The organism is Faecalibacterium sp. I4-3-84, from assembly GCF_023347255.1.
Classification (GTDB): Bacteria; Bacillota; Clostridia; order Oscillospirales; family Ruminococcaceae; genus Faecalibacterium; species Faecalibacterium taiwanense.
This window is the reverse complement of the sequence record NZ_CP094466.1, coordinates 460,762-575,319: the sequence shown is the minus strand read 5'-3', so window position 1 is coordinate 575,319 and position 114,558 is coordinate 460,762. Positions and strand designations below refer to the sequence as shown.

At 50.0% G+C, this 114,558-nt stretch carries 120 protein-coding genes, 2 tRNA genes and 3 pseudogenes (2 of these 125 cut by a window edge); 91 read left to right on the top strand and 34 right to left on the bottom strand.

Features of this window, described 5'->3' with window-relative positions; translation table 11 throughout:
• The 14 genes and pseudogenes from MTP41_RS02830 to MTP41_RS02765 all read left to right on the top strand — a co-directional run.
• Positions 1-298, top strand: partial view of a CHC2 zinc finger domain-containing protein gene (locus MTP41_RS02830; RefSeq protein ID WP_025544160.1) — the 3' end only. Its footprint begins 347 nt before the window's first position; the window shows 298 of its 645 coding nt (coding positions 348-645); the start codon falls outside the window, past its left edge; its stop codon occupies positions 296-298.
• A complete protein-coding gene (locus MTP41_RS02825; RefSeq protein ID WP_008394605.1) occupies positions 267-1,604 on the top strand; it encodes a virulence-associated E family protein in 1,338 nt (445 codons plus the stop codon). Before MTP41_RS02830 ends, MTP41_RS02825 begins: the two co-directional genes overlap by 32 nt.
• A 242-nt stretch (positions 1,605-1,846) precedes the next feature.
• The gene (locus MTP41_RS02820; protein WP_002595176.1) at positions 1,847-2,044 is read left to right on the top strand and encodes a hypothetical protein; all 198 of its coding nucleotides are present in this window, start codon (positions 1,847-1,849) and stop codon (positions 2,042-2,044) included.
• Positions 2,045-3,715: a recombinase family protein gene (locus MTP41_RS02815; protein WP_249236150.1), complete on the top strand. Its 1,671-nt coding sequence runs from the start codon at positions 2,045-2,047 to the stop codon at positions 3,713-3,715. It abuts the gene before it with no gap.
• A 90-nt stretch (positions 3,716-3,805) separates the two neighbouring features.
• Positions 3,806-3,889, top strand: a pseudogene (locus tag MTP41_RS02810) (Maff2 family mobile element protein); the annotation flags it as partial.
• A gap of 39 nt (positions 3,890-3,928) precedes the next feature.
• The gene (locus MTP41_RS02805) at positions 3,929-4,798 is read left to right on the top strand and encodes a VirB6/TrbL-like conjugal transfer protein, CD1112 family (protein ID WP_005934793.1); all 870 of its coding nucleotides are present in this window, start codon (positions 3,929-3,931) and stop codon (positions 4,796-4,798) included.
• Positions 4,788-5,381: an MT-A70 family methyltransferase gene (locus tag MTP41_RS02800; protein ID WP_094762434.1), complete on the top strand. Its 594-nt coding sequence runs from the start codon at positions 4,788-4,790 to the stop codon at positions 5,379-5,381. Before MTP41_RS02805 ends, MTP41_RS02800 begins: the two co-directional genes overlap by 11 nt.
• A complete protein-coding gene (locus tag MTP41_RS02795) occupies positions 5,369-5,857 on the top strand; it encodes an XF1762 family protein (RefSeq protein ID WP_007046103.1) in 489 nt (162 codons plus the stop codon). The genes MTP41_RS02800 and MTP41_RS02795 overlap by 13 nt, the downstream gene beginning before the upstream one ends.
• The gene (locus tag MTP41_RS02790; protein ID WP_005934790.1) at positions 5,826-6,206 is read left to right on the top strand and encodes a PrgI family protein; all 381 of its coding nucleotides are present in this window, start codon (positions 5,826-5,828) and stop codon (positions 6,204-6,206) included. The genes MTP41_RS02795 and MTP41_RS02790 overlap by 32 nt, the downstream gene beginning before the upstream one ends.
• A 1-nt stretch (position 6,207) precedes the next feature.
• Entirely contained in the window at positions 6,208-8,607 is a 2,400-nt protein-coding gene (locus MTP41_RS02785) for a VirB4-like conjugal transfer ATPase, CD1110 family (protein ID WP_249236555.1), read from the top strand.
• A 15-nt stretch (positions 8,608-8,622) separates the two neighbouring features.
• A complete protein-coding gene (locus MTP41_RS02780; protein WP_249236149.1) occupies positions 8,623-9,216 on the top strand; it encodes a nitrogen fixation protein in 594 nt (197 codons plus the stop codon).
• A 152-nt stretch (positions 9,217-9,368) separates the two neighbouring features.
• Positions 9,369-10,199 carry a DNA-methyltransferase gene (locus MTP41_RS02775; protein WP_249236551.1) on the top strand — a complete coding sequence of 277 codons (831 nt, stop codon included), beginning with the start codon at positions 9,369-9,371 and terminating at the stop codon, positions 10,197-10,199.
• Positions 10,199-12,403, top strand: coding sequence for a C40 family peptidase (locus tag MTP41_RS02770; protein ID WP_249236148.1), 2,205 nt, complete (start codon positions 10,199-10,201; stop codon positions 12,401-12,403). Before MTP41_RS02775 ends, MTP41_RS02770 begins: the two co-directional genes overlap by 1 nt.
• A 16-nt stretch (positions 12,404-12,419) precedes the next feature.
• A complete protein-coding gene (locus MTP41_RS02765) occupies positions 12,420-12,656 on the top strand; it encodes a DUF4315 family protein (RefSeq protein ID WP_006573549.1) in 237 nt (78 codons plus the stop codon).
• 59 nt (positions 12,657-12,715) lie between these two features.
• Here the strand turns inward: MTP41_RS02765 and MTP41_RS02760 are convergent, their stop codons facing one another.
• Together MTP41_RS02760 and MTP41_RS02755 are read right to left on the bottom strand one after the other, a co-directional pair.
• Positions 12,716-13,021 (bottom strand): ImmA/IrrE family metallo-endopeptidase, encoded by a 306-nt coding sequence (locus MTP41_RS02760; RefSeq protein ID WP_442900363.1) that lies wholly within the window; start codon positions 13,019-13,021, stop codon positions 12,716-12,718.
• A 206-nt stretch (positions 13,022-13,227) separates the two neighbouring features.
• Positions 13,228-13,656 carry a helix-turn-helix domain-containing protein gene (locus MTP41_RS02755; RefSeq protein ID WP_005934745.1) on the bottom strand — a complete coding sequence of 143 codons (429 nt, stop codon included), beginning with the start codon at positions 13,654-13,656 and terminating at the stop codon, positions 13,228-13,230.
• Positions 13,657-13,923: 267 nt separating this feature from the next.
• Between MTP41_RS02755 and MTP41_RS02750 the strand changes: the two genes are divergently transcribed.
• From MTP41_RS02750 to MTP41_RS02695, 12 genes are all read left to right on the top strand, one after another.
• On the top strand, positions 13,924-14,184 hold the full coding sequence (locus MTP41_RS02750; protein ID WP_015564532.1) for a hypothetical protein: 261 nt from the start codon (positions 13,924-13,926) through the stop codon (positions 14,182-14,184).
• On the top strand, positions 14,181-14,909 hold the full coding sequence (locus tag MTP41_RS02745; RefSeq protein WP_071430909.1) for an ImmA/IrrE family metallo-endopeptidase: 729 nt from the start codon (positions 14,181-14,183) through the stop codon (positions 14,907-14,909). Before MTP41_RS02750 ends, MTP41_RS02745 begins: the two co-directional genes overlap by 4 nt.
• A 450-nt stretch (positions 14,910-15,359) precedes the next feature.
• A complete protein-coding gene (locus tag MTP41_RS02740) occupies positions 15,360-15,842 on the top strand; it encodes a hypothetical protein (protein WP_005934739.1) in 483 nt (160 codons plus the stop codon).
• 528 nt (positions 15,843-16,370) lie between these two features.
• Positions 16,371-16,613 (top strand): DUF6870 family protein, encoded by a 243-nt coding sequence (locus MTP41_RS02735; protein WP_008982978.1) that lies wholly within the window; start codon positions 16,371-16,373, stop codon positions 16,611-16,613.
• Positions 16,614-16,827: 214 nt separating this feature from the next.
• Positions 16,828-18,462, top strand: coding sequence for a recombinase family protein (locus tag MTP41_RS02730; protein WP_249235738.1), 1,635 nt, complete (start codon positions 16,828-16,830; stop codon positions 18,460-18,462).
• 15 nt (positions 18,463-18,477) lie between these two features.
• On the top strand, positions 18,478-20,184 hold the full coding sequence (locus MTP41_RS02725) for a recombinase family protein (protein WP_249236146.1): 1,707 nt from the start codon (positions 18,478-18,480) through the stop codon (positions 20,182-20,184).
• Positions 20,185-21,792: a recombinase family protein gene (locus MTP41_RS02720; RefSeq protein WP_249236145.1), complete on the top strand. Its 1,608-nt coding sequence runs from the start codon at positions 20,185-20,187 to the stop codon at positions 21,790-21,792. It abuts the gene before it with no gap.
• Positions 21,789-22,184, top strand: a complete 396-nt coding sequence (locus MTP41_RS02715; protein WP_156072729.1) for a recombinase family protein — start codon at positions 21,789-21,791, stop codon at positions 22,182-22,184. Before MTP41_RS02720 ends, MTP41_RS02715 begins: the two co-directional genes overlap by 4 nt.
• A 134-nt stretch (positions 22,185-22,318) precedes the next feature.
• Entirely contained in the window at positions 22,319-23,626 is a 1,308-nt protein-coding gene (locus MTP41_RS02710) for a recombinase family protein (RefSeq protein WP_249236144.1), read from the top strand.
• 88 nt (positions 23,627-23,714) lie between these two features.
• Positions 23,715-24,026 (top strand): hypothetical protein, encoded by a 312-nt coding sequence (locus MTP41_RS02705; protein ID WP_249236143.1) that lies wholly within the window; start codon positions 23,715-23,717, stop codon positions 24,024-24,026.
• A gap of 20 nt (positions 24,027-24,046) precedes the next feature.
• On the top strand, positions 24,047-24,439 hold the full coding sequence (gene gloA2, locus MTP41_RS02700) for an SMU1112c/YaeR family gloxylase I-like metalloprotein (RefSeq protein ID WP_249236142.1): 393 nt from the start codon (positions 24,047-24,049) through the stop codon (positions 24,437-24,439).
• A gap of 35 nt (positions 24,440-24,474) precedes the next feature.
• Positions 24,475-25,017, top strand: coding sequence for a hypothetical protein (locus MTP41_RS02695; RefSeq protein WP_249236141.1), 543 nt, complete (start codon positions 24,475-24,477; stop codon positions 25,015-25,017).
• A 310-nt stretch (positions 25,018-25,327) separates the two neighbouring features.
• Here MTP41_RS02695 and MTP41_RS02690 read toward each other — a convergent pair whose 3' ends face one another.
• Complete coding sequence (locus MTP41_RS02690) at positions 25,328-25,669, bottom strand: helix-turn-helix domain-containing protein (protein WP_249236140.1); 342 nt, start codon at positions 25,667-25,669, stop codon at positions 25,328-25,330.
• Positions 25,670-25,925: 256 nt separating this feature from the next.
• Here MTP41_RS02690 and MTP41_RS02685 point away from each other — a divergent pair, with 256 nt between their 5' ends.
• From MTP41_RS02685 to MTP41_RS02635, 11 genes and pseudogenes are all read left to right on the top strand, one after another.
• Positions 25,926-26,915 (top strand): AAA family ATPase, encoded by a 990-nt coding sequence (locus MTP41_RS02685; RefSeq protein ID WP_249236139.1) that lies wholly within the window; start codon positions 25,926-25,928, stop codon positions 26,913-26,915.
• Positions 26,899-27,408: a hypothetical protein gene (locus MTP41_RS02680; protein ID WP_249236138.1), complete on the top strand. Its 510-nt coding sequence runs from the start codon at positions 26,899-26,901 to the stop codon at positions 27,406-27,408. The genes MTP41_RS02685 and MTP41_RS02680 overlap by 17 nt, the downstream gene beginning before the upstream one ends.
• A complete protein-coding gene (locus tag MTP41_RS02675; RefSeq protein ID WP_249236137.1) occupies positions 27,386-29,236 on the top strand; it encodes a recombinase family protein in 1,851 nt (616 codons plus the stop codon). Before MTP41_RS02680 ends, MTP41_RS02675 begins: the two co-directional genes overlap by 23 nt.
• Before the next feature lie 14 nt (positions 29,237-29,250).
• The gene (locus tag MTP41_RS02670; RefSeq protein WP_249236136.1) at positions 29,251-30,075 is read left to right on the top strand and encodes a hypothetical protein; all 825 of its coding nucleotides are present in this window, start codon (positions 29,251-29,253) and stop codon (positions 30,073-30,075) included.
• Positions 30,072-30,437: a hypothetical protein gene (locus MTP41_RS02665; protein ID WP_249236135.1), complete on the top strand. Its 366-nt coding sequence runs from the start codon at positions 30,072-30,074 to the stop codon at positions 30,435-30,437. The genes MTP41_RS02670 and MTP41_RS02665 overlap by 4 nt, the downstream gene beginning before the upstream one ends.
• Positions 30,438-30,645: 208 nt before the next feature.
• Entirely contained in the window at positions 30,646-31,635 is a 990-nt protein-coding gene (locus MTP41_RS02660; RefSeq protein WP_249236134.1) for an Rpn family recombination-promoting nuclease/putative transposase, read from the top strand.
• 110 nt (positions 31,636-31,745) lie between these two features.
• On the top strand, positions 31,746-32,171 hold the full coding sequence (locus tag MTP41_RS02655; RefSeq protein WP_442900331.1) for a glycosyltransferase: 426 nt from the start codon (positions 31,746-31,748) through the stop codon (positions 32,169-32,171).
• A 77-nt stretch (positions 32,172-32,248) separates the two neighbouring features.
• Positions 32,249-32,614, top strand: coding sequence for a hypothetical protein (locus MTP41_RS02650; RefSeq protein ID WP_024739823.1), 366 nt, complete (start codon positions 32,249-32,251; stop codon positions 32,612-32,614).
• Between the two features lie 86 nt (positions 32,615-32,700).
• Positions 32,701-33,099: pseudogene (locus MTP41_RS02645) on the top strand (type IV secretory system conjugative DNA transfer family protein); the annotation flags it as partial.
• Positions 33,100-33,584: 485 nt separating this feature from the next.
• Positions 33,585-34,130 carry a hypothetical protein gene (locus MTP41_RS02640; RefSeq protein WP_006857810.1) on the top strand — a complete coding sequence of 182 codons (546 nt, stop codon included), beginning with the start codon at positions 33,585-33,587 and terminating at the stop codon, positions 34,128-34,130.
• A gap of 639 nt (positions 34,131-34,769) precedes the next feature.
• A pseudogene (locus MTP41_RS02635) lies at positions 34,770-34,901 on the top strand (plasmid mobilization protein); the annotation flags it as partial.
• A gap of 23 nt (positions 34,902-34,924) precedes the next feature.
• On the opposite strand, the gene MTP41_RS02630 reads toward MTP41_RS02635, so the two are convergent.
• From MTP41_RS02630 to MTP41_RS02620, 3 genes are all read right to left on the bottom strand, one after another.
• On the bottom strand, positions 34,925-35,317 hold the full coding sequence (locus tag MTP41_RS02630) for a hypothetical protein (RefSeq protein ID WP_223474532.1): 393 nt from the start codon (positions 35,315-35,317) through the stop codon (positions 34,925-34,927).
• Positions 35,318-35,473: 156 nt separating this feature from the next.
• On the bottom strand, positions 35,474-35,860 hold the full coding sequence (locus tag MTP41_RS02625; protein ID WP_223474531.1) for a hypothetical protein: 387 nt from the start codon (positions 35,858-35,860) through the stop codon (positions 35,474-35,476).
• A 171-nt stretch (positions 35,861-36,031) separates the two neighbouring features.
• Positions 36,032-36,085, bottom strand: coding sequence for a hypothetical protein (locus MTP41_RS02620; protein ID WP_249236549.1), 54 nt, complete (start codon positions 36,083-36,085; stop codon positions 36,032-36,034).
• Between the two features lie 54 nt (positions 36,086-36,139).
• Between MTP41_RS02620 and MTP41_RS02615 the strand changes: the two genes are divergently transcribed.
• The 8 genes from MTP41_RS02615 to mobQ all read left to right on the top strand — a co-directional run bounded on the left by MTP41_RS02615 (position 36,140) and on the right by mobQ (position 43,065).
• Entirely contained in the window at positions 36,140-36,784 is a 645-nt protein-coding gene (locus tag MTP41_RS02615) for a DNA topoisomerase (protein ID WP_249236132.1), read from the top strand.
• Between the two features lie 16 nt (positions 36,785-36,800).
• The gene (locus tag MTP41_RS02610; RefSeq protein ID WP_249236131.1) at positions 36,801-38,675 is read left to right on the top strand and encodes a recombinase family protein; all 1,875 of its coding nucleotides are present in this window, start codon (positions 36,801-36,803) and stop codon (positions 38,673-38,675) included.
• Complete coding sequence (locus MTP41_RS02605; protein WP_119189542.1) at positions 38,672-38,998, top strand: TnpV protein; 327 nt, start codon at positions 38,672-38,674, stop codon at positions 38,996-38,998. The genes MTP41_RS02610 and MTP41_RS02605 overlap by 4 nt, the downstream gene beginning before the upstream one ends.
• 170 nt (positions 38,999-39,168) lie before the next feature.
• Positions 39,169-39,483: a hypothetical protein gene (locus MTP41_RS02600; RefSeq protein ID WP_097769766.1), complete on the top strand. Its 315-nt coding sequence runs from the start codon at positions 39,169-39,171 to the stop codon at positions 39,481-39,483.
• Between the two features lie 84 nt (positions 39,484-39,567).
• Complete coding sequence (locus MTP41_RS02595; protein WP_097769767.1) at positions 39,568-40,128, top strand: RNA polymerase sigma factor; 561 nt, start codon at positions 39,568-39,570, stop codon at positions 40,126-40,128.
• Positions 40,125-40,943 (top strand): hypothetical protein, encoded by an 819-nt coding sequence (locus tag MTP41_RS02590; RefSeq protein ID WP_097769768.1) that lies wholly within the window; start codon positions 40,125-40,127, stop codon positions 40,941-40,943. The genes MTP41_RS02595 and MTP41_RS02590 overlap by 4 nt, the downstream gene beginning before the upstream one ends.
• 83 nt (positions 40,944-41,026) lie before the next feature.
• The gene (locus tag MTP41_RS02585) at positions 41,027-41,320 is read left to right on the top strand and encodes a DUF3847 domain-containing protein (RefSeq protein WP_249236130.1); all 294 of its coding nucleotides are present in this window, start codon (positions 41,027-41,029) and stop codon (positions 41,318-41,320) included.
• Positions 41,321-41,595: 275 nt separating this feature from the next.
• Positions 41,596-43,065: a MobQ family relaxase gene (gene mobQ, locus MTP41_RS02580; protein WP_442900330.1), complete on the top strand. Its 1,470-nt coding sequence runs from the start codon at positions 41,596-41,598 to the stop codon at positions 43,063-43,065.
• 60 nt (positions 43,066-43,125) lie between these two features.
• Here the strand turns inward: mobQ and MTP41_RS02575 are convergent, their stop codons facing one another.
• Positions 43,126-43,848, bottom strand: a complete 723-nt coding sequence (locus tag MTP41_RS02575; RefSeq protein ID WP_249236129.1) for a VanZ family protein — start codon at positions 43,846-43,848, stop codon at positions 43,126-43,128.
• Between MTP41_RS02575 and MTP41_RS02570 the strand changes: the two genes are divergently transcribed.
• From MTP41_RS02570 to MTP41_RS02450, 23 genes are all read left to right on the top strand, one after another.
• Entirely contained in the window at positions 43,847-45,745 is a 1,899-nt protein-coding gene (locus MTP41_RS02570) for an AAA family ATPase (RefSeq protein WP_249236128.1), read from the top strand. The genes MTP41_RS02575 and MTP41_RS02570 overlap by 2 nt on opposite strands.
• A gap of 107 nt (positions 45,746-45,852) precedes the next feature.
• Positions 45,853-46,074: a transposon-encoded TnpW family protein gene (locus tag MTP41_RS02565; RefSeq protein ID WP_097777333.1), complete on the top strand. Its 222-nt coding sequence runs from the start codon at positions 45,853-45,855 to the stop codon at positions 46,072-46,074.
• Positions 46,075-46,117: 43 nt separating this feature from the next.
• Complete coding sequence (locus MTP41_RS02560; RefSeq protein WP_249236127.1) at positions 46,118-46,771, top strand: DNA topoisomerase; 654 nt, start codon at positions 46,118-46,120, stop codon at positions 46,769-46,771.
• A 14-nt stretch (positions 46,772-46,785) separates the two neighbouring features.
• Positions 46,786-48,780: a hypothetical protein gene (locus MTP41_RS15690; protein WP_442900329.1), complete on the top strand. Its 1,995-nt coding sequence runs from the start codon at positions 46,786-46,788 to the stop codon at positions 48,778-48,780.
• Positions 48,719-50,077 (top strand): recombinase family protein, encoded by a 1,359-nt coding sequence (locus MTP41_RS02545; RefSeq protein ID WP_249236125.1) that lies wholly within the window; start codon positions 48,719-48,721, stop codon positions 50,075-50,077. The genes MTP41_RS15690 and MTP41_RS02545 overlap by 62 nt, the downstream gene beginning before the upstream one ends.
• A gap of 13 nt (positions 50,078-50,090) precedes the next feature.
• The gene (locus MTP41_RS02540; RefSeq protein ID WP_249236124.1) at positions 50,091-50,909 is read left to right on the top strand and encodes a hypothetical protein; all 819 of its coding nucleotides are present in this window, start codon (positions 50,091-50,093) and stop codon (positions 50,907-50,909) included.
• The gene (locus MTP41_RS02535) at positions 50,906-51,271 is read left to right on the top strand and encodes a hypothetical protein (RefSeq protein ID WP_044953340.1); all 366 of its coding nucleotides are present in this window, start codon (positions 50,906-50,908) and stop codon (positions 51,269-51,271) included. The genes MTP41_RS02540 and MTP41_RS02535 overlap by 4 nt, the downstream gene beginning before the upstream one ends.
• 208 nt (positions 51,272-51,479) lie before the next feature.
• The gene (locus MTP41_RS02530; protein ID WP_249236123.1) at positions 51,480-52,457 is read left to right on the top strand and encodes an Rpn family recombination-promoting nuclease/putative transposase; all 978 of its coding nucleotides are present in this window, start codon (positions 51,480-51,482) and stop codon (positions 52,455-52,457) included.
• Between the two features lie 319 nt (positions 52,458-52,776).
• On the top strand, positions 52,777-53,322 hold the full coding sequence (locus MTP41_RS02520) for a zinc ribbon domain-containing protein (protein WP_249236122.1): 546 nt from the start codon (positions 52,777-52,779) through the stop codon (positions 53,320-53,322).
• A 63-nt stretch (positions 53,323-53,385) separates the two neighbouring features.
• Complete coding sequence (locus MTP41_RS02515; protein ID WP_249236121.1) at positions 53,386-53,547, top strand: hypothetical protein; 162 nt, start codon at positions 53,386-53,388, stop codon at positions 53,545-53,547.
• A gap of 55 nt (positions 53,548-53,602) precedes the next feature.
• On the top strand, positions 53,603-54,124 hold the full coding sequence (locus tag MTP41_RS02510; RefSeq protein ID WP_249236120.1) for a hypothetical protein: 522 nt from the start codon (positions 53,603-53,605) through the stop codon (positions 54,122-54,124).
• A gap of 17 nt (positions 54,125-54,141) precedes the next feature.
• Complete coding sequence (locus tag MTP41_RS02505) at positions 54,142-54,402, top strand: hypothetical protein (RefSeq protein ID WP_097777541.1); 261 nt, start codon at positions 54,142-54,144, stop codon at positions 54,400-54,402.
• Between the two features lie 212 nt (positions 54,403-54,614).
• Positions 54,615-55,316, top strand: a complete 702-nt coding sequence (locus MTP41_RS02500; protein WP_249236119.1) for a recombinase family protein — start codon at positions 54,615-54,617, stop codon at positions 55,314-55,316.
• Between the two features lie 2 nt (positions 55,317-55,318).
• The gene (locus MTP41_RS02495; protein WP_249236118.1) at positions 55,319-55,858 is read left to right on the top strand and encodes a hypothetical protein; all 540 of its coding nucleotides are present in this window, start codon (positions 55,319-55,321) and stop codon (positions 55,856-55,858) included.
• A gap of 53 nt (positions 55,859-55,911) precedes the next feature.
• On the top strand, positions 55,912-56,244 hold the full coding sequence (locus MTP41_RS02490) for a hypothetical protein (RefSeq protein WP_249236117.1): 333 nt from the start codon (positions 55,912-55,914) through the stop codon (positions 56,242-56,244).
• 60 nt (positions 56,245-56,304) lie between these two features.
• Positions 56,305-56,619 carry a helix-turn-helix domain-containing protein gene (locus tag MTP41_RS02485; RefSeq protein ID WP_097777543.1) on the top strand — a complete coding sequence of 105 codons (315 nt, stop codon included), beginning with the start codon at positions 56,305-56,307 and terminating at the stop codon, positions 56,617-56,619.
• Between the two features lie 145 nt (positions 56,620-56,764).
• Positions 56,765-57,175, top strand: coding sequence for a BrnT family toxin (locus tag MTP41_RS02480; RefSeq protein ID WP_242959256.1), 411 nt, complete (start codon positions 56,765-56,767; stop codon positions 57,173-57,175).
• The gene (locus MTP41_RS02475; protein ID WP_097777544.1) at positions 57,159-57,356 is read left to right on the top strand and encodes a hypothetical protein; all 198 of its coding nucleotides are present in this window, start codon (positions 57,159-57,161) and stop codon (positions 57,354-57,356) included. The genes MTP41_RS02480 and MTP41_RS02475 overlap by 17 nt, the downstream gene beginning before the upstream one ends.
• Positions 57,357-58,338: 982 nt before the next feature.
• Positions 58,339-59,547: a phosphoglycerate kinase gene (locus tag MTP41_RS02470; RefSeq protein ID WP_005945608.1), complete on the top strand. Its 1,209-nt coding sequence runs from the start codon at positions 58,339-58,341 to the stop codon at positions 59,545-59,547.
• A 107-nt stretch (positions 59,548-59,654) separates the two neighbouring features.
• Complete coding sequence (tpiA, locus tag MTP41_RS02465; RefSeq protein ID WP_005945612.1) at positions 59,655-60,425, top strand: triose-phosphate isomerase; 771 nt, start codon at positions 59,655-59,657, stop codon at positions 60,423-60,425.
• A gap of 97 nt (positions 60,426-60,522) precedes the next feature.
• Entirely contained in the window at positions 60,523-62,049 is a 1,527-nt protein-coding gene (gpmI, locus tag MTP41_RS02460; RefSeq protein ID WP_097777545.1) for a 2,3-bisphosphoglycerate-independent phosphoglycerate mutase, read from the top strand.
• Positions 62,050-62,279: 230 nt separating this feature from the next.
• On the top strand, positions 62,280-64,880 hold the full coding sequence (locus MTP41_RS02455; RefSeq protein ID WP_249236116.1) for a translation factor GTPase family protein: 2,601 nt from the start codon (positions 62,280-62,282) through the stop codon (positions 64,878-64,880).
• Between the two features lies 1 nt (position 64,881).
• A complete protein-coding gene (locus MTP41_RS02450; RefSeq protein WP_249236115.1) occupies positions 64,882-65,781 on the top strand; it encodes an NAD(P)H-hydrate dehydratase in 900 nt (299 codons plus the stop codon).
• A gap of 54 nt (positions 65,782-65,835) precedes the next feature.
• Here the strand turns inward: MTP41_RS02450 and yiaK are convergent, their stop codons facing one another.
• Positions 65,836-66,837 carry a 3-dehydro-L-gulonate 2-dehydrogenase gene (gene yiaK / locus MTP41_RS02445; RefSeq protein WP_097777548.1) on the bottom strand — a complete coding sequence of 334 codons (1,002 nt, stop codon included), beginning with the start codon at positions 66,835-66,837 and terminating at the stop codon, positions 65,836-65,838.
• 443 nt (positions 66,838-67,280) lie between these two features.
• Between yiaK and MTP41_RS02440 the strand changes: the two genes are divergently transcribed.
• The 6 genes from MTP41_RS02440 (at position 67,281) to MTP41_RS02415 (ending at position 73,481) form a co-directional block, all read left to right on the top strand.
• Positions 67,281-69,155, top strand: coding sequence for a beta-glucoside-specific PTS transporter subunit IIABC (locus MTP41_RS02440; RefSeq protein ID WP_249236114.1), 1,875 nt, complete (start codon positions 67,281-67,283; stop codon positions 69,153-69,155).
• Positions 69,152-70,606: a glycoside hydrolase family 1 protein gene (locus MTP41_RS02435; protein ID WP_120080156.1), complete on the top strand. Its 1,455-nt coding sequence runs from the start codon at positions 69,152-69,154 to the stop codon at positions 70,604-70,606. The genes MTP41_RS02440 and MTP41_RS02435 overlap by 4 nt, the downstream gene beginning before the upstream one ends.
• A gap of 39 nt (positions 70,607-70,645) precedes the next feature.
• Positions 70,646-71,482, top strand: a complete 837-nt coding sequence (locus MTP41_RS02430; RefSeq protein WP_005945634.1) for a PRD domain-containing protein — start codon at positions 70,646-70,648, stop codon at positions 71,480-71,482.
• A gap of 84 nt (positions 71,483-71,566) precedes the next feature.
• Entirely contained in the window at positions 71,567-72,499 is a 933-nt protein-coding gene (locus MTP41_RS02425) for an AEC family transporter (protein ID WP_118526151.1), read from the top strand.
• Between the two features lie 52 nt (positions 72,500-72,551).
• Positions 72,552-72,965, top strand: coding sequence for an SseB family protein (locus tag MTP41_RS02420; protein ID WP_249236113.1), 414 nt, complete (start codon positions 72,552-72,554; stop codon positions 72,963-72,965).
• Between the two features lie 39 nt (positions 72,966-73,004).
• On the top strand, positions 73,005-73,481 hold the full coding sequence (locus MTP41_RS02415) for a pyridoxamine 5'-phosphate oxidase family protein (RefSeq protein WP_097777552.1): 477 nt from the start codon (positions 73,005-73,007) through the stop codon (positions 73,479-73,481).
• A 169-nt stretch (positions 73,482-73,650) separates the two neighbouring features.
• Here the strand turns inward: MTP41_RS02415 and MTP41_RS02410 are convergent, their stop codons facing one another.
• A complete protein-coding gene (locus tag MTP41_RS02410) occupies positions 73,651-74,589 on the bottom strand; it encodes a LysR family transcriptional regulator (protein WP_249236112.1) in 939 nt (312 codons plus the stop codon).
• A 152-nt stretch (positions 74,590-74,741) separates the two neighbouring features.
• On the opposite strand from MTP41_RS02410, the gene MTP41_RS02405 reads away from it, so the two are divergent.
• Genes MTP41_RS02405 through pyrB form a run of 3 tightly spaced genes read left to right on the top strand, consistent with a single transcriptional unit; the run spans position 74,742 to position 78,217 of the window.
• A complete protein-coding gene (locus tag MTP41_RS02405; protein WP_097775311.1) occupies positions 74,742-75,965 on the top strand; it encodes an argininosuccinate synthase in 1,224 nt (407 codons plus the stop codon).
• A gap of 6 nt (positions 75,966-75,971) precedes the next feature.
• Complete coding sequence (locus MTP41_RS02400) at positions 75,972-77,273, top strand: adenylosuccinate synthase (RefSeq protein ID WP_249236111.1); 1,302 nt, start codon at positions 75,972-75,974, stop codon at positions 77,271-77,273.
• Positions 77,270-78,217, top strand: a complete 948-nt coding sequence (gene pyrB / locus MTP41_RS02395) for an aspartate carbamoyltransferase (protein WP_044954226.1) — start codon at positions 77,270-77,272, stop codon at positions 78,215-78,217. The genes MTP41_RS02400 and pyrB overlap by 4 nt, the downstream gene beginning before the upstream one ends.
• A 72-nt stretch (positions 78,218-78,289) precedes the next feature.
• Here the strand turns inward: pyrB and MTP41_RS02390 are convergent, their stop codons facing one another.
• From MTP41_RS02390 to MTP41_RS02370, 5 genes are all read right to left on the bottom strand, one after another.
• Entirely contained in the window at positions 78,290-79,222 is a 933-nt protein-coding gene (locus MTP41_RS02390; RefSeq protein WP_097775313.1) for a carbohydrate kinase family protein, read from the bottom strand.
• A gap of 94 nt (positions 79,223-79,316) precedes the next feature.
• Complete coding sequence (locus tag MTP41_RS02385; RefSeq protein WP_249236110.1) at positions 79,317-80,273, bottom strand: pyruvate kinase; 957 nt, start codon at positions 80,271-80,273, stop codon at positions 79,317-79,319.
• Between the two features lie 217 nt (positions 80,274-80,490).
• Positions 80,491-80,658, bottom strand: a complete 168-nt coding sequence (locus MTP41_RS02380; RefSeq protein ID WP_249236109.1) for a hypothetical protein — start codon at positions 80,656-80,658, stop codon at positions 80,491-80,493.
• Positions 80,659-80,800: 142 nt separating this feature from the next.
• A complete protein-coding gene (locus MTP41_RS02375; protein ID WP_097777557.1) occupies positions 80,801-82,192 on the bottom strand; it encodes an alanine/glycine:cation symporter family protein in 1,392 nt (463 codons plus the stop codon).
• Positions 82,193-82,390: 198 nt separating this feature from the next.
• Positions 82,391-83,746 carry an MATE family efflux transporter gene (locus tag MTP41_RS02370; RefSeq protein WP_249236108.1) on the bottom strand — a complete coding sequence of 452 codons (1,356 nt, stop codon included), beginning with the start codon at positions 83,744-83,746 and terminating at the stop codon, positions 82,391-82,393.
• A 309-nt stretch (positions 83,747-84,055) separates the two neighbouring features.
• Here MTP41_RS02370 and yfcE point away from each other — a divergent pair, with 309 nt between their 5' ends.
• Together yfcE and MTP41_RS02360 are read left to right on the top strand one after the other, a co-directional pair.
• Positions 84,056-84,601 carry a phosphodiesterase gene (gene yfcE / locus MTP41_RS02365; protein ID WP_118526133.1) on the top strand — a complete coding sequence of 182 codons (546 nt, stop codon included), beginning with the start codon at positions 84,056-84,058 and terminating at the stop codon, positions 84,599-84,601.
• Complete coding sequence (locus MTP41_RS02360) at positions 84,601-85,437, top strand: DNA-3-methyladenine glycosylase family protein (RefSeq protein WP_120020316.1); 837 nt, start codon at positions 84,601-84,603, stop codon at positions 85,435-85,437. Before yfcE ends, MTP41_RS02360 begins: the two co-directional genes overlap by 1 nt.
• 92 nt (positions 85,438-85,529) lie before the next feature.
• Here the strand turns inward: MTP41_RS02360 and bilS (MTP41_RS02355) are convergent, their stop codons facing one another.
• Entirely contained in the window at positions 85,530-86,021 is a 492-nt protein-coding gene (bilS, locus tag MTP41_RS02355; protein ID WP_249236107.1) for a flavodoxin family protein BilS, read from the bottom strand.
• A 641-nt stretch (positions 86,022-86,662) separates the two neighbouring features.
• On the opposite strand from bilS (MTP41_RS02355), the gene MTP41_RS02350 reads away from it, so the two are divergent.
• A complete protein-coding gene (locus tag MTP41_RS02350; RefSeq protein WP_249236106.1) occupies positions 86,663-87,454 on the top strand; it encodes a DUF4300 family protein in 792 nt (263 codons plus the stop codon).
• A gap of 274 nt (positions 87,455-87,728) precedes the next feature.
• Here the strand turns inward: MTP41_RS02350 and bilS (MTP41_RS02345) are convergent, their stop codons facing one another.
• The gene (gene bilS / locus MTP41_RS02345; RefSeq protein WP_249236105.1) at positions 87,729-88,220 is read right to left on the bottom strand and encodes a flavodoxin family protein BilS; all 492 of its coding nucleotides are present in this window, start codon (positions 88,218-88,220) and stop codon (positions 87,729-87,731) included.
• 164 nt (positions 88,221-88,384) lie between these two features.
• On the opposite strand from bilS (MTP41_RS02345), the gene MTP41_RS02340 reads away from it, so the two are divergent.
• On the top strand, positions 88,385-88,672 hold the full coding sequence (locus tag MTP41_RS02340) for a hypothetical protein (RefSeq protein ID WP_249236579.1): 288 nt from the start codon (positions 88,385-88,387) through the stop codon (positions 88,670-88,672).
• Between the two features lie 213 nt (positions 88,673-88,885).
• Here the strand turns inward: MTP41_RS02340 and MTP41_RS02335 are convergent.
• Positions 88,886-88,961 (bottom strand) — tRNA-Ala (locus MTP41_RS02335).
• 263 nt (positions 88,962-89,224) lie between these two features.
• Positions 89,225-89,854 carry an energy-coupled thiamine transporter ThiT gene (locus MTP41_RS02330; RefSeq protein WP_097775318.1) on the bottom strand — a complete coding sequence of 210 codons (630 nt, stop codon included), beginning with the start codon at positions 89,852-89,854 and terminating at the stop codon, positions 89,225-89,227.
• Positions 89,855-90,146: 292 nt separating this feature from the next.
• On the opposite strand from MTP41_RS02330, the gene MTP41_RS02325 reads away from it, so the two are divergent.
• Positions 90,147-90,395 carry a sporulation transcriptional regulator SpoIIID gene (locus tag MTP41_RS02325; protein ID WP_005945675.1) on the top strand — a complete coding sequence of 83 codons (249 nt, stop codon included), beginning with the start codon at positions 90,147-90,149 and terminating at the stop codon, positions 90,393-90,395.
• A 50-nt stretch (positions 90,396-90,445) separates the two neighbouring features.
• Here MTP41_RS02325 and sigG read toward each other — a convergent pair whose 3' ends face one another.
• From sigG to MTP41_RS02310, 3 genes are all read right to left on the bottom strand, one after another.
• The gene (gene sigG / locus MTP41_RS02320; protein WP_118526125.1) at positions 90,446-91,213 is read right to left on the bottom strand and encodes an RNA polymerase sporulation sigma factor SigG; all 768 of its coding nucleotides are present in this window, start codon (positions 91,211-91,213) and stop codon (positions 90,446-90,448) included.
• 84 nt (positions 91,214-91,297) lie between these two features.
• Positions 91,298-92,002: a sigma-70 family RNA polymerase sigma factor gene (locus MTP41_RS02315; RefSeq protein WP_118526123.1), complete on the bottom strand. Its 705-nt coding sequence runs from the start codon at positions 92,000-92,002 to the stop codon at positions 91,298-91,300.
• Positions 92,003-92,050: 48 nt separating this feature from the next.
• Positions 92,051-92,890, bottom strand: a complete 840-nt coding sequence (locus MTP41_RS02310; protein ID WP_097777563.1) for a sigma-E processing peptidase SpoIIGA — start codon at positions 92,888-92,890, stop codon at positions 92,051-92,053.
• 248 nt (positions 92,891-93,138) lie between these two features.
• Here MTP41_RS02310 and MTP41_RS02305 point away from each other — a divergent pair, with 248 nt between their 5' ends.
• Both MTP41_RS02305 and MTP41_RS02300 read left to right on the top strand, forming a co-directional pair.
• Complete coding sequence (locus MTP41_RS02305; protein ID WP_249236104.1) at positions 93,139-93,579, top strand: hypothetical protein; 441 nt, start codon at positions 93,139-93,141, stop codon at positions 93,577-93,579.
• 406 nt (positions 93,580-93,985) lie between these two features.
• Positions 93,986-94,061 (top strand) — tRNA-Ala (locus MTP41_RS02300).
• A 178-nt stretch (positions 94,062-94,239) separates the two neighbouring features.
• On the opposite strand, the gene MTP41_RS02295 is transcribed toward MTP41_RS02300, so the two are convergent.
• From MTP41_RS02295 to MTP41_RS02260, 8 genes are all read right to left on the bottom strand, one after another.
• Complete coding sequence (locus MTP41_RS02295) at positions 94,240-95,838, bottom strand: recombinase family protein (protein ID WP_249236103.1); 1,599 nt, start codon at positions 95,836-95,838, stop codon at positions 94,240-94,242.
• Positions 95,839-95,976: 138 nt separating this feature from the next.
• The gene (locus MTP41_RS02290; RefSeq protein ID WP_249236102.1) at positions 95,977-96,162 is read right to left on the bottom strand and encodes a hypothetical protein; all 186 of its coding nucleotides are present in this window, start codon (positions 96,160-96,162) and stop codon (positions 95,977-95,979) included.
• Between the two features lie 107 nt (positions 96,163-96,269).
• Positions 96,270-97,088 (bottom strand): DUF6551 family protein, encoded by an 819-nt coding sequence (locus tag MTP41_RS02285; protein ID WP_249236101.1) that lies wholly within the window; start codon positions 97,086-97,088, stop codon positions 96,270-96,272.
• Positions 97,079-97,756 (bottom strand): type II toxin-antitoxin system PemK/MazF family toxin, encoded by a 678-nt coding sequence (locus tag MTP41_RS02280; protein ID WP_249236100.1) that lies wholly within the window; start codon positions 97,754-97,756, stop codon positions 97,079-97,081. Before MTP41_RS02280 ends, MTP41_RS02285 begins: the two co-directional genes overlap by 10 nt.
• Positions 97,757-97,890: 134 nt before the next feature.
• On the bottom strand, positions 97,891-98,118 hold the full coding sequence (locus MTP41_RS02275; RefSeq protein WP_249236099.1) for a hypothetical protein: 228 nt from the start codon (positions 98,116-98,118) through the stop codon (positions 97,891-97,893).
• 446 nt (positions 98,119-98,564) lie between these two features.
• Positions 98,565-99,047, bottom strand: coding sequence for a sigma-70 family RNA polymerase sigma factor (locus tag MTP41_RS02270; RefSeq protein WP_249236098.1), 483 nt, complete (start codon positions 99,045-99,047; stop codon positions 98,565-98,567).
• Positions 99,048-99,553: 506 nt separating this feature from the next.
• Positions 99,554-100,873 carry a BTAD domain-containing putative transcriptional regulator gene (locus MTP41_RS02265; protein ID WP_242957143.1) on the bottom strand — a complete coding sequence of 440 codons (1,320 nt, stop codon included), beginning with the start codon at positions 100,871-100,873 and terminating at the stop codon, positions 99,554-99,556.
• Positions 100,874-101,746: 873 nt separating this feature from the next.
• A complete protein-coding gene (locus MTP41_RS02260) occupies positions 101,747-102,373 on the bottom strand; it encodes a hypothetical protein (protein WP_143405737.1) in 627 nt (208 codons plus the stop codon).
• 324 nt (positions 102,374-102,697) lie between these two features.
• Here MTP41_RS02260 and MTP41_RS02255 point away from each other — a divergent pair, with 324 nt between their 5' ends.
• Both MTP41_RS02255 and MTP41_RS02250 read left to right on the top strand, forming a co-directional pair.
• Entirely contained in the window at positions 102,698-103,159 is a 462-nt protein-coding gene (locus tag MTP41_RS02255; RefSeq protein ID WP_249236097.1) for a transcriptional regulator, read from the top strand.
• Positions 103,156-103,626, top strand: a complete 471-nt coding sequence (locus MTP41_RS02250; protein WP_249236096.1) for a transposase — start codon at positions 103,156-103,158, stop codon at positions 103,624-103,626. The genes MTP41_RS02255 and MTP41_RS02250 overlap by 4 nt, the downstream gene beginning before the upstream one ends.
• A gap of 64 nt (positions 103,627-103,690) precedes the next feature.
• Here MTP41_RS02250 and MTP41_RS02245 read toward each other — a convergent pair whose 3' ends face one another.
• Positions 103,691-103,933, bottom strand: coding sequence for a helix-turn-helix domain-containing protein (locus MTP41_RS02245; protein ID WP_097772709.1), 243 nt, complete (start codon positions 103,931-103,933; stop codon positions 103,691-103,693).
• Between the two features lie 168 nt (positions 103,934-104,101).
• On the opposite strand from MTP41_RS02245, the gene MTP41_RS02240 reads away from it, so the two are divergent.
• The 5 genes from MTP41_RS02240 (at position 104,102) to MTP41_RS02220 (ending at position 110,960) form a co-directional block, all read left to right on the top strand.
• Complete coding sequence (locus MTP41_RS02240; RefSeq protein WP_179859118.1) at positions 104,102-104,812, top strand: LytR/AlgR family response regulator transcription factor; 711 nt, start codon at positions 104,102-104,104, stop codon at positions 104,810-104,812.
• Positions 104,809-106,131, top strand: coding sequence for a sensor histidine kinase (locus MTP41_RS02235; RefSeq protein WP_249236095.1), 1,323 nt, complete (start codon positions 104,809-104,811; stop codon positions 106,129-106,131). Before MTP41_RS02240 ends, MTP41_RS02235 begins: the two co-directional genes overlap by 4 nt.
• Before the next feature lie 640 nt (positions 106,132-106,771).
• The gene (locus tag MTP41_RS02230; RefSeq protein WP_097772423.1) at positions 106,772-107,356 is read left to right on the top strand and encodes an accessory gene regulator B family protein; all 585 of its coding nucleotides are present in this window, start codon (positions 106,772-106,774) and stop codon (positions 107,354-107,356) included.
• 702 nt (positions 107,357-108,058) lie between these two features.
• Complete coding sequence (locus MTP41_RS02225; protein WP_097772424.1) at positions 108,059-109,354, top strand: radical SAM/SPASM domain-containing protein; 1,296 nt, start codon at positions 108,059-108,061, stop codon at positions 109,352-109,354.
• Entirely contained in the window at positions 109,338-110,960 is a 1,623-nt protein-coding gene (locus MTP41_RS02220) for an ATP-binding cassette domain-containing protein (RefSeq protein WP_249236094.1), read from the top strand. The genes MTP41_RS02225 and MTP41_RS02220 overlap by 17 nt, the downstream gene beginning before the upstream one ends.
• Positions 110,961-111,533: 573 nt before the next feature.
• Here MTP41_RS02220 and MTP41_RS02215 read toward each other — a convergent pair.
• The 4 genes from MTP41_RS02215 to MTP41_RS02200 all read right to left on the bottom strand — a co-directional run.
• Positions 111,534-111,746, bottom strand: a complete 213-nt coding sequence (locus MTP41_RS02215) for a helix-turn-helix domain-containing protein (protein WP_097772710.1) — start codon at positions 111,744-111,746, stop codon at positions 111,534-111,536.
• Positions 111,747-111,766: 20 nt separating this feature from the next.
• Complete coding sequence (locus MTP41_RS02210; protein WP_143405739.1) at positions 111,767-112,390, bottom strand: hypothetical protein; 624 nt, start codon at positions 112,388-112,390, stop codon at positions 111,767-111,769.
• Between the two features lie 561 nt (positions 112,391-112,951).
• Positions 112,952-114,337 carry a relaxase/mobilization nuclease domain-containing protein gene (locus tag MTP41_RS02205; protein WP_249236546.1) on the bottom strand — a complete coding sequence of 462 codons (1,386 nt, stop codon included), beginning with the start codon at positions 114,335-114,337 and terminating at the stop codon, positions 112,952-112,954.
• Between the two features lie 53 nt (positions 114,338-114,390).
• Positions 114,391-114,558 carry the 3' portion of a hypothetical protein gene (locus MTP41_RS02200; RefSeq protein ID WP_249236093.1) on the bottom strand. 108 nt of this gene lie beyond the right edge of the window, so the window shows 168 of its 276 coding nt (coding positions 109-276); the start codon falls outside the window, past its right edge; it ends in the stop codon at positions 114,391-114,393.

The window sequence follows — 114,558 nt, the reverse complement described above, 5'->3', positions numbered from 1 at the left end:
CTTCCGTGTCCTTGCCGATTATCTACACCTCTTACGGGTATGGAAAACCGACTATGCCCCGCACTCCCCGGAGGAAGCGTTTCATCCCCGGTTCGTGGAAGCCTTGCAGAAGCAAGCCCATGTGGAATATCTGCTGGATGTGCTGCTGTTCGGGGAGACAGAGGAAAAAGCGGTTTTGATTATGGACTACGGAAAGGATGTGATACAGCTTGAACAGCGAATGGCAGAGCTTGCAGCCGCAGACGCAGCAAGAACTAAAAAACACCATGAACGCCATGCAGCCGCCCCAGAGCGTTGAGGAAGTAAAGGCAACTCTGGAAACCACCGAGAAAGGCGGCGTCCGCCAGAGCATACGGAACTGCCTGACCGTATTCCAGCGTGACCCTGTGCTTGCCGGGGCAATCGCCTACAACATCCTGACCGACCGCAAGGACATCATAAAGCCCATCGGTTTTCACAGAGAAAGCACAGCCCTGACCGATACGGACATGAAGTATCTGCTTCTCTATCTGGAGGAAACCTACGGGCTTACCAGTGAGAAAAAGATTGAAACCGCCATCGGGATTGTGGCGAATGAGAATAAGTACCACCCCATCCGGGATTTTCTGAACAGCCTTGCATGGGACGGGACTGAGCGCATCCGCTTCTGTCTGCGGCACTTTCTGGGAGCTGATGTGGACGATTACACCTATGAAGCCTTGAAGCTGTTCATGCTGGGGGCGATTACAAGGGCATTTAAGCCCGGAAGCAAGTTTGAAATCATGCTGTGTCTGGTAGGCGGTCAGGGGGCTGGCAAATCCACCTTCTTCCGGCTGCTGGCAGTCCGGGACGAGTGGTTTTCCGATGATTTGCGGAAGCTGGACGATGATAACGTGTACCGCAAGCTGCAAGGTCACTGGATAATTGAAATGTCGGAAATGATGGCAACCGCCAATGCCAAGAGCATTGAGGAAATCAAGTCCTTTCTAAGCCGCCAGAAAGAGGTTTACAAAATTCCCTATGAAACTCACCCGGCAGACCGCCCCCGTCAATGCGTGTTCGGCGGCACTTCCAACGCCCTTGACTTTCTCCCCCTTGACCGTTCCGGCAACCGCCGATTTATCCCGGTCATGGTGTACCCGGAGCAAGCCGAGGTTCACATTTTGGAGGACGAAGCCGCTTCCAGAGCCTATATCAGCCAGATGTGGGCGGAAGCAATGGAGATTTACCGAAGCGGCATGTTCAAGCTGTCATTCAGCCCAGCCATGCAGCGGTATCTCAAAGAACACCAGCGGGATTTTATGCCGGAGGACACCAAAGCCGGGATGATACAGGCTTACCTTGATAAGTACACCGGGGAAACGGTCTGCTCCAAGCAGCTCTACAAGGAAGCCTTAAACCACACCTTTGATGAGCCGAAGCAATGGGAAATCCGGGAAATCAACGAGATAATGAACCAGTGCATTACCGGGTGGAACTACTTTTCCAATCCGAGGATGTTTGCGGAATACGGCAGACAAAAGGGCTGGGAGCGTGAAATCCCGGCAACGGACACCGACAACCCGCCCGAAAAATCTATGGACGGTTTTGTGGAGGTCACAGAGCAGATGGAGCTTCCATTCTGAAAATGACAGCCCGTTGCCGACTTCGTTGCTATCCCGTTGCCGAGCCGGTTGCCGGGGAAAATCCCTTATTTCCGGGCTTTTTCCCTCTCTGACAACCAAAACAACAGAAAAATAAAAGAAAAGTATAAATAGTAATCAACGCCAGATTGAGATTGTTTGCAAGGTCTTTTGAAGCCCGTTGCCGGACTTCGTTGCCGACCGTTCTCTGTCTGGCTATTTTCATGTATGGAGGATAACTGCCTATGGCGAAAAATAAGACCAAGATTGAAGTGACAACCGTATTTGACGGGGAACTGGACGCCACCGATGTGTTCGTCAGCCTGATTTCCCAGAAATACGGCAAAACAAATACAAAAGAATATCTTGCTAAAAAGAAAGATTTGAAGTATAATGAAGATGAGGTTCAACAGAGCCAGATACCGTCTGGATTGTGTGGGTAAATGGCTATGATGAACGAAATGGAATACAGAACAATCGGTTCAGCACTTGCCGGGGGCTATCGTGCGGCGGTCTATTGCAGGCTGTCAAAGGACGATGACCTGCAAGGCGAAAGTGCCAGTATCGCAAACCAGCGTGATATGCTGGAAAAATACTGCGAAAAGCAGGGATGGGAGGTTGTGGCAGTCTATCAGGACGATGGCTTCACAGGTCTTAATATGGAGCGTCCTGATTTACAGAGAATGTTGAGAGCCATTGAGCGCAGGCAAATCAACCTTGTCATCACGAAAGACCTCAGCCGACTGGGGCGTAACTATTTGCAAACAGGGCATTTGATTGAGGACTTTTTCCCAAGAAACGGTGTCCGCTATATCGCCATGAATGACGGTATCGACACCCTGCGGGATAACAACGACATCGCCCCGTTCAAGAATATCCTGAACGAGATGTACAGCAAGGATATTTCCAAGAAAGTCCATTCCTCTTATCTTCTGAAAGCGCAGAAAGGACAGTTTACCGGGTGTCTTGCCCCGTTTGGGTATCGGAAAGACCCGGAGGACAAAAACCATCTGCTCATTGACGAGGAAACCGCCCCGATTGTGCGGCTGATTTTCGGATATGCCCTAAACGGTCATGGTCCGAACTATATCCGCAGACGGCTGGAGGAAGAAAAAATCCCCTGCCCCACATGGTGGAACCGGGAACGGGGGCTTCGCAATACCCGCACCAAATGGGAAAAGAAAGACCCGGAAAACGGGCGGTATATGTGGGACTTTTCCGTTATCAAAGACCTTTTGATGAATCCCGTTTACACTGGGGCGATTGCTTCCCAGAAAAAGGACTACCGTTTCAAAATCGGCACGATTGGGGAAAAGAAGCCGGAGAACTGGATTGTAGTGGAAGGACAGCATGAACCGCTGATTGACCGCATGAGCTTTGACATTGTGCAGAACAAGCTGAAATCCCGCCAGCGTCCGGGGCAGACCAATGAAATCAGCCTGTTTGCCGGACTGATAAAATGCGGCGAGTGTGGGAAGTCTCTGACGGTACGCTACACAAACGCAAAACATCCCCAGCAGATTTACTCCTGCAAGACCTACAATGCCTTTGGAAAGAACCACTGCACCCAGCACCGGATTGATTATGACACCCTTTACAGTCATGTGCTGCGGAAAATCCGGGAATGTGCCAGAGCTGCCCTGATGGACGGGAAAGCGATTGCTGACCGCCTGACCAATACCTGTGAAGCCGAGCAGCGGGAACAGCGGGAAGCAATGGAACGCTCCCTTACAAGGGACGAGGAACGGATTGAGGTTCTGGACAAAATGGTAATGCGGCTTTATGAAGATATGATTGCAGGGCGTATCAGTGAGCAGAACTTCAACACCATGCTGGAAAAGACACAGACCGAGCAGACGGAACTTAAAACAAAAGTGTCCGAGGGCAGAAAGCGGCTGTCCGATGAAGTCCAGCTTGCCAATGACGCAAAACAATGGGTGGAAGCCATTCAGGAATACGCCAACATTACAGAACTGGACGCAGCCACCCTCAACCGCTTAATCAAAGAAATCGTCGTGCATGAGCGCATTGACGAAGATAAAACAAGACACATTTCTATCGAAATTCATTTTAATCTCAAACCCATCCCGGAGGTGGAACAGGTCACTGCCTGACCTGTCCCGCCGGGACGGTTCTCTTAAAAACACCATATAGATTTTTTGTACGCCGCCGCCCGCCATCGAGCAGAGTTTTACACCTAATTGGGGATAAAACAGCTCATGGCTGGCGGTGGTGTGGTGCTGATCGGCACGACACTCATCCCCCTGCTCTCCGGTTTGTTCGGCTAATCCACGGCAAGCCCAGCTTAACCGAAGGGTGGTGAAATATTGGGCAGCATTTTAGAAAAGATCGAACAGGCTCTCAAGGATATGCTGATCGGATGGATCGAGAGCAACCTGACCAATATGTTCACCGATGTCAACGAGAAGGTAGGAACGATTGCCGCCGAAGTTGGGCAAACACCGTCCGGCTGGAACGGCGGCGTGTACCAGATGATCCGGGGACTATCCGAAAACGTGATAGTCCCCATCGCTGGTATCATCATCACCTTTGTTTTGTGCTACGAGCTGATTTCCATGATCACCGAGAAAAACAACCTTCACGACATGGACACTTGGATGTTCTTCAAGTGGTTTTTCAAGGCGGCTGTGGCGATCTATCTCGTGACACACACGTTTGACATCGTGATGGCAGTATTCGACATCGGGCAGAACGTAGTTTCCGGTGCAGCCGGAGTAATCCACGGCAACACCAGCATTGACATTGACGCGACGATTGCGCAGATGCGTACCGGCATGGAGAACATGGGCGTCGGAGAACTGCTCGGACTGTCGATAGAAACGCTTCTGATCAGTCTATGCCTCAAAATCATGGCGATCCTCATTACGGTTATCCTCTACGGGCGCATGATTGAGATTTACTGCACCGTGAGCATCGCGCCTATTCCCATCGCAACCATGAGCAACCGCGAATGGGGCAGCATCGGCACGAACTATCTGAAAGGCTTGTTCGCTTTGGCATTTCAGGGCTTTCTCATCATGGTCTGCGTCGGCATCTATGCGGTGCTGATCAACGGCATGATTATTGCAGACAACATTCACTCGGCTCTGTTCTCTGTGGCGGCGTACACGGTCATTCTGTGTTTCTCGCTGTTCAAGACCGGAAGCCTCGCAAAATCCATTTTCCATGCGCACTAAGGAGGTCGGCAGCATGAAGAAGTACAGCATCATCTACGCCGATCCCCCTTGGGCGTATCGGACTTACTCCAAAAAGGGACAGGGACGGTCGGCAGAAAGCCACTACCCGACAATGTGCATTGAAGACATCAAGGCACTTCCGGTTGGCGAACTGGCTGCGAAGGACTGCGCTCTGTTCCTCTGGATCACGTTCCCATGCCTCTGTGAAGCACTCGAAGTGCTGACGGCATGGGGCTTTTCTTATAAGACCGTGGCTTTTGTATGGGTGAAGCAAAACCGCAAGAACGATGACCTCTTCACCGGCATGGGGTATTGGACAAGGGCAAACGCGGAAATCTGCATCCTTGCCACGAAGGGACATCCGAAGCGAGTTGACGCCGGTGTGCGTCAGGTCATCCTCAGCCACATCGAAGAGCATTCCAAAAAGCCGGATGAGGCGCGGGAACGCATTGTTCGGCTCATGGGAGACCTTCCCCGCGTAGAGCTTTTTGCCCGTCAGTCTCCCGAAGGCTGGGACGTTTGGGGCAACGAGGTCGAATGCACGGCACATCTTCCAATGGAGGAAACACCATGCTGCGGCTAAGACCTATCTCTCTTCGAGACGCCAACGAGTATGTCCGGAAGTATCACCGGCATCATAAGCCGGTTGCCGGTCACAAGTTTTCCATCGGCTGTGAAGCAGACGGTGAGCTGGTCGGTGTAATCATCGTCGGGCGTCCCGTCAGCCGGTATCTGGATGACGGCTTCACATTGGAGGTTACAAGGCTATGCACCAACGGGGCGAAGAACGCTTGCAGCTTTCTCTACGGCGCGGCGGCAAGAGCTGCTGCGGCTATGGGCTATAAGCGCATCATCACCTACACGCTGGAAAGCGAAAACGGTGCAAGCCTTCGTGCTTCCGGCTGGATCTGTCAAGGCAAAGCGGGTGGGCTTCGCTGGACAGGCAAGCGTCAGCCGAAGGAGGATCAATATCCCGCACAAATGAAGCTGCGCTATGAAAAGCAGCTTAGAAAGGAGGAAACAGTCAATGGCATTTGTTCCGGTCCCGAAGGATCTTAACCGCGTCAAAACGAAGGTCATGTTCAACCTGACCAAGCGGCAGCTCATTTGTTTTTCCATCGCTGCGGCAGTCGGTGTCCCGATTTTCTTTCTGGCGAAGGCACATCTCGACTTGTCTACGGCGGCAATGCTGATGGTGGTTATCATGCTCCCGTTTATCTTCTTCGCGCTTTACGAGAAGGACGGTCAGCCCGCCGAAAAGTATCTGTACCACATCGTACAGTCCATGTTCATCCGGGACAAGGTGCGTCCCTATCGCACAAACAATCTCTACGCTGAAATTCAGCAGAAAATCAAAGAACAGGAGGAATTGCAGCTTGAACAACAGCACAGCAAAGGCAAAGCCTAAGATGACGGTCAAAAACGGCGTCGTTTACGGCGATGCCCTTTCCGCTCAGGAAAAGAAGCGGATCGTCATGCAGAAGAAAAAGGACAGGAAGGCAAAGAAAGTCCGCAAGTCCGCCCAGCAGACCATCCCCTATGTGGAGATGTGCCGTGACGGTATCTGCAAGGTGAACAGCCGCCTCTACACGAAGTCCATCGCCTTTGAGGACATCAACTACCAGCTTGCGCAGAACGAGGACAAAACTGCCATCTTTGAGAACTGGTGCGACTTTCTGAACTACTTCGACAGTTCGATTTTCGTCCAGCTCTCCTTCATCAATCAGAAGGCAAGTCTCAATGAGTTCCGCAAGCGCATCAACATTCCGGCACAGGAGGACGCCTTCAACGACATCCGCTCCGAGTATTCCGGTATGCTGCAAAGCCAGCTCACCAAGGGCAACAACGGACTGGTCAAGAAAAAGTACATCACCTTCGGCATTGAGGCGGACTCCCTCCGCACGGCAAAGCCGAAGCTCGAACGCATTGAAACCGACATTCTCAACAACTTCAAAACCCTCGGTGTGAGAACCGAGCCGCTGTCCGGCTATGAGCGGCTGAAAGTGCTTCATGATGTATTCAACATGGACACCAATGAGCCGTTCCGCTTTTCCTTTGACATGGTAGCCCGAACAGGACTCAGCACGAAGGACTTCATCGCGCCCACTTCCTTTGACTTCCGTGAAGGCAAGTGCTTCAAGATGGGCAAAACCATCGGCGCGGCGAGTTTCCTGCAAATCCTCGCGCCGGAACTCAATGACCGTATGCTTGCCGACTTCCTTGAGATGGACAGCAACATCACGGTCAATTTTCATATCCGGACGATTGACCAGGCGAAGGCAATCAAGAGCATCAAGTCGAAGATCACCGACCTCGACAAGATGAAGATTGAAGAGCAGAAAAAGGCAGTCCGCTCCGGCTACGACATGGACATCATCCCGTCCGATCTCGCTACCTTCGGCGGTGAGGCGAAGCGTCTGTTGCAGGATCTCCAGACCCGCAATGAGAGACTGTTCCTCGTGACCATCCTCATCATGAACACAGCAACTAACCGCCAGAAGCTCGAAAACGCGGTGTTCCAGACCGCAGCCATTGCCCAAAAGTATAACTGTGCGCTCAAGCGTCTCGACTTCCAGCAGGAAGAAGGGCTGATGTCCTCTCTGCCTATCGGCGTCAATCAAGTGGAAATCGAACGCGGACTGACCACTTCCAGCACAGCGGTTTTCGTGCCGTTCACCACGCAGGAGCTTTTTCAGGGCGGCGAAGCTCTCTACTACGGGCTGAACGCGCTGTCCAACAACATGATCATGGTTGACCGCAAGCAGCTCAAGAACCCCAACGGGCTGATCTTGGGTACACCCGGTTCCGGTAAGTCCTTCTCCGCCAAGCGCGAAATGACGAACGCCTTCCTCATCACGGAGGATGACATCATCGTCTGCGACCCCGAAGCCGAGTATTTCCCCCTCGTGCAGAAGCTCGGCGGTCAGGTCATTCGCATCTCACCGGTCAGCACGGATTACATCAATCCGTTGGACATCAACACGAACTACTCCGAAGAGGAAAACCCGCTGACGCTGAAATCCGACTTCATCCTCTCCATGTGTGAGCTGATTGTCGGCGGCAAGGACGGCTTGCAGCCGGTTGAGAAGACCATCATTGACCGCAGTGTCCGCATGGTTTATCAGGAGTTCCTTGCAGACCCCAAGCCGGAGAAAATGCCGATCCTCGAAGACCTCTACAACATTCTGAGAAATCAGAAGGAGCCGGAGGCACAGCGCATCGCAACCGCCCTCGAAATCTATGTTCACGGCTCTCTGAACGTCTTCAATCACAGAACGAATGTGGATGTCAACAACCGCTTCGTCTGCTATGACATCCGCGAACTCGGCAAACAGCTCAAGAAGCTCGGAATGCTGATTGTGCAGGATCAGGTGTGGAACAGAGTTACCATCAACCGCGCCCAGCACAAGGCAACGCGCTACTACATGGACGAGTTCCACCTTTTGCTGAAAGAGGAACAGACCGCCGCGTACAGCGTGGAAATCTGGAAGCGTTTCAGAAAATGGGGCGGCATCCCGACCGGAATCACGCAGAACGTCAAGGATCTGCTTGCGTCCCGCGAGGTAGAGAACATTTTTGAAAACTCGGATTTCGTCTACCTTCTGAATCAGGCGTCCGGCGACCGGCAGATTCTCTCGAAGGCGCTGAACATCTCGCCCAGCCAGCAGAACTACATCACCAACTCCAACGCCGGTGAGGGGCTGATCTTCTATGGCTCGACCATCGTTCCCTTCAAGGACGATTTCCCGAAGGACACCCAGCTTTACCGCATCATGACCACCCGTTTAGAAGAAACCGTACAGAACTAAGGAGGATTTTTGAATATGAACAACAAGATGATTACCATTCCCTATGCGGACGCTATCGAATACGGAGAGAACACCTCCGCGCTGTTTAAGGCTCTGTGGGAGCTGACCGATCTGATCCGACTGGAAAGCGACCTCAAGAAGCATCACCGCGCCTACCTCCAAGTGAGGGAGGACATCGACGAAAAGGTCAAGGAGGCACGTCAGATTATGACCAAGGTATCTGTGGATATGATCGGTTTCTACTTCAAGGTTGATGTTCCCGAAAGCAGCAACAGCGACGAGAATACCCCTTTCGCTGACGCAGGTGATGATGAAACCGTTTCTATCCCCAAGGACAAGTATGAACTGATGATCGACGATCTGCTCACGATGTCCGAAATCATCCAGTGCGTCGCAGATATGCGCACGCAGGATGTGAAGGCAATCCGCGAGTTCGGCAAGTTCATCCCCGCCTTTGCCGCCTTTGAGAAGAACCGGCTGAGCCTCTATCGTGAGGCGGCGAAGGAAGCCGAGGAAATCTTCGACCGTTGGGCGGACGAGATTGACGATCTCGACAAGGACTTCATGGAAGATGAGGACTACGAGCCGGACGAGTATTACTCCGACTGATATGCGCTCAAATCCGAAGAAAGGAGCTGGTTTTTATAGAGCTTGACATCATTCATACCGGCGATTGTCTTGAAATCCTGAAAACTCTGCCCGATGACAGCGTTCATTGCTGTGTGACGTCCCCTCCGTATTACGCACTCCGCGATTACGGCATGGAGGCTCAGATCGGCAGAGAGACAACGCCGAAGGAATATATCTCGCGCCTGACGGAAGTGTTTACCGAAGTCAGGCGCGTTTTGCGTCCGGATGGAACGCTCTGGCTGAACATCTCGGACACCTACGCCGGGAAGGGCAATCAGGGCGAATTTATTGACCCGAAGAACCCCAACGGCAGAACCGGTCAGGCTGTGGCTCTCAACAACAAGGTTGAGGGCTGCAAGCCGAAGGATATGATCGGCATTCCGTGGATGCTGGCGTTTGCCCTCCGTGATACCGGCTGGTATCTGCGCAACGACATCATCTGGATGAAGGATAACCCCATGCCGGAGAGCGTGAAAGACCGCTGCGCCCGCTGCTATGAGCATATTTTCCTGTTCTCCAAGTCCAAGAAGTATTTCTTTGACTACAAGGCAATCTCCGAACCGATTGCCCCTGCAACGGCAGAACGCCTCAAGCGCGGCATGAAGGGCGGTAACAAATACGGAAAGCCCGTTCCCGGTCAGCCTCAGCCGCAGTCCATCAACCGCCCCCGTGAGCATGGCGAGATCAAGGACGCAGACATCAATCCGCTCCGCAACAAGCGCGATGTCTGGAAGATCAACACTGTTCCCTTCAAGGGCGGTCACTACGCCGCCTACCCTCCGAAGCTGGTTGAGACCTGTCTTCTTGCCGGTTGTCCCGAAGGCGGCATTGTGCTTGACCCCTTTATGGGAAGCGGCACAACCGGCATGGTTGCCTCACAGATGGGGCGTCATTTCGTCGGCATCGAGCTGAACCCTGAATACACCGAGCTTGCCTACAAGCGGATTGGAGGTGAAATCTGATGCCCAAGGAACCGGAACTTAAAGCCCGTGACAAGGTAGTCGTGCGGATGACGCGGGAGGGCGCGGTCGAGGAAAACCTGACGGCTGGCACCGAGCAGCGTGTGTCAAAGCGGCTGGAAGATGCGGAGCTGGTCAAGCCGGTTGAGACAGTCGAGCCTTCCGAAGCTCTTTCTGCGGAGGAACAGAAAAAGGTGCAGATGCGCCGTCAGCAGCGTCAGTTTCAGGCGGAACACGCCGAGGATAACGACACACAGCCGCCCTCGGAAACGTCTGTCACAGAAGAGAAAAGGACAGAAACTCTACCCCAGAATGTACCCGAACCGCTGCCTTCGGAAACGCCGTTCAAGCCTCCTGTTTTGGAGCAGCACGGTGTTTCTTCTCATACCGGCACGGTGATTGCCGAAACGGTTGTCACGCACAAGCTACGCAAGACCTCTGCGGTTGAAGCCGTTGACGCGGATGCCGTTCTCTCCCAAGCGGCAGAGACTTCCTCCGCAAAGCCGGTCTCGGACGATGCCGTCCCGCCCACGAAGCGGATTCAGAAGCTCGAAAGGAAGTCCGAAAAGGCGCATGAGCGTCTGGACGCTGCCCGCCAGAAGCTGCCCACGCACAAGGTTCTCAAGAAAGAGCGTGTCTTTGATGAGGAAACCGGCAAGGGCAAAACCCGCCTTCATTTTGAGGATGAGCTGAAAAAGCCGAAGGGCAAGGGCAAGCTGCAATTCGAGGCAGACAAAACCGTCCGCAAGGTCGGTGACACTCTCGCCTCCGGCATTCACGGCAAAATCCATGAGGTCGAGCAGGAAAACTCGGCGGTCGAGGGGGCGCACAAAACAGAGATTGTCGCAGAGACCGCCGCAAGGCATTTCAGTCATCACAGAGAAAAAAGCGTCAACAAGCCCTATGAGAAGGTTTCTAAGCTGGAACACAAGGCGGATGCTGCTGATGCGAAGCTCCAATATGAGAGAAATCAGCAGGAGCATCCTGAGATGAAGAAGCAGAACATGAACAAGCACTATCAGAAGCAGAACATCAAGAAGGAATATGCCGCCGCTCGAAATGCCGGTTCTCAGACTGCCGGGACTGCCACAAAGAATACCGGCAAGAAGCTCGGTGAAAAGGTGTCCGACAAGATCAAGGAGTTCTTTGAGAAGAACAAGAAGGTCTTCATCTGGATCGGCGTCGGAGTTGCCCTTCTCGTTTTGCTCGGTGCCGGAATCAGCTCGTGTTCGATGCTCACCTCTACCGGCTCGTCGGTTATCGCTTCCTCTTATCTCAGCGAGGATGACGCGATGCTCGGCGCGGAGGCGCAGTATTGCCGGATGGAGCAAGAGCTGCAAAGCTATTTGGATAACTATGAAAGCACCCATGACTATGACGAATACCACTTCGATCTGGACGATATTGAGCATGACCCCTATGTGCTGATCTCCATTCTCTCGGCTCTCCATGAGGGTGAGTTCACGCTGGATGAGGTGCAGGGTACGCTCCAAATGCTGTTTGAAAAGCAGTACATCCTCACCGAAGAGGTCATCGTCGAAACCAGATACCGCACGGAGACCGACACATGGACGGACGCAGACGGCAACACGCATACGGAAACCTATCGCATCCCGTATGACTACTACATCTGCAACGTGAAGCTCGAAAACTTCAATCTCTCCCATGTCCCGGTCTACATCATGTCTCAGGAACAGCTTTCCATGTACGCAACGTATATGTCGGTGCTGGGCAACCGTGAGGATCTGTTCGGTGACTCTCCCTATGTGGACAAGTACATTACAAATCCTCCCGCCGACTACGATGTCAACCCGGAATACTTGAACGACGAGAAGTTTGCGACACTGATCACTGAGGCGGAAAAGTATCTCGGCTATCCGTATGTGTGGGGCGGCTCCAATCCCGACACGTCCTTCGACTGCTCCGGCTTCGTCAGCTACGTTCTCACAAACAGCGGACTTGTGAATACCGGGCGGCTGGGCGCACAAGGACTTTACAACGTCTGTGCGCCGGTTTCAAAGGCGAATGCACAGCCCGGTGATCTCATCTTTTTCGTCGGGACGTATGACACCCCCGGTGTGTCCCACGTCGGCATTTACGTCGGTGATGGGGTCATGATCCACTGCGGCGACCCCATTCAGTACACATCCATCAATTCTTCCTACTGGCAGCAGCATTTCTACGCCTTCGGAAGACCCGCCTATTAAAAGAAAGGAGTTTTGCATGAATCCCAAGTATCAGAAAGTCCTCTCCGACATTGAGAAGGCTGAAAAGAAGAAGTCCGAAATCGAAGGTCAGCTCAAGGAACTGTACGACAAGAAGACAGAGCTGGAAAACCTTGAAATCATCAACACCGTGCGCTCTATGGTGATGGACAAGGATCAGATCATGGCGTTCCTGTCTTCCATGAAGGGCGGCACCAAGCCCGCTGAAAATACGGAGGTAATCGACAATGCGTAAGAAATTTCGTTTTCTGACCGTCCTTGCGGTCTGCGTCATGGTTCTGTCTTGCTTCTCGGTCACGGCATTAGGTTGATGTTTGTTCCCATTGCAGCAGAAAGCTGCACCACATCGTAGTCCTGCTTCATCAGGTCAATCAGCTCATCATCGTCAATGATCAGGTGAGAGGCAAACGCATTCGCCTCATATTCGTGTTTTGTGCGCATATCGAACAGCACGAACTCCGGGAGCGGTTCGTTCCCTTTGGCAAGATCGCGATGAAAGGTATCATGCCCGATCTCGTGACCGCAAACCATTTGCATGATCAGATACTCCATGTTGGAGTTCAGAAGAATATGCCGCTCTTTATGGCGGTAGGTGTACATTCCGAGCAGATCGTTCAGATTGTCAAGGAAATGGAGATGAATGCCCAGCTCACGGGCAATCTTCAAGGTATCTCTTGTTCCACAGCTTTTGACAATGCTGTTCGCCTTTTTGTATATTTCCTCGGAGCGAATTATCACGGGACCTTCACCCCTTTCATGTTGAAAACAGTCAAAGTAAATCCGTCAAGAAACCGAGACGCAGACAGTTATTCCTCTGCGTCCGTACCGGTCTTCTTGTATTTCTTCGGCGTGTATTTCTCAACATTCCGGGCTTTGGATTCCCAATATATATCCTGCAACGCCTTCATCACCGCATCCTTGTCCTGCTCAGACAGCGTACCGCCCGCAAACAAGCCGGACATCCCTTCAATCAGGTCCTTTGCCTGTTTCATGCCACGGGAGCCGTACTGCTCGGATGCCTGAACCACAAACTCTTCGTCCTCGGTCAGCAGATAGTTCACATCCACCTTGAAGTATTCCGCGATTTTTCTGTAAGCGTCCTTGGTACGGGGAAAGGAAATGCCGTTCTCGTACCGGGTAATCATACGCCTGTTGATCCCCAGTGCATCGGCTACTTCCTGCTGGGTCAGCTTCCGCTTCTCCCGTTCAGCCTTGAATTTCTCTCCAAACGTCATTTTGGTAATCACTCCTGTTCACAAAAAGTTTGCGACATCAAATTGCGCAAGTCTATTGACAAAGGCACTTGAAGTGCGTATAATAATGACTGAGCAATCCAACTACTCATAGTATATCCTGAATTGCTCATCCTGTCAAGGGGCATGAGTAGTTGTACACGAAAAAGTTACATCTTTTGAGCAGTTCAAATGGACAGGCATTTACGCTGCCGAAGATCATCCGTACCGGCATACACCGGTATGAGGGAACAGGAGTGAGAAACGCAAATGGCTACACAGTACAGAAAGGCATACGTTCCGGTTACGCTGGATGTGGACAAGGAAGGGGCAATCCTCCCTCGCCTTATCTGGTGGGACAACGGTGTAATCTTTCAAATCGACCAGATTCTTTACAAATGCCGCGCCACATCCAAAAAGGTTGGGGGCGGAGGCATCCGTTACACAGTTCAGATTCGCGGAAAGGAATCGTTTCTTTTCCACGAAGGAGACAAGTGGTTTGTCGAAGCAAAGGAGGACAACTGCTCATGATTTTATCCCAGCGACAACTTGAAGAAATTGCAGCCTCAACAACAAAGGACTTCAACCGGTTCTTTTTCGGGGATGAGGCGGACAAGCCCGACCGATCAGCTTTGCCAACACCCATTGATCAGTTTGCAAAGAACTATCTCGGTCTTCGCGTATCATTCGCCCGTCTCTCGCCGGACGGAAGCATCTGCGGTGTCACTGCCTATGCCGACACTGAGTACAAGATCACGGAACTTGGTATTACGCGCACACTGGCTTTGAAGCGTAATCAGGTCATCTTGGACGAGAGCTTCATTCGATCCGGCAACGTGCAGCGGCTCTGCGCCAAGCGCAGATTTACCCTTGCCCACGAGTGCGCCCATCAGATTCTCTTCCAACTGGAATCGGAAGAGGTAAAGGCGTCCTGCGAAATGAAATATTCCGCACGGACAGCCTATACGCCGCGAGAGCTGAAAACCCGCGAGGACTGGAACGAGTGGCAAGCAAATGTCTTGGGCGCGGCGATCCTGCTTCCTCAAAAAGAGGTTGACCTGGCAATGCGTCGGTTTGTAGAAACGCCGCTGATCAATTACGAGGGGAGGTATTCGTATGGTGATCACTTAACGCTGCGCCTTTTCTGCCGGTTGTTCGGTGTCTCCAAGACAACGGCGTCTATCCGCCTTCGTCAGCTCGGCTACATGGTAGATCGTCCATTCAGTGAGTATGTTGACCCACTGGAGGTGTGGTAATGAAGAGAGCATCCATTCGGGTTCAGGAACCGACGCCGGAGCTGATCGAAAAAATCCGCAGGGCAAGAGTTGCCATTTCCCAGCAGAAGCCCCGATACCTGAAATGTCCCTATTGTCAGCATAATGCCATTGCTGTCTACGAGGACACGAGGGGTCATGTAGAATCCAAGTGCAAGAAATGCGGGCGGATCACAGTCTTTGATGTGCTGAATATGAGAAGACTGCGACCGCGTACCAAGTAAGAACCGGAGGACAAGCCTCTGTTCTAAAATAAAATATATGTCATAGCTGAGCTGTGGAGCCGCCTGATAGGTGAAGTCATCCTAATGCCGCATGAGACAGAGTTTAATTGCTCTGTTTTATCGGCATGGGATTCAAACCTCACCGTCATGCGGCTCTTTTTCTGTCTTCACCCTTCCCGCTGCTCCCGCGCAGCGGAAAGGATGAACAATGAAAATCCCTAAGACCCCTATCGCGTTCGATTACGACCTATGGACTACGGAGGACGGCAAGTGCATGGTGCGCGTGAAACGAACCGGCGAAGTTTCCGAGGTTGACCGCAAGGTTATGAGAATCCTTCGCGCAGAGGAAAAGCGGATCAGACGCTCGTATGGCTCTGACAACACCTCTGAGGATGAAGACGGCGCAGAGAAAATTTCTGATACCGTGCTGTCCCTTGACGCTATGCCGGAGGACGATGTGAAGTCCGCTGCATGGCTGGCAGACTCCCGCGACTGCATGGAGGAACTGATCACCGCCCTCAAAGAGAAGGAGCTTCTTTCCATTCTGACAGAGAAGCAGCGCGAATTGTATCTTGCGATGACCCGTGAAGGACTGACTCTTCGAGAGTTTGCCCGAAGGAAAGGCATCGGCATCAGAGCTGCATTTGACCTCAAAGCAGCGGTGCAGAAAAAATTTCAAAGAATTTTTTGAGCGGTACTCAACAAACGGCAAAAAGATGTCCGTTGTAAAGTGAAAGGGTCAATCAGACCACTTCACTGCTCCTTGAAAACTGAATAGTTCAGTGCTGCGGATCTTTCCGCTTCTGCGAAGCAACACAGCTTCCGACGCCAAGACCTCCCGAAAGGGAGTGAGCGACCTCCGGAGAGCTATAACAGCCGTGTGGTGCGGCTGCTTGCGACGATGCAGATGCCGGGTATAATGATACTTCCGTCTTTTCTTTGAATGGGCGGCTCGGAGGAATGGGCGGCTCGGAGCGATCCTCGGAGGGGTGAGAGTCCCATGATACCGATTAACCGTTGGTAGTCCGCAGCATTCCCGGAACTGCAAAGTTCTTCTGGCAGGGGCGCGAGCTGCAAATATGCCGGACAACGAAACAAACCCAAAAGAAACTTACTATATAGTTTCAGGATGAAAACTATGTGGCAGAGTGTCTTCACAAGATGCTCTGCCATATCCTTTTGTCCTGAATAGTTCTACGAAACAGGAGGTGCTTAGAATATGATGGGCATTGAAACAATGAAAAACGTCAGCCCGAAAACGGTTGACCGAAGCACACTCGTTCAGAGAAGCAGCGTCCGGCTTGATCCTGCGGCACCGCGAGAGGACAGGCTGAGGGAGTTCATCAAGCAGATCAGAAATCCTTATTGTTATCTGGACGGGAAGACAGTGGTGAAGATCAGCTTCGCCGAGACGGACACGACGATGGAAGAGTGTCTGGAACACTATCTGAGAGGGCTTTGATTTATGAACAGTCTGAATCTTTTCACCCGGTTCTATGGACAAGCGATTGAGCCTGTGGTATAATGAAATCGGTCAAAAAAAGAAGAATACGGATTAAGCCGCTTGCCCTGATGGTCATGTGGCGTTTTCGTGTTCCTCTTCATAAGAGTTGAAGCAAGCCTTCGTCTTTCTGATTTGATGTACCACACCAAACAGAAAAACGGAGGTTATTTTTATGCCAGACAAGGTTTACCGCACGGCGATCTACTGCCGCCTGTCCCGTGAGGATGGAGACAAAGTTGAAAGCAACTCCATCGCCAGCCAGAGAGCCATCTGCGAGGACTATATCGCAAGACATGAGGATTTGGAGCTTGTCTGTGAGCCGTTTGTGGATGACGGTTACAGCGGCGTTTCCTTCAATCGTCCTCAGTTCAAAAAGCTGGAAGAGGCAATCCGCAAGGGTGCGCTTGACTGCATTGTGGTCAAGGATCTCAGCCGATTCTCAAGAAACTACATCGACGGCGGACGTTACATTGAGAAGATATTCCCGCAGCTCGGCATACGCTTCATCGCAATCAATGATGCGTATGACAGTCTGACCGGTGATCCGCAGTCCGACTCCTTTGTTATCCCGTTCAAAAACCTGATTAACGATTCTTACTGCAAGGACATCTCCATGAAAATCCGAAGCAGTTTGGAAGTCAAGCAGAAGAGCGGTGAGTTCGTCGGCTCGTTCGCGCCTTACGGCTACATGAAATCACCGGAGAATAAAAACCAGCTCATCGTGGATGAAGCGGTCAGCGAATATGTGCAGATGATCTTTTCCATGTACAAGGACGGCTTCTCCATCGGACGTATTGCAAAGCGTCTGAACCAGATGGGCGTCCTGTCCCCAATGGAATACAAGCATTCTGCCGGTGTGAAGTTTGATACCGTCTTCAAAACCGGCGATACCGCAAAATGGACATACAAAGCCGTCCAGCGTATTCTCACCAACGAGGTTTATATCGGCGTTCTGGCTCAGGGCAAGCGCGGCACTCCCAACTACAAAGTCCGCGTCGTGAAAAGCAAGGATGAATCCGAATGGGTCAAGGTTGAAAATGCGCATGAAGCTCTTGTGTCCTACGAGGACTTCATGGCAGTCAAGGTCATGATGCAGAGAGATATGCGCTGTTCACCCGATCAGGACGAGGCGCATCTGTTTTCCGGCTTCCTGTTCTGCGGAGACTGTCAGCAGCCAATGATCCGCAAGAACGTCCCGTCGAAGACAAAAAAGTATATCTACTACGTCTGCTCCACCAATAAGCACAGCCGGACGTGCAGCCCGCACAGCATCGCCGCAAAAGAGGTTGAAGAGAAGGTCTTCCGTGCCATTCATGACCAGATCGAGCTTGTCATCAATCTGGAACACGCGCTTGCGATGATAGAACGGCTTCCGTCTCAGAGCCGTAAGGCTTTCAATTACGAAGCTCAGATCGCCAAAATCGAGGAAGAGATTGAACGGTACCAAAAGCTCAAGCTGGGGCTTTACGAGAACTTCATCGGCGGCGTCATTGATAAATCGGAATACTTCGAGTTCCGCAGCAGCTACACCAAAATCATTGAGGGCAAGCAGGACGCGCTTCTGCGGGTCAAAAAAGAAATGAAGCAGACGGTGACAACCGGCACGACTGAACGGAACTGGGTAACGCTTTTCAAGCAGTATGAAAACGTCGAAGAACTGAACCGCCGTGTGCTGATGTCCCTTGTTGACCGCATTCTGATTCACGAAAACCATGCAATCGAAATCGTCTTCAAATATAGGGATGAATACCAGCAGACGATTGAATACGTTCTCGGCTATGCCGATGAACTGGATATTGCCGTATAAAGGGGGGATGAGCAAATGGCAAGAAAAAGCAGAAAGCAAATTGCAGTTGAAGAGCCGGTTATCGAGTCTGTTTCTTCCGAGGTCTTCTCAACAGCCATCTATGCCCGTCTTTCCGTTGAAAACAGCGGCAAGTCCGAAAAGGTGGATGTCATCGCAAATCAGATTGAGATTTGCAAGTCCTACATTGCAGAGCGTCCCTACCTGAATCTGATAGATACCTATGTGGACAACGGACGAACAGGAACGGTTTTTGATAGACCGGAGTTCAACCGGCTGATGAACGACATCCGCACCGGCAAGATCAAGTGCCTTGTAGTTCGTGATCTCAGCCGGTTCGGGCGTGACTACATCGAGGCTGGAATCTATCTGGAACGGGTCTTTCCGCAGATCGGGCTTCGGTTTATCGCCATCAAAGAGAACTACGACAACTTTGATACGGACGGCTCCGGCGAAAGCCTCATCATCCCTCTGCAAAACATGATCAACACCCTTTACTCGAAGGACATCTCCCGCAAGGTTTCTACTGCGCTCAAAGCACAGATGGAAAGTGGAGAGTTCAAGAAGCGCAATCTCCCGTATGGTTATCGCTGGGATGAAGAACACAGCAATATGGTTTTCGATGAAGAAACCGCACCGATTGTCCGGAAGATTTTCCAATGGAAAATTGAAGGACTGTCCCTTCCTGCGATTGCAGACCGGCTTGATGCAATGAACGCGCCCAATCCGGAGTTTCAGAAGTATCAGGTCGGCGTCCGCACAGGCAATGCTACGGCAAAGAAGATTTGGAACAAGTCTTCACTGACTACCATTCTGGATAATCCCCATTACGTCGGAGATACCGTTCTCGGACGGACGCTGAACGCCATCTACAAGGGCGTCAAGAATCAACATATCGACCGCGAGGAATGGATTGTTTTTCCCAATACTCACGAGGCGATTATCTCTCGTGAGGACTTTCAGAAGGTTCGTGAGATGCGGGACGCCGCTGCAAGGACGAGAGTTGAAAAGATGGAACGCACGGAAGAAATCCGTGCTACACTGATCAATCTCTTTGAAGACAAAATCGTCTGCGCAGACTGCGGCAGGAAGCTCTATTTCCATCGCAAGCGTGTTGACAAGCGTAAGGACGGCGCATGGTACGCCTTCTATGAGTGCAGCTCATCCGTCAAGCGCGGCAATCTCTGTACGCCGCACTATACGCGGCAGGACAAACTCGAAGCAGATGTGCTTGCGGCGATCCAGCTTCAAGTCAAGGCGGCTCTCAATTACGACAAGCTGCTTGCCAAACTGAGAAACAGCGAAGGCGAACGCAGCATCCGCGATCAACAGAATGCGCTCATCACAAGCCTGAATCTGAAACTCAGCGGCATCTCCAAGAAACGCACCCGGCTCTACGAGGACTTCACGGAAGGCGTTCTCGATGAAGAGGAATACGCCTTTGCCAAGAAAGCCTACGATGAGCAGTATGTCGATCTTTCACGGCGGTTGGATGAAGCGGTTCAGCGGAAGGTAAAGTTTGCCGAGGCAATGTCCGAGGACAACAAGTGGCTCACGCTGATGAAATCCGTCAGCGGTGCAACGATGCTCTCTCAGGAGTTGGTTGACGAGTCCGTAGAGCTTGTGAAAGTCCATGAGGACGGCTCAATCGAGCTGGTCATGAAATACGGCGATATTTACGCTCTGACCGTTCAGAGTATCAAGGAAGTACAGGAGGCGATGTAAATGAGCAAGGAATTCAACATCGGCATCTACATCCGCCTCTCAATGGCTGATGAAGATACTGGCTATGGCAGCAAGGCGGAAAGTGACAGCATCGGCAACCAACGTATGCTCATCAATCGCTTTCTTGACAATCATCCGGAGCTGTCTCGCTGTCAGCGGTCTGAGTTTGCGGATGACGGTTATACCGGCACGAACTTTCACCGTCCTCAATTCACGCAGATGATGGAGAAGGTCAAGCGCGGCGAAATCGATCTGATCTGCGTCAAAGACTTTTCCCGCTTTTCTCGTGACTACATTGAAACGGGAAACTATCTGGAATGCACTTTTCCATTCATGGGCGTCCGCTTTATTTCCATCAACGACGGCTATGACAGCGACGATTACAAAGGCACAACGGGCGGTCTGGAAGTGGTTATGCGCAGCATCATCTACGCCGCATACAGCAAAGACCTTTCCGTAAAGACCACATCGGCAAAAATCCAGATGATGAAGCAGGGCAAGTATGTCGGTGGCTACGCTCCATACGGCTACGTCCTGCATCCCACCATTCGGAACAAACTTACCGTAGACCCGGAGCCGGCTGATGTGATCCGTCGTATTTTCCATGAGGCTCTGGAAGGCAGCAACACCTCTCAAATCGCCCGCAGCCTGAATGATGACGGCATCCCGACGCCGGGGCAATACTTCAAGAGCAAGCATCCCGACAAGAAGAAGTTCAGTAACATGAGCGAGAAAATCAGTTGGGAAACCGTGATGGTCTATAACATCCTCAAAAACCTTGTTTACACCGGAACGCTGGTCAGTCGCAAAATGAAGTCCTGCGGTGTCGGCTCAAAAAAGCGTGTTGTCAATGAGCCGATCATCGTGGAAGGAACCCATGAAGCCATTGTCAGCAAGGAAGACTTTGAGCTTGCTCAGAAGGTCATTCGAGGTGGAGGACGGAATCCCACGCGCAAGCAGCATGAATATCCGCTCAAGGGACTTGTCCGCTGCGGAAACTGTAAACGTGCTATGACGCGCCGAAAGAACAAGGCTGGTATTCGGTACTTCCAGTGCATTCACTCGGTCAACAACGGAAACACAGACTGTCCGGTTGGCAGGAGCTTTCCGGAGATGGATATTGAGAAGGTTGTCTTCCATACCCTTACTCAGTTTCTCGCTTTGGCACAGAAGAAAGCAGTCCAAAACCGCGAAGTCGGTGATCTTCGGAAATCTGCCATCAAGGAATGCGCTGATAAAATCCGCACTCTGCAAAAGCAGAATGAGCAGCACAAGGCGTCGAAGCTGAGGCTCTACGAGAAGTATGCAGCCGGAAGCATCACGAAGGAAGCATATATTCAGCAGAAGGCGGCAACGGATGCGAAGATCGCTGAAAACGATGAAACAATTCAGCGCAGTCATGAGCGGATGGAGGAGCTTGACTCCGAGACCGCCTGTTCAGATGAAAAGCTGGATGCGGTCTGCGAACAGTACGCCGACTGCAAAGCTCTGACCTATGAGCTGACCCACGCATTCATTTCTGCGGTCTACATTTACGATCTTGACAACATAGAAATCATCTGGAAGTTCAAGGACTTCCTCACTACATCAGAAGGAGAAGCCAAATGAAAGTATTTCTTTATATCCGCGTTGCCTGTGCGGATCAGCTTGCGGCAGCAAACCAGCGGGAAGAGCTGGAACACTATGCGAAGGACAAAGGCTATGAGGTGGCTGCTGCTGTGGCGGCAGACGGCATCTCCGGCGTCCATACGGAAGGTATCATGAACTTCCTGCTGAACGAAGCCAAGCGTCAGGACATCGGTACGATCCTCACCCGCGACACCTCGCGAATCAGCCGGGACACTTCCTCTTTCATGAGGTTTGAGCGAAAGTTCCGGGAGAACGGCATCCGGTTCGAGTATCTGTCCAAGCCTGACAACGAGCTTCCAGTCACTCCGATGATGGAGGCATTTGCGGCGGCGTATAAGAAGCGTCGCACAAAGAACGGCACAAGAGCATAGAGAAAACGCAAGCCGTTCACGGGTGGTTGTCCACCTATGAACGGCTTGTAAATTCTCAAAATTTTTTTAGTCCCTACTTGACACAAGAAGACCTGTCTCGTTTTGGACGCGATTACATTGGTGTGGGCGAGTACATGGAGCAGATTTTTCCACTACTGGGTGTCAGGCTCATCTCCATCAATGACAACTATGACAGTAGCAATTATAATGGTACAACCTTGGGGATGGATTTGGTTGTCAGCAACCTGGTAAACACCATGTACTGCCGAGATGCAGGAAAGAAACTTCGGACAGCCAATCGAGTGAAGTGGCGCAAGGGCATTTCTACAGCGTCTGCTGCACCGTTTGGTTATCAGTTTGACCCGAATAGAAAAGGATCATATATCATTGACCCTCCAGCGGCAAAAATTGTCCGTCGTATTTTTGACCTTGCGATTCTGGGATTGGGAACGCGAGAAATAGCGATGGCATTGAATGATGAAAATGCTCCTGTGCCGAGTGTTTATAACCGGGAGCATAAGGCGTATGGAAAAGAAACGACTTACACGATTGCACCTGTGATTCTTTGGGATAGTTCTCGCGTTTGGAAAATCCTCACGGCGTATGTGTACACCGGAGCGATGGTTCTGGGAAAAAGTCAAAGGTTAATTTCCGGCAAGAAAATCATTCGCATTGTTCCCAAAGGGCAACAATACATTACGGAAGGAACCCATGAAGCTATCGTCAGCCGGGAAGAATTTGAAAAAGCGCAGCTTGTCATAAGAAACAACGGGCATAGAGTAGTGATGGGAAGCGTGGATTTTCCCCTTAAGGGAAAAATTCGATGCGGTAATTGCAGACGAGTCCTGGGATATGACTACAAACAGGCTTCTCCCATATTTTGGTGCAGAGAGGGAATGGAACTTATTGGTCAGACCCAATGTTCATCAGAGATATATCAGGCCAGTGATATTGAAAATGCAGTGTTTCAGGCATTAAAAAAAGAACTTTCTCTATTGGACTCTCTCTATGGTGATATTAAAAAGGAAGAACAGAGTTTAAAAGAAGCCAGTAGAAAGGCGAGCCGTCGAAAAACTTTGATGGAGCAGGAACTGAAAAATCTGAAAGGTGAGAAGATGCGGATGTATGAGGAATACGCGGCAAGAACGCTCTCTCTGGACAATTATAAGAACAAAAAACAGGAATGCGATAGGAAGATTGCAGAAGTGCAGGACAAAATCGAACAATTCAAAGCGGAAGAATCTGTCAAGAGCGTTGTTCCAGGGACGGTGCGGGCAGCAGCAGAACAGGCAGGAAATTTTCTGCACGGCACGAGACTTACGGCAAGCATGGTGTCAGCCTTCATTGAAAATGTTTATGTGCATGAGGGTGGGCGTATCGTAGTACGGTTTAAATATGAGCAGAGTATACAGGATGCCGTGAGAGCATTACACACAGAATGAATTTCAAAAAGGCGAAGTTGCCCATGATACAACATCAAAGAGTATGTTATAATATGGGCAACAGACCAACCGGAAGGAGAAGGACGAAATGAGTATAACCCGAAAGCTGGCAAAACTGATATTGACCTTATTGACCCTGCCGCTACTCGTCGTAGTATGGCTACTGAAATGGTTCGTGACGTTCCTTCATTGCTGTTCGGCATGGATATTCTATCTGCTGGGCAGTGTGCTGCTGGCAACAGCAGTGCTTTCGTTCCTGATGAAACAATCGCAGGGGATAGAAGCACTTCAAATGCTGATCGGTGGATTTGTGATTTTTATGATTCCGCAGGTGGTCGGCAGTGTGGTGGTATTTTTGGAACTGGCAACAGCAACGATTCGGCAAGTATGGTACATATAAGGAGAGGTGAAACCTAGAAAATGAAATTAGCAGCGATTCATCATGTGGCAATCATCGTTTCAGATTATGAGAAATCGAAAGACTTCTATGTGAATAAGCTGGGATTTGAGATTGTACGAGAAAACTTCCGTGAAGAACGGAATGACTGGAAACTGGATTTGCGTGTTGGTGAGGGTGCTGATGCGATTGAGCTGGAGATCTTCGCAGAGCCGAACCCACCTAAGCGCGTGAATCGACCGGAAGCCTGCGGACTGCGGCATTTGGCGTTCCGGGTGGATGATGTGGAAGCCACTGTAGCAGAACTGGAACAGATGGGGATAGGATGTGAACCGATTCGATTTGACAGCTACACCCAAAAGAAGATGACATTTTTCTTTGATCCAGATGGTCTGCCATTGGAACTGCATGAATAAATGCTTGGAGAATAACAATAGGATGGTGAGCAAAATTGGCAAGATGGGAACGAGAAGGGATTCCGCATAAAGGATGGAAAGAAATAGGAATAGAAGATTTGGGTGAGGATTTAGAATTTGGCGATGACGTAGAATACGAACAGTGCGAAATGTGTGGACAAGAGAAAATACGCTACGTTCACATTTTACAGCATTCTGATTTTAATGGCGAACTGCGTGTGGGATGCGTATGCGCAGAACACATGACGGACGATTATATCAACCCTCAAAAGTCTGAGAGAGAACTAAAAAATCGCTTGAATCGCAAGAAAAATTTTATGCGCAGAGAATGGCAGGAACGCGCGCAAGGAAAATATGTGCTACGGTATAAGGGCGAAAATATAACGATTATGAAAAGTAAGTTTGGAGCAGGTTGGGGTGTTCTCTATGGAGGACAAAGTGTGTTTCGATATAATAATCGTAGAATTGATGATTTTCATACGGCTAGGCTAATTGCATTTGACCTTTTTGATGAGCAACATGAATCCAGAGGAGAAGTTCAGCCATATTGGGATGGTATGCGCTGGCTTTATTATTAAAGCTGTACGCTGATGGAAAAGTAAACAAAAGGTAACACCCGTCTAGGTGAGAGAATGTAAATCTTCTCGACTAGGCGGGTGTTTCATTCCGTAGGAATGGGAAGGTTACAGATTGAAAAGGTCTAACTAGCTACCGAGCAGCTATGCAGAAAAGTGGTTGCAGCGACTTCTTGATCTAAGGTGGATATCGAGTTTCAGCTACCACAAACGAAGGCTCACATAAACCACAGACAGCACCCAGGAGGATTCGAGGGTGCGTCTGCAGCTTATGCGGGCTTTTTTTATTTTGTGATTTTAATACGGATGGATGTTAAATTCCAAAGCTGACAAGAGTGGCCTTTAACTCCCTCGCCGTGCGGATAATGATTTCCTGCTCAGTTTCGTTGCAGTCTAATAAGAGGCGATGTAAATCGGAATCAGAGGAAGAAAGAGAATAATCGAGGCTGTCAACCAGTAACGCATCGACAGAAATATGTAGAGCATTGGCGAGATCAACCAAGATTGGCAAACTGGGGGTCTTGACTCCGTTTTCAAGATAGGCAATATATTCACGACTACAGTTGGTCAAATCGGCAAGCTTTTCCTGAGTCATGCTGAACTTTAAACGATAAAAACTGATTCGTTTACCTAAAGCAATGCGATTAACGGACATAGAAAACATTCCTTTCTTACGCCCGCATAAGACATTACCATTATTTACGCTTTTAGTCGTAATAACAAGAAGAGAATAATGAGTTCAGAGTACATAAGTGTTCACCCTCATCAATCGTGTATTCTGAAAGCAAAATGTAAACCACCTGTTTACATTCTGGAGCACGTGTAAACAGGTGGTTTACAGAAAAAATCATCTGAAAAGAGTATAATAAAAGCATGAAATCAAGCTGCGAAAATAAAGTGGGGAAAACGAAATGGAACGGCTGCTGACACTGTATAGCGAAGTTCAGTCAACGGATGTACGGTGGCTGTGGTATCCCTTTATTGCAATCGGAAAAATCACACTTCTGCAGGGTGATCCCGGCGATGGAAAATCTACCATGATGATGAATCTGATTGCGGAACTTTCAACAGGAGGTAAGACTCCGGACGGATGCAAAATTGGTGCGCCGCAAAAAGTGATTTATCAGTGCTCAGAGGATGGCGTTTCAGACACGATAAAGCCCCGGCTGGAACGCTGCGGAGCAGACTGCGGGAAGATCGCTTTCATCAATGAAGAAGTCTATAACGGCCTTACATTGGACGATGAGCGCATCCGTCAGGCAATCATTGAATTCCGGCCTCGATTGGTCGTGATCGATCCGATTCAGGCTTATCTTGGCAGCGATTCGGATTTGCAAATCGCAGGCAGAGCGCGGAAACTCATGCGCCGCCTTGGAATGTGGGCTGCTGGTTACGACTGCGCTATCGTTCTGATTGGACACCTCAACAAAAAAGAAGGCTCCAAAGGGCTGTACCGCAGCCTGGGAAGCATTGATGTTGTGGCAGCAGCACGAAGTGTCCTGCAGGTGGAACGGGATGCCGAGAACCGTGATATAAGAATCGTACATCAAATCAAAAACAGTCTTGCGCCTACGGCAGAAGACATCCGCTTTTCCATTTCTGCCGACAAGGGCTTTCGATGGCTGGAATGCAGGCCACAGCTTTTTGAAAAACAACAGCCGGACGCCGAACCTAAATTTGATACAGAGCAACAGAAAGCTGCCTACTGGATCAAGCATTTCCTTGAAAAAGGCGATATGAGCGCAAATGAAATTTATTGTCGTCTGGACAATGAGGGTATCAGCAAGCGAGTAGCACGGATGGTAAAAACGGAAATGGGAATCCACTGCTACCAGAAGAAGCGGAGATGGTATTGGAGTGTTCAGCCGGAAGAAGGTGCTGTAAATGGACCACAGGCATAAAGTTGGCGGCTATGTGAAACTTGCAAAGCTGTGGGAGCGTTCCAAAGACGCAGCAGTAGCCTATCATAGCTCCTACTATGCTGAAAAGTTCAGGGATGATGCTGATAAAAAGCTGGTGGGCGTTTACATCGACATTACGGGGAATAAGGAAATCTACAAACGCCCGGAAATGGTGCATCTGCTCAAAGATTGCAAAAATGGTTCCATAAATCTGATTTTCTCGCAGACAAGGGCCTATTTTGCAGCAAATACCTGTGATTTCTGTTTTTTGCTGAAATATCTGTTTGACTTGCCGATGCGAGTGGATATTGTTACAGACGATGATGACCAGAGAATCGACACCATTCTTGACGTTGATAACCAGCGGCAGAGCCTGAAAGATTTGGCTGAAAAATATACATCGATCCGAAGGAAAGATTATCTTGAGTGGAGAATCCGACTGGAACATGAAATGACAAAGGCTGAAAAAAATGAACGTGGAAGGACAGTATAATCCAAAAGATGTAGAGTGTATTCCGGTAGAAAACCTTGAAGTGCTGCCGAGTGGGGCAGACTGGCAGAGCCGACATCTGGAATCTGAAAGGCGAAAAGCAGAGATTCGTGACAGAATCCATAAGCAGACAGAACAGGGGCAGAAAACGGCAAAAGATTACTTTCGTCCGGCGAAACCGACACCGTCGATTTACGACAGCGACCTGAAGCGTGTGGCGGTTTATGCCCGTGTCAGCACTTCCAGCGAAGAACAGATTTCTTCCATTGAAAACCAGACTCTATATTACACCAAAAAGATTGCAGAAACGGAAAACTGGAATTTGCAGGATATTTACAGCGATGAAGGAAAATCGGGTACTTCACTGCGGAAACGGGATGCGTTTAAGCGCATGATGCGAGATGCCAAAGACCAGAAGATGGACTTGATTATCTGTGCCAGCATTTCGCGGTTTGCGCGAAATTTTTCGGATTGTATGACGCAGATTGCAGCATTGAAAACCATGCACCCGGCACATCCCATTGGCGTGTACTTTGAAACTGAAAACATCTACACGCTGAATCCAAGCAGCCAATATAGTTTGGACATTCAAGCACTTCTGGCAGATTGGGAATCGGGCAACAAGAGTCGCCGGATGATCCTTTCGTATGACCAGCGTATTATGACAGGCCAGTACCCGGTGGCCGACCTGATGGGATATCGGCATACGAAGGATGGACGGTTGGTAATTGAGCCGGAAGAAGCAAAGACGGTGCGGTTTATTTTTCTGGCGTTTATCCAGGGCTATAACTACGATCAGATCGCGGCAGTGCTGACACAGAAAAAGCGCAGCACCCTGCGCGGTAGGCAGGAGTGGAACGGCATGATGGTGGCAAACATCATGAAAAATGAACGCCGCTGGGGTGATCTGGAAGCTAGGAAGAGCATTGTGGTAGATTACAAACTGGGCAAGGTCACGAAGAATAACGGCAATCGCTGCTCTGCCTATGTCCCGGAACATCACGAAGCGATTGTTTCCCCAGAAATCGCACGAGCTGCACATCTTGTGGCATCCAGCAGCAAAAAGTGCGGGGTGCAGGATATTGTGGTAATCCGGCAGGGAGCATTGAAAGGCTTTGTGGGCATCCATCCGAACTGGAGTGGCATCAATGCTGAAAGTATCCGCAGCCTTTGCCTGAGCACCTATCTGCCGGAAGAGGTGATGAAACTGAACGATATAGCAGAGATGAGGGCTGGGGCAACACTGGGAAAGGCACTTCAATCTGAATATATGACGGTTTCAGGTACTTGCTTTATCAACCAGAGTAGCCCGGTTATGACGATTTCTAAAAATGGAATCCGTTTCAGCAAGGCCTGCCATAGCCGGTTGGACGACTGCGAGTATGTGGAACTGCTCTATCATCCGATTCTGCAGGTCGTGATTTTGCGAAAGAGCAATCACGGCTTTTCAACAGCGATGCACTGGAGAGATGACAATGACGTTCATAGTGTTTTTTCAGCCAGAGCATTTTCTGGGCTTGTCTTTCAAACGTTGAACTGGAAAATGAATTACCGCTACCAGTGCCGTGGTATCTGCCGGGGTCAGGAAAATGCAAAATTTCTGATTTTTGAATTAGATGAGTCCCGGATTTTGACTGGGAAAAATCAGTATGAACAAGAAAATTGTTCGATGAATCTGAAATGCCGGTTATATCGGAGTAAATGGGTTCAGAGCATTACAGTTAATGATGTGATGGAATCTGGCCAAGTCGTAGAAAATCCCATGATTGGTGCAATTCCAAGCAAAAATGAAGTTCAACGTGAACTGGATGATCTTTTGATGTCGATGTAGGAGGAACTTATAGAATGGAAGAAAAAAGCAGGGCACAGGAACTGAGCGTTCGGGAAATCTCCTTGATTCGTGAACTTGCACAGATACGGAAAGAACATAAAAGAGAACTGGAGTACGAAAAGTTCGATGGCTATGAACTTCCGCCGCGCACCCAGTTTTCCATGCTGAATAAACCTGCAGTGAGCATAAAATATGGTGTTATGAAATTTAATATGGCATGCATTCGGCTTTTTGAAGGAATCAAGTATGTCCTTCCGATTTTGCACCCTAATAAGAAGCGGCTTGCGTTGATTATGTGCCCGGAAGAGGACAGCGCGTCTGTTGAATGGGCACGACAGAAAGGCGAAAACTGGGTGAATAAGGATATTACATCATTGGAATTTGTAGAAAATATCTTCAGGCTCATGAACTGGAATCGGGAATGCCGTTATAAAGTGCTTGGACGAGTGGCTAATTCAGATCAGGGCCTTTGTATGTTGTTCGATCTGGAAGAAGCAATCATGTTCACACCGAAGCCACAGGAATATGCGGACCCGCTTACTGGCGAAATGAAGAAAAAACAGATGAAATTCTTCCCGGATACTTATAGGAATCGCATCGGAAAATCTTATAATGACTACATTGCAGATCATCAGATGAACATGTTTGAGGATTTTATTGGATATCAGGGGTCAGCAGTATTGGATGAGCCAGTACGGGAGGAAGATTCATTTTCAAAAGAGTCGATGTCCCAAGAAAGCGAAATCTCTGAAAATATATTACTGCCGGATTTAGCAAAACAGTCTGAAAGTATAGAACAGCAGAGCGGTGAGATTGCTGAGAGAGGAATGCCAACATGAGTTCTGAGCGAATTATGAATTTGCTGGTGACGATTCCGGCGGAAAGTCGGAGAATGAATGTGGGGAAAGATGTTATCCGTATTCTTGGAAGTCCGGCCTATATTTGCATTTTGCAGAGGAAAGATCGGAAGTCTATTGCGATTACTCCGTGCACCGCTGAACATCCCATGTCCTTTAAGGTTCCAGACAGGCTGTTGACCGATGGGCAGTGCCGAATGATGATTAACGGAATACAGTTCATTCAGGCGTTGCTGGAGGCAAATGAACTAGCCGTAGGAAAGGATCATCAGTTTAAGGGGAGATATGAAGCTGAGAAAAACGCAGTTATCATTTCACTTGAAAAAGATGAACGGGAATGGTAGTCAAGGCGGGAAGAATCTTGAATATAGGTGTTGCTCTATTGAAATATTATGCTGACTTGAATTTAAACCAGAGTGGGCAATATGGACAAATCTATGCTGAAAAGTTTACATATGCCAGCTTGATATGCAAAGTGTTTTATGGTAAGATGAAAGCACAATAGGGGTAGTATACGCTCCCGTTGAACCTGCTGTAAGGAAGTGAATGCCGATGGAAAATCAGCTTGCTCATGCGATAACGCAGACGGAATACGATTCGAGTTATGATAAGGCTGCCAAGAAGCTGCTTGCCAACAAACAGATTCTGGCACAGATTATGAAGAACTGCGTGAATGAGTACAGTGCCTGTTCCGTAGACGAAATTGCAGAGAAGTATATCGAAGGAACGCCGGAAGTGGGCACGGTTGGCGTTCATGTTGATGATACAAACAGACCAAAGAAAACGGCTGGCGTAATTACCGGAAGCAATAATGAGGATTCTACGCTGACGGAGGGAACCATCAATTATGATGTTCGGTTCGATGCAATCGCACCAGCGTCAGAAGGTTCTACTGCACAGAAAGATGTGATACGTCTTATTATTAATGTGGAAGCGCAGACTGCTTTTAATCCGGGATACCCTTTGACAAAGCGGGCAATCTATTATTGCAGCAGGATGATCTCCGCACAGCATGGTCCGATATTCACGAACTCGGAGTATGGGAAAATCCGAAAAGTGTACTCTATCTGGGTTTGTACACACCCAACCAAGGAGTTCCAAAACACTCTGATTCGTTATTCTATCCGACCAGAGCAGTTGATTGGAAACGCTGTTGAAAAATCGGAAAACTACGATTTGATGAGTGTTGTAACGATTTGTCTGGGAGAACCGGGCACAGAAAACTATATAGGTATTGTGAAATTTATGGACGTGTTGCTCTCTTCATCCAGAGCAGCTACAGAGAAAAAGAAAATTCTTGAAGAAGAATTTGGTGTTGCAATGAACGAAGAACTGGAAAGAGAGGTGCTTGTTATGTGCAACCTTAGTCAGGGCGTAAAGGCCGAAGGCAGAGAAGAAGGTATCAACATTGGTGAGATGCGGATGCTGGTTAAACAGGTAAGAAAAGGCCGTGTGACGATTGAAGAAGCAGCGGAAGATGCTGGAATGACAGTAGAGGAATTTAAGAAAGTGATGGAAAAGACCCCGCTGCAGGCGGTCTAAGATAAAAAGCATATAGAGTAAACTGTAAAGCCCTACAAGGCTCAGATCGGTTCGATACTGACTGAAAACCTTGTAGGGCTTATTTTTTTTTGCTTTTTTCAAATTTATTTGTGAAAAATGTTGTCCAAGACTTGACATCGGCCGGCATCGACTGGCAGCGCGAGAAATGGCAATCGGGACTTGGTTCTAAGTTTATTCACCAAGGCGAAAAAAATGCTGTGAAATATGCGGACGAGGTCATTGTTCTGAGCAAAGGCTTGCAGGATTATTTCAAGGAAATCTATGGCAGAAAGACACACTTTATCCCCAATGGAGTGAATAGACCGCAGACTCGGGAAGCAAATCTGATTACAGATAAGTTCGGGCTGAAAAAAGATTCCTACATATTATTCCTTGGTCGTCTGGTGCCGGAAAAGGGCATTCGATATCTGGTTGAGGCCTTCAAGAATGTCAAGACAGATAAAAAACTGGTTATTGCAGGCGGCTCCAGTGATACGGATTCCTTTATGCTCAAAAATGAAATTCAGCAGATGTGACAGACTGATAAACGAAGCCGCCTTGTGCTAAACTGATGATGGTACACACCAAAATTTTTGTCAAGGAGGACACAAAAATGCTTTACACAGAAAAAGAGAAACATGAAATTGAGCGAGTAAAGGAAGTCTTTGCGGAACATCTGCGGCAAAGCCCTGATTTTGAACTGCTCTGGTCGGACAAGGTGGGCTATGTCTGGCTGACGATTGGTGTAAATCCGCTTTATGTGGATACTGGCATCAGGATAGAATCAGCCGCCGATCTCTGCGGCAGGTGTTTGGACGATGTTGCTACGGATGTTTTGTATATGACGGGCAACGATCATGCACTGGAAGCAGCCGACCCGCTGGAATTGGCCGAAATCAAGCGGCGCTGGGAGCCATATATCAACCAGCTACCAGACTACGCGTATCTCTGCAAAGACCTGCTGAACGGAAAAATGTAATCTATCAAACGAGGTGTCAGGAGCCATACAATGCTTCTGGCACCTTTTTTGTAGATTTTTTGTGAATTTGATGAAAAAGTCCTTGACAATTTGTCTCTGGCAAGACGGCTAAGTCGATTCTTATTTCCTGTGGTGCCAGATTAGCCCCATTTGACATTGCGGAGCTGCGTGACCTTATGGCCTACGATGAAATGGAACTGGATTTGCTGGGGGATCGCCGCACGGCCTTGTTCGTTATCATTTCCGACACGGACGATACGTTCAATTTCGTGGTGTCCATTATGTACACCCAGCTTTTCAATCTGCTTTGTGACCGTGCAGACGATCAATGCGGAGGTCAGCTAAAGTATCATGTACGGCTGCTGCTCGATGAGTTTGCAAACATCGGTCTGATCCCGAAGTTCGATAAGCTGATCGCCACCATCCGCAGCCGTGAGATCTCGGCATCCATCATCCTGCAGTCGCAGAGCCAGCTGAAAACCATTGATTATACTCATAAATTATTAGGTTCTGTTTCAGGCGATAATACTCAAGGCTCAAGTCCTATGCAAATTACATATCAATATGAACAAAGCGGAACAACCACCGCATCTATTGCGGGTTATGCCAATGGCACAACAGAAGCAAATGTTGTTTTTGCAAAAATGCAGGCGGAAGTAGGAGTTGAAGTTACCGGTTCACGTAGTTGGACAAAAGGAACATCAGCGGGTGTCTCATATAGTATTGCACCGGGGAAATTTGAAGTGTTAAATGTTTATATTCCTGCTGTTAGAACAGCTGGTCGTTTAAAATACAAGGTTTATATGGACGGCTATCCTGAAAATGTTTTTTATGAATATAAAACATTAACAGAATCTTATGCACCACAAAAAAATTCTGTCCATTATAAAGTAACAACTTCTAGCTACTCAGCCATAAAAGTTCCAAAGGGAATGACGGTATACACGCCAACAGGAGTATATAAAGCACAATGAAAAACAAATTGTTTATATTACTATTAGCTTTTGTACTTTTGTTGAGTGCTTGTTCTAATAATTCTCCACCTGATGACAACACAAAAGAAGTACTGCCAGAGCTTGAAAGTGCCGGTTCTATTGAAAGCCGGGGCGAGAAATTTATTGAAAATTTTCCACAAGACTATCCTTCATTTGAATTATTAGAATATGTTTTTGGTTCCGCTGAAAATGCCCCAATACAACTGGTTGCGATAGCCCGAAATAAAGAAACTGGTTCATCAGCTACATTATTTGTGCTTGATGAAAATGGGGTAGGTCAGGTAGTTCTTGCAAGTGGTTATTCAGCGACATATTGCAAAGAAGATGGATTACAACTTGATAAAAACGTAATTTCTATTTCTTTGAATTTGGAAATCTCTAGTACAAATTCTGAAATTCACGACTTTAATATTACAGTAACACAGGAGGAAAATCAAGGTAAAGTCAATACAGTGTATTCTTCACAAGAAAACATCAGATCGAAAGTAGCAAATCCAGCCGAGCCAGTCAACGGCAAGTAAATGGGCTTCGCCCACCGTTGACAGCCCCGCCTGTCTTTGCAAATGTGTAGCCAAGAGGACGATAGCCCAAAGTGCTACCGCCCTCTTTTATTTTACAACTGAATAACCGCTGCCCCATAGCGGCACATGAAGCAGTAAGTCTGAAAAAGATTTGCTGCTTTTTTTGCGCCCATTTTTGGCAAATCGAGAAAGTATCGGTACTGATAAGTGAGCAGGGGGAAATTCCCGTTTTCTATCAAGCAGCGGGCAAAACACAGCTTCTGAAACGCCTTATTGTTGGGAAAGACCAAGCCGCCGGAAAAGTCTTTGCCAGAAAGAGAGGGAGAACGCCAGCCCGCAGCCTTTTATGAAAAAACTGGTTGCGATTTCCCGAAAAAGTGGCAGTAGGAAGTGAGCGGCAGACCGGCAGTTTCTTAGAGCAAGATTCTACCGCAGTACCAAATTTCGCTTATCGCTCATTTTGTCCTTGCGGGAATCTTGTTGGGGAGTGCCTTCCCCAAACCCTGCTATGGCGGCTAAAGCCGCTTGAAAAATTCCCGCAAATTCTTTTCGGATTATTTCAAAAACAGTTCCGCTACACACCCCGTTTTTCTCCTATTAGTGAGAGGACACCACGCACAGAAAGGAGGTCAACCACCTATGAAACGATATAACACGCCCCACCGCAGCAGGGTAGTCAAGACCCGGCTGACCGATGAAGAATACGCCGATTTTACCGCCCGGCTTGCCCCTTATGGTATGAGCCAGTCCGAATTTATCCGGCAAGCCATTACACCTCTTCATAACGAACCTCCTTAAATTCTGTACTCTACTATATAAATTGTGTGCTTCTCATCGTCCCAGACAACGAGACTAAAATTCACATCTTCAGAATGTAAAAGCAATGTATTCATTTCGGCTTCCGAGCATAGTTCCTTATGTTGACTATTATCATAAAGAAAAAAATTTCCACTTGCAATTTCAGGAATCTTAAAATCCAATCCAAAATATGACGACACATTTTTTAATATAGAAGATATAGTTGGGGAATCATTAATTTTCTCCCATGAATCGAGTTGATGAACAATCTTGGTTGCATCCACATCGTAGTATACCGCTAACATTATCCCATCATTTTGCAATCCGCCATAAGCCTCATATATCAACGATTCAGAGTATGTTGCTTTTCCAATTTTGAATTGTTTCAAATAATCTCGTTTTTCATATTTGCTTTTTCTTCCAAGCATAAAGCCCAAAAGCAAGCACAGTGCGACTATAGCTAGGTATCGGATAACGTGCGTTGATCTCGCCTTTATAATTACCTCACACCTTTCTAACTTGCTGAAATATATAACAAGCTTCACTTATCTACTGGTACTTCCAGTAATGGTTTCACTCCGCCCATCGGAATAGCTAAAGGTTGCAGAATACTCCAGCCTGTAAGATTTTCCAGGCTTAGTGTTAAAGTTACCGCTCCCCACGCAGGTTGAGGTCGTGCTGCTGTTTGAGCAGCTGCTTACTTTTTGCCATGTTCCAATTGTTCCCTTTTCATAGAGAACGCCTGAAACGCTGATTTTCTTTACTCCAGTTCGTGTCTGGGCATCAACTTGATAGTATGTTTGGTAAATAGATCCGTTGACCGTACTATCGCCTACATACCGCTCAGACTTTTCAACGGCCATTGCGGTGCAAGCAAAACTCAAGAGAATCACCGCTGAAATAACAATGGACAACAAACGCTTTTTCGACATAGACATACACCTCCGTTTTTTCGCTCCTATCAAGAGCCTTTGTATAATCAACGTAATTCGCATCCGCTTCGTTTCAATTTTCAGGAGAAATTTTTTCAAATTTTCCATCTTTGTAAGTTCAGACAAAAAGAAAACCGGACATTTGTGAACTCTCACAAGTGCCCGGCTTTCTTATCGGATGCCTTTTGCAATTTTCATAATCTCATCGTATGGAATGTTTCCCATAACGGTATGTGTAATCCCCCGATGTTCCCAACTTAGAGTATCGAGCGCAAGCGAGTGGAGAAGAAGCCCCCGAAGCTGTATGACCTGACGACCTTACAGCGAGAAGCAAATCGCTATTACGGCCTGACCGCCAGCCAGACCTTACAGGCTGCGCAGGAATTGTACGAGGAAAAACTGGTGACATATCCCAGAACGGACAGCCAGTTTGTGACTGAGGATATGCGCAAGACGGTGGAATTGCTGGTGCTGGCCTTGGATGGCACAGCGGCAGATGTGAGCTGTGTTATCAATAACAGCAAAGTAACAGACCACCACGCGATTTTGCCGACTATGCAGAGCGTAAAATGCAGCAAGGAGAAACTGTCCGAAACCAAGCAAAAGATCCTTTCGCTCGTTATCTGGAAGCTGGTGCAGGCTGTACAGCCGCCGTTCATCTATGAGGATGTTTTGGTGACGGTATGCTGCCAGGGCAGGAACTTCACGGCAAAATATAAGGATATTTTGCAGCCCGGATATACGGCAAAGCCTGTTCCGTTTGTGGAGCCGGAAAAGGACAAGGATGTGCCGCTTCCGAAAAAGATGGAGCAGGGAGTCGTTCTTCCTGTGGTACGGGCGGAGAAAAAGCAGGGCTTTACTTCGCCGCCGAAAGTCTACACCGATGTTATATGCTATGAAAGGGGGATAAGAAATCGCCCATAGAAAGGAGAATTGACCCATGAAAACAAAGCAAACAGGAAGCGGAAAAATCACAGCCCTTTATGAGAGGTTGAGCCGCGACGACGAACTGACAGGCGACAGCAATTCGATTATCAATCAAAAGAAGCTGCTTGAAGATTATGCAAAATCGCATGGCTTTACTAACTGCGCCCACTTTACCGACGATGGGTGGTCTGGGGCTAATTTTGACCGTCCGAATTGGAAGCGCATGATTGAAAGCATTGAAAGCGGCGAGGTTTCCCATGTCCTTGTAAAAGATTTAAGTCGCGTCGGTAGGGATTACTTGCAAGTGGGATTTTATACCGAAGTGATGTTCAGAGAAAACGGCGTGCGCTTTATCGCCATTGCCAACGGTGTAGACAGCGACAAACGGGAGAGCAGCGAGTTTGCGCCGTTTTTGAACATTATGAACGAGTGGTATGTTCGTGACTCCAGCCGCAAAATCACAACTGTTTTACGGGCAAAGGGAATGTCCGGCGCACATTTGACAAACCATTGCATATACGGCTACAAGAAAGACCCGAATGATAAAAACCATTGGATTATTGACGAGGAAGCCGCCGAGGTAGTACGCCGGATTTACCGAATGGCGATAGAGGGCAAAGGCCCGTATGAAACCGCCCGTATTCTTGCGTTGGAAAAGATAGAAAGACCGTCATACTATCTTGCACAGCGCGGCATGGGAAATCACAAGTCAAACTACAATTCAACCGAGCCTTACGCATGGCGCGGCAATACAATTTCCGATATTCTGTCAAAGCCGGAATACATGGGGCATACAGTAAACTTTCGGACTTACAAGGAAAGCTACAAGGACAAACGCTCCAAAGCAACACCCAAAGAGGATTTAGTTATCTTCGAGGACACACAGGAAGCCATCATTGACAAAGAAACATGGGAGCGCGTACAGTCATTGAGAAAAACAATCCGCAGAACTGACACCATCGGAGAAGCCAACCCCTTAACCGGCTTAATGTTTTGTGCCGATTGTGGGGCGAAGATGTATAACCATCGAGGGAAAGCGGGAAAGGCGCGGGATTGGGCGGGGCGACCAAACGGGAAAAGGCGTCCAGACCGCGACGAATACAACTGCTCCCGATACGATTTAGGAAATCAGCGATATGACACCTACTGCACCACCCACCTTATCCGCACCGTTGTTGTAAATGAACTGCTACTTGAAGCGATAAAGGAAGTATGCAACTATGCGCAGAACAATGAAGCCGCCTTTATTGAACAAGTCTGCTCCGCTTCCGGGGAACGGCAGAAAAAGGCTATCAAGACCATACGGCAGAGGAAACAGCGCGGCGAGAAACGCGCCGATGAATTGAGCCGCTTGATACGAAAGCTCTATGAGGATAATGTCAATGGGAAACTTTCTGATAAGCTCTTTGAGCAAATGCTACACGATTTTGAACTTGAATTGGACGGGCTGAACACAAGCATTACCCAAGACCAACAGGAGCTTGACCGTATCAGCAGCGAGAGCGTCAATGCGGAAAAGTTTATCGCTCTTGTGAAGCGGTACACAGATTTTTCCGAGCTTACCCCCGCCATGATAAATGAGTTTATTGAAAAAATCCTTGTCCACCAAGCGGAGGGCAAAGGGGCAAGCCGCACACAGGAAATTGAGATTTTCTTTAACTTCGTGGGCAAGGTGGAAATCCCACACGAGGAAGTGGAACTGACGGAGGAAGAAATCGCCGCGATAGCCGAACAGGAACGCCGACGGGCAAAGAAAGCCGAGTACAACCGCCGCTATATGCAGAAAAAACGCAAACAATGGAAAGAGCAGCAAGAACAGGCACAGGAGCCGCAAGAGCCTATCGAGCTTCCTCTTGTGCAGGACGAGAAAGGAGCATTGAGCGCATGAGAAGATTGATTGACAACGGCGACGCACCCGCCAAGAAAAAGCCCCCTATCGGGCATTACGGACACTTGCGGAAAGCCTACCTTGAGGGCTACCGCCCCGACCTCTACACCGCCCTTGTCGCAAGCGAAACCCTCTATGAGCATTGCGCCGAGATTGAAGCCGCCGTCCGTCGCCGCCTTGACCTCATTATCCCGCAGCTTGCCGAGGGTGCGGGCGCAACCGAGGAACTGAAAGCCGCAGACCCCATGCAATGGGTGGGGCTGATGAACACCTGCAAGGCGCAAGCGGAAGAAATCGTCAAGTTTGAGCTTATCTATGTATGAGCGTCAAGGGCCGGAAAAATCCCATATTTCACGATAGAAACGCCCTGGACGAGGAATGTATCGCCGGAGCGTTTTCTATTGGAAAATCGCCGTTTTTCCCAAGCCAAGAGCCGGGAAAAACACCCGAAAAATGCCCCTATTGCGTAACAGGGGCGCAGAAAGGAGAGTTTATGAGAACAGGGCTTACGAAGCAGGAAAAGACCACCGATATTTGGTTTGACGAGAAAGACCCCCTTATCCATATCCGCACCCACAACACCGACTTAAAGAAGCGGCTTGCCGCCTACGCCGGACAGTACCCCGACCAGTGCTGCCAGACCGACGCAGACCCCGAAACGGGCTGCATGGAGTTTGATATTGCAAAGGGGCGTTTCTCTTTCCGTCTGACCGCCCCATACAGTGAGGAACGGAGGAACGCCGCCAGCAAAGCGGCAAAGAAACATTCCGGCAACTTGACACACCCTATTCAAAAAGATGTGCTATAATTTTTTTGAAAAAGTTTCGGATTAGATGTAGTATTCGCCGCTGAAACCGTAGTATATAGGTGAAGCCGGAAAGGAGGCGGTGTGATGATAGAAGATGAGAAAATCATTGAAATGTTTTTTGAGCGTTCAGAGCAAGGCATACGGGAGCTAGATATAAAATACGGTAAAGTCTGCCACAAGTTATCGTATAACATTGTTAACAGCAGGCAGGACGCGGAGGAATGTGTCAACGACGCTTACTTAGGAGCATGGAACGCAATCCCCCCGGCGAACCCCCACCCGCTTCTGACCTATATCTGTAAAATCGTTCGGAACATTTCACTGAAAATCTATTACAGAAAGGAAGCAGCCAAGCGAAACAGCACTTACACGATTGCTATGGAGGAAATCGAAGCCTGTATAGCAGACCCGAACACAGTGGAAGCCGAGATTGAAGCCAGAGAGTTAGCCCGTATCATTGAAAGTTTTCTGGACACGCTGACCGTCGAGAACCGCGTTATCTTCATGCGCCGCTATTGGTTTTCCGATAGCTGTAAAGACATAGCCGAGTTTGTAGGGCTTTCGGAGAAAAATATCTCCGTCCGGCTGACCCGTATCCGACAAAAAATGAAAAGCTATTTAGCAGAAAGAGAGGTATTCGTATGAACTCAAAGAAGTTTTCCGAAGCCATGAGCGAGCTTGACAGCAAGTATGTTGATGAAGCTATCAGCTACAAGAAGAAAGCAAAAAAGCCAGTTTGGGCTAAATGGGGAGCTATTGCAGCCTGTTTTGTAGCTGTAACCGTCTTAGGTGTGGGATTGTTTCAAAGTGGATTATTTGGCAGTCATACCGATATAGCCACATTGAATAACGGGGAAAAAATTGTTTTTGTGAAGTCTGATAATGTTGGCGGTTCTTTGGCTTTAGATGTAGATGTAACTACAAAGCCACTTACAGAAGATGAAACCTTAGCTTTATTTTCGGATTTACCTGTTACAGCCAATGCAATTTTTCTAAATAGCGATATAGACGCAGGCGGTTCACAAGAACTGATTGGATTTGAGGGACAAGTCGGAAATGTGAAAGTAATCATTTCAACATCAGATGTGCAGTTGCTTGATACTGTAATTGTTGGAACGGAGAAAGTCTCCGAAATCAACGGTATAACCATAGTCGCAGGATATTTTGTAACAGACCCGAACAGCCGAGGCGAGCAAAATGCTATTTACTATGCGACCTTTGAGATTGGCGATTGCAAGGTATATCTGGAAAATGGCGGCATGAAAGATGATAGCGAAACAATAAAAAATCAGTTGGCAGAAGTTATCCAGAAGCTGACAGAAAACGGGAATTTGGACTTAACTTCTTTTAGTGACGAAACAGGTATGAAGCTTGACGGAAACCCAGACGGATATGACCCGCTTCCTGACAGCCAGACTTCTGATGAAGAAGTATCAGAACAAGACCCCGCCGCAAACTGAATAATCTATCTCATATCGAAAGGACAGCCGAGCAAATCGACTGTCCTTTTTCTATGTCTACGGACAGAAAGGAGCGACCACCCATGACAAAACCGAGAGAGAAAACCTATGACGAGCTGACCGCCGAGCTTGAGGACGGAAAGAAGAAAATCCGGCAGTATGAAAACAGGGAAAAGATGTTGCGGCAAAAGCTATCCCGCGAGGAACGCCGGACGCGCAGCCACCGCCTTATCGTCCGGGGCGCGGTCTTTGAAAGCATTGTGCCGGAAGCAAAGGACATGACCGACGAAGAAGCCGCCGCGCTTCTCCGGCTTGCCTTGACGAGCGAGCCAGCGCGGGAGTTTTTGAGAAAACGAGCCGAGGGAGCGACAAGCTAAAAATCCCTTAGGAACTAAGGGCGCACTTATACACCCTAACGGGCGTGTGCGCTCTGCCGAGGGCTTTATCTCCGCACAGGGAAGTTTCCCCGCGCTCCGATATTGGCGGCTTTGCCGCAACAAGGGGGCTGCACCCCTTGCGCCGCTTTGCGGCTATCCCTGCACACCCACAAAAACAGTACACCCGCCGTTGGCGTCTGTACCATTTTTGCGGGTTTTATTATCCTATCCGGGAGGTGATACCCATAGCCATTTACCATTGGAACATCGGCATTGTGAGCCGAGGAAAAGGCAAATCAGCCGTTGCCGCAGCCGCCTACCGAAGCGGCGAAAAGCTGACAAACGAGTGGGACGGAATGACCCACGACTACACCCGCAAAGGCGGCGTTGTCCATACCGAAATCATGCTGCCGCCCCACGCGCCACCCTCATTCTCTGACCGTTCAACCTTGTGGAACAGCGTGGAACTTTACGAGAAAGCCGGGAACGCCCAGCTTGCCAGAGAGATTGACGCGGCACTCCCCATAGAATTATCCAGAGAGGAACAGATCCGGCTTGTCCGGGAATACTGTTCCTCTCAATTTGTTTCCAGAGGAATGTGCGTGGATTTTGCCATTCACGACACCGACAGCGGCAATCCCCATTGTCATATCATGCTGACTATGCGCCCCCTTGACGAGCGCGGCACATGGGCGGCGAAATCCAAAAAGGAATATGACCTTGATAAAAACGGCGAGCGTATTCGCTTGCCAAGCGGCAGATACAAGACGCACAAAATTGACCTTACAGGCTGGAACGACAAGGACAACACCCTCTTGTGGCGCAAGGCGTGGGCTGACTATACCAACGACTTTTTGGAGAGGAACGGAAGCCCGGAGCGTATCGACCACCGCAGCAACGCCGAGCGCGGCATAGACGAGATACCCACCGTCCACATGGGCGTGGCGGCTTGCCAGATGGAGAAGAAAGGCATCGCCACCGAGAAAGGCGAACTGAACCGAAATATCCAAAAGGCAAACCGCCTTATCCGGGAAATCCGGGCGCAGATTGGGAAACTCAAGGAATGGATTGCCGACCTGTTCAAAGCGCGGGAAACCGCCCCAAAACAGCCGCCGCAATCTCCCAACCTTGCAAATCTGTTGATGAAGTATTTGAGCGTTCAGAGAGAAAAGAGCCGGAAGTATTCGCAGCGTTGGCAACAACAGCACACAGCCGATGAACTGAAAACCATAGCGGCAGCGGTCAACTATCTTTCCGAGCATGGTATCTCTAATCTTGACGAGCTGGACGCTTCTCTTTCCTCTGTCAGCGATAAAGCCTATTCAATCCGGGAGGGAATGAAAACCGCCGAGGAACGCATGAAGAAGCTGCAAAAACTCATGGAGTACGGCAGAAATTATCAAACCTACAAGCCCATACAGGACGAGTATCGGCAAATCCGCTGGAAAGGAAAACAGGAAAAGTTTGCGGAAGCCCGCCGCGCCGAGCTTACCCTATGGGACGCGGCAAACCGCTATCTCCATGCCCATTTGCCGGAGGGCATGAAAACCCTGCCGATCTCCGCGTGGGAGAAAGAATATACCGCCCTTAAAGCACAGCGGGAAGCGGAATATGACACGCTGAAAAAGACCCGCGCCGAGGTTGCCGAGCTTCAAAAAATCCGCAGGTGCGTGGATATTGCACTCCACGCCGACCAACCGGAGCAGACGCAGAGCCGCACCAAGCGGCATGAACAGGAGCGATAAGGAAAAGGACGGACAAGCGGTTTTGCCTGTCCGTCCTATGTCTTGTTTGAGAAATGTATTTTATCTGCCTTTTGGCACATCGGTAGATTTTGTTTTCAATATAAGATACGCAACCATCGCACCGATAATTATGCCGATAAAGTTACAAATCAAATCATCCACATCAAAGCTTCTGCCAAAAAACAGTTGTGCTACTTCAAAACAAATCGGTACTATAATAGCAGCCAAGACAATCCTTTTTCTGCTCTTTAATTCTGTAATGAGCGGAAGAAAAAAACCAAATGGAACAAACATCGCAATATTGCCAATCAGCATTGTTTTGACCCAACTTCCCAATGAGAGTTCTCCGGTCAAACATATTATAACGGAAGGAACAAGATTCACACCGCCAAGTTGGAATACTTGCCCCATTTCACTCCACCAACCAAAAAATATTCCGTCGTAGAATTCTAACCAGAAGTTTGCAGGTAGGACAACAAGGCTTATAAGTCCGGTCAAATAGCAAGCAAAAATAACTTGTAATATCTCCAGCTTCCACTTAATTTGAAGCTTCCTTTTCTTCAAAAAGGCAAAACGAATTGCGAAAAATGCAATGCCTACAATACAAGCTATCGGGAGGGCTTGCAGAAAGTAGCCAAGAATGGTTCCGCTATTCATTTCCATCCGAAAGTAATTATATATATTTAATAGCATTGCTTGACCTCCTACAAATTCAACATTGTTGTTTTCATTATACTTAAAAACCATGAACAATTCAACCACAGAAAGCGAGGTATCAGTCATGTACTACACCCAAGAACAGATAGACCGCGCCAACCAAGCCGACCTTGTTTCTTTCCTGCAATCACAGGGAGAGCAGCTTACCCGCGCCGGAAATGAATACCGCTGGAAGCGGCACGACAGCCTGACCGTCCGGGGAAACAAATGGTACAGGCACAGCCAGAGCAAGGGCGGCGCACCCATTGATTTTGTCATGGAGTTTTACGGAAAGAGCTTTACCGAAGCCGTTGAACTTCTCACAGGCGAGAAAGGAGCCGCACCGCCGCCGGACAGACCTTGCCCCGCGTCCTTTTCTGACTTCCGACTGCCGCCCCGCAGCCCCGACAACCGCACAGCGAGGAACTATCTCACAGCAGCCCGCCGCATTGATGAAGATGTGACGGGCTTTTTCTTTTCCACCGGGGATATTTACGAGGAAGCCGCCCACCATAACGCCGTATTCGTCGGCAGAGATGAAAGCGGCGTACCGCGATACGCCCACCAGCGCGGCACAACCGGGAGCTTCCGGCTTGATGTGAAAGGCAGCGACAAAGCCTTTAACTTCTGTTACCGGGGCGAGGGCGAAAGATTGTTTGTCTTTGAAGCCCCGATAGACCTCTTATCTTTCCTCTGTCTGTTCAAAAAGGATTGGCAAAAGCAAAGCTATCTGGCGTTGGGCGGCGTGGGCGAGAAAGCCCTGCTCCGCTTTCTCTCTGACCGTCCGAACATCAAGACCGTTTACCTCTGCCTTGACAGCGACAACGCCGGAAACGATGCTTGCAGCCGCCTTGCAGAGCTTATGCCGGAGGGCTTGACCGTCCACCGCCTTGTGCCGCTTTACAAGGACTGGAACGAGGTATTGCAGCACCGGGCGGAAATCACAGACGGGAAGTATTTGCGGGAAGCAGTCTACGGCTTGAAAGAGCCAACCCAGGAAGAAACCGTTGAGATTATCCGCATGAGCGAGGTTGACACCCAGACCGTTGAATGGCTATGGGAGCCGTATATCCCCTTTGGGAAAGTAACCATTGTGCAAGGCAATCCCGGCGAGGGCAAGACCACTTTTGCCCTACGCCTTGCCGCCGCCTGCACCACCGGGGGAACGCTGCCGGGAATGAAGCCCTTGCCGCCATTCCAAGTGATTTACCAGACCGCCGAGGACGGTTTGGGCGATACCGTCAAGCCCCGCTTGATAGAAGCCGCCGCAGACCTTGACCGGGTGCTTGTGATTGATGAAGCCAAGCGGGAACTTACCCTATCTGACGAGCGCATAGAGAAAGCAATCGTACAGAACGGGGCGCGGCTGATTATCCTTGACCCCATACAGGCGTACATGGGCGAAAAAACCGACATGAACCGGGCAAACGAAGTGCGCCCCATGTTCCGCCGCCTTGCCGATGTTGCCGAGCGTACCGGGTGCGCCGTTATCCTTATCGGACATCTCAACAAAGCTGCCGGAGGGCAGAGCGCATACCGGGGATTAGGTTCTATCGACTTCCGCGCCGCAGCAAGGAGCGTCCTGCTGATCGGGCGCGTGAAGCGAGAACCGAATGTGCGCGTTATCGTCCATGACAAATCTTCCCTTGCGCCGGAGGGCAAGCCCATAGCCTTTTGCCTTGACCCGGAAACGGGCTTTTCGTGGATAGGCGAATACGACATCACCGCCGACGAGCTGCTGTCCGGCGCGGGTGGGAACACCGCCACCAAGACCGAACAGGCTGAACGGCTGATACTTGACCTGTTGGCAGACGGGAAAGAGCTTGCCAGCGAGGACATTGTAAAAGCCGCAGCCGAAGCCGGAATATCCGAAAGGACGGTACAGAACGCCAAGCGCAACATGGGCGGCATTTTAGGCGCAAGGCGTGTCGGCGGTCAATGGTACAACTTCATCAAGAAGAAGCCACCCGAACCCGCAAGCTGAAAGTGCAAAACGCAGACCCTTTGCACTTTGCACTTTCGCACTTTCACTATACCGACCACCGCCCCATGTGCTGACCGCATGGGGCTTTATCTTTGAAAGGAGAGCCTATGAGCAACGAAACCAACACCCGCACCGCCACCCCTACCGCTTCCCCTCTGACCGCACAAGGTACACAGCAGCCCGTTATGGTAAAGAGGATTGGAAAGACAACCTATCGTGTCAAGCTGCATTTCAGCGAAACGAGCAAGGAAACGATGACCGATAAGATTAAGCGGCTTATTTTGAATGATTGTGCAAAAGAGTTTGAACAAAGCGAAAAAATTTCTTAAACACCCTTGACAAAGCGTATCAGAGGATACCCTGCTGTCCGCAATGGAAACGGCAGGCAACAAAGAATTTGAAAAAGACACCGAGAAAAAGGGGCTGGGAACCCCTGCAACGCGCGCTGCGATTCTGGAAAAGCTGGTATCTTCCGGCTATGTACAGCGCAAGGGCAAGCAGATGATTCCCACGGAGGACGGTGTGGCCGCGATCTACAATATCCCGGACTACCTGAAATCTGCCAGCATGACAGCCGAGTGGGAAAATGACCTGCTGCGGATGGAACGCGGCGAGATCAAGCCCCATGATTTTATGCGGGGCATCCACGGACTGCTCGATAAGATGCTGGCTGACCTGCGGCAGATTCCTACTGTGGCGGCGGTTCCCTATTATAATAAGGTAAGCGTGGGAAGCTGCCCGGTCTGCGGAAACCCTGTGCATGAAAGCAAACTCAGCTTTTGTTGTGCAGACCGCAGCTGCAAATTTGCTCTCTGGAAAGAAAGCAGATACTTGTCCAACATGAGAAAAACGCTGGACAAGAAGATGGCGGTAGACCTTTTGAAGAAAGGCCGCACCCATGTAAAAGACTTTTATTCCGCGAAAAAAGATAAGACATTCGCCGCTGACCTTGTGATGCGCGTCGAAGAGGGTCGCGCACAGTACAGTCTGGAATTTCCCAAAACACCGATGAAAACGAAAACGTAAAGGAGGTTTGACCCTTGCCACAGATTAACGATATTCGAGAATTGGCGCAGCAGAACGCCCGGTATGTCAGTAACTCGCCACAGGACTGGATGAGTTATCTGGATGTGGCGGCGCGGCTGTACCGCTATTCGTTTACCGATGCGCTCCTGATCCACGCGCAGCGGCCCGATGCAACCGCCTGCGCAGAACTGGAACTCTGGAATCAGAAAATGAGCCGATGGGTCAACCGTGGCGCAAAGGGCATCGCGCTTCTGGATGATACCGGACCGCGTACCAAGCTACGGTATGTGTTCGATATTGCTGACACCCATCTGGTGCGCGGCGGCAGAACACCGCTCTTATGGAATCTGGACAGCCACGAGCATGAGCAGGCTATTTTAGACCATCTGGCAGATACCTATGGTTTATCCCAGACAGACAGCATGAACGCTGCTCTGCTGGAACTGGCACAGCAGTTGACCGCCGACAATCTGGATGAAGCGATGGATGGTTTGGCCTATGAGGTGGCAGATACTTTTCTGGAAGAACTGGACGAAGATAACATCCGCGTCCGTTTCCGGGAACTGATGACCAACAGTATCTTCTATACGCTTTCCCGCCGCTGCGGGCAGGAGCCTATGGATATACTGGACGATGATGACTTTATCCGCATCGTGGATTTCAACAAGCTGCCGGTGCTGTCGTTCCTTGGCAACGCGGTTTCCGAACAGTGCGAAGCGGTTCTTTTTGACATTGGCCGTGAGATGCGGAAAATTTACAAAAAAGAAATCACGCAGCAGCTTGAAAAATCTGTTGACAGCTTGTATAATACAAATGCAAACTTTAACACATTAAAGCGTGAAACCGCAGATACCACGACCAAAGGAGGACAAGAAAATGGAGTTGACGTATCATCGCAAGGGAGATTACCTGTTCCCGAATCTGGCCGTGAAGGACGAGCCGCAGATCATCGGGAAGTACGGGATGCTGCGCAGGACGTACCTGAAAGAGAACCGCAAGAACTGGTATCAGAGTATGCTGATGAGCGGCAGACTGAACCAGCATCTGGCGCAGATCGAGGAAGCAGCGGAGAGTCGGGTGGAAACCCTGCTGGACAGCCTGAACGAGAAGTTTCCGGCACCGAGCAAGGAGAAGGACCCGCTGGCATGGGCGGCACATCAGAACAGCCTGACGGCGATGGCAGAAGAGATCGTCTTGAAGGAATTGGTGTACAATTAACTGAACCGACAACGGAACAAGATTTGAGCGAAGCAGAGGAAGAAATTGCCTCTGCTTTTTCTTTGCTTGATTTGCCGACCGTGGAACAGCAGATCCGCGCCATCGAAGAACCGATCCGGGCGCGGTATGCGGACGAGATTGCGCTTGATCCCGAAGTGGTCGATGAAATTCTGCGCACGGGCAGCAACCGTAGCAAGGGTCAGCTGCGTCTGATCTACAATTTCATGGTCGAGAAAACCCCGGAAGAATACACGGAGTTCGTGAAAAACGAATATGGTACGGGCGGCAAAGGCTTTGAAATTGATGGCGCAAAATATGCAGTCTGGTTCGATGATTTAGGGCTGCGTATTGCAGTAGGCAGCACGGCAAAGGGTGGCACGATTGCCAATGCGTTTTTATCCTGGGAGGATGTGAGCAATCGTATCCATGAACTGCTCCGGCAGGGCGAGTATGCGCCGCAGGCGGTTCTGGACGCTGCGCGGCAGAACGCCTTACAGGAACACGCGCAGACGTTGGCTTATATGGAACGTGATTTGGCCGATGGCGTTGCCGAAGCAGTGTTTCAGGATGCAGAAATCTTCAGAGGTGGTTTCCCGGAATTGACGGACAGGCTGGCGGGCTTGCTGGATGATACGGATTTTCTGACTGACCTCAACGAGAGATTGTCTGCGTTGGGGGAAGCCTATCTGTGCCAGCATTTCGCGTTTTGCCCGGAACTTTTCGGATTGCATGACACAGATTGCAGCTTTGAAAACCATGCATCCTGCACATCCCATCGGTGTGTACTTTGAAACAGAGAATATCTATACGCTGAATCCAAGCAGTCAATACAGTCTTGACATTCAGGCTCTTTTGGCAGACTGGGAATCGGGCAATAAGAGTCGCCGCATGATCCTTTCGTATGACCAGCGTATTATGACAGGTCAGTACCCGGTGGCTGACCTGATGGGGTATCGGCATACGAAGGATGGACAGCTTGTGGTTGAGCCGGAAGAAGCAAAGACGGTACGTTTTATCTTTCTGGCATTTATTCAGGGCTATGATTACGAACAGATTGCAATGATCCTGACACAGAAGAAGCGTAGCACCCTGCGCGGCAGGCAGGAGTGGAATGGCATGATGGTGGCTAACATCATGAAAAACGAACGTCGCTGGGGTGATCTGGAAGCTCGGAAGAGCATTGTGGTGGACTACAAGTTGGGCAAGGTCACAAAGAATAACGGAAATCGCTGCTCTGCCTACGTTCCAGAACATCACGAAGCGATTGTTTCACCGGGAATTGCACGGGCTGCACATCTTGTGGCATCCAGCAAAAAGAAGTGCGGGGTGCAGGATATTGTAGTAATCCAGCAGGGAGCATTGAAAGGATTCGTGGGCATCCATCCGAACTGGAGTGGCATCAGTGTTGATAGTATTCACAGTCTTTGTCTGAGGGCCTATCTTCCGGAAGAGGTGGCGAAACTGAATGATATAGCAGAGATGAGGGCTGGAACAAAGCTGGAAAAGCCCCTTCGATCGGAATATCTGACGATTTCAGGCACTTGCTTTATCAATCAAAGCAGCCCGGTCATAACAATCTCAAAAAATGGAATCCGTTTCAGCAAAGCGTGTCATACCCGCTTGGACGACTGCGAGCATGTGGAACTGCTCTATCATCCGATTCTGCAAGTCGTAATCCTGCGAAAAAGTAATCGTGATGCTTCAACAGCGATACATTGGGAAAATAAGGATAAGATTTGCAGCAGCTTTTCATCCAAGGCATTTTCAGGGGTGATATTTGAAGCAATGAACTGGAAGTGGAGTTGTCGTTACCAGTGTCGTGGTATCTGCCGTGGAGAGGAAAATGCAAAGTTCCTAATTTTTGAATTGGATGAGTCCCGGATTTTGATTAGAAAAAATAAGTATGAACAGATTGAGGATCGTTCGATGAATCTGAAATGTCGGCTGTATCGGAGCAAGTGGGTTCAGAGCATTACAGTTAGTGATGTGATGGAATCCGGCCAAGTCGTAGAAAACCCCATGATTGGTGCAATTCCAAGCAGAAATGAAGTTCAACGTGAACTGGATGACCTTTTAATGTCGATGTAGGAGGATTTGTGAAATGGAAGAAAAAGGTAGGGAGCAGGAACTGAGCGTTCGGGAAATCTCCTTGATTCGTGAGTTGACGCAGATACGAAAAGAACATAAAAGAGAACTGGAGTACGAAAAATTTGATGGTTATGAGCTGCCGCCGCGTACACAATTTTCCATGCTGAATAAGCCAGCAGTGAGCATAAAGTATGGCGTTATGAAATTTAATATGGCCTGCATTCGGCTTTTTGAAGGAATCAAGTATGTTCTTCCGATTCTGCACCCAAACAAGAAGCGGCTTGCGCTGATTATGTGCCCGGAAGAGGACAGCGCATCTGTTGAATGGGCACGGCAGAAGGATGAAAACTGGGTAAATAAGGATATTACCTCTTTGGAATTTGTGGAAAATATCTTCAAACTCATGAACTGGAATCGAGAATGTCGTTATAAAGTGCTTGGACGGGTGGCTAATTCAGATCAGGGCCTTTGTATGTTGTTCGATTTGGAAGAAGCAATCATGTTCACACCGAAGCCACAGGAATATACGGACCCGCTTACTGGCGAAATGAAGAAAAAACAGATAAAGTTCTTCCCGGATGTCTATAAGGATCGGATTGGGAAATCTTATAATGATTACATCGCTGGTCATCAGATGAACTTATTCGAGGATTTTATCGGGTATCAGGGCTCTGCTGTATTGGATGAGCCTGAACAGAAAACAGATACTATTTCAGTACCGATACTGCAATGTGAAGAACCTGAAAATATACCTTTACCAGATTTGCAGGAACAGCCTGAAAATGTACAACGACCGGGCAGTGAGGTTGTTGAGAAAGGAATGCTGACATGAGTTCTGGACGAATTATGAATCTGCTGGTGACGATTCCGGCAGAAAGCCGAAGAATGAATGTGGGAAAGGATGTTATTCGTGTTCTTGGGAGTCCGACCTATATTTGTGTTTTGCAGAGGAAAGATCGGAAGTCTATTGCGATTACTCCGTGCACCGCTGAACATCCCATGTCCTTTAAGGTTCCAGACAGGCTGTTGACCGATGGACAGTGCCGAATGATGATTAACGGAATACAGTTCATTCAGGCGTTGCTGGAGGCAAATGAACTAGCTGTAGGAAAGGATCATCAGTTTAAGGGGAGATATGAAGCTGAGAAAAACGCAGTTATCATTTCACTTGAAAAAGATGAACGGGAATGGTAGTCAAGGCGGGAAGAATCTTGAATATAGGTGTTGCTCTATTGAAATATTATGCTGACTTGAATTTAAACCAGAGCGGGCAATATGGACAAATCTATGCTGAAAAGTTTACATCTGCCAGCTTGATATGCAAAGTGTTTTATGGTAAGATGAAAGCACAATGGGGGAAGTATACTCTCCTCTTGAATCTGCTGTAAGGAAGTGAATGCCGATGGAAAATCAGCTTGCTCATGCGATAACGCAGACGGAATATGATTCGAGCTATGATAAGGCTGCCAAGAAGCTGCTTGCCAACAAACAGATTCTGGCACAGATTATGAAGAACTGTGTGAATGAGTACAGTGCCTGTTCCGTAGACGAAATTGCAGAGAAGTATATCGAAGGAACGCCGGAAGTGGGCACGGTTGGCGTTCATGTTGATGATACAAACAGACCCAAGAAAACGGCTGGCGTAATTACCGGAAGCAATAATGAGGATTCTACGCTGACGGAGGGAACCATCAATTATGATGTTCGGTTCGATGCAATCGCACCAGCGTCAGAAGGTTCTACTGCACAGAAAGATGTGATACGTCTTATTATTAATGTGGAGGCGCAGACTGCTTTTAATCCGGGATACCCTTTGACAAAGCGGGCAATCTATTATTGCAGCAGGATGATCTCCGCACAGCATGGTCCGATATTCACGAACTCGGAGTATGGGAAAATCCGAAAAGTGTACTCTATCTGGGTTTGTACACACCCAACCAAGGAGTTCCAAAACACTCTGATTCGTTATTCTATCCGACCAGAGCAGTTGATTGGAAACGCTGTTGAAAAATCGGAAAACTACGATTTGATGAGTGTTGTAACGATTTGTCTTGGAGAACCGGGTACGGAGAACTATACAGGTATTGTGAAATTTATGGATGTGTTGCTCTCTTCTTCCAGAGCAGCTACTGAGAAAAAGAAAATTCTTGAAGAAGAATTTGGCGTTGCAATGAACGAAGAACTGGAAAGGGAGGTGCTTGTTATGTGCAACCTTAGTCAGGGCGTAAAGGCCGAAGGTATCAACATTGGTGAGATGCGGATGCTGGTTAAACAGGTGAGAAAAGGCCGTGTGACAATTGAAGAAGCAGCGGAAGATGCTGGAATGACAGTAGAGGAATTTAAGAAAGTGATGGAAAACACCCCGCTGCAGGCGGTCTAAGAAAAACATATAAAGTAAACTGTTAAGCCCTACAAGGCTCAGATCGGTTCGATACCGACTGAAAGCCTTGTAGGGCTTATTTTTTTTCCGTTTTTTCAATTTTATTTGTGAAAAATGTTGTCCAAGACTTGACATCGGCCGGCATCGACTGGCAGCGCGAGAAATGGCAATCGGGACTTGGTTCTAAGTTTATTCACCAAGGCGAAAAAAATGCTGTGAAATATGCGGACGAGGTCATTGTTCTGAGCAAAGGCTTGCAGGATTATAAATAAATTTCTATATGCCGGTTCCCTGTAAGCATCGGGTTCTGCGCGCTCCTTTGGAACAGCAGGTACGTATTGAGGACAGCCATGCCGCCATTGTGACCCCGGAGGAATTTGAACAGGCACAAAAGGTTATTATGCTGCAGCATGGGAATCATCAGGCCGGGAAATACACAAAACACCAGTATCCGCTGAAAGGCAAGGTCTATTGCGGTTATTGCCAGAAACTGATGAAATACCGTGTTCTCAAGAAACTTGGACCCTCGTTTAACTGCAGATTCTCAGCCGCAGCGGTGGACAGTCCCTGCAAGCGAATCCCGATCTCTGAGGAGATTCTGGAACATATCGTCCGAAATGCACTGACAGCGCAGATAAAACAGGCGGAGCATATACTGGAAGTCCTGCTCGAACGGGAACGCAAAGCCTTGATCCGCTTCTCTGCACTGGAACGGCAGGAAGAAAAGCTTAGCGCAGAAAAGGCAGAGATCGTAAAACAGCGCGTTGCACTGTATGAGCAATACGCCGACGGGAATATGAGTAAGGAAGAATTCATCCGGCAGAGAGATGCCTACAGAGTGCAGGAAGGTGAAAAGATGGAGTAGATTCAAAGGCTGCGTACCGAGAAAAATCAAGCTTTCCAGCCTGTGAAGAAGGATACGGATAATTTGCAAGCCGTGATGAATACTGTGGGAGAAGCAGGCGATGTGATGCACCTGTCACAGAATGTGGTGGAAACCTTTATTGACCGCATTGAGGTTTTCAACGATAAGCGCGTGAAAATTCATTTTACATTTGAAGATGTGCTAAAAAGTTACGAAACAGGGTGAGAAATGATATTTGCGTTTTTGAAAGGTTCATGCTACAATAACTATAGAAGGGAGTGTGGAGGAAATGGTTCTCCAGTACTATGTAGTAGAAAATACGACCGGAAAACAAATTGAAATCGATATTGAATCGGCAACTAACGAAGACCTGACCTCTACAAAGGAAAAGTGGCAATCTGATTGGACGAGTGAATTTATCCGCGACCCAAAGCTAGAGAAGTATGCGGCGAAAACAGATGCTGGCGAAATTGTAGCATTGGGTGCATATCGAGAAGATGATCATGGGATATCGGTTTTTATCGCTAATATTGAAGCACATCCTGAGAGTAATCCGACAATTAGCACAGTGCGGAAATACGCAGGCATTGGCCGAATGATGATTGCTTATGGTATTCAATTGTCAATTGATAGTGGGCATGGCGGCATTGTTACCTTTGAAGCAAAAACAGATGAACTGTATGATCACTACATCAAAGATTTTCATGCAGTTCCGATTTTTCAGCCACATTCGGGAGGCCCAAAGCTGCTTATGCTAGCTGATGAAGGCGCACAAGAAATTTTCAGTACCTACTTATCTTAAAGATTGGAGGGTTCAGTATGAAAGATCAAGAACTTGAACTGCAGGTTGCTCCTATGAGCAATGATACAATGGAATATTTGAATGTTTTATTTGGCGTATGCAAACGCTTTAAAACAGATTATTACCATGCAACACCGAAGCAGCGTGAATTTATTGATGCAGTGGCTACGCACGAGTACCAGCTGATGAAAGCCCATGAGAAAGGACTGAGCCGTGCTTCTGTTCCTCCTTTTATGGGAATGAAGCGGAGTGAACGTAGTAACAATATGCCTGCTTGATAGTAAGAGAATAAGCTAACATAATAACTGCTCGCATAAACCACAGACAGCACCCAAGATGATTCGAGGGTGCGTCTGCGGCTTATCCTGCACATCCCATCGGTGTGTACTTTGAAACAGAGAATATCTACACGCTGAATCCAAGTAGCCAATACAGCCTTGACATTCAGGCGCTTCTGGCGGACTGGGAATCGGGCAATAAGAGCCGCCGCATGATCCTTTCGTATGACCAGCGCATTATGACAGGCCAGTACCCGGTGGCCGACCTGATGGGGTATCGGCATACCAAAGATGGACAGTTGGTAATTGAGCCGGAAGAAGCAAAGACGGTGCGCTTTATCTTTCTGGCGTTTATCTATGGTTATAACTGCGATCAAATTGCGGCAGTGCTGACGCAGAAGAAGCGTAGCACCCTGCGTGGCAAGCAGGAGTGGAATGGCATGATGGTGGCAAACATCATGAAAAATGAACGCCGCTGGGGTGATCTGGAAGCCCGGAAGAGCATCGTGGTGGACTACAAGCTGGGCAAGGTTACAAAGAATAATGGGAATCGCTGCTCTGCCTATGTTCCGGAACACCATGAAGCAATCGTTTCGCCGGAAATTGCACGGGCTGCACATCTGGTGGCATCCAGCAGGAAGAAGTGCGGTGTGCAGGATATTGTGGTGATCCAGCAGGGAACATTGAAAGGCTTTGTTGGCATCCATCCGAATTGGAGCGGCATCAGTGTTGAAAGCATCCGCAGCCTTTGCCTGAGCACCTATCTGCCGGAAGAGGTGATGAAACTGAACGATATAGCAGAGATGAGGGCTGGGGCAACACTGGGAACGGCACTTCAATCTGAATTCGGCTTTTTGAAGGAATCAAGTATGTCCTTCCGATTTTGCACCCCAATAAGAAGAGGCTTGCGTTGATTATGTGCCCGGAAGAGGACAGTGCATCTGTTGAATGGGCAAGACAGAAGGACGAAAACTGGGTGAATAAGGATATTACATCATTGGAATTTGTGGAAAATATCTTCAGGCTCATGAACTGGAATCGGGAATGCCGTTATAAAGTGCTTGGACGGGTGGCTAATTCAGATCAGGGTCTTTGTATGTTGTTTGATTTGGAAGAAGCAATCATGTTCACCCCGAAGCCACAGGAATATACAGATCCGCTTACTGGTGAAATGAAGAAAAAGCAGATGAAATTCTTCCCGGATGCCTATAAGAACCGTATCGGAAAATCTTATAATGACTATATTGCAGACCATCAGATGAACATGTTTGAAGACTTCATTGGGTATCAGAGTTCTACTGTATTGGATGAGCCCGAACGGGAAGCAGGCACTACTTCAATACCGATTCCGCAACGTGAAGAATCTGAAAATATACCTTTGCCAGATTTACCGGGACAGCTTGAAAACGTACAACAATCGGGCAATGAGATTGCTAAGAGAGGAATGCCGACTTGAATTCTGGGCGAGTTATGAACCTGCGAGTGACAATTCCGGCGGAAAGCCGGAGAATGAATGTTGGGAAAGATGTTATCCGTATTCTTGGAAGTCCGGCCTATATCTGCGTTTTGCAGAGGAAAGATCGGAAGTCTATTGCAATCACGCCGTGTGCTGCGGAGCATCCCATGTCCTTTAAGGTCCCGGACAGGCTGCTGACCGATGGGCAGTGTCGGATGATGATTAACGGAATACAGTTCATTCAGGTGTTGCTGGAAGCAAATGGTCTGGCGGCAGGAAAAGACCATCAGTTTAAAGGACGGTATGATGCCGAGAAAAATGCAGTTATCATTTCGCTTGAAAAAGATGAACAAGGTGCCCTCTCGCCTCAAAAGTGTACAACTTGACATCACGTCCATTTGGTCGTATAATACGTCCAAATGGACGTGATGAAGGGAGCTAATACTATGAGTGCCGGAATTTTAGATGGCTTTCAAACGATAATTCCAACGGCAGCGGCTGTCTTATCGGAAAAACGACAAATATTAAGGCTGACGCAACAAGAGGTTGCTGATCGCGCAAAAATAACATTACGTCAATATCAAAGGCTGGAATCTGGGGAAAGAAACATTTTGACTTCTTCTTTTGGCTTGGCGTGTCGAGTAATTGAAGCTCTTGATATGGATGTTTCTAAATTCTATCATGGTGACTATTACCTTGAAGAAGAAGTGAAGACAATGAGAGGCAAAGGGATTGCCAGCAGAAAAAAGTCATCGATTTAAAGGACGACATGATGCCAAGAAAGAGCAATATGGACAAATCTATGTTGAAAAGTTTACATCTGCCAGCTTGATATGCAAGGCGTTTTATGGTAAGATGAAAGCATAATAGGGAGATTATGAAGCTCGGAGAGAGGCGACGAGGCCGATGGAAGATAACAGGATGGTTAGTTTCTCACTGGGAGGAATGGCCTTTGAATACGATGATAATAAAAATCAGATAAATATTAAAAAACACGGAATTTCATTTAAGAGTGCGGCGCGTATCTTCTTTGACTATGACCGAATCGAGTTTTATGATGAGGATCATAGTTATGACGAAGATCGATATAACACCATAGGCGATACTTCTGCTGGACGGATTTCTCAAAAAGCAGAGAGTGCATTGATTGGCAATATAGACCAGTTCATCGGAAAGGTGAATGAAATACTATTTGTTGTATATACTGAACGAGTAAGAATTGAAGAAAGCGGTACAAAAACAGATGTGACAAGATTGATTTCGGCACGAATGGCTACCGAATTTGAAAGGGGGCTTTATTATGGTAAAAACGAGTGAAATGTCTATGGAACTGAAACAGGAACTTGCATTTACAAAAGAAGAACTCGCAGAACTGGAAGCGGCAAAGAAAATGCCAATCACGTTTGATGCGGATTGCCCTGAAACCACACCTGAGCGGGCGGTTAAATTTAGAAGAGTTAATCCGCCGCGTAACAGAATGGATGCCCATGGAGCATAATCACAATCAAGAAAAGAACGTATAGAGCGCAAGTAAGCCCTACAAGGCTCAGATCGGTTCGGAACCGACTGAAACCCTTGTAGGGCTTATTTTTTTGTAAATTTTTTTGTTCCTTACTTGACAACCGCATAGGGTCAACCAAGAAATACCACGATAACTAAAGGGTTTTGACGGCTTGAGTTGTCCTTCAAATGTTTTATTTGTTGAAAAACTGCAAGAAGCGTGAAATCCTGAGGGCTATATGTAGGTGGCTTTTGGAAGCTCTGTTTTGACCCACAAAAAGGAGCAACAAATAAAGATTGAAGGAGAGTTCAAGCCTACGGTGGATTGCCTTTGTGCGACCCGCCGTAGGCTTATTGCTGTTTTATAAAGAGAAAAGTGAGGAGAAAAATATGAAAAAATACAAAATTGCAGTGGCTGGAACTGGGGCTAGAGATATAATAGGGTCAACCAAGAAAACCTACGATAACTAAAGGGTTTTGACGGCTTGAGTTGTCCTTCAAATGTTTTATTTGTTGAAAAACTGCAAGAAGCGGAAAATCCTGGGGGTTATATGTAGGAGGCTACAGTAAAAAAGGAACTTCTTGACGTTGGCAAGCAAATCGTAAAAAGCAATCAGGGAAATGAAATTCCTATGTACGATACCAGACTGAGAAATAAAATTTTCAGGAAGTATAAGGCGAGCGGCTGTGCTGGTGTAGAAGCAATTTTTGAGCGGGATCGGCGGAACCAGAAGTTCATAGGGGGAATGTATGACCGCATTTGCGGAATGTTCTGCCGGAAAACACGGTAAAGCTGCGGCTTTCGGTCAAAATACACACATTTCCGTGCATCAGCGGCAAATGTTTGTTAAACTATTATCTATCTTGCGACCTTGCAATGTGCACGGTTTTTGTTTATAATAGTAGAGTAACGGGGCAAGACCCCCGAATGCGAGCGAAACTCTAGTTCAGAAATTAAAACTTGAGAGGAGTTTATTACCATGGGTTTAGGTAAGAAGACGATCGACGATCAGAACTACTGCGGCAAGAAGGTGCTTGTCCGTTGCGATTTCAACGTCCCGATGAAGGACGGCGTGATCACCAACGAGAACCGCATCAATGCAGCTCTGCCCACCATCCAGAAGCTGGTCAACGATGGCGCAAAGGTCATCCTGTGCAGCCATCTGGGCAAGCCCAAGAACGGCCCCGAGGCAAAGTTCAGCCTGGCACCCGTTGCTGTGGCTCTGAGCGCAAAGCTGGGCAAGACCGTTGTGTTTGCAGATGACGACAATGTTGTCGGCGAGAACGCAAAGGCTGCTGTTGCTGCCATGAACAACGGCGATGTCGTTCTGCTGCAGAACACCCGTTTCCGCAAGGAAGAGACCAAGAACATGCCCGAGTTCAGCGAAGAGCTGGCTTCTCTGGCTGATGCATATGTTGACGATGCATTCGGCAGCTGCCACCGTGCACACTGCTCCACTGCAGGTGTCACCGACTTCATCAAGGATACCGCTGTCGGCTATCTGATGGAGAAGGAGATCAAGTATCTGGGCAACGCTGTGAACGATCCCGTTCGTCCCTTCACCGCTATTCTGGGCGGCGCAAAGGTCGCAGACAAGCTGAATGTTATCTCCAATCTGCTGGAGAAGGTCGATACCCTGATCATCGGCGGTGGCATGGCTTACACCTTCGTCAAGGCTCAGGGCTACGAGGTCGGCAAGAGCCTGTGCGACGATTCCAAGCTGGATTACTGCAAGGAAATGATGGCCAAGGCTCAGGAGAAGGGCGTGAAGCTGCTGCTGCCCGTTGATGCTGTCTGCATCAAGGACTTCCCTGATCCCATCGACGCTCCCGTCGAGACCACGGTTGTTCCTGTCACCGCGATCCCGGCTGACATGGAAGGCTGCGACATCGGCCCTGAGACCATGAAGCTGTTTGCTGACGCCGTCAAGGCATCCAAGACCGTTGTCTGGAACGGCCCCATGGGTGTGTTCGAGAACCCCACTCTGGCAGCCGGCACTCTGGCAGTTGCAAAGGCTATGGCTGAGAGCGATGCTACCACCGTGATCGGCGGCGGCGACAGCGCAGCAGCTGTGCAGCAGATGGGTCTGGGCGACAAGATGACCCACATCTCCACCGGCGGCGGCGCTTCTCTGGAGTATCTGGAGGGCAAGGAGTTGCCCGGCATCGCAGTTATTCAGAACGCATAATCTGATCCCGGCATCATAATGGGTGCGGCGGCTTTAGCGCCGCCGCATCTTTTTGTTTGTGCAGAGCTTTCTGCACGATAGAAGGTAAATAAAGGAGATAGAGTATCATGGATAAGGCAAAGCGTAAGGCTATCATTGCAGGCAACTGGAAGATGAACAAGACTGCCTCCGAGGCTGCTGTTCTGGTGGACGAGCTGGTCCCCGCCGTGCAGGACGCAGGCTGCGAGGTAGTCATCTGCACCCCGTATACCGATCTGGTCACCGCTGTGGAAAAGACCAAGGGCACCAACATCCATGTGGGTGCTGAGAATGTTCACTTCGAGAAGTCCGGCGCTTTTACCGGCGAGATCAGCGCTGACATGCTGGTGGATCTGGGCGTGGAGTACGTCATTGTGGGCCACTCTGAGCGCCGCCAGTACTTCGCCGAGACCGACCAGACCGTGAACAAGCGCGCTCTGGCTGCTCTGAATGCCGGTCTGAAGGTCATCATCTGCGTGGGCGAGAGCCTGCAGCAGCGCGAAGAGGGCGTGACCGAAGAGCTGGTGCGTATGCAGACCAAGATCGCTCTGCGTGATGTGACCGCTGAGCAGATGGCAAATGTCGTGATCGCTTACGAGCCCATCTGGGCCATCGGCACCGGCAAGACCGCTACCGCCGATCAGGCTGAGGAAGTCTGCGGCCAGATCCGCAAGGTGATCGGCGAGGTGTACGGCGAGGCAGTTGCCGAGGCTACTACTGTCCAGTACGGCGGCAGCATGAATGCCAAGAACTGCGAGGAACTGCTGAGCAAAAAGGATGTGGACGGCGGCCTGATCGGCGGCGCATCCCTGAAGGCTCCCGACTTTGCAGTGATCGTCAATGCAGCCACCAAGGGCTGATCGACGGTTTAAATCAGCTGTTTCAGCGCCCGGCTGCGCCGCATTTCCAGCGCTGTGCCGGGCGCTGATTTGTTAAATTCAAAGGAGATTCAATTTTATGGCAAAGAAACCTGTTCTTCTGTGCATCATGGATGGCTTCGGCTGGGTGCCGGAGGAGACCTTCGGCAACGCCGTGGTCGCCGCAAAGAAACCCCACCTCGATGCTCTGATGGCAAAATATCCCATGACCACCATCGACGCTTCCGGTATGGCCGTCGGTCTGCCCGAGGGCCAGATGGGCAACTCTGAGGTTGGCCACACCAACATGGGCGCTGGCCGAATCGTGTACCAGCAGCTCACCCTCATTACCAAGTCCATCAAGGACGGCGAGATGCTCCAGAACCCGGTTCTGGTCAAGAACATGAAGACTGCCATCGATGCCGGCAAGGCCATCCATCTGATGGGTCTGGTGGGCACCGGCGGTGTGCACAGCCACGCAGACCACTGGTTCGGCGTGCTGGAAATGGCAAAACATCTGGGTGCAAAGAACGTTTACCTGCACTGCATCACCGATGGCCGTGATACCGACCCGCACTCCGGCAAGGGCTTCCTGGCCGACCTGCAGGCCAAGCTGGACGAGCTGGGCATCGGCAAGATCGCCAGCGTCTCCGGCCGTTACTACGCCATGGATCGCGATAACAACTGGGATCGTGAAGAAAAGGCATATGCTGCCTTTGTCTACGGCGAGGGCAATCATGCCGCCAACGCTGCCGAGGCCATCGAGGCATCCTATGCAGCAGACAAGACTGATGAGTTCGTTCTGCCCTGCGTCACATGTGAGGGTGGCCGCGTGCAGGACGGCGACACTGTGATCTTCATGAACTTCCGTCCCGACCGTGCCCGCCAGATGACCCGTATCTTCTGCGACGATGCGTTCACCGGCTTTGAGCGCCGCGGCGGCCGCAAGCAGGTGAACTATGTCTGCATGGCTGAATACGATGCCACCATGCCCAACTGCGAGGTCGCCTATCCGCCTGTGGAGCTGAAGAACGTTCTGGGCCAGTACCTGTCCGAGAATGGCAAGACTCAGCTGCGCATTGCCGAGACCGAGAAGTACGCTCATGTCACCTTCTTCTTCAACGGCGGCGTGGAGGCTCCCTACGAGGGCGAGGACCGCTGCGTGATCCCCAGCCCGAAGGTCGCCACCTATGACCTGAAGCCCGAGATGAGCGCCCCCGAGGTTGCTGCCGAGTGCGTCAAGCGCATCGAGAGCGGCAAGTACGATGTGGTGATCCTGAACTTCGCAAACTGTGATATGGTCGGCCACACCGGCGTGTTCGATGCTGCGGTCAAGGCCGTTGAGGCCGTGGATACCGCTGTGGATCAGGTGGTGTCCGCTGTGCTGAAGGCCGGCGGCTGCGCCTTCATCACCGCCGACCACGGCAACGCTGAGAAGATGATGAACCCGGACGGCACCCCCTTCACCGCACACACCACCAACGTGGTGCCCTTTGTGGCTGTTGGCTGCGGCGATGTGAAGCTGCGTGAGGGCGGCTGCCTTGCTGATATCGCTCCCACCATGCTGCCGTATATCGGTCTGCCCGTGCCTGCTGAAATGACCGGCAAGAGCATCATCGTGGAGTAACTGACCATTAAAATAGCCGACGCGTTCGCTTTGGCTATGAATAGCGGAATTGTTATTCTTATATTTACAGCTCTGGAAAATCTGCGGATTTTCCAGAGCTGTTTTTTCACGTGAAAAGCCGATAAGATAAACTGCGTTTTTGGGCTTCGACCCCATTCTAAATCAAAAACTTTTCTTTTTTCCCCATCCGTGCTACAATAAAAATGAATTTTTGATTGTAGGAGAAGCGGATGGAAACAACGCATAAACAAATCGTTCTGGGCATCCTTGCCCATGTGGACTCCGGCAAGACCACCCTTTCGGAAGCCATGCTCTACCGCTCCGGTACGATCCGCAAGCTGGGCCGCGTGGATCACAAGGATGCCTTTCTGGATACCGACACGCTTGAAAAAGCGCGCGGCATCACCATCTTTTCCAAGCAGGCCCTGTTGACGGTGGGCGATACGGATATCACATTGCTGGATACCCCCGGCCATGTGGATTTTTCCACCGAGACAGAGCGCACCCTGCAGGTGCTGGACTATGCTGTGCTGGTGGTAAGCGGCACCGACGGCGTGCAGAGCCACACCGAGACGCTCTGGCGGCTGCTGCGGCGCTACCATGTGCCCACCTTTGTGTTCGTGAACAAGATGGACCTGCCCGGCAAGAGCAGGGAAGAGCTGCTCGCCCAGCTGAACCACCGTCTGGGCGAGGGCTTTGTGGCCTTTGATGCGCCGCAGGCCGACCGGGACGAAGCACTGGCCCTGTGTGACGAAAACCTGATGGACCGGATGCTGGATGCCGGGCAGTTGACCGATGCGGACCTCATCCCGGCCGTTGCACGCCGGCATGTGTTCCCGTGCTGGTTCGGTTCGGCGCTGCGGCGTACCGAAAATGATGCACTGGAAAGCGTGGACGCTCTGATGGACGGCATCGACCGCTATACCCGTCCGGCTCCCGCGCTGGATGCCTTTGGTGCCAAGGTGTTTAAGGTGTCGCAGGATGAGCAGGGCACGCGCCTGACATGGCTGCGCGTGACTGGCGGCGAACTGAAGGTAAAGGCCCAGCTCTCCGGCGAAGCAGATGGTGAGCCGTGGGAGGAAAAGGCAAACCAGCTGCGGCTGTACTCCGGCGTAAAGTATACGCTGGCGGAAGCCATCGGCCCGGGGCAGGTGTGCGCCGTCACCGGCCTGACCAAGGCGCGCCCGGGCGAGGGCCTTGGCGCGGAACGCGACAGCGATGTGCCGGTTCTGGAACCGGTGCTGAGCTATCAGGTGCTGCTGCCGGAGGGGGCTGATGTGCACGCGGCACTGGGCAAGCTGCACCGGCTGGAAGAAGAGGAGCCGCAGCTCCATGTGGTATGGAACGAGACTTTGGGCGAGATCCATGTGCAGCTCATGGGCGAGGTGCAGCTGGAAGTGCTGCGCAGTTTGCTGGCAGAGCGTTTTGGCCTGAACGTGGAGTTCGGCCCCGGCGGCATTCTGTACAAGGAGACCATCACGGAGCCTATGGAGGGCGTGGGCCACTACGAGCCGCTGCGCCACTATGCGGAGGTGCATGTCAAGCTGGAGCCCCTGCCCCGCGGCAGCGGGATGCAGTTTGCCGCCGACTGCCGGGAAGAAGTGCTGGACAAGAACTGGCAGCGCCTTGTGCTGACCCATCTGGAAGAAAAGCAGCACCTTGGCGTGCTGACCGGTGCGCCGCTGACGGACGTGAAAATCACCCTCATTGCGGGCCGCGCCCATCTTAAACACACGGAGGGCGGAGATTTCCGGCAGGCCACCTATCGCGCGGTGCGGCAGGGCCTGATGCTGGCCAAAAGCCAGCTGCTGGAGCCATGGTATGCCTTTCGGCTGGAAGTGCCGGTGGAGAACCTTGGCCGTGCCATGACCGATATCCAGCGCATGGAGGGCAGCTTTGACCCGCCAGAAAGCGGGGAAGAGGCTGCTGTGCTCACCGGTTTTGCACCGGTGGCCACCATGCGCAGCTACCCCATGGAGGTGGTGGGCTATACCCGGGGCCGGGGACACCTGACCCTGACGCTGGACGGCTACCGGCCCTGCCACAATGCGGCGGAGATCATTAAAGCCGTGGGCTACGAGCCGGAGCACGACCTTGACAACCCGGCAGATTCAGTGTTCTGTGCCCATGGCGCGGGCTTTGTGGTGCCTTGGGATCAGGTGCGCAGCCACATGCATGTGGACAGCGGCTGGGGAAAAAGCAAAAGCCCGGAGCAGGAGACGCAGGCCGTGCCCCAGCGCCGGACAGCGGCTTACCGCGCAACACTGGAAGAGGATGCCGAGCTGCTCAAAATCTTCGAGCGCACCTATGGCCCCATCAAACGGGACCCGCTGGCGGCATTCCGCCCGGTGCAAAAGCGGGAACACCCGGATTTTGATGCCCAGCAGTGGGAAATCCTGCCCGAATATCTGCTGGTGGACGGCTACAATATCATCTTTGCGTGGGATGAGCTGAACGCCCTTGCAAAGGACAGTCTGGAAGCGGCCCGCCACAAGCTGATGGATATTCTGTGCAACTATCAGGGCTACCAGAAGTGCAATCTTATTCTTGTATTCGATGCCTATCGTGTGCCGGGCAGCCCCGGCAGCATTGAGCAGTACCATAATATCCATGTGGTCTACACCAAGGAAGCCGAAACCGCCGATATGTTCATCGAGCACGTTACTCATGAGATCGGCAAGGGGCGGCGGGTGCGTGTGGCTACTTCCGACGGCATGGAGCAGATCATCATTCTGGGCCACGGCGCGCTGCGTGTCTCCGCCCGCATGTTCCATGAGGAAGTGCAGAATGTGGAAAAGCAGATCCGCAAACTGGTGCAGGGGGAAGCATAAAATGTCAACCGAGATCACATCCGAATTTGTCTGGCACAGCATCCCGCCGCGCCCGCGCGACAGCCACAAGGGTAGCTTTGGCACCGTGTTGGCTGTGGCAGGCAGCGCATATTACCGAGGTGCGGCCCTGCTGGCTACCGAGGGTGCGCTGCGCACCGGTGCGGGAATTGTAACGCTGGCCAGCGTGGAGCCGGTATTGGCAGCTGCGGTGGCCCGCCTGCCGGAATGCTGCCTGTGTCCCTGCGTGGCGGGGGCCGAAGGCGGCATCTCGCCGGAGAGCATTCCACAGCTCCAGCGCCAGAAGGCGACGGTGCTGCTGCTGGGCCCGGGCCTTGGCAGTACAGCCCAGAGCACAGGCCGCGCGGCTGAAACACGCACGCTGGTGCAGAAGCTGCTGCCCGGCTTTGCAGGCAGCGCGGTGCTGGATGCGGACGGCCTGAACGCCGCCGCGCAGCTGCTGGCCGAGGGCAAAACGCTGCCACACCCGGCGGGAGAGCTGATCGTGACCCCGCACCCCGGCGAGATGGCCCGACTTACCGGGCTTTCGGCGGCTGAGATCAACGCAGACCGGGAAGAAATCGCCCGGCAGTATGCGAAAAAATGGAACGCTGTGGTGGTACTCAAGGGCTGCTGTACCGTGGTGGCTGCACCAGATGGCCGCGTGTGTACAAACCCTACCGGAAACCCAGGTCTTGCCCGGGGCGGCAGCGGAGATGTACTGGCCGGTATGACGGCGGCCCTGCTGGCCTGCGGCCTGCCTGCATACGAAGCTGCGGCCTGCGCGGTGTATCTGCACGGTGCCGCTGCCGACCGTGCCGCTGCTGCGCTTGGCGAGTACGGAATGCTGCCGCATGATATCTTGTCCCAGCTGGGCCGGATATTTGCGGAAAACCACAGATAAAAAGAAAAGGGGTGTCTCTCTGTCTGCCGGAGAGACACCCCTTTTAACATTACATCACATCGCTAGCACTTCGGCCCACTTTTCCTCGGCTACCGGGATGCCAAGCTCCATGTTCTCCTTGCGGCTGCGGTGCTCGCCCATGCCGGGGCAGCGCACCTCACGGCCCGGCTCTGCAGGCTCACTGGATGCCACATCGGCGGCAATGGCATCAATGACGGCATCGGTGAGGTCGGCGGACTGGAACTTTGCCGGATCAATGGCGATCATGATCTGGGTCAGGCCTACTTCATCGCCAAAGGTGCCGATCGTTGCCACCGAGTTTGCGCCCGTCAGGATAGTACCGATCATATCCAGCAGGATGGAAAGACCGCTGCCCTTCCAGTAGCCAATGGGGATCATGCGGCGGGTCTCTTCAATGGCAGCGGGGTCGGTGGTCAGGCTGCCGTCTGCATCGTAGCCGCCTACCACAGGCAGCTGTTTGCCGGCCAGACGCATCGTTTCCAGCTTGCCGTAGCTGAACTGGCTCAGGGCACAATCCACCATGATGTGCTCCCCGTTCGAGCGCGGCACGGCCAGAATGAGCGGGTTGTTGCCGATATGGTTGTCCTTTGCGCCCCATGCAGGCATGTTGGGGCAGGTGTTGGACCAGCAGATGCCAATGCAGCCCGCGTCTGCGGCCTGCCAGCCGTAGGTGCCGCCGCGCATCCAGTGGTTGTTGTTGCCCAGCGCCACCATGCCAATGCCGAACTGATGTGCCAGCTCTACGGCACGGTCCATGGCGTGCTTGGCGTTCAGAGGGCCAAAGCCGCGCTTGCCGTCCCAGCGCTCCATGGCACCAAAGCTGGCAATGCACTCGGCCTCAGCGGCGGGATCAATCTCGCCCTTGCGCAGGTATTCCACCACGCGGGGGAAGCGGTTCAGCCCGTGGCTGAACACGCCGGCCAGACTGTTCTGGGCAAAGATCTCGGCCGCTTCATGGGCACGCTTTGGGCTGAAACCGTATTTGGTCAGGACCCGCTCAAATTCGGCCAGCATCGTCTCGTAAGCAATGCGCATGGATTGTACCTCCTGTATGTAAAAAGTAATAAACAGATCGTTACACTTATTATAACAAGCGGCGGCGCGGTGCGCAAGATGTGCGGCCGGCATCAGTGCAGGCGGTGAAAGGAGTACACGAGCACACACCGACAGCTATGTGAAAAAACAAATGAATATACGAACTTCATAATTTTTAAGATTTATTTTGTGAAAAAGTCATATTGAAAAACGAAAAGATGATTGATATACTAATACCACAATATCCAGTTGGACATGTTACTGGTAATGCAGGCAGGATCTGATGGAATGACGAATACCTTTTCTTTTGGGTGAATTGTAGCCAGATACTATGATTCCGGGAGAAATTGTACACGGGGTCATTCTGTTGGGTCTTTTTTCTTTTGTCCGCTTCGGCCGGGCGGCAGGGAAATGCCACCACACACAAGATAAAGGAGAACAAAATGAAGAACTACAAGCAGACTGCCTCCGACGTACTGCGTCTGGTTGGCGGCGAGAAGAACGTTGTGCAGGTCGAGCACTGCTCCACCCGCCTGCGCTTCACTCTGGCAGACACCTCCAAGGTGGATGCTGCAGCCCTGAAAAAGACTGCCGGTGTTATGGGCGTTATTTCCAGCGGCCCGCAGTGTCAGGTGGTCATCGGCAACGATGTCATCGAAGTGTACGATGAGCTGCTCAAGCTGGGCACCTTCAACGCAGGTCAGGCTGCAGCTCCTGCTGCCCCCAAGGGCAAAAAAGAGATCGGCGGCATTATTCTGGACTACATGGTCGGCATCTTCCAGCCGCTGGTCCCCGCCATTGCAGGTGCAGGCGTTCTGAAGGCTCTGATGGTGCTGCTGAGCACTCTGGGCCTGATGAGCAGCGGAGATATCGCCTATAAGGTGTTTGTCGGCGTGGCAGATGCAGCTCTGTACTACCTGCCCGTCATGGTCGCCTTCACCACTGCAACCAAGTTCAACTGCAACAAGCTGGTGTCGGTGGCTCTGGCTGCTGCCATGATCCACCCCAGCGTTTCCGCTCTGCTGGCTACTGAGGGCGGTGCTTACTTCCTCGGCATCAAGCTGCAGAACATCGCTTACGGCGGACAGGTATTCCCGGCTATCCTGACCGTCATTTTCATGTCCTTTATTGAAAAGTGGGCCAACAAGTGGTGCCCCAAGGCCATCCGCGTGTTCTTTGTGCCCATGCTGTGCTTCGGCATCGGCTTCCCTGTGGCACTGGTCGTCCTCGGACCTCTGGGCTACAACATCGGTGCTCTGCTGACCACCGTGATCCTGGCTCTGTACAACACGCTGGGCTGGCTGGCCGTTGCTCTGCTGGCTGCCGTGCTGCCGTTCATGATCTCCATGGGCATGCACAAGGCTCTGGTCCCCTACGCAGTTGCTTCTATTTCTGACCCCGGCTTTGAAATGCTGTACATGCCTGCTTCTCTGGCACACAACATCTCTGAGGGCGGTGCCTGCCTGGGTGTTGCTCTGAAAACTAAGGACGAAAACCTGCGCGCTACCGCGATCTCCGCTGGCATCTCCGGCCTGTTCGGCATCACCGAGCCTGCTCTGTACGGTGTTACCCTGCAGCACAAGAAGGTCATGATGTCCGTTGTGGCCTCCAGCTTCATCGGCGGTCTGTTCGTTGGCCTGATGAAGGTCAAGGCATTCGTTGCCATGGGCCCCGGTCTGGCTGGCATGGCCATGTTCGTTGACCCGGATAACGGCAAGAACATCCTGTGGGCTGCAGTTGGTCTGGTGATCTCCGTTGTGGCCTCCTTCGCATTGTCCTTCTTCCTGTATAAGGACGAGACCCCCGCAGAGGATGAGACCGCTGCACCCGCTCCCGAGACTGCTGCAGACGCAGCAACTGCGGATTCCACCATCAGCAGCCCCCTGCAGGGCAAGGCCATTGCTCTGGAAGAGGTCAAGGATGAAGTTTTCTCCCAGAAGATCCTGGGCGACGGCATCGCTGTGGTGCCCGAAAAGGGCGAGCTGTATGCCCCTGCAGACGGCGTGATCGAGTCCGTGTTCGGCACCAAGCACGCCATCTCCATGAAGACCGCTGCCGGTGCTGAACTGCTCATGCACATCGGCATGGACACCGTCAAGCGCGATGGCAAGGGCTTTGATCCGCAGGTCAAGGACGGCGAGACTGTCAAGAAGGGCCAGCTGCTGATGAAGTTTGACCTTGACGGAATCAAAGCAGACGGTTATGATGTAACTACCCCCATCGTCGTGACCAACGCCGATGAGTTCACCATCAAGACTGTGGCCGAGGGCGCTGTGGTGCCCGGTGCCGCACTGCTGAAACTGGAGGCAAATAAATGAGTTTCCCCAAAGGCTTTTTCTGGGGCGGCGCTGTTGCCGCGAACCAGGTAGAGGGCGCATGGAACGTGGATGGCAAAGGCCCCAGCGTGGCCGATGTTGCCACCTACAAGCCCAACACCGACGTGAAGGATTACAAGTCCCATGTTGCCATGGACGACGCACACATTGCTGCCGCCATGGCCGACCCGGATGATACCTATTATCCCAAGCGCCGCGGCATCGACTTCTACCATCATTACAAAGAAGACCTGAAGCTGTTTGCCGAGATGGGCTTTACCATGCTGCGCGTTTCCATTGCATGGACCCGCATCTTCCCCACCGGCGAGGAAGCAGAGCCGAACGAAAAGGGCCTGCAGTTCTACAGCGACCTGTTCGCTGAGATGCACAAGAACGGCATCGAGCCGCTGGTCACGCTGAGCCACTACGAAATGCCGCTGGCACTGGCCACCAAGTACAATGGCTGGGTGGATCGCCGCGTGATCGACTGCTTTGCAAAGTTCTGCCATGCGTGCTTTGAGCGCTACAAGGATCAGGTCAAGTACTGGCTCACCTTCAACGAGGTGGACAGCGTGATCCGTCACCCGTTCACCACCGCCGGCATCATCCCCAGCCGCGTGCCCGAGGATAAGATGCTGGAGACCTGCTATCAGGCCCTGCACCACCAGCTGGTGGCCAGCGCTATGGTAGTAAAGGACTGCCACGAGATCATCCCCGGCAGCAAGGTGGGCTGCATGCTGACCAAGCTCACCACCTATGCCCGCACCTGCGCACCCGATGATGAGCTGGCTACTCAGGCAAAGAATCTGGAAAACCTGTTCTATGCCGATGTGCATGTCTGGGGCGAGTACCCCCGCCTGATCCTCAAGATGTTCGAGCGCAAGGGCATCCATGTGGAAATGCTGCCCGAGGATGCCGCCACCCTGAAGGCAGGCTGTGTGGACTTTGTTTCCTGCAGCTACTATATGACCATGACCGAGTCTGTGGACCCGAACGCAGAGCGTACTCCTGGCAACACCGTGCTGGGTGTCAAGAACCCGTATCTGCCCTCCACCGACTGGGGCTGGCAGATCGACCCCAAGGGCCTGCGCTACAGCCTGATCGAGCTGTACGACCGTTACCGCAAGCCGCTGATGGTGGTGGAGAACGGCATGGGTGCCAAGGACGTGGTGGAGGCCGACGGCTCCATCCACGACCCCTACCGTGTAGAGTACTTCCGCCAGCACATCAGCGAAATGGGCAAGGCCATCGACGAGGGTGTTGAGATGTGGGGCTACACCACATGGGCACCCATCGACCTGATCTCTGCATCCACCAACCAGATGTCCAAACGCTATGGCTTTATCTATGTGGATCAGGATGATCTGGGCAACGGTACTCTGGCCCGCAGCCGTAAGGACAGTTTCTACTGGTACAAGAAGGTCATTGCTTCCAACGGCGAAGATCTGGACTAAGCGGCAGTCTTAAGGTTTCAACGGAAGGAGGAGGAACCGATGCACATTCAGAAGGTGCTGAACAGCAGTGTTGTGCTGGTGCAGGATGACAGCGGCGAGGAATCCATCCTGCTGGGCAAGGGCATCGGCTATGGCCGCAAGGCGGGCGAGCCCATTGAACGGCAGCCCTCAGACCGCGTGTTCCTTCCATTGTCCAACCCGGACGCACAGCCTATGCTGGAGCTGTTTTCCAGCATTCCGGCATCCTATCTGGAACTGACGCAGGACATTGTGGACGACGCAGAGCAGTCGCTGGGAGTCAAGCTTTCGGCGCACATCTATCTGCTGCTGACCGACCACCTGCATTTTGCAGTGGAGCGCCAGCAAAAGGGCCTTGTGGTGACCAACCGCATCTTCTGGGAAATCAAGCATTTTTATCCCAAGGAGTACGCGGTGGGCCAGCGCGGCCTGCAGAAGGTAAAGGCAAAGCTTGGCATCGAGCTGCCGGACGAAGAGGCAGGCAACATCGCCTTCCATATCGTCAACGCCCGGCAGGACCCGCAGGCCGGCTACGATGCCATGCGGGCAGCGCAGCTGATCGGTGAGCTGTCCAACATTGTCACCTACAGTATGCACTGCCCGGTGAGCACCGAGAGCATCCACTATGCGCGGTTCGTGAGCCACCTGCAGTATTTTGCCGAGCGGTTCTTCTCCGGCAAACTGATGGACAGCGAGGACGACTTTTTGTTCCAGCAGATGCAGCAGAATTATCCGGCAGCGGTGACCTGCGCGGAAAAAATACGCACCTTTGTGCTGCGCAAGTACGGCGTGTTTTTGCCCAACGAGGAAACCGCTTATCTGGCGCTGCATGTGGCGCGGCTGACGAGCGGCAAATAAAATCAGAAAAAGGGGAGAGCTGCCTTGCGGAAGGCGGCTCTCCTTTTGGGCTTTTACAACACAAGACGGAAAAGAGGAAGAACAATGCAGATCAGCATTCTTTTGGCCCAGCAAATCGCACAGCTGTTCCTGATCCTGATCATGGGCTATGCTGTGGTCAAAGCAGGGCTGCTGAAGGCCAGCGACAGCCGGGTGCTCTCGGTGGTCATGGTGTATCTGGTCACGCCCTGCGTGATCATCAACGCATTCCAGATCGACGATACGCCGGAGATCCGCAAGGGACTTTTGTACTCCATGGCGATTGCGGCGGCTATCCATGTAGTGCTGCTGGTGCTCAGCGCCCTGTTGAGCCGCCCGCTCAAGCTGGATGCCGTGGAGCAGGTGAATGTGATCTACAGCAACGCCGCTGCACTGGTGATCCCGTTGGTCAAGGCTCTGATGGGCGATGCGTATGTCATTTACTCCTGCGCATTCATCATTGTGCAGCTGGTGCTGCTGTGGACCCACGCCAGTTCCCTTTTGCAGGGCAGCAGTGCGCTGGACTGGAAAAAGGTGCTCACCAATATCAACATGATCGCCATTGCAGCCGGTGCACTGCTGTACTGGTTCCGTGTGGTGCTGCCTGCACCGCTGCAGAATACCATGAGCACAGTGGGCAACATGATGGGACCGATGGGCATGCTGCTGGCCGGTATGGCCATTGCAGAAAAGCCGCTGCGGGAGGTGTTCTGCACCCGCCGCAACTATCTGCCCACAGTGCTGCGTCTGGTGGTATGCCCGCTGGTGGTTCTGGTGCTGCTGTGGGTCTGCCATGCATCCAGCTGGGTGGCCGACGGCAAGAACATCCTGATGACGGTCTACCTTGCCGCCATCACCCCTGCCTGTGCTACTGTTACCTCCATGGCTCAGCTCTATGACCGCGATGCGGCGCATTCCAGCGCGCTGTATGTGCTGACCACTCTGCTTTCCATTGTGTCTATGCCGGTAATGATCGGCCTGTTCGATCTGCTGCTGTGATGAGCTGCGCTTATTCCCTCTGCCAAAATACAATAGAAAGGAACCAATCTCAATGAATCAACCCAGAGACAAGGGCCTGAACGGCAACGAAAAGATCGAGCAGGCGGTAGCCGCCCTGCAGCAGGAGCCCACACAGGAACAGCTGGCCCACACCCTTACCGTGATCCGGCGGCGCATAAAGGAGCATGGCCAGCTTGTCGTGGCGGTGGAGCCCAATCTGGGCAGTGAACAGATGCAGCTGCGGGCCATCCGGACGGCCGATGGCGCAAGCTGGTGGTATGCATTCACCAGCTTTGACGAGGAAATGAAGGGAGCCGAGCCGGTGCAGTCCACCTTTCTTGTGGATATGGAAAAGCTGTTTGATGCAGCGCTTGCCGTGCCGGAGATCAGCGGCATCATCCTGAACCCGTGGAACCGCACCATCCAGCTGGATAAGACCCTCATCCGCATTATCAAGGGTGTATGAGTGCGCACCGCAAACCTGCGATACATGGAGGAAACAAAAATGTTCAGACCCATGAGAAGAGCCAGCCGCGCCATCCCGGAAGAAGCTGCAAAGCACCTGCTGCAGCAGTCCCGGCGGGGCGTGCTGGCAGTGAACGGCGACAACGGCTATCCCTTTGCGATCCCGGTAAATTATTACTACGATCAGGAGCACGACAAAATCTACTTCCACGGTGCAAAGTCCGGCCAGAAGGTGGACGCGCTGAAACAGAATGATAAGGTATGCTTTACCGTTTACGGTAACGAACACTTTGAGCCGGGCGACTGGGCACCTTATGTGCAGAGCACCGTAGTGTTTGGCCGCTGCCATCTGATCGACGATGCCGCTGCTACCGAGGCCCGCGTGCGGGAGCTTGGCATGAAGTATTACCCCGGCAAGGAAGAGGTGGAAAAGGAAATTGCGCTGGGCATCAAGGCCGTGCAGCTTTACGAGATCACCATTGAGCACCTCACCGGCAAACAGATCCAGGAAAAGTAAAAATAAAACAGGGGACTGTTGCAAAATAAAAATGCGATAGAAACTTGCACAAAGAAATAGCACAAAATCAAAAACCCGGAGCCTTTTTTAAGCCGATTTGGCTGTGAAAAGGTTCCGGGTTTTGTGCATTGTTTTTTCAGAGAGCTATTTTGCAACAGTCCCGTATAGATCAGTTTGCAGGGAAAGGCCCGGCAGTTATCTGTGTTCCGGGCGTTTTGGGGGCCGCCTTGGTCAGCATCTGCTGGAACTTGCGGGCTGCCGTGTTCAGCGGGCGGTGATGGTCGTACACAAGGCAGATGGAGCGCTGAGGGATGATCTCCTGCAGATGCAGCTGTACGATCTCACCGCGGGCCAGTGCATCCTGTGCCATGGACTGGGGCAGGAACGCAATGCCCAGCTCACTTTTGACAAGTGTCAGCATCTGGTCGGTGGTGGCAGCCTCGGTATCCGGCTTCAGCACCGCACCGTGATCCAGAAAGAACTGCCGGTAAAAGGCGCGGGTCATGCTTTCGTCGCTCAGGGAGATCAGCGGATAATTGTTCAGCTCCTTCAGCGAAAGGTTCTGGCTGGCAAGGGCAGTAAAGGTCCTGCCGCCCACAAGCACCTCATAAAAGGGCTTCAGCTCCACCATTTTCAGGCCGCTTTCCACCTCGGCAGGGGTGGTGATGACGGCAAAATCCACCTCGCCGTTTTTCACGGCCTGCAAAGCCTGCGGCGTGGAGTGGTTGGAGATGCGCAGGCGGATGCCGGGATAGTCCGTGTGGAAGGCGTGCAGCTTTTCTGCAAGGTAGATGTTCAGCGCAGTTTCGGTAGCGCTGATGCTGATCGCACCGTGTTCCAGCGTGGCGCTGGCGCTCAGCTCTTCTTCTGCATCCTGGATCTGCACCGCCGCAGATGCAATGCGGGAGTAAAGCAGTTCACCCTCCGGGGTAAGGGTAACGCCGCGGTTGGAGCGGATGAACAGTACGCAATTCAGCTGGCTTTCCAGCCGGTTCATCGAGTGGGTGATGTTGGGCTGGTTGTTGCCCAGCACCCGCGCGGCTTTGGTGAAATTCTGATATTTCGCGACATAATAAAAGATTTTGTAATATTCCCAGTCCACATACATAGCGGCGTGCCCTCTTTCATGTCAATTTTGTATCGTGACCATGTGCAGGATACTTTTTACACATTCTCTGCTTGCTAGTATAATAACACCGCAATCAAAAATTGCAAGAGGGAATTCAAAAGTATAAAGTGGTTTGAACGGAGGCGGTTCTTATGTCTGAGATCAAAAAGGTCGTGCTGGCCTATTCCGGCGGTCTGGATACTTCCATTATCATCCCATGGCTGAAAGAGCATTACAACAACTGCGAGGTCATTGCAGTGTGCGGCAATGTGGGCCAGAAGGGCGAGCTGGAAGGTCTGGAAGAGCGCGCCAAGGCAAGCGGTGCTTCCAAGCTGTACGTAGAAGATCTGACCGATGAATTTGTGGAGGATTACGTCATCCCCACCATGCAGGCCGGGGCCGATTACGAGGGCTATCTGCTGGGCACCAGCTTTGCACGGCCCATTCTGGCAAAGCGTGTGGTGGAGATCGCCCGCGCCGAGGGTGCAGATGCCGTGTGCCACGGCAGCACCGGCAAGGGCAACGATCAGGTGCGCTTTGAACTGGCCATCATGCACTTTGCACCGGACCTGAAGATCATCACTCCGTGGCGTGAGTGGGATATCCAGAGCCGTGACGAAGAGATCGACTATGCCGAGGCACATCACATCCCGCTGAAGATCAACCGCGAGACCAACTACTCCAAGGATAAGAACCTGTGGCACCTGAGCCATGAGGGCCTTGACCTTGAGGATCCGGGCAACGAGCCGCAGTACGATAAGCCGGGCTTTTTGGAGCTGGGTGTCAGCCCCAAGACCGCACCGGACAAGTCCGAGTTCGTGGAGCTGGCATTTGAAAAGGGCGTGCCGGTGAGCCTGAACGGCGAAAAGATGAAGCCCGCCGTCCTCATTGCCAAGCTGAATGAGATCGGCGGCCGCAATGGCATCGGCCTGTACGATGTGGTGGAGAACCGTCTGGTGGGCATGAAGAGCCGCGGTGTGTACGAGACGCCCGGCGGTACCATCCTCTATAAGGCTCATGAGGTGCTGGAAACTTTGACGCTGGATAAGCTCACTGCCCACAAAAAGCGCGAGCTGGCCATCACATTTGGTGAGCTGGTCTATGACGGCCAGTGGTTCAGCCCCCTGCGCAAAGCTCTGAGTGCCTTCGTCACATCCACGCAGGAAAACGTTACCGGTAAGGTGCGTCTGGAGTTGTACAAGGGCAACATGATCAATGCCGGTGTTTGGTCTCCGTATTCCCTCTACCGTGAGGACATTGCAACTTTTGCCGCCGGCGGCGACTACAAGCAGAGTGATGCTACCGGTTTTATCAGCATCTATGGTCTGCCCACCAAGGTACAGGCTATTGTAAATAACGAAAAAGAAGGTAAATAAGAAGTTATGCTTACCGCAGTTACTGGTATCAATTGGGGCGATGAGGGCAAGGGCCGCGTCATCGATCTGTTAGCCGAACATGCCGATGTTGTTGCCCGCTATCAGGGCGGCAACAATGCCGGCCACACCGTTGTAACGGAGCAGGGCAAGTTCATCCTGAACCTGCTGCCCTCCGGCATCCTGCACCCGGACGTTGTCTGTGTACTGGGTGCGGGCATGGTGATCGACCTCGACCATCTGGCCGGAGAAATGGATGCCATTGAGGAGCGTGGCGTAAAGGTAGGCTCAGAAAACCTGAAACTTTCAGATAAGGCCACCATCTCCATGCCGTGGCACAAGGTGCAGGACGGTTTGGAAGAGGACCGCCTTGCCCAGAAGGGTGCGGCCTTTGGTTCTACCCGCCGCGGCATTGCCTACGCCTACAGCGACAAATACCGCAAAAAGACCCTGCGTCTGGGCGATCTGCTGCATCTGGACGAAAAGCGCGTGCAGGAACGCCTGCACATGATCCTGGAATCCAAGAATCTGGAGCTGGGTGGCTGCTATCATCAGGAACCCATGAGCTACGATGCTCTGCTGGAATGGTGCCGGATGCAGGCCGGACAGTTTGCACCGTATATCTGTGATGTGGGTGCATTTTTACAGCAGGCTCACGACAGCGGCAAGCGCATCGTGCTGGAAGCCCAGCTGGGTGCCATGCGCGATATCGATTACGGTATCTTCCCGTTCACTTCCAGCTCCAACACGCTGGCAGCCTATGCGCCGCTGGGCGCAGGCATTCCGAACTGCCGTCTTGACCATGTGGTGGGTGTGCTGAAAGCCTACTCCACCTGCGTGGGTGCAGGCCCCTTTGCCGCCGAGAACGCCATGAGCGAGGATTGGAATGAACAGCTGCGCAAGGCAGGCGGCGAGTATGGTGCGGCCACCGGCCGTCCGCGCCGTGTCGGCCCCTTCGACTGTGTGGCCAGCCGCTACGGCCTTACCTGTCAGGGCGCAGACAAGATCGCCCTGACGAAGCTGGATGTGCTCAGCAGCATGAAAGAGATCCCGGTGATCACCGGTTACACATTGGATGGCGTGCAAGTCCCCAGCTTCGACCCGCTGTCCGACCTTGACCGTGTAGAGCCGGTGGTCACTATGCTGCCCGGCTGGAACAAGGATATCTCCGGCTGCAAGAGCTGGGATGAGCTGCCCAAAGAGGCCAAGGCTTACGTGGAATTTCTGGAAAAGCAGCTGGGCCATGAGATCCAGTTCGTCTCCACCGGAGCCGAGCGCGAGAAGTTCGTGCTGAAAGGAGAATGGCTGTGAGACACTTTATTGAGCCCAACAGCTTTTCTCTGGAAGAGCAGCTGGCCCTTCTGGATCTTGCCGACCGGATGGAGGCCGACCCGGCACCCTATGCCCACCTGTGCGATGGGCGCATTCTGGCCACCCTGTTCTACGAGCCTTCCACCCGCACCCGCCTTTCGTTTGAATCGGCCATGCTGCGGCTGGGCGGCAAGACACTGGGCTTTGCAGGGGCACAGCTTTCTTCCGCCAGCAAGGGCGAGACGGTGGAGGACACCGCCCGCGTGGTGAGCAACTACGCCGATGTGATCGCCATGCGCCACCCCAAAGAGGGCGCACCGCTGCGGGCATCCCTTTCTGCACGTGTGCCGGTGATCAATGCAGGCGACGGTGGGCACGCGCATCCCAGCCAGACCATGATCGACCTCATGACGATCCGCCAGCGCAAGGGGCGGCTGGATCATTTGACTATCGGCTTCTGCGGCGACCTTAAGTTTGGCCGCACGGTCCACTCCCTGACCGCTGCGCTGAGCCAGTTTGAGGGCAACCGATTCGTGTTCATCTCGCCGGAAGATCTGCGCCTGCCGCAGTATGTGAAAAATGAATCGCTGGAGCCGACCCATCAGATCTATAAGGAAACGGCTGACCTTGAAGCCGAGCTGCCGCATCTGGATGTGTTGTACATGACTCGTATCCAGCAGGAGCGCTTTTTCAACGAGGAAGAATACCTGCGCTTGAAAGGCTGCTACCAGCTGGACGAAGCGCTGCTGCAGAAGGCACCGCAGGATATGCCGGTGCTGCATCCGCTGCCCCGCATCGACGAGATCAAAAAGGATGTGGATGACGACCCGCGTGCCGCCTACTTTGATCAAGTGCACAATGGCGTGTATATCCGCATGGCCATCATTCTGGCATTGCTTGATATCCCTGATCCAGTTACCGGCAAAAAGGTGCTGGAAGCATGATATAAACCTCTTCCCCGAATCCTAAAAAGAAAGCCGGGCAGACCGCAGTCTGCCCGGCTTTCTGATATTACTTTAATCCACCACCGGAATGTTCAGCCCGAATTCCAGCGGGCGGAAGCGGGGGCAGACGTTCTCGGTGATGCAGATGACCGATGCGGCCAGTCGGCTGCCGATCTCGCAGGACTCGGCCAGCGTTTTGCCGTAGGTCAGGCCGATGGTGGTGCCGGCAAAGAAGGCATCGCCTGCGCCGGTGGTGTCAATCACATCCACCTTCTTGGCAGGCACCACGCCGCACTCGCCGTTGGCGCGGGCATATACGGCACCCTGACCGCCCATGGTGATCACCATACTGGGAATGTTGGCGCTGTGCACATTGGCGGCCAGAACCCTGCACATTTCGTCCGGGGCCAGATGGCCGTAATCATCGGAGAACAGCAGCCCGGCTTCCTGCTGGTTGCACACAAAGCAATCGATCTGCTGCAGGAAATCCCGGCGCTCCATGGCAATACTCATGTTGGAAATGGCCGCAAAAACCTTTTTGTTGTACTTTTTGGCGTAGTGCAGCACCTGTTTTACAGTATCTTTTTCCAGATCCAGCTCCAGCGCAATGGCATCGCAGTCGGCAAAGATCTCGTCGCCCTTTTCCTTTAAAAGGCCGGTGAGGGGAGTGGTGTCCGGCCGCTTGGAAATGGCTGCATGCACATCGCCGTCGTTGTCAAAGATGGCCAGCCAGGTGCCCATGCCGTCCGGCACGCGCTGGATGTACTTGGTGTTCACCTTGTGGTTCTCCAGCTTGTTGATCACATCCTGTCCCATGCCGGTGTCGTCCACCAGACTGACAAAGGTAGGGCGCAGCTCTACATTGGCGATATCCTCCACCACGTTGCGGCTCACTCCGCCGTGTACCTGCTCAATGCGGCCGGCATTGCGCCCGCCCGGAATATAGGCGGAAAGGGGATAGCCTTTGATATCCACAAAAACAGCACCGAGCACAACGATTCCCATAGCAAAAAACCTTTCTGAACAAGAAATATTTACGTTTATTATACCGTATTCTGACACAATGCGCCATCCCTTTTGCGCAAAAACTCCGCAAAGGTCAGGCAAGGGCTGTCTGCGCTGTGCGCACCAGATATTCCATGGCTTGCATCGGGTACTGTCCGGCAGCAGTCTCACCGGTCAGCATGACGCTGGCAGCACCGTCCAATACGGCGTTGTAGATGTCGCTCACCTCGGCCCGGGTGGGCACCGCGCGGGTGCACATGCTGTCCAGCATCTGGGTCACTACCATAAAGGGCACGCCTGCAGCCCGGCAGGCGGCGGAAAGCTGCTTCTGGCAGCGGGGCAGCTCCCACAGCGGCATGGCATTGCCAAGGTCTCCGCGGGCGATCACCACCTCATCCACAAGGTGGATGAATTCCGGCAGGGCACGCACACCGGTCATGTTTTCAATTTTGGCAAAGATACGGATATCCGCAGCCCCGGCTTCTTCCAGCGCATGGCGCAGGGCCAGAATATCTGCTTTGCCGCGCACAAAAGGCAGCATCACACCGGTAACACCGCACTGCTTTGCAATTTTCAGGTTCTGCAGGTCTTCCTCCGTCAGGGTAGGCGAGGGCACCGCAAGGCCCGGTGCAGCAATGCTTTTGCGGCTCTGCAGGGTGCCGCCGCGCACCACGGTGCACACAAGGACTTCCGGCAATGCCTGTGTGACCTGCACCAGAAGCTTGCCGTCGTCCAGCAGAAGCTGCTGTCCGGGCGCAGCCGCCTGTACCAGAGCTGCCGGGCAAGGTACGCCGTCTGCGCCAAGGCGTACAGAGCTGCCCTCAACCAGAGCAACAGGCTCTGCCAGCGTGCCGATGCGCAGTTCCGGCCCCTGCAGGTCGATCAGCAGCTGACGGATGCCGGCTGCGCGGATCATGGCCAGCCAGTCGGTGTGCGCCGCCAGCGGTCCGTGGGAAAGATTCATGCGGATGCCGGTCATGCCGACTTCCACCATGTGCTGCAAGATCGCCGGCTGTGCGCAGGCCGGGCCGATGGTACCATAAAAATCCAAGGTTCATTCCCTCGATTCATTTTTTATTTCTAATGTATATTGTAACATGAACTGTCCGGGTTGAAAAGAGCCGGACACAGGCAGAATAAGGGAATTGAAAAAGTGCGGTAGCAGCCTGCGCAGGGAAATTGCGAAAAATCAAAGACCCGGAACCTTTTTAGAGCCGTTTTGGCCCTGAAAAAGTTCCGGGTATCGTACAGTATTTTTTGAATGCTTTTTATCGGCAAAGGCCGAGACGCTTTTTGAAGCCCTCCCACAGGCGCACCACCCGCTCCCGCGGCAGGAAATAGTTTACCAGCAGCGCAACGATCACACCAATGGCGGTGTCCAGAATGGAGCGCGCCCGGCAGCTGAACCTTGTGCCGGGGGATATCTTGTTCCGCAAGGTGTTCTGCTTTACCCGCAAGGACGGCGATTGCTGGGTGCACTGTGTGGCGCGGGTACCGGTACACCTGCCCGAATAACAAAAGAGGCTGCTGCACATCGTTTTAGCCGAAAGTGCAACAGCCTCTTTTTGTTGTGGGCAATCAGCCCTCCGATGCAAAAAATTCTTTGGTCAGCCTGACCACTGTGCCGGAAAGCAGCAGCAACGCGAGCAGGTTCGGAATGCTCATCAGGCCGTTGAAGGTATCGGCGATGCTCCACAGCAGGCCCAGATCCATCGTTGCGCCCAGAATGGACACAAAGGAGTAGACCAGAAAGAAGGGCTTTGCCACCTTATCGCTGCGGCACAGGAACACGAGGAACCGGGAACCGTACAGGCCCCAGCCGATGATGGTGGAAAAAGCAAAGCAGCACAGGGCCACGGCGGTAAAGATGGAAGCCCAGCCGCCGTAGGTAGTGGTAAAGCCGCTGATGGTCAGCTCTGCACCGGCGGCGGTGCCGTAGTTCACGGTGGTGCCGCTGCACAGAATGACCATGGCAGTCAGGGTGCAGATGACGATGGTATCGGCAAACACTTCAAAGATGCCGAACATGCCCTGCTTGGCCGGCTTTTTGGTGTCGGCGCAGGCGTGAGCAATGGAACCGGTGCCAAGGCCGGCCTCGTTGGAGAAAATGCCGCGGGACACACCCTTCTGCATACTGACGAACAGGCTGCCGATGGTGCCGCCGGTGAACGCTGCCGGGTTGAACGCACCCGCAATGATGGACTCGAACACATAGGGCAGGCGCTCAAAGTTCAGCACCATAACGCCCACGGACAGCACGATGTAGAACAGAGCCATAAAGGGCACCAGCTTTTCGCTCACGCTGCCAATGCGCTTGATGCCGCCCAGCAGCACCATGGCCACCAGCATGGCCACTGCGATGCCAACCACGAGGTTCAGGGTAGAAAGCGCACCGCCGCCCACCACGCCGTACTCCAGCAGAGCGGTATCGATGGCGGCAACGATGGTATTTACCTGTGTGGCATTGCCGGTGCCAAACACGGTCAGCACGCCAAACAGGGAATACAGCACAGCAAGAAACTGCCAATGCTTGCTCAGGCCGTTTTTAATGTAGTACATGGGGCCGCCTACCCATTCGCCCGCCTCGCTGCGCTCACGGTAGTGCACCGCCAGCGTGACCTCGGCAAACTTGGTGCACATGCCCAGCAGGGCAGAACACCACATCCAGAACACGGCACCCGGTCCGCCAATGGCGATCGCGCCTGCCACACCGGCAATGTTGCCGGTGCCCACGGTGCCGGCCAGCGCGGTGCACACCGCCTGAAAGGGGGTCATGGCACCATCGGAAGCGTCTTTTTTGCGGAACATGCGTCCAATGGTGGTCTTGATGGCGTAGGGAAATTTGCGGATCTGCAAAAAGCCCGTGCGAACGCTCAGGAGCAGGCCTACGCCGATGATGCACACCATGGCGGGCACGCCCCAGATGAATTGGTTGACCGCCTGATTGACGGCCGTGATCGTCTCGATCATATTTTTCCCACATCCTCTGTTAAATTGCGCTTTTCCAGCCGAAATGCCGGAAAACAAACATCTTATTCTACCGCAGTTTTTGCGTACTGTCAAATAAAATGCACAAAAAAGAGGGAGGGTTTTTGGCAAACTCTCCCTCAACTGCTTGAAACTATTTTATTTTACTTGGTCTTCGCCGTCCAGCGCTTTCAAGAAGGCTCAGCACTTTCCAACTGCCTTGCGGTACACCGGGTAAGCCACGATGGCGGACAGCACTTCGGTGATCCAGAATGCATGCCACACGCCGTTGGCACCATGGAAATGGCACAGCACAGCGGCCAGCGGCATGATGAATACGATGTAGCGGCACAGCGAGATGACCAGCGATTCTGCGCCCTTGCCAAGGCCTTCCAGTGCACCAGAAGAGGTGGTGGATACGGCAGAAACCACAAAGCCCAGACAGATGATGCGCAGGGCAGTCTGGCCGATGGCGACGGTTTCGGGGTTGGAGGTGAACAGCTGCATCAGCGGGCGGGAAGCGAACAGGCAGATGACCGTGCCCGCAGCCATGATGACAGCACTCATGATGAGGGTGAGTTCATAGAGCTTTTTCACGCGGGCGTGCTGCTTGGCACCGTAATTGTAGCCAATGAGCGGGCGCATACCCTGCACGATGCCGTTGGCGGGCAGATACAGGAAGGTCTGCAGCTTGTAGTAAATGCCCAGCACCACCACGTAGCTCTGGGAAAAGCCCGCCAGCAGGCCGTTCAGGAAGGTGACCAGCAGAGAGGGCAGGGCCAGATTGAGGATGGCCGGCACGCCGATGGCATACAGTCTGCCGTCTAGTGCGGCATACAGTCTGCCGTCTAGTGCGGCATCCGGGCGCAGGCAGCTGCGGCGCAGTCGGACAGGCAGCTCAGTACGGACGTAAACGAAGAGGTAAACGCACAGGCTCAGCAGCTGGCCGATGCCGGTGGCAAGGGCCGCACCCGCAATGCCCATGGCAGGCACCGGGCCAAGGCCGAAGATCAGGATGGGGTCCAGAATGATGTTGCACACACAGCCGAAGATCAGCGCCGCCATAGTCACCTTCATGCGGCCCACGGCCTGAAACATCTTTTCAAAGGCCAGTGCCGCCATGTTGATGGTGGCAAACAGGAATACGATGGTGGAGTAGGTGATGCCGGATGCGATCAGGCCTGCGTCGCTGGTGAACCGGCGCAAAAAGCCCGGCATGATGGCGATGCTGACAATGGTGATGAGAATGCCGTGCATCAGGCTCAGCGCCATACCGTGGGTGGCGGCAGTCTCGGCCTTTTTGTGGTCGCCTGCGCCAAGGTACAGTGCGATCATGGCATTGATGCCAATGCCAAAGCCAATGGCAATGGCGTTGGCAAAGTTCTGGATGGGATACACCAGACTGAGGGCAGTCATGGCATCCTCACTGATGCGAGCCACGAACAGGCTGTCCACGATGTTGTACAGGCTGTTCACCAGCATGGAGATAACGTTCGGCAGTGCCATGGATACCAGCAGCGGCAGCACCGGTTTTTCTTTCATAAAGGTCTCGTTCATAGTGTTTGCATTGCTCCTGTAGAGAAAAGAAATGAATTACTGCAGCCGCGGAATCGTCAGGGCGAGACTGCTCGAAAACAAACGCAGACGCAAAAAAGCCACACAATGGCTTTTTTGAAGTCATTGTGTGGCGAAAAGTAGCATACTGCTGTAAAAATCCACACGAATTTTATTAACTGTAGGATAACACGGCTTCCGGCAGATGTCAAGAGGTCAAACGGATAAAGTATGACTTTTATAGACTTGACCATTTTTCACCGGGAGGCTAAAATAAAAATAGATACTTTATAAAATAAGGAGAATCCTGCCATGAAATGGATGATCGCATCCGACCTGCACGGGTCGGCGTTTTATTGCAAAAAAATGATCAAAGCGTTTGAGCGGGAGAGAGCAGACCGGCTGCTTTTGCTGGGGGATCTTTTGTATCACGGCCCCCGCAACGACCTGCCGGAGGGCTATGCCCCGAAGGAGGTCATCCCGCTCCTGAACGGGCTGAAGCCGGCGCTTTTGTGCGTGCGGGGCAACTGTGACGCTGAGGTGGATCAGATGGTGCTGGATTTTCCCATTCTGGCCGACTATGCGGTGCTGCCGGTGGGCAGGCGGCTCGTTTACGCTACCCACGGTCATGTACACAACCTGAAAAAACTGCCGCCGCTGGCTCCGGGGGATGTCCTGCTGCATGGCCACACCCACATTCCGGCGTGGACAGAGTTCGGCGAAGGCAATCTCTACCTGAACCCCGGTTCTGTGAGCATCCCGAAGGAGGGGAGCGCACATAGCTATATGACACTGGAAGGGGAGACTTTCCTTTGGAAAACGCTGGAAGGCGAAGTGTACCGGGAGCTGGAGCTGTGATGGGGGCAATGGAGCTGGAAGAGAAAACGGTTCAGATCCGGGATGATTTCGACCCGGACAAAATTCTGGAAAGCGGCCAGTGCTTTCGCCCCCGGAAGCAGGCGGAGGGCTGGTATCGGTTTGTTTCCGGGAGACAGCTGCTTTACCTCAGACCACTGCGCAGCGGAACCTACACGGTGCGGTGTGAGCCGGGCGCATGGGAAACCTTCTGGCACGGTTACTTCGACCTTGGCCGCAGCTATGCCGCCCTGCGCGGAAAGCTGGACAGCCGGGACGACTTTCTGCAGCGTGCCATGGAATATGGCCGGGGCATCCGGGTGCTGCGTCAGGATGAGTGGGAGATGCTGGTCAGCTTCATCATCTCGCAGCGAAAGAGCATCCCGGCTATCCGCAGGGCGGTAGAGCTGCTTTCGGAGCGGTTTGGCGAGCGGCTGGGCAGCGATAGCGAAGGGCCGGTGTATACGTTCCCGACAGCAGAAGCGCTCTGCTGTGCCGGGGAGCAGGCGCTGCAGGAGTGCGGTCTTGGCTACCGCACCCGCTACGTGCTGCATGCGGCGCAGCAGGCGGCAGAGGGCACACTGGACCTGAAGAAGCTGGCTTCCCTGCCCGATGAAGCACTTTTTGCCCGTTTGATGGAACTGGACGGTGTGGGCAAAAAGGTGGCAAACTGCGTGTGTCTGTTCGGCTATGGCCGTGTGGGCCGTGTGCCGGTGGATGTCTGGATCGAACGGCTCATCCGGGACGAGTTTGCCGGGCAGGACCCGTTCCCGCAGTTCGGGCTGGAAGCAGGCATCGTGCAGCAGTACCTGTTCTTTTATAAAAGAAGCGTGGGATGAGAACCGCGGAGCCGCAGGCAGGAGCGTAGGATCATCCGCTAAGCAAAAAAGGCAACGGCTTCCTCTGTTTGAGGAAAACCGCTGCCTTTTTATCATTTTACCGCCTGCTTTAATCGTTCCAGATCTTCTGCATCCGGGTGAGAAAGGGCGTTGTCAAAATTCTCGATCAGCGCATCCAGATTGGGCAGATGGATCGGCTGCTTTTTCATGCCCTCATACCGCTGGCGTACCGAAAGCGGCATCTTGCCCTGACACATATAACGGCCGAAGACTGTGTTGCTCCTGTCCAGCGAACCCTCCACCTTTTTCAGGATCTTGTTGAAATACTCCTCACTGCCGCCAAAGCCGGCGGTGCCAAAAAGGAAGATATTTTTGCCGTGCAGCTGCTTCAAAAAGTCCAAAGTGCTTTCGTCAGCGTTTCCCTTGTCTGTCCAGAAGCCCACATAGAGGTCGTCCGCTTCCATGGCAGCAGGGTCCGGGGTGCCAAAATAGCAGCAGTTTTCCTGTGGCAGACAGGCGTGCAGCGTGTCTGCCAATAATTTTGTGTTGCCTGTTTTACTGCTGAATACGATCGCGTAGCTCATAATCTCTCCTTTGGTCGGTAACAACAAAAAACACCACACGTTTCCGTGCGGTGCTTTTCCTTCTGGTGGAGAATACCGGGATCGAACCGGTGACCTCTTGCATGCCATGCAAGCGCTCTCCCGAACGGTATCGAAACACACCCCCAGAAAATCGTGTGTGAATGGGTATCATTTGGCGTTAATACGATATGGGCGGCAAGCAGCGCATTATGACACTGTATTCAGAAAGCGATTTGGACCTTCCGTTCGGAAAAAACGGAAAATTTTCATTCCGACTTGGGTATACTCCTGTTGTGTCCGACATGAAGAAAACCGTTCGGAAAGCTGCCGCATCGTCTTTCCCCACATGGACGTTAGCTGTATGGGATATGGATGCTGCAACATTATATATGGTCAAATACGACAGAAGTCATTGATTTTCTTTGTTTATCTGTGATACCATTCGTTATGAGTCCAATTGCATTGCTCTCTTCGCCTATGGTGGAGACTACAGCTTTCCGAAAAACACAGCGAGGTGACCATTTTTGAAACGTCGAACTTTTCTTGTCTGCACCGCTGCACTTTTTTGCGGTGCACTTCTGGCAGGGGGCTGCACTCAAAAAACTTCTCAGCCTGTCCTTCAGCAAATCGAATACTCCAATTTGGCAGATTCGGATACACAGGCTCTTCTTTCCAATCTTTTGCAGAATGCCGGCGTATCCGACCTGCGGATACGGACCTTCTTTGATCATGTGCAGAAGTTCAACAATGCTGTGGACCCGGCATGGCTCACCACAGGTTTTGAAAACGCCAAGCCTTTGGATCTGAAATACGATCCTTACTCCATGCAGGACGCATGGACAGAAAAATACGATACCTTCCCCGGCTGGAACTGTCGGATCACCGCTTGTGGGCTGTTCGGTGATTTTATCACCGTCACGGGCAAGGCAGACCTTGACTCAGCCGAGGACACCCTGTTTATGGACTATGAAACACTGGATTCTGACCCGGAATCCCTTTGCGGCGATGAACGGCAAAAGTTTGATGCGCTGTTCGCCCCGGTCAAAACTACCAATACGACCGATATTCCTACCCATTTGAAAACGATTCAGCAGGAATGGAAGAAACGCGGCCTCTCCTTCGTAGAAGATGATAAGATCCGTCTCGTCTCTGTGGTCCTGCATGATCAGTTCTCTGAAACGGACAATTCTCTTATGATCGGTCATGTCGGCGTTATGCTTCCCACATCGGATGCGGTATATTTCGTCGAAAAGGTCGCTTTTCAGGAGCCGTATCGCTTATTGAAGTTCAAAAATCGGACCGAGTTGAGCGATTATCTGATGCTGAAATACGACAACTCGTGGGGACAGGATACTGCCCACACCTTTATTCTGGAAAATTCAGACCTGATGGACGGCTGGCGCATTCTTGACGAACCGGAAAACGCAAGCTAAAAGCATCCAATTCATTGGGAGCCGTTCGGTCTGACAGACGATTCGCCCTCTGATACCAAAAGGACGCTGCAGCCTCTCGCCCAGAGGCGGCAGCGTCCTTTTTCATATCGGAATGTTTTGTTCGCAGGGGAACTCCGGGCTTATGACAGGGTCACGATGAACGTACCGGTTTATACCGAACGGTAGATTGCAGACAGGATTACGGTTGGCTGCTCCGATAAGCTGAAACAGAAAACCGGTGACTTTCTCCATTGCGGAAAGTCACCGGTTTTTGTTATCTTACAGCCTGTTTCAGCCGCTCCAGATCATCCGCATCCGGGTGAGAAAGGGCTTTGTCGAAATTCTCGATCATTGCGTCCAGATTGGGCAGATGAAGCGGCTGCTTTTTCGTGTTCTCATATCGCTGACGTACCGACATCGGCATCTTCCCCTGACACATGAAGCTGCCGATCACCGTGTTGCTGCTGTGCAGATCTTTTTGCACGGTTTTCAGGATCTTGTTAAAATATTCTTCGCTGCCGCCAAAACCAGCGGTACCAAACAAAAACACCTGCTTTCCCCGCAGCTGCTTCAAAAAGTCCGAAGAACTCTCATCTGCTTTTCCCTTATCCGTCCAGAAGCCCACATAAAGGGTGTCCGCTTCCATGGCGGCAGGGTTCGGGTTGCCAAAATAACAGCAATCCGCCTGCGGCAGACAGCTGTGCAATGTGTCTGCCAGTAATTCCGTGTTGCCTGTTTTACTGCTGAATACGATTGCGTAACTCATAGCTTCTCCTTTGGAGCCGTTGGCTCTCTGATGTTATTTGGATTCTATAATATTTTCAGATGAAACGCAAGAGATTCGGGCAACTTGCGTAATGAGAATTCCAGTCTGAAGTGCGCAGCAATTGGTCGCGCCCACACAAAACAAGCAAGATGGGAGAAAGCACAATGACTGAGAAGCGTTATCTGAAGTGGTATAATAAAGTCGGCTATGGTTCAGGCGATATTGCGGGCAACGTGCTGAATGCTCATGCAAGTTTCCGTACTTACGCTTCCCGCGAAGAATATCGGACAGGCTCCTCTTCTTTGGCGATGAAGCTGGACGGCATCTGGAAATTCGCCTACGCAAAGAACTACACCAGTGCCATCCCCGGCTTTAAAAAGACGGATGGTTGTCAACCAGCTGATCCGCAGGGTAGACGTTTATCGTGGCTATCAGATCAACATCTCGTTTAACTTCGATCTCACTCCTTACATTGAGGGGGAGTGATACGTCCGCCTGCAAAACAGTCGGGCATCGAACAAGCATTTTCAGAAACAACGAAACAGCAAGAATTGGGGGTTGCCGTCCATGTGCCTGCAAAATCAGGCATTTGGATGATTTTCAGTGCGACCTCCAAGAAAGCAAAAAGAAAAGCACCGTACTTCAAACGAAGTACAGTGCTTTTTTGGTGGAGAATACCGGGATCGAACCGGTGACCTCTTGCATGCCATGCAAGCGCTCTCCCAGCTGAGCTAATCCCCCATAAAATCCAAGAAGCGAACCTCTTGGATGGAGTTTTTTGTTGGGAATTTGATTGTCGCAGGACTATCTGACTGGGGGTGTGTTTTGATACCAACCGGGCTCCCAGCTGAGCTAATCCCCCAGATGTTCGTGCCGTGCCTGACGACAGGAGTAATTATACCAGCGCTTTGCCGGATTGTCAACAGCTTTTTGGGGATTTTCTGCAAAAAAAATTCCCGCCGGGGAAATGCCCTTCCCGGCGGGAAAAATGACTGCGAAAAAACTTACGCTCTTGCGTTCTGCGGGTCGAAGATCTGCGGGGCGACACGGATCAGGATCACCACAAGGACCGTGGTCAGAATGGCTTCGGGCAGCATGTAGGTGGCGTTGTACACGGCACTGTACAGCCAGCACAGACCGTCCACGCTCATGTTGGAGATGCCGGGAAAGCCGATCTCGGTCATCCAGCTGAAAGCGTAGTCGTAGTCCTTCCAGACGATGTAACCGGACAGAAAGCTGCACAAAAAGCGCAGCAGGCACACCACAAAGGCGCTGACACCGACACCCACGGTGCGGCTGCGGAAAGGCTTTGCGATCAGGCAGGCAAAGCCCAGCACCGTGAAGGCCAGAAGGTAGTCCAGCAGCACGCAGCCCACCTGTGCCGTGAGGGTCTGGCAGTATGCCAGATTGCCAAGGCCCTGCACAAGCTGGATCAGGCTGTTGACGAAAGCGGTCATGATGCCCCACTTTGCGCCGTGGCGGTAGCTCATTACCAGAATGGGCACCATGCTGAACAGGGTGATGGAACCGCCGTGGGGCATGAGCGGGATCTGGATCATGCTCAAAACGGTGGACAGGGCGATCATCAGCGCACCCTCCACCAGAATGCGGGTCTTGGAATAGGTTTTGGTCATAGGGATTCCTCTTCTCAGAACAATAGTACACAAAAACAAAGTGCGCCCGCTTTTCAGCAGGCGCACGGGGTTTGTGAAAGAACGGACAGTTCTGCAAACTCCCACGCCGGCATTGTCCGGTCTAGTAAAAGGGTACTCCGCAAAACGCGGATCTCAGCCTTTCGGCGCCCCTGTTTTTATGTCCAAGCAAAAGTATAGCGCATCCGGCGCAAAAGTCAAGCCCCGGCGGAACATATCTGCCCCGGCCTGTGCATAGGCTGTACTATAAGTTCACAATGGGAGGAGTCTGGATATGAAGGGAGACCCCGAACAGAGGGCGGTACAGCTGGGCGAATATATCGCGGCCAACCGGGCCACAGTGCGTGCGGCGGCAGCGGTGTTCGGGTGCAGCAAGTCCACCGTGCACAAGGATGTTGCGGTACGGCTGCGGACGCTGCAGCCGGAGCTGTTCCGGCAGGTGCGGGCGGTTCTGGCCTGCAATAAGGCAGAGCGGCATCTGCGCGGCGGTGCGGCCACCCGGCGCAAATACAGCCGCAGATAAAAGACGGCACACTTCCGAACAAAACGGAAGCTGTGCCGCCTTTTTTAGGTTCAGTCCCGGGTGCGGAACTGGCTCAGTGCGCCTTTTTCCAACCGGCTGACCTGTGCCTGACTGATGCCGATCTCCTGCGCCACCTCCATCTGGGTCTTGCCCTGCAGGTAGCGCAGCTCCATGATCCGCTTTTCCCGCGGGGTCAGCCCGGCCACGGTCTGCCGGAACTGCAGCCCGCTGATCCAGCTGTCCTCGCCGTCCGGGTCCCGCACCTGATCGATCACATACATCGCATCGCCGCCATCGGTGTACACCGGCTCTTCCAGACTGATCGGCTCCATCACCGATTCCAGCGCAGCGGCCACTTCGCGCCGGGCAAGGCCCGCCGCCTGTGCGATCTCGTCCATGGTCGGCTCGCGGCCCAGCTGCTTTTCCAGCGCTTCGCGGCTCTGCATGGCACGGTAGGCGGTATCCCGCAGGCTGCGGCTCACCCGCAGGGCGTTGTTGTCCCGCAGAAAGCGCCGGATCTCCCCAATGATCATGGGCACGCCGTAGGTGGAAAAGCGCACCGGCTGGGCAGGATCAAAGTTATCGATGGCCTTGATCAGGCCGATGCACCCCACCTGAAACAGGTCGTCCAGATTTTCGCCGCGCTGGGCGAACCGCTGCACCACGCTGAGCACCAGCCGCAGGTTGCCTTCCACCATTTGTTCCCGGGCTGCTGCATCACCGGCGTGGGCGCGGGCCAGCAGTTCCCGCTTTTCGGCTTCGGTCAGCACAGGCAGCTTTGCAGTGTTCATGCCGCACAGCTCCACTTTGTTGTACATCCAAACGCCCCCGGTCTGTTTTGATCTTCACCGGGAGTATGGCCCTGCGGGCAAAGCACTATGCACGGGAAAAACTGGGAGCCGTTATTCGTTTTCCAATTGTACTTTTAAGGTATGGATGATCCGTTTTTCCAGCCGGGAAATGTAGCTTTGGCTGATGCCCAGTGCGTCGGCGGCTTCCTTCTGGGTGCGTTCAATGCCGTCCGCCAGACCAAAGCGCAGCTCCATGATCTGCCGTTCCCGCGGGGACAGGCTGTCCACGGCCCGGCGCAGCACGGCGCGCTCCGCATCCTGCTCCAGCCGCTGGCTGATCTGGTTCTCATCACTGCCCAGAATATCAGAAAGCAGCAGCTCGTTGCCGTCGCCATCCACGTTCAGCGGTTCGTCGATGCTGGCTTCCTGACGGCGGTTGGAGCTTTTGCGTAAGTACATCAGAATTTCATTGCCGATGCAGCGGCTGGCGTAGGTGGCCAGCTTGATGCTGCGCTCCGGCGTGAAGGTGTTCACCGCCTTGATCAGCCCGATGGTGCCAATGCTGATCATGTCCTCGGCAGGCACACCGCTGCTTTCGTACTTTTTGGCAAGATACACCACCAGCCGCAGGTTGTGGGTGATCAGGTCGTCCCGGGCAGCGGCATCGCCTGCAGCCATACGGGCCAGCAGGACTTTTTCCTGTTCCGGGGTCAGGGGCGGGGGCAGGCTGGGCGCGCCCGCCAGAAAATGTGCGCCGCCGCAATAGCCCAGCCGTGCAAGGAGCCAACGCCAGAACCGGTGCAGAACATGAAACATGAATACCCCTCCTGTACATCTATAAGTATCGGTCGCATCAAGCGCTTCTCAACGGATGCCCAGCTGTACGGCCAGTTCGCTGCCCAGCAGAGCTGTCCATGGCTGCTGCGCTTCCGGGCGGCAGAATGCGGCCAGAATGCCCGCTGCACTGCCTTTGCTGGTGCGCAGGGCCTTGGCCGGAACGGCAGGCAGCACGCAGTGCCCGGCAATGGTGGTGCAGGGCACCAGCCGCACCCGCAGCTCCGGCGGCGGTGCCGTGCCGCAGGCAAAATAACGGTCCAGAAATGTGCGCAGCTCCTGCGGCAGGGCGCTGCGCACGGCGGGATAATCGACCAGAACCACTGCCTGCCCGGTCAGCGGGTCCTGCACCGAGAAGCCGGTGTCGCAGAAAGCCTGTACGGAGAGGGCTGCACCTTCCAGCTCCAGCACAGCGGCAAAGCAGCGGGTGCCTGCACGGCCAAAGCAGAACAGTACGCCGCGCAGCACGGCAAGCACTGCACCGCAGCACAGTAGCAGCCGGCCCGGAGACAGCGGCAGATAGACGCAGAGATTTGCGCTTTGCACCCCGGGCAGCAGTACGGCTCCGCACAGCAGCAGGTTCAGCAGCAGATACCACGCACACAGCTGCACAAAATTGCGCAGGCCCGGCACGCCGTAAGCCGCAGCTACAGCAGCACAGCAGGTGAATACCTTATAAAGGAAAGCTGCAGGCTCGGGCAGCTCCGGCAGCAGAATGCCCAGCGAAGCTGCTGCCGCTGCCGCACTGCCCGCCATCAGCCGCAGGCCGCTGCACTGCCGCGCACACAAAAGCCCTGCGCCCAAAAGCAGCGCTGCTGCGGCCAGAAAGTTCGTCAGCAGCAGTTCGTCCAGATAGATCACGGTTTTCATACACGATCCCTTTCAAATTCCAGTATCTTCCAATTTTGCAAAAAACCATGTCGCTGTGTGCAAAAAAGCGGCTTCTGTAAGAATTTTGAGACCGGATTTTCACAGTCTATCACATTTTTCACATTTTTTTCAAAAAAGTACTTGAACATTTCTGGAAAGTGTGGTATATTATTGCCATCCTAGTAAGGGACGTAAGCCAAACAAATGGCTTGCAAATATCTTTCTAAATTTGAAGGGAGAAATTCATTATGATGATGCCTGCAAACTTCTCTGCTGTTGCAGAAAACGAGATGACCTATGTTGTTGGTGGTAGCCTGGTTGATGTCCTGGCTCCTGCTATGACCACTGCCAACTGGCAGAACGTCTCTACCAACGTGATCAAGATCGTTGGCAACGCTTTCATCGCTAACAATGCTGGCAAGGCTTTCAACACCCTGTTTGATGGCTACTATGTTCCCGGCGACATTGTTGGCGGCCTGGTCGGCTCTGTAGCATCTGCTTACAAGAAGGGCGCTTCCGCTCTGGCTGGTGAGTGGGCTATGGGCCTGGGCGTTCTGAACGCTGGCATGAGCATCCTGGGCGGCCTGTCCGCTATCTACACCTTGGGCAGCAGCCCCATCGGCCTGGAGACCAAGGGCCAGAACCTGACCTTCAACAAGTACAAGGCAGACGGCAGTCTCGACGCCTAATTTATCTGAATAAGATAGATAGTTTGATTTGACATAGCGTTTGCTGTGTCAGATAAAAAGAGCTAGAGACCCCGCACAAGACGAGCGATCGTTTTGTGCGGGGTCTTTGTTTGCGCAAAAACTGAGCAGGCTGTGGGAAAACGGCGCAGGGATGGAGCAGGATCGGACAATCTCAAAAAATCTCCATTGGCAGACAAACTGCCGAAAAATTTTTCAAAAAATAGTTGACAACTCCCGGATGTGCTGATATAATAAACCACGTCGTCAGGCACGGCACGAACATCTGGGGGATTAGCTCAGCTGGGAGCCCGGTTGGTATCAAAACACACCCCCAGTCAGATAGTCCTGCGACAATTAAATTCCCAACAAAAAACTCCATCCAAGAGGTTCGCTTCTTGGATTTTATGGGGGATTAGCTCAGCTGGGAGAGCGCTTGCATGGCATGCAAGAGGTCAGCGGTTCGATCCCGCTATTCTCCACCAAAAAGCACTGTACTTCGTTTGAAGTACGGTGCTTTTCTTTTTGCTTTCTTGGAGGTCGCACTGAAAATCATCCAAATGCCTGATTTTGCAGGCACATGGACGGCAACCCCCAATTCTTGCTGTTTCGTTGTTTTTGAAAATGCTTGTTCGATGCCCGACTGTTTTGCAGGCAGACGTATCACTCCCCCTCAATGTAAGGAGTTAGATCGAAGTTGAACGAGATGTTGATCTGATAGCCGCGATATACGTCTACCCTGCGGATGAGCTGGCTGACGATCATCTTCTTCGCTTCAAAATTTGCACTGTCGTACAGGTCAGCATAAGAAATCAGTTCATCATACAGCCGCGACACTTTATCCATCAGCTCTGCCGTTTTCTCCAGTTCTTCACTGGCCGCTTCGCAAAGGTTTTCCAGCTCCGTGAGTTTCTCTTCCTGCACTGTAATCATTTCGGCAAGGGTTTCTCTCGGTAACACGCTTTCACCTTTGATGCAAGCTAAAACCTCGGCTTTCAGTGCCAACAGGTCTTTTTCTGCCTTGTTCCGCTGTGTCTGAAGGTCTTGCAGATGATTCTTGCGTTCCGTGTTTTCTTTTTCATAGCGTTTTGTAACAATCTGCTCTTTTGGGATACCCCTCATCTTGGAGAAAATCTGGCGGACCGCCTTATCGATGATCTCATCCAGAATGTGGACAGTGTACCCTGTCTGCCCAGTGCAGTTGGTCTGCTTGCGGAGCTTTCCGTAACAGGTATAGCGAATACGCAGCGTATTGTCTAACGAACCATCTGCCATTTTTCGCCATTTACGGCTGCTGGTCAGTTCCAGCTTTGCACCGCAGTGTCCGCAGTAAGCGTTGCCGGCAAGCAGCGACTTCCCATGGATGTTCAAAGGAAGGCGATTTTCGGCTTCCGCAGTTGAGCGTACAGAACGTTCATTCCGAATGCGTTGTGCGTTTTCAAACTGTTCCTGCGGGACAATCTGCAAATCGGGCATCAATTCTGACCGTGCATCCCCGCAACGGAGAACGCCGGTGTAGGTCAGGTTTTGTACCATCCCCCGAATACTGGATGGGTGCCAGCACTTTCCAGACCTTGCACGATAGCCAGAATTATTCAGATAGGTAGCAATGTGCTGCGGACCATAGCCCTCATAAACATACTTGTCAAAGACGATCCGCACTACGGCAGCTTCCTGTTCGTTGATGTGCAGTTCGTAGAGTTCGTGTTTGCGTTTGTTGATACGCCCACTCCGTACAAGGTCATAGCCATAAGGCGCATTTCCGCCCTTGAAGTGACCTTCTTCCACAAGCTGGCGCAGACTGGTACGGGTACGGACGGAAGTCTTTTCGCTCTCGCCGTCCGCCTGCCAGAAGCGGATGTAGTTCAGCAGTTTGTCAGTGTGGTTGTCGAAACGCTGCTCACCCTCTTGGGTACTCCATACCCGGATGCCGTTCCGTACAAACCATTCCACAACAAAGGGCGTTTCATCTGCGATACGACCGATACGGTCGAACATGAATACCAGCAGGATATCGAACTTGCCCCTTCGGGCATAGTCCTTGATGATCTGTAGCTTGTCGCGGGCGGCGGCCCGGACTTTGTGGCCGGACACGCCTTCTTCCTGTTCTTCATGGACGATGACCCAGCCCTTCGATGCAGCGAATTTATGGCAAGCCTTTCGCTGCATGGGCAGGTCTGCTTCATGGTTGGAGTTGAAATCCACCTGCTTATCGGTGGAAACGCGGTACAAGCAGCACACGCGATTGTTGTTTTTTGTCATTGTAAATTCCTCACTTTCATCATAAAAGTGGGGATAGGCTTTATTTCGTTGTCAAAGAACGTCCGGCAATAGCTCGGTTTGTAATACCGCCCGTTACCGCACTCAGTATAGCGTTTGATTCTGCATTCGTCCATGATGTCAACCTACCTTCTTCGTATAGCTGGTGGCAAGCAGGATGTTCCGAATGCGCTCAAACGCTTCCGGGTTGGGTTCCTTGGAAAAGCTAAAAACGACAGGATAACCGTTGATTACATGATATTGCCGGTCGGCATCACGGTCAGCCGCAGGAAGGTTCTTTGCGACCTGTGAAAATTTATCGATCATAAGATTGTAACTCCTATTATGAATAAGTACTGTTGTCTTAATATGTAACAATGGGCATCTGCGTTGTGCGGATGCCCATTGTCTTTAAGGAGAGATTCCTGTAAATGTCAGAACTTCATCGGTAGCGCATCCTTACGGGATTTGCCGTTGTACGTCGCATAGATGGGGAAAACGTATTTCTTCCATCCGGGCAGCTTTGCCGGGTTGTCCATCCCGGTGCGGTAGATTTCCATGGGATGGACGCTGCGCAGGGCACGGATTAGCCGTTCCTCGCTGAACTCACCGTGATACACTTCCACGAAGTACATCACACCCTTCAGGACTGCGGCACGGAAGGAATCAGGTTTGCCCTCCCATGCGTCCACAATCAGCCGCAGAGCCTCGCAGTAGATTTTCTCGCCCATCTGGTTGTACAGCTTGAGTGCAGTGCCTACGCAGCTGATGCGGTAGTCGCTCAACTGCAAGCTGTCATAATTGAAGTCCAGACCCACCCGGTTGGTGGCTGCGAGGAATGCCATGGAAAGAGCATCCTCGCCCACGACCTTGGCACGGAGCTTGATGCCCGCCGTCAGCGGTGCAGCGTGACCGTTCTGCTCTGCGAAGAACAGGGCTTCCTGCTGCATCGTCAGACCCGTATACACCTTGCAGAGAATCGGGAGGTCTTTGCCACCGTTGCGCAGGATACGCGCTTCAATGGTGTGCTGGCCGTCCGTCACATAATACCGGCCATTGCGGAAGCTGATTTTCGGTTCGTTCGCCGTATATTCATTGAAGTCTCTTGCAATCAGCTCAACGCGCTTACGCTGGATGCCCCGCTGATAAAGCTCGCGCGGGTAGATTAGCTTGCTGCTGTGAATGACCACCATCTGATAAGGAGTGGCCACATTGAAAGATGCGGAAAAGTTGTTGGTGTTGCTCATTCGCATTGCATTTCCTCCCGGATTCTCCAGATGTATTTTTCAGCTTCTGCTAAAATCTCACTGACCTGCTGCTTACGCTTCGGGATGGTGAGCAGGCTGGGATTAAAGGTAAAGCTGTATTCGAGCCGCTGTATCATGGCATGAACAGCGGATTGCAGCTCGGTGTACAGCATCATTTCCTCCACGCTCCCTGCGTCCTCAAAGGACGATTGAATGGGTGTGTATGGATAGACAGGCGGCTTGCCATCCACTACTTCCGGCGGCGCATACGCTGCCGTGGAGCGGATGATGGGCTTGAGCTTCCGAATGCTGCCCAGTGGGTTCAAGGCAAGACTGTTCTTCAAGGCATAATCGAGCCGCTGCATATCTTCCGGGGCGAGATGCCCTAAGTATTTCAAAATGCGGCTTTTGTCGATGGTGAAGATCTGTTCTGCCAGAGCCATAGAGGACATAGACAGCCCTTCGTTTTCCAATAAGCAGTGTGTCGGCTGATTTACTTTCTTTTCCGTATTGCTTGTCAGAGGGACAACGATGAGGGTCGGTGCGTAGGTATTGCCCACATCATTCTGAATGATGACCGCAGGGCGGTCGCCGTGCTGTTCCGAGCCGGTACTTGTGTTTCCGAATTGGACGTAGTAAATGTCTCCGCGCCGGAACTTCCAGTTTTGCTGCAAATGTTCACCTCCATGTTTTGTTATGTACAAAGCCCGCTGCTTTTTCTTGGCAGCGGGCTTCGTTCAATTTATGGCGGCATTCATTTTAATGGGGTGTGTTATCACCTCCCCGTTGACAAAGTGCAGTGCCGGACTTACCGGTGCATAACAACATAGTCATGCCCACGGTTGGTCTGGCAGACCGTGCAGGTGTCCATGCTCTTGTCAGGGCTGGGCACGAGCGCAATTTTGAAAGCCTTAGCTTCCACGAAGTGCCGGAGGCAGGTCGCGCAGAGGGTTCGGATGGATTTGACCATTTCCGGGGTCAGCTCCATTTCCTCGTAGATCTCCTGCTCCCGCACGGTAGGATTCAATTCATCCATAGAGATGTCCTCCTATGTCGGGTAGTTGTTTTGCGGATAGATATGGATAAGTAAAAGTAACAGGAGTTGTCGGAGACCGAAAACGGCATCCGACTGCTCCTGCTTTATTGCAAACCAACGTGTTATTCGTTGGGGAATCGTGTTGGGATTGCAGATCACTGCTCTGCCGATTTGGCAGTGCGATGAAAATATGAATAAAGTTCTCTCATATTCGCCCTCGGCTCCCTGAGAGTGGGGAATCATCTGGCGACGGGCTTGTACCGTTCCATTGGCATCTCAGCCACCCCGTCTACTTTCTGACCGGGCCGCGAATTACGGAAGTATCATTGTTCTGAGTACCAGACGACTGAACTATTCAGCTTTCAAGGTTCGTGAGTGTGGACATATAACCAGCGGCGGTAGCCGTCCGGGAAATTGTCCCCTCACTTACTAGCTCACGAGAAAGCTCAATCCATAGCATCAAATTCAAAGTTTTTCAAAAATTTAGTAATTCGTTTGATTTTGATGCTAATTGTAGGCTGGGAGCAGCGTAAAACTTTAGAAATTTCAGTAACAGTGTAGCCGTCATAGGCATATAAGGTCAGAATTTTCAAATCCTCCTCTTTCAATTTCTCAAGGGCAGAGAGCAAGCGTTCATCTTCAATTTCGCCGATCCATGTAAAACGACTTTTGGTCTCCCTGTATGTGTCGGCCATCAAAATAGCTTCTTCATAGCGGTCGTTACTATGGGTGTCCTCCGTGTCTGCATCATTAAAGGCGAGGTATTTTGAATGTCGATAGTACCGCTGTTCGGAGTTGACCACTTGAACATCAAAGTTGTACATCTCTTGAATTGCTTCCTCTGACATTCCTGCTTCCCGGTACTGGATACGCAGTTTCTTCCACCTGTTTTCCAGACGTACACGCTCCGAGCCATTATTGAATTTCATGTAAACCTCCAAATTTTCGATAAAGCGTAAAAAGTCGAAATTTGGAGATTCTAGGGATACTTTGCGGCCAGTTCCAGCCACGAAAAGAGGGCAAAAAGAAACATGAAGTGTCCTTTCCGCTGGATGCGGAGGATGAGGACACTTCACTGCGGGACAGTTTGCGGGCTTTTCTAGGCAACAAAAAAGAGATGCACTAAAGAAAAGGGTACCGATACCTTTCCATCCGAAAATGGAAAGCAGTATAAGTATCCTCGGCCTTTAATGCATCTCAGGCTTCGATATGTTTTTGTTCTGGCGCATCGAAGCCCGTAAAAAGAAAACCGCCGTGCGATCAGCTTTTGCAGGGCATCGATTCGTGCCCTGTAAGCATATCACACGACGGTGTTATGAAAGTCATCTGGCGGTGTTATGAAAGTGTTATGGAGCCGTTTTTGCCCCTTTCTGAAGAATTTTAGGTGTTATGAAAGTCACATGAAGGTGTTACGAAAGTGTTATAGGAATTATTCTCACCGATTGACTCCAAATGCAAGGATTTCTTCGTATTCTTCCGTGGTAAGATGTTCCTTTGCTGCGGCCAGTTCATTGGTTGCAAGTTCATTCATTCCCTGCGCTTTCAGGGAGCGAATCAGCCAGCAGTATGCTTTCGGATTATCCGGAGCGATGGCCAGAGACTTCATGGCGTACTGATTGAGCAGGTCATAAGAACGCAGCGAATCCAGCTGCTTCAGCAGTTCACTGACAGCACTCATATAGGAAAGATGGTATTTTGTGGCAAACTGAATGAGCCAATGTTCTCCGTCTGCGGAGGACAAGACCCTTCCATGGTAGAGGTCAAGAGCATTTTTAAGGATGTCCACTTTGTTGATTACGGAGGACGCTCTGACAGCGGAAGATACAAGTTCATCAAAACGCTGATAATCCGTCATAATATGGAGTTCCGGGTTAAGCTGATATCCGGATGCGGAGGATAAAACCAATGGTTCATCCGAAATAATACTGAACTTCTGGCGTAAACGGTAAACCAGCCCTTTGACGTTCTTGGCGGGATTGTCTGAATCATCCGGCCAGAGTGTTTGCGTGATCTCCTGCGGAGAAATAGCATTTTTGCGGGAGATCAGCAGATACGAAATCAGTCGGCTGATTCTCGGAGAATTAAAATCGGCTTCTTTCAGAACGCCTTTGGACGTACTGATGCTCAGTTCGCCAAACAGACTGACATAGATGTCCTTGCTGCTTTGAATCGAAGTAGGAATATACGCCATTTGGAGCCGATTCAGCATTTTCTGTTCGTTGTACGATGCAAGCAGCACATAGGCCAGAATCCGCAGCATACTGGTCTGCTGGATGTACCGTTTGGGATTGCGGACGGCGAGCAGCGCGACCGGGCGCGGTTCCAGAGAAACGGCAATGACAGACCGTATGCCAAGCCGCTGGTACAGGTCGTACTCCGCAGGATAGGTTTCTTTTGTCGCCTCGGCATCCGGAACGACCATCGGAATACCCTTACGGACAGCCTGTACCCACCGATCCAGAAATTCAGCGGATTCATATTCTTCGGTCAAAAGCATTGTTTTGTCCGTTGCACCCGTGTTGAACCACCAGAAAGGTGTCCACAAGTTCAGATCAAGATCAACCTGAATCAACCCACACCAGTCAGCATCGTAGAATTGACAGGTAGCTTTCAGCACCTGCTGGGCAACTTCTTTCGGGGAAAGACGCCGGTAATACAATTGCGATTCTAGGTCGTTCATACTGTTATCAAAATCAATTGCACGTTGAATATCTCCAAAGCTCCGTTCTTCGTACTCATGATCAGACTGACGCATAAAATCTCACCTCGTATCAAATAAAAAAGCACAGCATCAGGGCTTCACTCGCTCTGTACGGTGAATCCCTATGCTGTGCTGGTATCAATCATGCAACCGCAAGAGCTGAACAAAGCTACATCATACGATTGTTTTATGAAGTACACACTTACTTCGATTCTTACTATATCACAAAAATTTTACAGCTGCCCAAAATGCAGTGAATGCCATATTTTTTGCAGTGAGATGGATATTGTCATATCAAACCATTGTAAGTATCAATTGGCACCTTCTCCTGCAAGAAGCAAAAACAACTCATGCGGATAAACGATATTGCTGATGGCTTCATGAGACTGTTGCAAAATATAATAGCTCCTTGTACAAAGAAATAGTGCAAAACAAGAAACCCGGAACTCTTTTTGAACCGTTTTGGATCCGAAAGAGTTCCGGGTTTTGAGCGTTATTTTTCCAAAGAGCTATTTTGCAACAGCCCCGTAATTGTGAAGACCAAGAAAATATTTGCTGAATCCGCACTTTAAAACTTGGAAGTTAAATGTTGTTATCGTTATTTACTTTTCCTTGTTTATCGATTTTGCAAGTTGAAAGTTGAAGAACTAAAATGTTTAACCTCAAATCTTTTTCATGAGCTCGATCGCCGACTGTATATCGGATTTTTTCACATAAACAGAATAAGTTATCTTCGGTTTTTGATTACTCATATTTCCTAAATGTGCAGAGTCAAAAATATTATAGACCGACATAACACGAGGCTTTAATTGATAAGCAATTTTATTCTTAGACAACAGTTCCCCGATTCTGTTTGCCCTTTCATAATTCAACGAAGAGGATATTTTTTTGAATTCAAACAACAAAATACTTTGCTCCCTCGATTAATTATTTTGTGGCTGTCACAAACACCTCAATAGTATGCGAACTCATACCAGTTACAGATACTGTCGCAGTCGAGTACGCTCTTGCGCCACTCATTGCATCAGACGAAGCAGGATACCATGTCACCCATGGCCAGCCGGTTGTGTAGGAAAAAGAATTTGATGTTGGTTTTTGATGCGCACTATGACCACTGCTGAGAGGACCACCATCACCATAATCAACAGATCGGTTACTTATTTGAATTTGAGAATTATCGGGTATCCATGAACCGCTAACATTGGTCACTTGTATTTTATCACTAGAACGATTATAAGTGATTTTAATGGTTGCCTTAACATCTGTTTCGGAAATAGATGTATCCGAATAACAAGGTTGAATCTCGCTATTAGAAATCTTAAAGTATACTGTTGCTTTTTCAGTAAAACATTGTGAGGAATCGCTAGTTTTTTTTATGGAGCTTTCTGCCAAATTAATAGGCACGAAGGATTTTTCACCAGTATCAGTATTGGTTAGTACTGCCGTCGCATGCCACTGCGCAGGAGAATTGCTATGTACAGGAGCAGCAAATGAAACCAATCCTGCAGCAAATAAAACAAACGTGGAAAGAACCAAAGCAACAAAACGTTTCATTTTCTTACCTCTAAATTATGAAAAATCAAATATTTGAGTGTCTACATCTTCTTACCTTTCTGCATTGGTGTCACCTCAATCCATTAAAATGTATAACTGTACTATAACACACAAGGAGACAAAATTGAGAGATTTGCCGTAAAAGCCATAGTTTCTGCGGTGAGATGGCTATTCATATCAGCTGGATACAAGAATCGAAAAAGTTTAATAATTTTAAGACCCTCTACTTGGTCTTAGGAGTATTATAGCGATTTTCAAATATAGTGCACGGTACTTTACCTTTTCGCAAAAAGTGGCATAACAAAAGCAAAGAAGGTGGATGTTATGCTACGTAATGAAGCAAGAAAGTTGATTCTGGAGACATACGATAGAGGTATCAGTGTAAAAGAACTGGCAGAATGCTTTTCTGTAAACACCAGTTCGATCTACCGATTGCTGAAGCGCAGAAGAGAAACCGGCAGCTATGAAACGCAGACAAATCTCCGTGGATGTAAGCCCAAAATTACAGAAACAGAGGGTCAGAACATCCTGAATCTTCTGAATGCCCAGCTGGATATCACCTGTCTGGAAATCATTCAGACGTTGAATCTTCCAGCCAGCATTGATACTGTCTGGAGGTTTTTACAAAAGCAGGGCTGCCGCCGCAAAAAGAAATCCCTTCACGCTGCCGAACAGGAGCGTCCCCGATGTGGCGAAGAAGCGGAAAGACTGGAACGGCCTTATTATCTGGGTACAAAAGCAATGATCTTGTCTTTCTGGATGAAAGCGGTTGCAACACGGACATGACCAGACACTACGCCTATGCTTTGGGCGGAAACAGAGCAGTCGATTCTGCACCACTGTGCAAGCCGAAGAATACAACGATTCTTTCTTCAATTCAGGCAAACAGAATCTACCACTATACCACATTTCCCAGTGGAACTACCGTTGCCCGTTTTAAGGATTATCTTGAAAACGATTTGATTCCATATTTGAGCAAAACTTCGGTTCTGGTCATGGATAACATGAAATCTCACCATGCAAAGGCAGTCAAAGAACTTCTGGATAAATCCGGCATACACTGTCTTTACCTGCCACCGTACAGCCCTGATTTGAACCCGATTGAGAAACTCTGGTCGAAGGTCAAAGCTATCCTCCGCAAACTCAAAGCACGGACAGCCGATGCTCTGCCGGATGTCTTCCAGACTGCTTTTGCGCATATTTCGCAATCCGACTGTGCCGGATGGTTTCGTTCTTGCAACTACTCGCTTTAATTTTGAAAATTGCTATAATACGAAAAAAGTGCAGCAGTCACAAACCGCTACACTTTTCGTTTGGTTACTCCATCCCAAGAAGCCATGTGGGAGTAACTTTCAAAATTTTTGATAATTCGCGAATTTCGTAATCGGTAACAAATCGTGTTCCAATTTCGATACGGCTTATAGAATCGCGTTCCACGTCAACGCCTACAAGTTTAAGCTGAACAGCAAGATTTGTTTGTGTCAGATGGAGCCGTGTTCGTGCTTCTCGTATCCGTTCCCCACTAATGTTCTTCTTGCCGGCATAATCATATATCTTCATGCACCAATCCCACTTTATGCTAATAATCAGCATTTTTCTTGACTTTAACACATGAATGCTTGATAATTGTGCTAAAGATGCGAATTGCAAAAATAATGTTGACAATATGGAGGTTTTCGCGGTATGGTTAATCAATATAAGAGAAAGATACGGAGGTTCGATTGTGCCGTGAAGATTGTAATTCTTGACGATGAGTTGGAATTTTCTAAAATACTAGACAAGAAAATAAAGGAGTACTGCGCTAGAAAAGATCTTTTATATGATTGCCAAATTTTTTCCTCTAGCAAAAATCTACTTGAAGATGATTTATCATCTATACAGGTGGCCTTTCTTGACATTGATATGCCGGAAATTAACGGACTAGATGTTGCAAAGGTACTCCATCAACGATATCCAGAGATGATATTAGTATTTGTGACATCCTTTATTAAGTATGCACCTTCAGGATATAAGGTGAACGCTTTTCGATATCTTCTCAAAACACAATTAGATGAAGAACTTTCTGATTGTATGGATGATCTGCAAGAAAAACTATATGATAATAACCGCACTATTCAAATTCGACAAAGGGACCGAATCCTGCCTTTAGCTATAAAAAATATTCTCTACTTTGAGGGAACTTCTCAGCGAAGAGTACAGGTCTTTCTGTTGAATGGTGAAACCATAGAATGTCTTGGAAAATTAGAAGACTATGATAATTTCCTTTCCGACCAAGGCTTTATTCGGTTGCAAAAAAGCTTCTTGGTGAATATGCATTATATTGATAAGATAGCTAGCTACAGTGCGCAGCTTCGAAATAGTACAACGATTAGAGTTTCAGAAAAAAATTATAAAGAAATCTGTAGAAAATTCTTGCTTTGGAAGGGAACAAACCTATGAATAGACTTCTTCTGTTGTTGAGCAATACATTATTGGTACTACTTGAAGTGATTGTGCTAACTTTTTTTGCTTCAGTTTTTTTCAAGAAAAATCTATCAACAGTAAAGTTCCTGATTTCAATTATTTTGTTGGCGGTTTTTAATATTGCTGCCCTTGCACTACTTGATAAGTATTTTTGGCTCAAAGCATTTGTATTAATCATAGTGGATGCTATATGGTTGAAAATTTCTTATATAGACACCATCATACAAAGTATCGGAATCGCCGTTGGATTTTATTCATTTGTAAGCATATGGGATGTTCTAGTCCTTTTAGCTATTTCATTTCTATCCAAGAGAGAATTTTCCTCATACATGGAAAATCCAGTAGAGTATTACTTAATATGTTATGGAGTAAAATGCGTGGAACTTTTAATTGTTGCTATAATCGGGTTACTCGCAAAAAAGCGATTTCAATTCAAAAACACTATTTGGCATGATTGGCTTCGAGCAATGCTATTTCCACTAACTACAACCTTCTGTTCTGTAATGCTTTTTCAAATTTATGAAATTGAATCCAATGCTGGAACAGAGTTGCTCCTTTGCGAAATCGTTCTTTTATTCTTTGATGTAATGGCAATATGGGTACTCGATTATATGGATCAACAACAAGCTGCATTGCAGGATAATATCATCTTAAAACGTAGTATCAAGCAGGAAAAAGAGAGCATGGAGGCATTAGTGGAGGCCTATTCTGACCAGCGAAAAAAGACGCATGATTTTCAAAATCAATTAGCTATAATTTATGGATTGGCACAACAAGAATCACCAGATAGTCAAGTTCTAAAATATGTAAGGCCATTACTAAAAAAAGAAATGCTTCCAACATTGATTACCAAGACAGGACGCAATGTAGTAGATATTTTGTTGACTCAAAAATATTCTATTGCTGTCAAAAATCAAATTTCATTTCAACTACAGCTTGGGGATCTCACTACTTTTCCATTATCAGATGAAGAATTAATAGTTGTCCTTTCTAACCTTTTAGACAACGCTTTAAATGCCTGTATGGATATTTCGAATTTTGAAGAAAGAAGAATACTGTTGAAGATGAGAACGAAAGAAGCTGCAGGATTCTTATATCTTGAAAATCGTACAGCGCATAATGTAGAAATTCTTGATAACAAAATAGTGATTTCTAAAACCACATCAATTGAACATGGTTACGGTTTGAAAAATGTCACAGCTATTTTAGATAATATAGGGGCTCTCTATGTTTTTGATTATAGTTCACAGAAGCAACTTTTCTCTTTTTCTGCACAACTCCCAATCAGTCGTTAGTTAAATTGTCAAATCCCGCCTGTTATTTGCCTAAAGCATCGGACAGGTGGGATTTTTTTGTTAGCTTGAGAGATTTGAAACCACGAGTTAAGCAGGCAGAGGTTTTACTAATAAAATACATTTCTAAGGCTCACTCAAACCATTAGTTTTAACATCCTACAATTGACAATGCCCGTTTCACCGCACGATCTATGGCTTGTGCTGCATTTTTAATTTTTTTGCTCCTTATGAGCCGTACAATCGAGTATTCTGTTCGTATTATGACGGAGAATTTCATCATATTACAAGTGAAATTTTGGGGAACTTCAACTACGGATATACCGGCTCTTTTTTTGACTTAACAACTTTACATATGGGAAGTTTTGCAGCGGCAGGATTTTCAACAACGGACTATGACGACTGGGAAACTATTGCCGCAGGATATTATAACGCCATATAAAGGAATTGTTCTAAATAAGTAGCACCTTGATAGCTTTTTGGTACTGCTTACTAGAAGACTATGTGATTCCCGCCAACCATTATTTTGGTTGGTGGGAAATCAACCTTGCAATGCCAATTTCACTGCAAAAAATATGGCATTCACCGCAAAAGCGACAATCAGTCAAAGATTTGTAGTATAGTACCAACAGGTGAAAAGGAAATGATAAAGAAATTTTCAAAGTATCTATCTGACTATTTCATTAAAATTGGAATTGTAGAAAGAAAAAACAAGAGTTGGTGCCAATATGTTATAGAGAAGAAAACCATTCGGCTTATCTTTGGAATGACTGCATTGATTTTTTCTCTCTACATTAAAAGACCTTTAGAGACTGTTTTGTTTTTAATTATCTTCTGCTCAATTCGGAGACACATTGGGGGATGGCATGCATCTTCACCTTGGAAATGCCTTACTTTAAGCAGTGTAATGCTTTTACTAATAACAGTGTTCTTGGAGCCATTTGTTGAACGAGTACCGCCAATTATCACATTGATTTTGAATGCTGTATTATTTGCAAACCTTCTTCACTGTTCACCATTATATCCTCAGTATGTACATTTCGGAGAAAATGAAAAAAATGCAAATAATCAAAAGAAAAAAGTTGTCGTCTATATAATTTGGTTTTTTAATATGATTTTTTGCGAATGTCCAATTGTATTAAGTTGTACATTTTGGAGTGTGCTTTCTACCGTCGTGCTGCTCCAAATTGAAAATATAAAAAGAAAGGAATTTTATGATGAGCATTGATTTGATTGCAAAGAACCTTCTGGAATATATGATCGACTTGGAGCGGTTTGGTTGGCCTCCGACGTGTACTAGTATTCTCTATCAGCCCGAGAGGCCCCTTGAACTATATGATAAAACCGACCTCCAAAATATCAAAGGAACCCAAATAAAAAACAAATAATAATTTTTCGAGTTGTCATTGCTGCCAAAACAATCGATAATGGCGAGATGAATCTCATGCAGATAATAATGATCAATCAAGAAGAATGGAGGAATAAAAATGGATTGGCTACAAAATCCCTTAGATATCGCGGAGTTATCTTCTTCCTGTCCATGCCAAGGAGCAAAATGTCTTGGACGTTGTTCTGCTTATGGCGTATGCCCGGTATATACTTCAAGTGATACCTGCCGTGGTATGATGATTTGTTTTATCCATGTACTTTCTACCGATGAATGCTTATAATTTTTTATCATGAGTGAAGGTGTATTTTATGGAATGGTTACAGAGTCCGCAGAATCAAGACGATCTGTCATTAAGTGCTGTATGTGTAATGCGAATTTGCGTTGCTCGAAAGGATGATCCAGATTTCTGTCCCGTAAATGTTTGTTTTAAATGCCTGATCAATACGTGATGACCTGTCGTCATTTTGGTTGATTACATGTTTTTATCAAAGAGCAGTAGAAGATTCATATTACTTCTGCTGCTCTTTTGGAGGTTTTATTGTGAAAAAATCGAGGTACAACATATTGTCGAATTTTGGCGACAAACATTTATTGTATAATACCGTTACAGGTGCGACCGTTTTACTCAATGATGAATACTATTCTCAATATGTTTCAAATGATAAAAAAGCCGATATTGCCAATTATTTTTCCAACATGGAAAAAGGAGGATTCTATGTTGCAGATGAAATCGATGAATTTGCTCGTTTAACGAATATTATGCAAGATTCTATGAAAAGCAACCGAATTCTTTCACTTACGATTGCACCTACATTGTCTTGCAATTTCAGATGCCCCTATTGCTATGAAACAGGTAGAAAGTATAATACCATGACGCCTTCTATAGTTAGCGATGTAATTCATTTTATTCACGAAAGAATCGAAGCTACTCAGCTAATTGATGGTAAGCATCACGTTTCTATTTCTTGGTATGGCGGGGAGCCGCTATTACAGCCTAAAATCATTGAACAGATTACTAGGGCAATTGAATTACACAAAAATGTGGATCTTCATTCATCAATAGTTACAAATGGGTATTACCTAACCTCAGATATGGCAAAATATTTAAAAGAACTTAACGTTGTCGCTGCACAGGTTACAGTTGATGGCCCACCGGATATACACAATGAACGGAGATGTCTGCCAAATCATTCGGATACATTTTACAGGATCTTGTCAAATATTTCTGAAGCATGTGAATTTTTGAATATTAGTATTCGCATTAACATTGACAGAAAGAATATGGAACGAGTTGATGAACTGCTTGATTACTTTGATCAGTACAATCTTAGAGGAAAGGTGAATGTTTATATCGCTGCAGTTGACGATATTAACAATATTGGGAATTGCTACCACTCCGGCTGCTTGAATAGCCGCGATTTCTCCGAGTATGAATCGGCCTTCTATATGAGAAATTTAAACAGAGGGTACACGTTTGTTGGCCTTCCACGGTTCAACGGACAACTTTGTGGAGCCGTAGCATCTAACAGTTTCGTCATTGATCCATTGGGTGATTTATACAAATGTTGGGATGAGATTGGAATTAAAGAAAAATCCTCCGGTAACGTCAAAACCGGATTTGATACGCCGAATATGAAAAAATGGACATGTTATAATTTTACATATTATTCAGAATGCAAAGAATGTGCATTTCTTCCGGTTTGCTTAGGTGGATGTCCATACCACAATATCTCTTCCAATATTATGAATTGTGCCACAGTAAGGTATAATTACGTTTCCCTAGCTCAAATTTTAAACTCACGTCGTACTGAGGCACAAAATGTTTACAATGATTAAATTTGTTTGGAAAAAGGCTATCGATTGTAAAGCAGTTCTTATCTCGTCTTTTTTTTGCATTTTAATTTCTAACTTTCTGTCGCTAGTCATAATGTTTGTTACTGGTGCCATTTTTGATACTCTATATAGTGGAAAAGAAATCGATTTACTTGTTAAGTTTTGCGTTTTGTACACCGTTACTTTTATAGGAAGTATCGTTTTTAGCTTTCTCGGAAATCTCTTAACAGCAAAAGCCAACAACCAAATTATGTACAAGATCAACAGAGATGTTCTTCAAAAAATACATACAATATCTCTATTGGATGTACGATCAGAGAATGCTGCATCTTTGACTCAAAAAATCAATAATGATTCATATCAAGTATCTTCTTTTTTCTTGGAATTTTTCTCTAATTCCGTAATAAATTTGATTATGGGGTTATTTGCAATATGCTATACCTTTTATTACAATTTAGGGATTGCGCTTATCTTAATAGGATCAATAAGTGCATATGCATTACTGTATAGTTTGCTACGAAAAAAAGTTTATATATCTAGTTTATCATATAAAGAAGCACAAGGATTGTTTTTCGGAAAACTATATGAACAACTGGATTTTCTTCCATTTATTAAAGCTTTTGAAGCAAGTTCAAAAATGCTCAATCAATTAGATTCAGCCTTTTCCATACTATATAAAAAAGCGATTGTATATCAAAATACAAGTTTTTCTTTTTCGATGCTTGATAGCTTTTTTGAAATTGTTATACAAGTTTTATTTTTTATTGTTTCTGGCGTGTATATTTTTCATCAAAAAATGTCGATCGGAGAATTTTCAATACTTTTATCTTTAAGTAGAACATCTATGAGAGGCATCAAATATTTCTTCTCTATGGGTAAAAATTTGCAAGAAACCAAAGCATCGTTTGATAGAATAAGTAAAATTGTTTGCGCTTCTGTTCCTAAAGACGGTACATATAAGCTTGTTGAGATACATAGTATAAATCTAACTGGGCTGAATTTCCAATACCGTTCAAAGGTGGTTTTTAAAAATTTGAATTACTCTTTTTATGAGGGATATATTTATGGTGTTTTGGGTGAAAATGGAAGTGGAAAAACAACACTTGCATATATTTTAATGGGAATTTATAACGCATCAAATCTCTTCATTAATGGCATTTCATCAACTCGCATATGTTTTTCTAAATTAAGAGAAAAAAATATCTCTTATTGTGAAAGCGAACCGATTCTGCTAAATGAAACTATCGAATACAACATAACCCTAGGGGAAACTTATTCATCAACCGACATAAAAAAATTCACTGATATATTAGGCTTGTTTGACCAAGAAGAAAATGCGCATTTATGTCTAAATACTATCGTTGACTCTAGTCTTTCTAATATATCGAGCGGTGAAAAGCAAAAAATTGCACTCATTCGAACACTGATACGAAATCGACATGTAATGATTTTTGATGAACCAACTTCAGCACTTGATGCTAAAGCAAGATTAAATTTAATGAAATATCTTAAATCCGTCAAGCGAAACCATTTGATTATTGTTATTACTCATGATGACACTTTAATTCCATATTTTGATAAGATCATCACACTTCAACCCTGTATGTGATAACTTAAAAAGTATCTAGAAATAGTATATAACACTATCAACTAACTTTTCTGTCCACTCACGAGGATTTGTGTGTGGGCAGTTTTTTATAGGTTAGCTTGAACAATTCAAAGTCGCTAGCATAACGGAGGGTGCAAAAATGTTTTATCTATAAGGTTCAAGTAAGGTGAGATGACAAAGAACTTATCATCTTAGAAGATATGCTTTATGGGCACGGCTCGTTAGAGTGGTAAGACAGGTAATGTAGATGAAAATGCTCTCATTTAGTTGATAAAAAGCTTTTTCTGTCAAAGACTATAATTATTGCAGCCAATGGAAGGGGTGATTACATTTACAAGATTGATCGTCTAGTTGGTTTCAGTTCCGTAAGCAACGATGCTTCTGTCAAATAGATTGTGAATCATTGACAAGTGGAGAACACTCTCTTGAGTTTGAATGTATTTCTGAATCATAACAAAAATCTCTCTGTGTAGTTCTATTAGCCTACGCAGAGAGATTTTTGTTATAGCTTACTTTTTTAACAAAATGATATGTACGTAATTCTATCATCCTAATATTGCAATTATCCGAATCTCATACGTTATCTTCGCAGTATTCTAATAAATCGCCAGGTTGACACTTAAGAGCTTTACATAATGCATTTAGGGTAGAAAAGCGAATAGCGTTTATTTTTCCCGTTTTAATTTTTGACAGGTTTACATTTGTAACACCGACTTGCTCCGAAAGCCATTTGAGTGTCACCTTCCTATCAGCCATCACACGATCCAATCGAAGAATTATTGCAATAATAATCATCCCCTAAGTATTTATAGTGTTCCATCTGATTCGATTTGTAATGTCATTCCATACCCAAAAATGTAAGAAAAGGACAGGAGAATCCCACCGAGCATAATTGTTCGGAAATCAAAAAAGGTTATACTATATTTACCAAATCCCAAGAATTCTGCAATTATTGGATAGAAAACATTAATTATGACTCCCCATAAAATAGTTATCCAACCAGAACTATAGAAATATTGAACGACGCTTTCTTGAAACGGAGTACAGTACCTAGCCACTGTGCCAAAAAGTTCTTTTGTGTAATATAAAAGAACCGCTACAAGTCCTTGGCATAATACTTTTCTAAAATAATTTAGAATATAAAAGGCTTTTGGAGATGTAACCACAGATTCAGAAATTTTTTGATTTACTATAATCATAGTGCCTTGTTTTGCATATCGAGAAATTGCAACTATATCTTCTCCTGATTTAAATACATCACAAGAGAAGGCACAAGATGGTTTTGTAAAAAGAACAATCCAATAGATAATTTGAGCAATCAAAAATAACGATGTAAAAATAAATGCAATATTAATAACTGGTGTGATAGTGTCACATCTTGTTTTTAAACTTTTTATTGTTGAAGTCTGTGGTATCGTTCCTCGAAACATTATAAGCACCTCCTTACGCTACATCCCTATGTTACCACCGATATAAATGTTTGTCAATGGTTTATTATCGCTTAACGATAATAAACCATTGACAAACATTATGTTTCGTGAACTATCTTTTTGCCCAGCGAGCATAGCCCGTGCTTTTGCTCTCGGTCAAATTTAACTGAGCATCTATCAGCAGATTAAGGAGCTGCTCTTTAGGCGACTGTTTCTGGTGGAGTGATGTTCGGCTTTTCCGACAATATCGACTTTCAATTCGTATTCATTGTACACTGCATCCAAAATACGGAATCGAACAAACCATTTCTGTTGTGCACCCTTGAGGGAGGTATATTTTCCACACTTTACCTCATAACAAAATGACGCATAGTTGCGGCAAGCAGGGCATTCGTCTATACAAATGCTATTTTGCTTTGCAAAATGCTTGTTGGGCTGTGCCCAAACCCCATTTGTTCTGCATCGTGCCGATGCAGGCTGCGCGTTTGTTCTAAACACTTTTATAACAAAAAAGATAGCCTAGGGTTCTTCCATGAGGGAAGAATCCTAGGCTATCTTCATTTATCGGGACTTCATTTTTTCGGCAATGCTCTTTTCCTCTGCAAAGAACATTTCTACGTTTCTCTTTGCACGAAGAAGCTCCTGCATTTCTTCTTTCGCTTTGCGGTAGTCCGGGTAGCGTACTTTCTTTTCTGTCAGCAGCTTGGAATATTCCACATCCAACTCCTTGACCTTGGGGAGTTTTTTCAAGTTGGCTTCATCAAACGCCGCTTTCGCTGCCTTGTGCAACGTGATCTCCGTGCGGTGCGTTTCCAGAAAGCGCTTGCTGTATCCGGTCTTACGGTAGGCATCGTAGACCGGTCGCGTTTTGGCGTAGTTGGTGATATGCGCTTTCAGCACCGCAATTTCTGCCAGCCGATTTTCAGAGGCTTTAATGGAATCACCAAGTTCATGATAACGGGCAGTGGCAGCGTCCACACGCTCCTGCATTTCTTCGATGCTGCCGATTTTATTTTCCTGCAAAAAAATCAAGGTCTTGGACATCTCTTTCAAATTGTAGCGTTTCGCCCACCGTGCATAGCCTTCGCTTTTGCCCTCGGAGAGCTTTGCCTGAATGTCCACCAACAGGTGGAACGGCTGCTCTTTCGGTGGCTGCTTCTGATGTGGGCGGTGTTCGGCTTCTCCGGCAATGACCGCCTTGATTTCATCTTCACTGTATCCTGCGCCCAGTGTCCGAAAACGGATAAAGCGTTTCTGCCGTGTTCCTTTGACCGAAGTGTACTTTCCCCGTTTGATTTCGTAGCCCTGCTGTTCCAGCTTTTGAAGGAAGCCCTCGAAACTTGCAGTTTTCTCGTTCAGCAGGATGTTGTCAATTACGGCACACAACTTATCTCGATTACTTTCTCTGGGTGGATAAAGGGTGCGCTTCTGTCGCTCTCGGTACGGCTTGATTTCAATGACAGACAGTTGATGTTCCAGACAAATCAAATCGCTCAACCGTTGCACCGCCAGCCCGGACAACAAAAAATCCCGGAATTTTCGGGTGCTGTCCAATGCAGTGGAGTTGTAGATAATGTGATTATGAATGTGTTCTCGGTCGGTATGCGTTGCGACAATAAACGCATACTTGCCTTTGGTGAAACGCATTGCCAGTTCGTAGCCCACCTTGTTGGCTTCTTCGGCGGTGATCTCACCGGGTTTGAAAGACTGTCGAATTTGATAGGCAATCACATCGCTTTTCTGCCTGCGCCCAGTCATCAACTCATACTGGCGTTTGGAAAGCATAAATTCTTCATCCACGGTCAGGGGACTGCATTCGTAACTGCTGACCAGTTCGCCCTGCTGTGTCTTGTCCGGGTTCTGGGCGTAATCTGTTCGGCTTTTCAGGCAGGCCGCAACCGACTTGCCTTTGTTTTTGTGCAGCGCAATCAAGCGTGTTGCAGCCAGTTCTACCACCTCCCGGCAAAAAGAAAATGCCGCACAATGGCGGCATAAAAATTTTATAATTCTGCAATCCAACCGCTGAGCCATTCTACGGCTTCCACAATGACCGTTCCGGCGGTGATGAGCAGGAAGCAGCCAAACTCTGCCACCAGCAAAATCAAGAACTGCATCCACTCCCGGCAGTACAGCGTATAAAGACCGCAGCCGAAAATATACAGCATGGG

Bases quoted from the DNA above. Each gene is read 5' to 3' on its own strand.
- MTP41_RS02235 (WP_249236095.1), top strand. From the start codon at position 104,809: ATGAATAGACTTCTTCTGTTGTTGAGCAATACATTATTGGTACTACTT.
- MTP41_RS02425 (WP_118526151.1), top strand. From the start codon at position 71,567: ATGCAGATCAGCATTCTTTTGGCCCAGCAAATCGCACAGCTGTTCCTG.
- MTP41_RS02330 (WP_097775318.1), bottom strand. From the start codon at position 89,854: ATGACCAAAACCTATTCCAAGACCCGCATTCTGGTGGAGGGTGCGCTG.
- MTP41_RS02370 (WP_249236108.1), bottom strand. From the start codon at position 83,746: ATGAACGAGACCTTTATGAAAGAAAAACCGGTGCTGCCGCTGCTGGTA.
- MTP41_RS02270 (WP_249236098.1), bottom strand. From the start codon at position 99,047: ATGAAATTCAATAATGGCTCGGAGCGTGTACGTCTGGAAAACAGGTGG.
- MTP41_RS02545 (WP_249236125.1), top strand. From the start codon at position 48,719: ATGACACAGATTGCAGCTTTGAAAACCATGCATCCTGCACATCCCATC.
- MTP41_RS02715 (WP_156072729.1), top strand. From the start codon at position 21,789: ATGAAAGTATTTCTTTATATCCGCGTTGCCTGTGCGGATCAGCTTGCG.
- MTP41_RS02485 (WP_097777543.1), top strand. From the start codon at position 56,305: ATGAGTGCCGGAATTTTAGATGGCTTTCAAACGATAATTCCAACGGCA.
- MTP41_RS02340 (WP_249236579.1), top strand. From the start codon at position 88,385: ATGACTGAGAAGCGTTATCTGAAGTGGTATAATAAAGTCGGCTATGGT.
- MTP41_RS02670 (WP_249236136.1), top strand. From the start codon at position 29,251: ATGGAAGAAAAAAGCAGGGCACAGGAACTGAGCGTTCGGGAAATCTCC.
- MTP41_RS02490 (WP_249236117.1), top strand. From the start codon at position 55,912: ATGAATGTTGGGAAAGATGTTATCCGTATTCTTGGAAGTCCGGCCTAT.
- MTP41_RS02450 (WP_249236115.1), top strand. From the start codon at position 64,882: ATGTCAACCGAGATCACATCCGAATTTGTCTGGCACAGCATCCCGCCG.
- MTP41_RS02560 (WP_249236127.1), top strand. From the start codon at position 46,118: ATGGAAACGGCAGGCAACAAAGAATTTGAAAAAGACACCGAGAAAAAG.
- MTP41_RS02295 (WP_249236103.1), bottom strand. From the start codon at position 95,838: ATGACAAAAAACAACAATCGCGTGTGCTGCTTGTACCGCGTTTCCACC.
- sigG (WP_118526125.1), bottom strand. From the start codon at position 91,213: ATGTACAACAAAGTGGAGCTGTGCGGCATGAACACTGCAAAGCTGCCT.
- MTP41_RS02440 (WP_249236114.1), top strand. From the start codon at position 67,281: ATGAAGAACTACAAGCAGACTGCCTCCGACGTACTGCGTCTGGTTGGC.
- MTP41_RS02230 (WP_097772423.1), top strand. From the start codon at position 106,772: ATGATAAAGAAATTTTCAAAGTATCTATCTGACTATTTCATTAAAATT.
- MTP41_RS02815 (WP_249236150.1), top strand. From the start codon at position 2,045: ATGGCTATGATGAACGAAATGGAATACAGAACAATCGGTTCAGCACTT.
- MTP41_RS02720 (WP_249236145.1), top strand. From the start codon at position 20,185: ATGAGCAAGGAATTCAACATCGGCATCTACATCCGCCTCTCAATGGCT.
- MTP41_RS02210 (WP_143405739.1), bottom strand. From the start codon at position 112,390: ATGTTTCGAGGAACGATACCACAGACTTCAACAATAAAAAGTTTAAAA.
- MTP41_RS02765 (WP_006573549.1), top strand. From the start codon at position 12,420: ATGAATCCCAAGTATCAGAAAGTCCTCTCCGACATTGAGAAGGCTGAA.
- MTP41_RS02750 (WP_015564532.1), top strand. From the start codon at position 13,924: ATGGCTACACAGTACAGAAAGGCATACGTTCCGGTTACGCTGGATGTG.
- MTP41_RS02415 (WP_097777552.1), top strand. From the start codon at position 73,005: ATGTTCAGACCCATGAGAAGAGCCAGCCGCGCCATCCCGGAAGAAGCT.
- MTP41_RS02685 (WP_249236139.1), top strand. From the start codon at position 25,926: ATGGAACGGCTGCTGACACTGTATAGCGAAGTTCAGTCAACGGATGTA.
- MTP41_RS02310 (WP_097777563.1), bottom strand. From the start codon at position 92,890: ATGAAAACCGTGATCTATCTGGACGAACTGCTGCTGACGAACTTTCTG.
- MTP41_RS02820 (WP_002595176.1), top strand. From the start codon at position 1,847: ATGGCGAAAAATAAGACCAAGATTGAAGTGACAACCGTATTTGACGGG.
- MTP41_RS02600 (WP_097769766.1), top strand. From the start codon at position 39,169: ATGAGAACAGGGCTTACGAAGCAGGAAAAGACCACCGATATTTGGTTT.
- MTP41_RS02315 (WP_118526123.1), bottom strand. From the start codon at position 92,002: ATGTTTCATGTTCTGCACCGGTTCTGGCGTTGGCTCCTTGCACGGCTG.
- MTP41_RS02610 (WP_249236131.1), top strand. From the start codon at position 36,801: ATGAAAACAAAGCAAACAGGAAGCGGAAAAATCACAGCCCTTTATGAG.
- MTP41_RS02455 (WP_249236116.1), top strand. From the start codon at position 62,280: ATGGAAACAACGCATAAACAAATCGTTCTGGGCATCCTTGCCCATGTG.
- MTP41_RS02245 (WP_097772709.1), bottom strand. From the start codon at position 103,933: ATGAAGATATATGATTATGCCGGCAAGAAGAACATTAGTGGGGAACGG.
- MTP41_RS02540 (WP_249236124.1), top strand. From the start codon at position 50,091: ATGGAAGAAAAAGGTAGGGAGCAGGAACTGAGCGTTCGGGAAATCTCC.
- MTP41_RS02800 (WP_094762434.1), top strand. From the start codon at position 4,788: ATGCGCACTAAGGAGGTCGGCAGCATGAAGAAGTACAGCATCATCTAC.
- MTP41_RS02770 (WP_249236148.1), top strand. From the start codon at position 10,199: ATGCCCAAGGAACCGGAACTTAAAGCCCGTGACAAGGTAGTCGTGCGG.
- MTP41_RS02325 (WP_005945675.1), top strand. From the start codon at position 90,147: ATGAAGGGAGACCCCGAACAGAGGGCGGTACAGCTGGGCGAATATATC.
- MTP41_RS02495 (WP_249236118.1), top strand. From the start codon at position 55,319: ATGTGCCCGGAAGAGGACAGTGCATCTGTTGAATGGGCAAGACAGAAG.
- MTP41_RS02500 (WP_249236119.1), top strand. From the start codon at position 54,615: ATGATCCTTTCGTATGACCAGCGCATTATGACAGGCCAGTACCCGGTG.
- MTP41_RS02475 (WP_097777544.1), top strand. From the start codon at position 57,159: ATGGTAAAAACGAGTGAAATGTCTATGGAACTGAAACAGGAACTTGCA.
- MTP41_RS02220 (WP_249236094.1), top strand. From the start codon at position 109,338: ATGTTTACAATGATTAAATTTGTTTGGAAAAAGGCTATCGATTGTAAA.
- MTP41_RS02250 (WP_249236096.1), top strand. From the start codon at position 103,156: ATGACCAGACACTACGCCTATGCTTTGGGCGGAAACAGAGCAGTCGAT.
- MTP41_RS02565 (WP_097777333.1), top strand. From the start codon at position 45,853: ATGAGCAACGAAACCAACACCCGCACCGCCACCCCTACCGCTTCCCCT.
- MTP41_RS02745 (WP_071430909.1), top strand. From the start codon at position 14,181: ATGATTTTATCCCAGCGACAACTTGAAGAAATTGCAGCCTCAACAACA.
- MTP41_RS02375 (WP_097777557.1), bottom strand. From the start codon at position 82,192: ATGATCGAGACGATCACGGCCGTCAATCAGGCGGTCAACCAATTCATC.
- MTP41_RS02640 (WP_006857810.1), top strand. From the start codon at position 33,585: ATGAAAAACAAATTGTTTATATTACTATTAGCTTTTGTACTTTTGTTG.
- MTP41_RS02470 (WP_005945608.1), top strand. From the start codon at position 58,339: ATGGGTTTAGGTAAGAAGACGATCGACGATCAGAACTACTGCGGCAAG.
- MTP41_RS02650 (WP_024739823.1), top strand. From the start codon at position 32,249: ATGCTTTACACAGAAAAAGAGAAACATGAAATTGAGCGAGTAAAGGAA.
- MTP41_RS02290 (WP_249236102.1), bottom strand. From the start codon at position 96,162: ATGATCGATAAATTTTCACAGGTCGCAAAGAACCTTCCTGCGGCTGAC.
- MTP41_RS02400 (WP_249236111.1), top strand. From the start codon at position 75,972: ATGCTTACCGCAGTTACTGGTATCAATTGGGGCGATGAGGGCAAGGGC.
- bilS (WP_249236105.1), bottom strand. From the start codon at position 88,220: ATGAGTTACGCAATCGTATTCAGCAGTAAAACAGGCAACACGGAATTA.
- MTP41_RS02575 (WP_249236129.1), bottom strand. From the start codon at position 43,848: ATGACTGATACCTCGCTTTCTGTGGTTGAATTGTTCATGGTTTTTAAG.
- MTP41_RS02390 (WP_097775313.1), bottom strand. From the start codon at position 79,222: ATGGGAATCGTTGTGCTCGGTGCTGTTTTTGTGGATATCAAAGGCTAT.
- MTP41_RS02625 (WP_223474531.1), bottom strand. From the start codon at position 35,860: ATGTCGAAAAAGCGTTTGTTGTCCATTGTTATTTCAGCGGTGATTCTC.
- MTP41_RS02825 (WP_008394605.1), top strand. From the start codon at position 267: ATGAACGCCATGCAGCCGCCCCAGAGCGTTGAGGAAGTAAAGGCAACT.
- MTP41_RS02605 (WP_119189542.1), top strand. From the start codon at position 38,672: ATGAGAAGATTGATTGACAACGGCGACGCACCCGCCAAGAAAAAGCCC.
- MTP41_RS02410 (WP_249236112.1), bottom strand. From the start codon at position 74,589: ATGTATGTGGACTGGGAATATTACAAAATCTTTTATTATGTCGCGAAA.
- gloA2 (WP_249236142.1), top strand. From the start codon at position 24,047: ATGAAATTAGCAGCGATTCATCATGTGGCAATCATCGTTTCAGATTAT.
- MTP41_RS02735 (WP_008982978.1), top strand. From the start codon at position 16,371: ATGATGGGCATTGAAACAATGAAAAACGTCAGCCCGAAAACGGTTGAC.
- MTP41_RS02530 (WP_249236123.1), top strand. From the start codon at position 51,480: ATGGAAAATCAGCTTGCTCATGCGATAACGCAGACGGAATATGATTCG.
- MTP41_RS02585 (WP_249236130.1), top strand. From the start codon at position 41,027: ATGACAAAACCGAGAGAGAAAACCTATGACGAGCTGACCGCCGAGCTT.
- MTP41_RS02305 (WP_249236104.1), top strand. From the start codon at position 93,139: ATGATGATGCCTGCAAACTTCTCTGCTGTTGCAGAAAACGAGATGACC.
- MTP41_RS02480 (WP_242959256.1), top strand. From the start codon at position 56,765: ATGGAAGATAACAGGATGGTTAGTTTCTCACTGGGAGGAATGGCCTTT.
- yiaK (WP_097777548.1), bottom strand. From the start codon at position 66,837: ATGCGCATTGCTTACGAGACGATGCTGGCCGAATTTGAGCGGGTCCTG.
- yfcE (WP_118526133.1), top strand. From the start codon at position 84,056: ATGAAATGGATGATCGCATCCGACCTGCACGGGTCGGCGTTTTATTGC.
- MTP41_RS02360 (WP_120020316.1), top strand. From the start codon at position 84,601: ATGGGGGCAATGGAGCTGGAAGAGAAAACGGTTCAGATCCGGGATGAT.
- MTP41_RS02790 (WP_005934790.1), top strand. From the start codon at position 5,826: ATGGCATTTGTTCCGGTCCCGAAGGATCTTAACCGCGTCAAAACGAAG.
- MTP41_RS02680 (WP_249236138.1), top strand. From the start codon at position 26,899: ATGGACCACAGGCATAAAGTTGGCGGCTATGTGAAACTTGCAAAGCTG.
- MTP41_RS02255 (WP_249236097.1), top strand. From the start codon at position 102,698: ATGCTACGTAATGAAGCAAGAAAGTTGATTCTGGAGACATACGATAGA.
- tpiA (WP_005945612.1), top strand. From the start codon at position 59,655: ATGGATAAGGCAAAGCGTAAGGCTATCATTGCAGGCAACTGGAAGATG.
- MTP41_RS02675 (WP_249236137.1), top strand. From the start codon at position 27,386: ATGAACGTGGAAGGACAGTATAATCCAAAAGATGTAGAGTGTATTCCG.
- MTP41_RS02705 (WP_249236143.1), top strand. From the start codon at position 23,715: ATGAGTATAACCCGAAAGCTGGCAAAACTGATATTGACCTTATTGACC.
- MTP41_RS02260 (WP_143405737.1), bottom strand. From the start codon at position 102,373: ATGAAACGTTTTGTTGCTTTGGTTCTTTCCACGTTTGTTTTATTTGCT.
- MTP41_RS02660 (WP_249236134.1), top strand. From the start codon at position 30,646: ATGGAAAATCAGCTTGCTCATGCGATAACGCAGACGGAATACGATTCG.
- MTP41_RS02405 (WP_097775311.1), top strand. From the start codon at position 74,742: ATGTCTGAGATCAAAAAGGTCGTGCTGGCCTATTCCGGCGGTCTGGAT.
- MTP41_RS02740 (WP_005934739.1), top strand. From the start codon at position 15,360: ATGAAAATCCCTAAGACCCCTATCGCGTTCGATTACGACCTATGGACT.
- MTP41_RS02535 (WP_044953340.1), top strand. From the start codon at position 50,906: ATGAGTTCTGGACGAATTATGAATCTGCTGGTGACGATTCCGGCAGAA.
- MTP41_RS02285 (WP_249236101.1), bottom strand. From the start codon at position 97,088: ATGCGAATGAGCAACACCAACAACTTTTCCGCATCTTTCAATGTGGCC.
- MTP41_RS02430 (WP_005945634.1), top strand. From the start codon at position 70,646: ATGCACATTCAGAAGGTGCTGAACAGCAGTGTTGTGCTGGTGCAGGAT.
- MTP41_RS02725 (WP_249236146.1), top strand. From the start codon at position 18,478: ATGGCAAGAAAAAGCAGAAAGCAAATTGCAGTTGAAGAGCCGGTTATC.
- gpmI (WP_097777545.1), top strand. From the start codon at position 60,523: ATGGCAAAGAAACCTGTTCTTCTGTGCATCATGGATGGCTTCGGCTGG.
- MTP41_RS02420 (WP_249236113.1), top strand. From the start codon at position 72,552: ATGAATCAACCCAGAGACAAGGGCCTGAACGGCAACGAAAAGATCGAG.
- MTP41_RS02665 (WP_249236135.1), top strand. From the start codon at position 30,072: ATGAGTTCTGAGCGAATTATGAATTTGCTGGTGACGATTCCGGCGGAA.
- MTP41_RS02265 (WP_242957143.1), bottom strand. From the start codon at position 100,873: ATGCGTCAGTCTGATCATGAGTACGAAGAACGGAGCTTTGGAGATATT.
- MTP41_RS02595 (WP_097769767.1), top strand. From the start codon at position 39,568: ATGATAGAAGATGAGAAAATCATTGAAATGTTTTTTGAGCGTTCAGAG.
- MTP41_RS02435 (WP_120080156.1), top strand. From the start codon at position 69,152: ATGAGTTTCCCCAAAGGCTTTTTCTGGGGCGGCGCTGTTGCCGCGAAC.
- MTP41_RS02690 (WP_249236140.1), bottom strand. From the start codon at position 25,669: ATGTCCGTTAATCGCATTGCTTTAGGTAAACGAATCAGTTTTTATCGT.
- MTP41_RS02590 (WP_097769768.1), top strand. From the start codon at position 40,125: ATGAACTCAAAGAAGTTTTCCGAAGCCATGAGCGAGCTTGACAGCAAG.
- MTP41_RS02570 (WP_249236128.1), top strand. From the start codon at position 43,847: ATGTACTACACCCAAGAACAGATAGACCGCGCCAACCAAGCCGACCTT.
- MTP41_RS02760 (WP_442900363.1), bottom strand. From the start codon at position 13,021: ATGTACACCTACCGCCATAAAGAGCGGCATATTCTTCTGAACTCCAAC.
- MTP41_RS02795 (WP_007046103.1), top strand. From the start codon at position 5,369: ATGCTGCGGCTAAGACCTATCTCTCTTCGAGACGCCAACGAGTATGTC.
- bilS (WP_249236107.1), bottom strand. From the start codon at position 86,021: ATGAGCTACGCGATCGTATTCAGCAGTAAAACAGGCAACACAAAATTA.
- MTP41_RS02780 (WP_249236149.1), top strand. From the start codon at position 8,623: ATGAACAACAAGATGATTACCATTCCCTATGCGGACGCTATCGAATAC.
- MTP41_RS02755 (WP_005934745.1), bottom strand. From the start codon at position 13,656: ATGACGTTTGGAGAGAAATTCAAGGCTGAACGGGAGAAGCGGAAGCTG.
- MTP41_RS02730 (WP_249235738.1), top strand. From the start codon at position 16,828: ATGCCAGACAAGGTTTACCGCACGGCGATCTACTGCCGCCTGTCCCGT.
- MTP41_RS02505 (WP_097777541.1), top strand. From the start codon at position 54,142: ATGAAAGATCAAGAACTTGAACTGCAGGTTGCTCCTATGAGCAATGAT.
- MTP41_RS02275 (WP_249236099.1), bottom strand. From the start codon at position 98,118: ATGGATGAATTGAATCCTACCGTGCGGGAGCAGGAGATCTACGAGGAA.
- MTP41_RS02775 (WP_249236551.1), top strand. From the start codon at position 9,369: ATGGAGGCTCAGATCGGCAGAGAGACAACGCCGAAGGAATATATCTCG.
- MTP41_RS02785 (WP_249236555.1), top strand. From the start codon at position 6,208: ATGACGGTCAAAAACGGCGTCGTTTACGGCGATGCCCTTTCCGCTCAG.
- MTP41_RS02710 (WP_249236144.1), top strand. From the start codon at position 22,319: ATGGAGCAGATTTTTCCACTACTGGGTGTCAGGCTCATCTCCATCAAT.